89 protein-coding genes and 3 pseudogenes (1 of these 92 running past the window's edge) are annotated in these 115,343 nt (G+C 55.9%); 50 read left to right on the forward strand and 42 right to left on the reverse strand.

What is annotated here, in order from left to right; translation table 11 throughout:
- Nucleotides 1-71 precede the first annotated feature (71 nt).
- The 5 genes and pseudogenes from GRI39_RS13320 (at nucleotide 72) to GRI39_RS13340 (ending at nucleotide 4,188) form a co-directional block, all read left to right on the forward strand.
- Nucleotides 72-853 (forward strand): IS5 family transposase gene (locus GRI39_RS13320; protein ID WP_170324293.1). Its coding sequence is split into 2 segments (ribosomal slippage): nucleotides 72-396 and nucleotides 396-853, totalling 783 coding nucleotides; the frame shifts between segments, so codons are not numbered across the junction.
- Between the two features lie 15 nt (nucleotides 854-868).
- Nucleotides 869-1,006 (forward strand): annotated as a pseudogene (locus GRI39_RS13325) (transposase); the annotation flags it as partial.
- 120 nt (nucleotides 1,007-1,126) lie between these two features.
- Nucleotides 1,127-1,546, forward strand: coding sequence for a transposase (locus GRI39_RS13330; protein ID WP_211371621.1), 420 nt, complete (start codon nucleotides 1,127-1,129; stop codon nucleotides 1,544-1,546).
- A gap of 79 nt (nucleotides 1,547-1,625) precedes the next feature.
- Nucleotides 1,626-3,029 (forward strand): DUF1800 domain-containing protein, encoded by a 1,404-nt coding sequence (locus GRI39_RS13335; RefSeq protein WP_211371622.1) that lies wholly within the window; start codon nucleotides 1,626-1,628, stop codon nucleotides 3,027-3,029.
- 1 nt (nucleotide 3,030) lies between these two features.
- Nucleotides 3,031-4,188 (forward strand): DUF1501 domain-containing protein, encoded by a 1,158-nt coding sequence (locus tag GRI39_RS13340; protein WP_160740236.1) that lies wholly within the window; start codon nucleotides 3,031-3,033, stop codon nucleotides 4,186-4,188.
- Between the two features lie 144 nt (nucleotides 4,189-4,332).
- Here the strand turns inward: GRI39_RS13340 and GRI39_RS13345 are convergent, their stop codons facing one another.
- The 7 genes from GRI39_RS13345 to GRI39_RS13375 form a co-directional block, all read right to left on the reverse strand.
- Nucleotides 4,333-5,448, reverse strand: a complete 1,116-nt coding sequence (locus GRI39_RS13345) for an acyltransferase family protein (protein WP_160740237.1) — start codon at nucleotides 5,446-5,448, stop codon at nucleotides 4,333-4,335.
- Between the two features lie 62 nt (nucleotides 5,449-5,510).
- The gene (locus tag GRI39_RS13350; RefSeq protein WP_160740238.1) at nucleotides 5,511-7,109 is read right to left on the reverse strand and encodes a hypothetical protein; all 1,599 of its coding nucleotides are present in this window, start codon (nucleotides 7,107-7,109) and stop codon (nucleotides 5,511-5,513) included.
- Nucleotides 7,106-7,570 (reverse strand): serine O-acetyltransferase, encoded by a 465-nt coding sequence (locus GRI39_RS13355; protein WP_160740239.1) that lies wholly within the window; start codon nucleotides 7,568-7,570, stop codon nucleotides 7,106-7,108. The genes GRI39_RS13350 and GRI39_RS13355 overlap by 4 nt, the downstream gene beginning before the upstream one ends.
- A gap of 10 nt (nucleotides 7,571-7,580) precedes the next feature.
- Entirely contained in the window at nucleotides 7,581-8,750 is a 1,170-nt protein-coding gene (locus GRI39_RS13360) for a glycosyltransferase family 4 protein (RefSeq protein ID WP_160740240.1), read from the reverse strand.
- Nucleotides 8,747-9,910 (reverse strand): acyltransferase family protein, encoded by a 1,164-nt coding sequence (locus tag GRI39_RS13365; protein ID WP_160740241.1) that lies wholly within the window; start codon nucleotides 9,908-9,910, stop codon nucleotides 8,747-8,749. Before GRI39_RS13365 ends, GRI39_RS13360 begins: the two co-directional genes overlap by 4 nt.
- Complete coding sequence (locus GRI39_RS13370) at nucleotides 9,859-11,100, reverse strand: oligosaccharide flippase family protein (RefSeq protein ID WP_160740242.1); 1,242 nt, start codon at nucleotides 11,098-11,100, stop codon at nucleotides 9,859-9,861. Before GRI39_RS13370 ends, GRI39_RS13365 begins: the two co-directional genes overlap by 52 nt.
- A gap of 32 nt (nucleotides 11,101-11,132) precedes the next feature.
- A complete protein-coding gene (locus GRI39_RS13375) occupies nucleotides 11,133-12,275 on the reverse strand; it encodes a glycosyltransferase (protein ID WP_160740243.1) in 1,143 nt (380 codons plus the stop codon).
- Nucleotides 12,276-12,724: 449 nt separating this feature from the next.
- Between GRI39_RS13375 and GRI39_RS13380 the strand changes: the two are divergent.
- A pseudogene (locus tag GRI39_RS13380) lies at nucleotides 12,725-13,718 on the forward strand (IS3 family transposase); the annotation flags it as partial.
- Nucleotides 13,719-13,838: 120 nt separating this feature from the next.
- Here the strand turns inward: GRI39_RS13380 and GRI39_RS14655 are convergent.
- A pseudogene (locus tag GRI39_RS14655) lies at nucleotides 13,839-14,039 on the reverse strand (Arm DNA-binding domain-containing protein); the annotation flags it as partial.
- 361 nt (nucleotides 14,040-14,400) lie between these two features.
- On the opposite strand from GRI39_RS14655, the gene GRI39_RS13390 reads away from it, so the two are divergent.
- The 4 genes from GRI39_RS13390 to GRI39_RS13405 are packed head-to-tail and all read left to right on the forward strand — an operon-like array spanning nucleotide 14,401 to nucleotide 18,819.
- The gene (locus GRI39_RS13390; RefSeq protein ID WP_160740244.1) at nucleotides 14,401-16,617 is read left to right on the forward strand and encodes a TonB-dependent siderophore receptor; all 2,217 of its coding nucleotides are present in this window, start codon (nucleotides 14,401-14,403) and stop codon (nucleotides 16,615-16,617) included.
- A gap of 5 nt (nucleotides 16,618-16,622) precedes the next feature.
- Nucleotides 16,623-16,925, forward strand: coding sequence for a hypothetical protein (locus tag GRI39_RS13395; protein WP_160740245.1), 303 nt, complete (start codon nucleotides 16,623-16,625; stop codon nucleotides 16,923-16,925).
- Nucleotides 16,925-18,532, forward strand: coding sequence for a PepSY-associated TM helix domain-containing protein (locus GRI39_RS13400; RefSeq protein ID WP_160740246.1), 1,608 nt, complete (start codon nucleotides 16,925-16,927; stop codon nucleotides 18,530-18,532). The genes GRI39_RS13395 and GRI39_RS13400 overlap by 1 nt, the downstream gene beginning before the upstream one ends.
- Nucleotides 18,529-18,819: a DUF3325 domain-containing protein gene (locus tag GRI39_RS13405; RefSeq protein ID WP_160740247.1), complete on the forward strand. Its 291-nt coding sequence runs from the start codon at nucleotides 18,529-18,531 to the stop codon at nucleotides 18,817-18,819. The genes GRI39_RS13400 and GRI39_RS13405 overlap by 4 nt, the downstream gene beginning before the upstream one ends.
- Here the strand turns inward: GRI39_RS13405 and GRI39_RS13410 are convergent.
- Complete coding sequence (locus GRI39_RS13410) at nucleotides 18,816-19,295, reverse strand: GNAT family N-acetyltransferase (RefSeq protein WP_160740248.1); 480 nt, start codon at nucleotides 19,293-19,295, stop codon at nucleotides 18,816-18,818. The genes GRI39_RS13405 and GRI39_RS13410 overlap by 4 nt on opposite strands.
- A 148-nt stretch (nucleotides 19,296-19,443) precedes the next feature.
- Between GRI39_RS13410 and GRI39_RS13415 the strand changes: the two genes are divergently transcribed.
- The 8 genes from GRI39_RS13415 (at nucleotide 19,444) to GRI39_RS13450 (ending at nucleotide 30,973) form a co-directional block, all read left to right on the forward strand.
- Entirely contained in the window at nucleotides 19,444-20,157 is a 714-nt protein-coding gene (locus GRI39_RS13415; protein WP_160740249.1) for a hypothetical protein, read from the forward strand.
- A 44-nt stretch (nucleotides 20,158-20,201) separates the two neighbouring features.
- The gene (locus GRI39_RS13420) at nucleotides 20,202-20,615 is read left to right on the forward strand and encodes a hypothetical protein (protein ID WP_160740250.1); all 414 of its coding nucleotides are present in this window, start codon (nucleotides 20,202-20,204) and stop codon (nucleotides 20,613-20,615) included.
- Nucleotides 20,616-20,773: 158 nt separating this feature from the next.
- Nucleotides 20,774-22,420: a cation:proton antiporter domain-containing protein gene (locus tag GRI39_RS13425; RefSeq protein WP_160740251.1), complete on the forward strand. Its 1,647-nt coding sequence runs from the start codon at nucleotides 20,774-20,776 to the stop codon at nucleotides 22,418-22,420.
- Between the two features lie 273 nt (nucleotides 22,421-22,693).
- Complete coding sequence (locus GRI39_RS13430; RefSeq protein WP_160740252.1) at nucleotides 22,694-24,013, forward strand: O-antigen ligase family protein; 1,320 nt, start codon at nucleotides 22,694-22,696, stop codon at nucleotides 24,011-24,013.
- A complete protein-coding gene (locus tag GRI39_RS13435; RefSeq protein WP_246205090.1) occupies nucleotides 23,997-24,686 on the forward strand; it encodes a polysaccharide biosynthesis/export family protein in 690 nt (229 codons plus the stop codon). The genes GRI39_RS13430 and GRI39_RS13435 overlap by 17 nt, the downstream gene beginning before the upstream one ends.
- 2 nt (nucleotides 24,687-24,688) lie before the next feature.
- Nucleotides 24,689-26,923, forward strand: a complete 2,235-nt coding sequence (locus tag GRI39_RS13440; RefSeq protein WP_160740254.1) for a GumC family protein — start codon at nucleotides 24,689-24,691, stop codon at nucleotides 26,921-26,923.
- Nucleotides 26,910-28,061, forward strand: coding sequence for a hypothetical protein (locus GRI39_RS13445; protein WP_160740255.1), 1,152 nt, complete (start codon nucleotides 26,910-26,912; stop codon nucleotides 28,059-28,061). The genes GRI39_RS13440 and GRI39_RS13445 overlap by 14 nt, the downstream gene beginning before the upstream one ends.
- A 107-nt stretch (nucleotides 28,062-28,168) precedes the next feature.
- Complete coding sequence (locus GRI39_RS13450) at nucleotides 28,169-30,973, forward strand: DUF3857 domain-containing protein (protein ID WP_160740256.1); 2,805 nt, start codon at nucleotides 28,169-28,171, stop codon at nucleotides 30,971-30,973.
- A 71-nt stretch (nucleotides 30,974-31,044) separates the two neighbouring features.
- Here GRI39_RS13450 and cydX read toward each other — a convergent pair whose 3' ends face one another.
- The 3 genes from cydX to GRI39_RS13465 are packed head-to-tail and all read right to left on the reverse strand — an operon-like array spanning nucleotide 31,045 to nucleotide 33,930.
- Entirely contained in the window at nucleotides 31,045-31,161 is a 117-nt protein-coding gene (gene cydX, locus GRI39_RS13455; protein WP_160740257.1) for a cytochrome bd-I oxidase subunit CydX, read from the reverse strand.
- Between the two features lie 21 nt (nucleotides 31,162-31,182).
- Nucleotides 31,183-32,328, reverse strand: coding sequence for a cytochrome d ubiquinol oxidase subunit II (gene cydB / locus GRI39_RS13460; RefSeq protein ID WP_211371623.1), 1,146 nt, complete (start codon nucleotides 32,326-32,328; stop codon nucleotides 31,183-31,185).
- Nucleotides 32,329-32,355: 27 nt separating this feature from the next.
- A complete protein-coding gene (locus GRI39_RS13465; protein WP_211371624.1) occupies nucleotides 32,356-33,930 on the reverse strand; it encodes a cytochrome ubiquinol oxidase subunit I in 1,575 nt (524 codons plus the stop codon).
- A gap of 117 nt (nucleotides 33,931-34,047) precedes the next feature.
- Between GRI39_RS13465 and cydD the strand changes: the two genes are divergently transcribed.
- A complete protein-coding gene (gene cydD / locus GRI39_RS13470; protein ID WP_160740258.1) occupies nucleotides 34,048-35,688 on the forward strand; it encodes a thiol reductant ABC exporter subunit CydD in 1,641 nt (546 codons plus the stop codon).
- On the forward strand, nucleotides 35,685-37,277 hold the full coding sequence (locus GRI39_RS13475) for an amino acid ABC transporter ATP-binding/permease protein (protein WP_160740259.1): 1,593 nt from the start codon (nucleotides 35,685-35,687) through the stop codon (nucleotides 37,275-37,277). Before cydD ends, GRI39_RS13475 begins: the two co-directional genes overlap by 4 nt.
- 24 nt (nucleotides 37,278-37,301) lie before the next feature.
- On the opposite strand, the gene GRI39_RS13480 is transcribed toward GRI39_RS13475, so the two are convergent.
- From GRI39_RS13480 to GRI39_RS13495, 4 genes are all read right to left on the reverse strand, one after another.
- Entirely contained in the window at nucleotides 37,302-37,589 is a 288-nt protein-coding gene (locus GRI39_RS13480) for a WGR domain-containing protein (RefSeq protein WP_160740260.1), read from the reverse strand.
- A gap of 544 nt (nucleotides 37,590-38,133) precedes the next feature.
- Complete coding sequence (locus GRI39_RS13485) at nucleotides 38,134-39,366, reverse strand: replication initiator protein A (RefSeq protein ID WP_160740261.1); 1,233 nt, start codon at nucleotides 39,364-39,366, stop codon at nucleotides 38,134-38,136.
- A 301-nt stretch (nucleotides 39,367-39,667) separates the two neighbouring features.
- Entirely contained in the window at nucleotides 39,668-40,738 is a 1,071-nt protein-coding gene (locus GRI39_RS13490; RefSeq protein ID WP_160740262.1) for a ParB/RepB/Spo0J family partition protein, read from the reverse strand.
- A 113-nt stretch (nucleotides 40,739-40,851) separates the two neighbouring features.
- On the reverse strand, nucleotides 40,852-42,072 hold the full coding sequence (locus GRI39_RS13495; RefSeq protein WP_160740263.1) for an AAA family ATPase: 1,221 nt from the start codon (nucleotides 42,070-42,072) through the stop codon (nucleotides 40,852-40,854).
- Nucleotides 42,073-42,347: 275 nt separating this feature from the next.
- On the opposite strand from GRI39_RS13495, the gene GRI39_RS13500 reads away from it, so the two are divergent.
- Nucleotides 42,348-42,608, forward strand: coding sequence for a hypothetical protein (locus GRI39_RS13500; protein ID WP_160740264.1), 261 nt, complete (start codon nucleotides 42,348-42,350; stop codon nucleotides 42,606-42,608).
- 252 nt (nucleotides 42,609-42,860) lie between these two features.
- Here GRI39_RS13500 and GRI39_RS13505 read toward each other — a convergent pair whose 3' ends face one another.
- The 3 genes from GRI39_RS13505 to GRI39_RS13515 form a co-directional block, all read right to left on the reverse strand.
- Nucleotides 42,861-43,637, reverse strand: a complete 777-nt coding sequence (locus GRI39_RS13505) for a sulfite exporter TauE/SafE family protein (protein ID WP_160740265.1) — start codon at nucleotides 43,635-43,637, stop codon at nucleotides 42,861-42,863.
- Between the two features lie 110 nt (nucleotides 43,638-43,747).
- On the reverse strand, nucleotides 43,748-44,182 hold the full coding sequence (locus GRI39_RS13510) for a protein tyrosine phosphatase family protein (RefSeq protein WP_160740266.1): 435 nt from the start codon (nucleotides 44,180-44,182) through the stop codon (nucleotides 43,748-43,750).
- 26 nt (nucleotides 44,183-44,208) lie between these two features.
- Nucleotides 44,209-45,156, reverse strand: a complete 948-nt coding sequence (locus GRI39_RS13515; RefSeq protein WP_160740267.1) for an MBL fold metallo-hydrolase — start codon at nucleotides 45,154-45,156, stop codon at nucleotides 44,209-44,211.
- An 87-nt stretch (nucleotides 45,157-45,243) separates the two neighbouring features.
- On the opposite strand from GRI39_RS13515, the gene GRI39_RS13520 reads away from it, so the two are divergent.
- Both GRI39_RS13520 and GRI39_RS13525 read left to right on the forward strand, forming a co-directional pair.
- Complete coding sequence (locus GRI39_RS13520) at nucleotides 45,244-45,912, forward strand: peroxiredoxin (RefSeq protein ID WP_246205091.1); 669 nt, start codon at nucleotides 45,244-45,246, stop codon at nucleotides 45,910-45,912.
- Complete coding sequence (locus tag GRI39_RS13525; RefSeq protein ID WP_160740268.1) at nucleotides 45,909-46,274, forward strand: ArsR/SmtB family transcription factor; 366 nt, start codon at nucleotides 45,909-45,911, stop codon at nucleotides 46,272-46,274. Before GRI39_RS13520 ends, GRI39_RS13525 begins: the two co-directional genes overlap by 4 nt.
- A gap of 135 nt (nucleotides 46,275-46,409) precedes the next feature.
- On the opposite strand, the gene GRI39_RS13530 is transcribed toward GRI39_RS13525, so the two are convergent.
- Entirely contained in the window at nucleotides 46,410-49,166 is a 2,757-nt protein-coding gene (locus GRI39_RS13530; RefSeq protein WP_160740269.1) for a DUF5695 domain-containing protein, read from the reverse strand.
- Between the two features lie 371 nt (nucleotides 49,167-49,537).
- Between GRI39_RS13530 and GRI39_RS13535 the strand changes: the two genes are divergently transcribed.
- The 4 genes from GRI39_RS13535 to GRI39_RS13550 all read left to right on the forward strand — a co-directional run bounded on the left by GRI39_RS13535 (nucleotide 49,538) and on the right by GRI39_RS13550 (nucleotide 57,585).
- On the forward strand, nucleotides 49,538-51,928 hold the full coding sequence (locus GRI39_RS13535) for a glycoside hydrolase family 127 protein (RefSeq protein WP_160740270.1): 2,391 nt from the start codon (nucleotides 49,538-49,540) through the stop codon (nucleotides 51,926-51,928).
- Nucleotides 51,925-52,950, forward strand: a complete 1,026-nt coding sequence (locus GRI39_RS13540; RefSeq protein WP_160740271.1) for an Ldh family oxidoreductase — start codon at nucleotides 51,925-51,927, stop codon at nucleotides 52,948-52,950. Before GRI39_RS13535 ends, GRI39_RS13540 begins: the two co-directional genes overlap by 4 nt.
- Entirely contained in the window at nucleotides 52,947-54,746 is a 1,800-nt protein-coding gene (locus tag GRI39_RS13545) for a DUF885 domain-containing protein (protein ID WP_160740272.1), read from the forward strand. Before GRI39_RS13540 ends, GRI39_RS13545 begins: the two co-directional genes overlap by 4 nt.
- Before the next feature lie 82 nt (nucleotides 54,747-54,828).
- The gene (locus tag GRI39_RS13550) at nucleotides 54,829-57,585 is read left to right on the forward strand and encodes a DUF5695 domain-containing protein (RefSeq protein WP_160740273.1); all 2,757 of its coding nucleotides are present in this window, start codon (nucleotides 54,829-54,831) and stop codon (nucleotides 57,583-57,585) included.
- A 41-nt stretch (nucleotides 57,586-57,626) separates the two neighbouring features.
- On the opposite strand, the gene GRI39_RS13555 is transcribed toward GRI39_RS13550, so the two are convergent.
- Together GRI39_RS13555 and GRI39_RS13560 are read right to left on the reverse strand one after the other, a co-directional pair.
- Complete coding sequence (locus tag GRI39_RS13555; protein ID WP_211371632.1) at nucleotides 57,627-58,811, reverse strand: M24 family metallopeptidase; 1,185 nt, start codon at nucleotides 58,809-58,811, stop codon at nucleotides 57,627-57,629.
- 2 nt (nucleotides 58,812-58,813) lie between these two features.
- Nucleotides 58,814-60,076, reverse strand: coding sequence for an NAD(P)/FAD-dependent oxidoreductase (locus GRI39_RS13560; RefSeq protein WP_160740275.1), 1,263 nt, complete (start codon nucleotides 60,074-60,076; stop codon nucleotides 58,814-58,816).
- Between the two features lie 68 nt (nucleotides 60,077-60,144).
- Between GRI39_RS13560 and GRI39_RS13565 the strand changes: the two genes are divergently transcribed.
- The 4 genes from GRI39_RS13565 (at nucleotide 60,145) to GRI39_RS13580 (ending at nucleotide 64,229) form a co-directional block, all read left to right on the forward strand.
- Nucleotides 60,145-61,056 carry a dihydrodipicolinate synthase family protein gene (locus tag GRI39_RS13565; protein ID WP_160740276.1) on the forward strand — a complete coding sequence of 304 codons (912 nt, stop codon included), beginning with the start codon at nucleotides 60,145-60,147 and terminating at the stop codon, nucleotides 61,054-61,056.
- Nucleotides 61,057-61,068: 12 nt separating this feature from the next.
- Nucleotides 61,069-62,067: a 4-hydroxyproline epimerase gene (locus GRI39_RS13570; RefSeq protein ID WP_160740277.1), complete on the forward strand. Its 999-nt coding sequence runs from the start codon at nucleotides 61,069-61,071 to the stop codon at nucleotides 62,065-62,067.
- Nucleotides 62,068-62,129: 62 nt separating this feature from the next.
- The gene (locus tag GRI39_RS13575) at nucleotides 62,130-62,789 is read left to right on the forward strand and encodes a GntR family transcriptional regulator (protein ID WP_160740278.1); all 660 of its coding nucleotides are present in this window, start codon (nucleotides 62,130-62,132) and stop codon (nucleotides 62,787-62,789) included.
- A gap of 27 nt (nucleotides 62,790-62,816) precedes the next feature.
- Entirely contained in the window at nucleotides 62,817-64,229 is a 1,413-nt protein-coding gene (locus tag GRI39_RS13580) for an amino acid permease (protein ID WP_160740279.1), read from the forward strand.
- A 59-nt stretch (nucleotides 64,230-64,288) separates the two neighbouring features.
- Here GRI39_RS13580 and GRI39_RS13585 read toward each other — a convergent pair whose 3' ends face one another.
- Nucleotides 64,289-65,332, reverse strand: coding sequence for a LacI family DNA-binding transcriptional regulator (locus GRI39_RS13585; protein ID WP_246205092.1), 1,044 nt, complete (start codon nucleotides 65,330-65,332; stop codon nucleotides 64,289-64,291).
- A gap of 220 nt (nucleotides 65,333-65,552) precedes the next feature.
- Here GRI39_RS13585 and GRI39_RS13590 point away from each other — a divergent pair, with 220 nt between their 5' ends.
- From GRI39_RS13590 to GRI39_RS13620, 7 genes are all read left to right on the forward strand, one after another.
- Complete coding sequence (locus GRI39_RS13590; protein ID WP_246205093.1) at nucleotides 65,553-66,914, forward strand: spinster family MFS transporter; 1,362 nt, start codon at nucleotides 65,553-65,555, stop codon at nucleotides 66,912-66,914.
- A 154-nt stretch (nucleotides 66,915-67,068) separates the two neighbouring features.
- Nucleotides 67,069-69,096 carry a glycoside hydrolase family 3 protein gene (locus GRI39_RS13595; RefSeq protein WP_246205094.1) on the forward strand — a complete coding sequence of 676 codons (2,028 nt, stop codon included), beginning with the start codon at nucleotides 67,069-67,071 and terminating at the stop codon, nucleotides 69,094-69,096.
- A 143-nt stretch (nucleotides 69,097-69,239) separates the two neighbouring features.
- Entirely contained in the window at nucleotides 69,240-70,547 is a 1,308-nt protein-coding gene (locus tag GRI39_RS13600) for a sugar MFS transporter (RefSeq protein WP_160740280.1), read from the forward strand.
- Between the two features lie 268 nt (nucleotides 70,548-70,815).
- On the forward strand, nucleotides 70,816-72,093 hold the full coding sequence (locus GRI39_RS13605; RefSeq protein ID WP_246205098.1) for a sugar MFS transporter: 1,278 nt from the start codon (nucleotides 70,816-70,818) through the stop codon (nucleotides 72,091-72,093).
- A 10-nt stretch (nucleotides 72,094-72,103) separates the two neighbouring features.
- Entirely contained in the window at nucleotides 72,104-72,967 is an 864-nt protein-coding gene (locus GRI39_RS13610) for an SMP-30/gluconolactonase/LRE family protein (protein ID WP_160740282.1), read from the forward strand.
- 154 nt (nucleotides 72,968-73,121) lie between these two features.
- Complete coding sequence (locus GRI39_RS13615; protein ID WP_160740283.1) at nucleotides 73,122-74,279, forward strand: aldose epimerase family protein; 1,158 nt, start codon at nucleotides 73,122-73,124, stop codon at nucleotides 74,277-74,279.
- Between the two features lie 2 nt (nucleotides 74,280-74,281).
- A complete protein-coding gene (locus GRI39_RS13620; protein WP_160740284.1) occupies nucleotides 74,282-76,105 on the forward strand; it encodes an IlvD/Edd family dehydratase in 1,824 nt (607 codons plus the stop codon).
- Nucleotides 76,106-76,321: 216 nt separating this feature from the next.
- Here GRI39_RS13620 and GRI39_RS13625 read toward each other — a convergent pair whose 3' ends face one another.
- The 3 genes from GRI39_RS13625 to araD1 are packed head-to-tail and all read right to left on the reverse strand — an operon-like array spanning nucleotide 76,322 to nucleotide 79,789.
- The gene (locus tag GRI39_RS13625) at nucleotides 76,322-77,869 is read right to left on the reverse strand and encodes an alpha-N-arabinofuranosidase (RefSeq protein WP_160740285.1); all 1,548 of its coding nucleotides are present in this window, start codon (nucleotides 77,867-77,869) and stop codon (nucleotides 76,322-76,324) included.
- Between the two features lie 25 nt (nucleotides 77,870-77,894).
- On the reverse strand, nucleotides 77,895-78,815 hold the full coding sequence (locus GRI39_RS13630; protein WP_343033352.1) for a Gfo/Idh/MocA family protein: 921 nt from the start codon (nucleotides 78,813-78,815) through the stop codon (nucleotides 77,895-77,897).
- On the reverse strand, nucleotides 78,812-79,789 hold the full coding sequence (gene araD1, locus GRI39_RS13635) for an AraD1 family protein (protein WP_160740286.1): 978 nt from the start codon (nucleotides 79,787-79,789) through the stop codon (nucleotides 78,812-78,814). The genes GRI39_RS13630 and araD1 overlap by 4 nt, the downstream gene beginning before the upstream one ends.
- A 236-nt stretch (nucleotides 79,790-80,025) precedes the next feature.
- On the opposite strand from araD1, the gene GRI39_RS13640 reads away from it, so the two are divergent.
- Complete coding sequence (locus GRI39_RS13640) at nucleotides 80,026-82,866, forward strand: TonB-dependent receptor (RefSeq protein ID WP_246205095.1); 2,841 nt, start codon at nucleotides 80,026-80,028, stop codon at nucleotides 82,864-82,866.
- A gap of 2 nt (nucleotides 82,867-82,868) precedes the next feature.
- Entirely contained in the window at nucleotides 82,869-83,915 is a 1,047-nt protein-coding gene (locus GRI39_RS13645; RefSeq protein ID WP_160740287.1) for an arabinan endo-1,5-alpha-L-arabinosidase, read from the forward strand.
- A gap of 23 nt (nucleotides 83,916-83,938) precedes the next feature.
- Here GRI39_RS13645 and GRI39_RS13650 read toward each other — a convergent pair whose 3' ends face one another.
- The 3 genes from GRI39_RS13650 to GRI39_RS13660 all read right to left on the reverse strand — a co-directional run bounded on the left by GRI39_RS13650 (nucleotide 83,939) and on the right by GRI39_RS13660 (nucleotide 88,241).
- A complete protein-coding gene (locus GRI39_RS13650) occupies nucleotides 83,939-84,718 on the reverse strand; it encodes a FadR/GntR family transcriptional regulator (protein WP_160740288.1) in 780 nt (259 codons plus the stop codon).
- Between the two features lie 174 nt (nucleotides 84,719-84,892).
- Entirely contained in the window at nucleotides 84,893-86,464 is a 1,572-nt protein-coding gene (locus GRI39_RS13655; RefSeq protein WP_160740289.1) for an aldehyde dehydrogenase (NADP(+)), read from the reverse strand.
- Between the two features lie 226 nt (nucleotides 86,465-86,690).
- Nucleotides 86,691-88,241, reverse strand: coding sequence for an amino acid permease (locus tag GRI39_RS13660; protein ID WP_160740290.1), 1,551 nt, complete (start codon nucleotides 88,239-88,241; stop codon nucleotides 86,691-86,693).
- Between the two features lie 268 nt (nucleotides 88,242-88,509).
- Here GRI39_RS13660 and GRI39_RS13665 point away from each other — a divergent pair, with 268 nt between their 5' ends.
- The 5 genes from GRI39_RS13665 to GRI39_RS13685 all read left to right on the forward strand — a co-directional run bounded on the left by GRI39_RS13665 (nucleotide 88,510) and on the right by GRI39_RS13685 (nucleotide 92,233).
- On the forward strand, nucleotides 88,510-88,878 hold the full coding sequence (locus tag GRI39_RS13665; protein WP_160740291.1) for a VanZ family protein: 369 nt from the start codon (nucleotides 88,510-88,512) through the stop codon (nucleotides 88,876-88,878).
- Nucleotides 88,879-88,882: 4 nt separating this feature from the next.
- Nucleotides 88,883-89,728 carry an undecaprenyl-diphosphate phosphatase gene (locus GRI39_RS13670; RefSeq protein WP_160740292.1) on the forward strand — a complete coding sequence of 282 codons (846 nt, stop codon included), beginning with the start codon at nucleotides 88,883-88,885 and terminating at the stop codon, nucleotides 89,726-89,728.
- Between the two features lie 66 nt (nucleotides 89,729-89,794).
- Complete coding sequence (locus GRI39_RS13675; protein WP_160740293.1) at nucleotides 89,795-90,205, forward strand: MbcA/ParS/Xre antitoxin family protein; 411 nt, start codon at nucleotides 89,795-89,797, stop codon at nucleotides 90,203-90,205.
- A complete protein-coding gene (locus tag GRI39_RS13680; protein ID WP_211371626.1) occupies nucleotides 90,199-90,930 on the forward strand; it encodes an RES family NAD+ phosphorylase in 732 nt (243 codons plus the stop codon). The genes GRI39_RS13675 and GRI39_RS13680 overlap by 7 nt, the downstream gene beginning before the upstream one ends.
- Before the next feature lie 136 nt (nucleotides 90,931-91,066).
- A complete protein-coding gene (locus GRI39_RS13685; protein WP_160740294.1) occupies nucleotides 91,067-92,233 on the forward strand; it encodes a nucleotide sugar dehydrogenase in 1,167 nt (388 codons plus the stop codon).
- A gap of 35 nt (nucleotides 92,234-92,268) precedes the next feature.
- Here GRI39_RS13685 and GRI39_RS13690 read toward each other — a convergent pair whose 3' ends face one another.
- From GRI39_RS13690 to cyoA, 7 genes are read right to left on the reverse strand one after another with little or no spacing between them, the layout of a single operon-like run.
- Nucleotides 92,269-92,808 carry a response regulator transcription factor gene (locus GRI39_RS13690; RefSeq protein WP_160740295.1) on the reverse strand — a complete coding sequence of 180 codons (540 nt, stop codon included), beginning with the start codon at nucleotides 92,806-92,808 and terminating at the stop codon, nucleotides 92,269-92,271.
- Nucleotides 92,805-94,127, reverse strand: a complete 1,323-nt coding sequence (locus GRI39_RS13695) for an ATP-binding protein (protein ID WP_160740296.1) — start codon at nucleotides 94,125-94,127, stop codon at nucleotides 92,805-92,807. The genes GRI39_RS13690 and GRI39_RS13695 overlap by 4 nt, the downstream gene beginning before the upstream one ends.
- Complete coding sequence (locus GRI39_RS13700) at nucleotides 94,120-94,878, reverse strand: SURF1 family protein (RefSeq protein WP_343033353.1); 759 nt, start codon at nucleotides 94,876-94,878, stop codon at nucleotides 94,120-94,122. Before GRI39_RS13700 ends, GRI39_RS13695 begins: the two co-directional genes overlap by 8 nt.
- On the reverse strand, nucleotides 94,875-95,225 hold the full coding sequence (cyoD, locus tag GRI39_RS13705; protein ID WP_160740297.1) for a cytochrome o ubiquinol oxidase subunit IV: 351 nt from the start codon (nucleotides 95,223-95,225) through the stop codon (nucleotides 94,875-94,877). Before cyoD ends, GRI39_RS13700 begins: the two co-directional genes overlap by 4 nt.
- Nucleotides 95,222-95,851, reverse strand: coding sequence for a cytochrome o ubiquinol oxidase subunit III (gene cyoC, locus GRI39_RS13710; RefSeq protein WP_160740298.1), 630 nt, complete (start codon nucleotides 95,849-95,851; stop codon nucleotides 95,222-95,224). Before cyoC ends, cyoD begins: the two co-directional genes overlap by 4 nt.
- 6 nt (nucleotides 95,852-95,857) lie before the next feature.
- Nucleotides 95,858-97,873: a cytochrome o ubiquinol oxidase subunit I gene (gene cyoB, locus GRI39_RS13715; RefSeq protein WP_160740299.1), complete on the reverse strand. Its 2,016-nt coding sequence runs from the start codon at nucleotides 97,871-97,873 to the stop codon at nucleotides 95,858-95,860.
- Nucleotides 97,874-97,886: 13 nt separating this feature from the next.
- A complete protein-coding gene (gene cyoA / locus GRI39_RS13720; protein WP_160740300.1) occupies nucleotides 97,887-99,107 on the reverse strand; it encodes a ubiquinol oxidase subunit II in 1,221 nt (406 codons plus the stop codon).
- 194 nt (nucleotides 99,108-99,301) lie between these two features.
- On the opposite strand from cyoA, the gene GRI39_RS13725 reads away from it, so the two are divergent.
- On the forward strand, nucleotides 99,302-100,612 hold the full coding sequence (locus GRI39_RS13725; RefSeq protein ID WP_160740301.1) for an MFS transporter: 1,311 nt from the start codon (nucleotides 99,302-99,304) through the stop codon (nucleotides 100,610-100,612).
- 82 nt (nucleotides 100,613-100,694) lie between these two features.
- Here the strand turns inward: GRI39_RS13725 and GRI39_RS13730 are convergent, their stop codons facing one another.
- A complete protein-coding gene (locus tag GRI39_RS13730; RefSeq protein ID WP_160740302.1) occupies nucleotides 100,695-102,236 on the reverse strand; it encodes an alkaline phosphatase D family protein in 1,542 nt (513 codons plus the stop codon).
- Between the two features lie 145 nt (nucleotides 102,237-102,381).
- On the opposite strand from GRI39_RS13730, the gene GRI39_RS13735 reads away from it, so the two are divergent.
- The gene (locus GRI39_RS13735) at nucleotides 102,382-103,707 is read left to right on the forward strand and encodes a sensor histidine kinase (protein WP_160740303.1); all 1,326 of its coding nucleotides are present in this window, start codon (nucleotides 102,382-102,384) and stop codon (nucleotides 103,705-103,707) included.
- Here the strand turns inward: GRI39_RS13735 and GRI39_RS13740 are convergent.
- The 3 genes from GRI39_RS13740 to GRI39_RS13750 all read right to left on the reverse strand — a co-directional run bounded on the left by GRI39_RS13740 (nucleotide 103,685) and on the right by GRI39_RS13750 (nucleotide 108,337).
- Nucleotides 103,685-104,989 carry a spinster family MFS transporter gene (locus GRI39_RS13740; RefSeq protein ID WP_211371627.1) on the reverse strand — a complete coding sequence of 435 codons (1,305 nt, stop codon included), beginning with the start codon at nucleotides 104,987-104,989 and terminating at the stop codon, nucleotides 103,685-103,687. The two genes, GRI39_RS13735 and GRI39_RS13740, sit on opposite strands and share 23 nt — an antisense overlap.
- 1 nt (nucleotide 104,990) lies before the next feature.
- Entirely contained in the window at nucleotides 104,991-105,860 is an 870-nt protein-coding gene (locus tag GRI39_RS13745) for an alpha/beta fold hydrolase (protein WP_160740304.1), read from the reverse strand.
- 95 nt (nucleotides 105,861-105,955) lie between these two features.
- A complete protein-coding gene (locus GRI39_RS13750) occupies nucleotides 105,956-108,337 on the reverse strand; it encodes a TonB-dependent receptor (protein WP_160740305.1) in 2,382 nt (793 codons plus the stop codon).
- Nucleotides 108,338-108,448: 111 nt separating this feature from the next.
- Here GRI39_RS13750 and GRI39_RS13755 point away from each other — a divergent pair, with 111 nt between their 5' ends.
- Both GRI39_RS13755 and GRI39_RS13760 read left to right on the forward strand, forming a co-directional pair.
- The gene (locus tag GRI39_RS13755) at nucleotides 108,449-109,078 is read left to right on the forward strand and encodes a TetR/AcrR family transcriptional regulator (RefSeq protein WP_160740306.1); all 630 of its coding nucleotides are present in this window, start codon (nucleotides 108,449-108,451) and stop codon (nucleotides 109,076-109,078) included.
- A 94-nt stretch (nucleotides 109,079-109,172) separates the two neighbouring features.
- Nucleotides 109,173-110,210 carry a mannose-1-phosphate guanylyltransferase gene (locus GRI39_RS13760; RefSeq protein ID WP_160740307.1) on the forward strand — a complete coding sequence of 346 codons (1,038 nt, stop codon included), beginning with the start codon at nucleotides 109,173-109,175 and terminating at the stop codon, nucleotides 110,208-110,210.
- 179 nt (nucleotides 110,211-110,389) lie between these two features.
- On the opposite strand, the gene GRI39_RS13765 is transcribed toward GRI39_RS13760, so the two are convergent.
- Both GRI39_RS13765 and GRI39_RS13770 read right to left on the reverse strand, forming a co-directional pair.
- On the reverse strand, nucleotides 110,390-112,081 hold the full coding sequence (locus tag GRI39_RS13765) for a sulfatase family protein (RefSeq protein ID WP_160740308.1): 1,692 nt from the start codon (nucleotides 112,079-112,081) through the stop codon (nucleotides 110,390-110,392).
- Between the two features lie 561 nt (nucleotides 112,082-112,642).
- The gene (locus GRI39_RS13770) at nucleotides 112,643-114,502 is read right to left on the reverse strand and encodes an amidohydrolase (protein ID WP_160740309.1); all 1,860 of its coding nucleotides are present in this window, start codon (nucleotides 114,500-114,502) and stop codon (nucleotides 112,643-112,645) included.
- Between the two features lie 167 nt (nucleotides 114,503-114,669).
- Between GRI39_RS13770 and GRI39_RS13775 the strand changes: the two genes are divergently transcribed.
- Nucleotides 114,670-115,343: the 5' portion of a serine hydrolase domain-containing protein gene (locus GRI39_RS13775; protein ID WP_160740310.1), read on the forward strand. 586 nt of this gene lie beyond the right edge of the window; the window shows 674 of its 1,260 coding nt (coding positions 1-674); it begins with the start codon at nucleotides 114,670-114,672; its stop codon lies beyond the right edge, outside the window.

Consider the following 115,343-nt stretch of genomic DNA (forward strand, 5'->3'; position numbering starts at 1 on the left):
CTAGGCGGCGTGGACAAATTGGTTGACGTTGCGATGGCGGGTTGATTCAAGGCTGCCTTTTGGAGGCGGGCTTGAGTCGGGGTGATCTTACCGAAGCAGAATGGCGTGTTTTGAAGGGGTTGCTTCCGATTGATGCGTCGAACCGTGGGCGCGGACGACGTCCTGAAGAGAACCGTGCGATCATCAACGGCATTCTCTGGCGACTTCGCTGCGGCACACCCTGGCGCGACGTTCCGCCAAAATACGGCAACTGGAACACGATCTATCGGCGGTTCAGGCGATGGAGCGATGCCGGGGTTTGGGAGGCCGTGTCGGTTACACTGGCCGAGATCATGGCGGACAGCGGCCACTACAGCATCGACAGCACTACGGTTCGCGCCCATGTTTCGGCGGCGGGCGGAAAAGGGGGACTCGTCGAAGAGCTCTTGGCCGCTCGCGGGGCGGGTTCACCAGTAAACTTCACTGTCTGGCTGATGGACGAGGGCGACCGCTCGCCCTCCACCTGACAGTCGGCGAAGCCGCTGATTGCAAGGCCTATGACGCCCTGATCGCTATGGCAGACCAAACACCCAAGGCGCTACTGGCTGATAAGGGATACGATGCCGACGCCATTCGCGCCGATCTTGCCGAACGCGGTATCGAGGCCGTCATTCCCGGACGATCAAACCGCCGTGTGCCGATCGAGCACGACAGGAAACTCTACAAGCAGCGCAACCAGATCGAGCGCTTCTTCGGACGCCTCAAGATCAACCGCGCCATCGCGACACGCTATGATCAACTCGTGGACAGCTTCCTATCCATGGTCCACATCGCCACCGCCAGATACTGGCTCAAATTTGTCCACGCCGCCTAAGCGAGGAGTTACGGAATGCAAGCATCGAAGTTCACGGACGCGCAGAAGGCGTTCGTCATCAAGCAAGGTGAGGAAGGGACGCCTGTGGCTGAGGTTTGCCGCAAGGCAGGCATAAGCCAAGCGGCCTACTTTAACTGGAGGAAGAAATACGCACCGCTTCATGCTTGAACTCTTCTGTATGCTTCTTCATCTCGCCGGTCTCCTTGATCGAGTGTTAAACTCTCAAGTGAACGGCACGAAACCGTTATAAGTCCAGTCGATGCGCGCTGGACCGTGAAGATCGGGGGCAAGATCCGCTATCGCCCCGACGGGACGCCGTTGCCGCAGATCGCCACGCCCGTGTTCGGCTATAAAAGCCATATCAGTATCGATCGGCGCTATGGGGTCATCCGGAAGGCAGCAGTGACCTCGGCTGCCGATAGCGACGGGCGCCAGTTGCGCCGGATGATCGACACGAGCAACACGGCCAGCGATGTCTGGGCCGACAGCGCCTATCGCAGCAGCAAGAACGAGGCATTGCTGAAGAGCAACATGCTCAAGAGCCGCATCCATCGCAGGAAGCCCACCAGCCCGATCAAATGCCCACGCTCGACCCATCAAACACAAAACCGGTCATCGCGCTGCAAAAGTCGCGGTTTTTGCGGGTGTCCATCTGGCTGGGAGCAGAGTTGGAGATTTTGCGCCGGGGAGTGAGTTGAACAGGTCGGGTCGCCAGCGCTTCACATTATAGTCATGCGGATTGCTACTATATCTGTTCCAGAAAGGATCAGTGATGAACGAGCAGAATATTGCCCTGAACAGGTTTGGGCTCGGTGCTCAGCCAGGCGCTGCGTTTTCTGGCCCCCCGAAGCGCTGGCTACTTAACCAGTTGGAGCAATATAAGGCTCGCAGTTCGATAACAGATACCGCACCTAAGACATCTGAAATTTGTAAAGAGCTATTCGATTATTACAAAATCGACCATGAATTACGAAGAGAAGGTAATAAAAAAGCCAATGCAAAAAGGTTGCAAGAGCTTCATATAGAACAGTTGGAAAGATCAAACGCGATATATCATCATTTCGTTCAATTGCGTTTTGATGATGCGGTTGCAACCCAAACGCCATTCTTGAACAGGTTGATCTATTTCTGGTCTAATCATTTCGCTGTCTCGGCTGACAATATGTACATGTCCAGATTGGCTGGACCCTTCGAGTTTGACGCAATTCGGCCCAACCTCATGGGCACATTCGGTGATATGCTGATGAGTGTGGAGCGCCATCCCGCGATGCTCCTTTACCTTAATCAGGCAATATCAGTAGGGGCGAACAGTGCTCGCGCAAAGAAAGTCAAAGCAACCTCCAGCAGAAAGGCTGGCCTCAACGAAAACCTTGCTCGGGAGATATTGGAGCTTCATACTCTAGGAGTTCTCGGAGGGTATGATCAACACGACGTAATAGAATTCGCCAAAGCACTGACCGGTTGGACTGTTGCTGGAATGGGGCGCAGGCGCGGAGTGTTGGAAAAAGGCGAAGAAGTGCCTGGCCGATTCCATTTTCAGCAGAATTTCCACGAACCTGGGTCCAGAACGATAATGGGCCGTGTCTATTCTGACCAACAGGAAGGTCAGGCAAAGAGTGTTCTCGCCGATCTAGCCGTTCATCCCTCGACCGCGCACCATATTGCGGTGAAATTATCGCGCCATTTTGCTGGGGATGACCCGCCCCAACAGATGGTAGACCGTCTGGAGAAAGTGTTTCTCGAAAGTGGGGGTTATTTGCCAGCGCTTTACAGGGAAATCATAGCTTCGCCTGAAGCATGGGTATCTTCACCGGTTAAGTTCAAAACGCCATGGGAGTGGGCGGTTTCGGCGCAACGCGCTTTGGGAATGCTTAAGACGGACAATGTATGGAATTTGATAAAGCAGTTGGGCCAGCCTGTCTGGCGCCCTCGGCAGCCTGCAGGGTACGATGACATCGCCAGCACATGGGCTGGGCCTGACGCTTTGATGAATCGCGTGCGCGCCGCCAATCAACTGGCACAACACAGTTCTCCTTCCCAGACACCGCTTGCCATAGCTGCGCGTGTATTTCCTCATGGTTTGAGCGGCCACACAGTTTCGGCAATTGAAAGAGCCGAGAGCTATCAGCAAGCCATGACATTGTTGTTGGTCAGCCCGGAAATGATGAGAAGATAAGATGCTTGATCGCAGAAAATTCATCGCCAGCTCAGCGCTTCTAGCCGGAGCAACTTTCGGCCCTAAAGTAGCGTTTGCCAGGGCGGAAACGCAGAAGCGGTTTATCTTCATTATCCAGCGAGGGGCTGCTGATGGTCTTGGAACGGTAGGTGCGGTTGGAGACCCTTATTTCGAAAGTCTCCGCGGATCGCTCGCGCAGGACTTCAAGGGCGGGAGAAAGCTGGACAGCACATTCACTTTACACCCGGCCCTGTCAGGCGTGGGAGATCTCTTCACCCGAAAAGAGGCACTGTTCATTCACGCCGTCGCTTCGCCCTATCGAGACCGGTCACATTTTGATGGGCAAGATGTGCTGGAGAGGGGGAGTGTGAAACCCCATCAGCTCACCACGGGCTGGCTTAATCGCCTCATTCCCCTACTTGATAGTGGTGGCGCGCGGGCACTCGCTTTCGGCGCAACCATGCCAGCAGCGCTGCAGGGTAAAAATCCCGCGACAACCTATGGATTTTCGAGTTTCAGGGACGCCAGCAATGCGACTTTAGAGCGTGTAGCAGAGATGTATCAGGGTGATATGCAGCTACATCCTCTCTGGACAGAAGCAGTGGCTGCGGAGCGTCTGGCTCGCGCTGCCGGAAAGACCGACAGAACGAGAAAACTGACTGGCGAATTCGTTGCGAAGATGATCGGATCTGAAAACGGGCCCCGAATAGCGATGATAGAGACCGATGATTGGGACACCCATTATGGGCAGAGCCGGCGGCTTCAATCACGATTGCGGGAACTGGACAGTTTGATCACAGGTCTACGGTCAGGTTTGGGCCAGACATGGAAGGATAGCCTGGTTCTCGTTGCTACTGAATTCGGGCGCACTGCTGCGGTCAATGGAACAGGCGGAACCGATCACGGTCAAGGATCGGTCGCCATGCTTTTTGGCGGAACTCTGGCAGGCGGGAAGGTTGTTGCTGATTTCCCCGGGCTGGGTAAAACAGAGCTTTATGAGGGCCGCGATCTTCGCCCGACCTTGCGCTTGGATAATTTGATATCAAGCGCAATATCGCAGCATTTCGCCTTAGATGCTCAGCTTGTGTCAAAAGCGCTTTTCCCCTTTACGCGAACCAGAATCCAAACATTGTTCGATGGTCTGGTGAGTAGCGCATGACGTGCCCCCCAGCTTTCCCCCAACTGGGATTAGAGTCCGGGTGCAGGTCAAGGTCACGTTTAGCGCAAGAGAAGTGGGAGCAATTTAGGTGCTACCCTTATTCTGAAGAAGGAGATTTTGTACATGACAATATCACCTTACAATTCATGCCAAAGAAAATCTTTTGAAGAGGATTGACCTAACCTTGCTGTCTATTTTCTTCTCAAAGAATGTATAGGAAATCAAAGAGAATATAAATGATAAAATAAGAGTTGATATAAAAAATACATAAATACTTAAATGCATATTTATATTTTTTACTGCATAAGAATACACCTTTTCTGAAAAAACAATGCAAAATGGGTGTATTAGATAAAGACTGTAAGATGCGTCACCTAAAGATCCCAAAAATTTCTTCATCATCTTTGGAAGCGGTACAGGGCCAGATATAGCTGATAGCATAATGCAGAACATAGGTAGCCCCCATCCAATTACTCTGACAAGGCTATTTGGTGTTCTTGCAGCTTGAAGATCAATGATTGGGTTTATTATTAATAATAAAATAGGCAATAATAGTATTATGCGAAATACAGGATTAATGGATATCGATCTTTGAGTGTAAATATACCCTAGTACAACTCCTAAAATGAACTCTAATATTATAGGTCTAGTCCAAAAATATAACGGAATATAACTTTTAGGTGTAAAGCAACCTATGGCGACCATTATTATTATCGCTAATCCAGTGCAGGAGATCGCGCGCTTTTTATCTAAAAAGATAAATGATGAGAAGATAACGTAAAATGCCATTTCATAATTGAGCGTCCATCCCAAGGAATACAAAGGCGAAGCGAAGCCATCAGTCGCTGCATCTGCGTCCCAAGGGAAAAACAGATAGCTCGAAAGAACATGGAATATATTGATATTTGTTTTTGATAATAATAGAGATAACATTATAAATAATGTAGTGCATGCCCAATACAGAGGGATAATTCTTGACAGGCGTCTGGCAATAAATCTCTTTCTGGCGTCCGGTGCTTGGAATAATTTCTTGCTTGAAATAACCATAATAAAGCCAGAAATTATAAAAAATAAGTCAACACCAGAACCAGTCGCCCAATTAGGCCGTTGGAAAGAACAATCGCTTCCGGCACTGCAAATGCTGACTGCCGCAGACATAGCGTGGCCAATCAATACAAAAATAGCGGCACCTGCCCGAAGGTATTGCACAGAATCCAAGTGATTTTGTGATGTTGGGGGTGTGGGTTGATGCTGTGACAAATCTCTTGCTCTATTGTTAGGCACCAAGGGGCAGCTGAGTAAAATCGATTATAATATTTTCCCTAGGGCGTGGACGAAAATTTGGCTGAAAATTTCGATATCAAAGCATATATCAGGAACACCAAAAATATCGCTATAGAATTTTGAATGAAATAGAATCCCCATCGTGAGCCTCCGTTGAAATAGAGTAACGACTCAACGTAAAGTGCTAAATAAAATGGAGAAAATGGGCGCGATCTAAACAATTCTAATATTATTCTGTAGCCAATGCCAACCATAAAGCCGACAAATAATATTCCTGACCAACCGAAATTCCAAAAAGCTTCTGCGTACGGGCTGACTGGGATGCCATATACTTTTGGTGCTGGGGTATCCGGGCTGTTACCCAGGAAGGCGACCCAATTGTTATAGGTATAAACGTTCTTAGGCTTCGTGGGCCACAATGCACGGGGAATGGGATACGCTAGGGTCGAAAGATATGTTTTGCCATCTAAATAAGCGATACTTCTTCCGGCAACAAATGCCGCCAAATCACCTTCTTCTGCCGCCCGTTTGCTGGTTTCTTTACGACTTGCCTCAACCCATTCAGATGCGTTGCTCGTATCAAATGCAGCAGTGTTGACAGTACTTGAACCGTAGTCCTGACGTAACATGCCCAACACACCAAATATTAAAAACGCAAAAGATGCGGCTACTAAAGCTCCTTTGGTAGGGATTTTCCCAGACCGCAAGCAAAATGCAAGAAGCATTGAGAAGACTAGCAGCATTACGCTACTACGTGAACCGTCTACTAACCAGTAAACCGGAAGCAAAAGCGACGTAAGAATTATAAATGATGGCCGCTTCTCAACACCCATTTTAGAGGATAGCCAAATAACTAACCCTACACTGCCGGTTTTTGTTAAAACGGTGAAAACGCCATCGCCTGTCAAGGATTCAACCCTGCCTTCATAAAAGGAAACGATTTGCGCAGCGACGCCGCCTCGAGCGATAATAAACGCCCAACCCGACAAGATGCAGAGCATAACATAAAAGGCTGCCGCCTGAGCTATCCCGCGATTCTTCCCCAAGATTTGGGCACGCGTGATCTTCTTGCGGAACTTCAGCCCCCTGCCAAACAGTAGAAAACCGCCATAGATACAAAGAAAGAATAGCGTCTTGGCAACATCCAGCAAGATTGTCTCAGTCACATATCTTGCAGCAGGTAAGCGATGCAAGACGTAAGCCCAACTTGGGCTGATCTCAAATAGCGGATTAGCTGCTACCACCAGTGGCAGGAAAAGGTGGATTGGCTGAAAAACAATGTCAAAGGCATAGAGATAGAGGGTTGGGAAGACGAGCGGATGGAGATAACCGCAGCGACGAAAAGTAAGCAGCGGCAAAACCAGGCTGAATTCCGCTAAAGCGCGAACGGAAACCCGCAGCAGGACCGTTCCAAGATCCTGCCCTTCAATCAGCGCCACGGACGCCGGCGATATGATACGATAAATAACTACATAGAATAAAATTGCCAATTTGAATGCATTGGGAATTTTATCTTCAATGTAATTGAACATTGATCGCGGTGACGCAGATTGCCCATGCACTCGCGTAGCACCATTGGTCACATTGCCTTGTGCAAGTGCTGTATTTGCTGCAGGAATTGAGGCGGAAACAGTCAAGATATTTTCTTCCGTGCCAGAATAACTGCAGGTACACCAGCTGCTACTGAATCCGGGGGGACGTCAACGGTCACCACTGCATTAGCAGCGATGACGCTTCTGGCACCAACCGTCACAGGGCCAACGATAACAGCGCCCGCATATATTACAACGTCATCATGGACGGTTGGATAAATCAGATCATCTCTGTTTTTCAGACCCAAAGTAACATTTTGATAGATGGTAACATTTTTGCCTATGCGGACTCCATCTCCGATCACGATGCCGATGGGATGTGGTAAAGTGAGCCCAGTGCCTATTTTTGCCAGTCTGGCGCAATAAATGCCAAATTCTTTAGCTAGCTTGCGACCGTAATAACGTGCTTTCAGTCGACCTGCAGCAGTATTTTTTTGACTAACGGTTTTATATGCCAGTCGCGATGCTTTCATTTGGACAGAAAATATTTTCTTTAAAAGCGACATTATTACGATCTCACTGTCCAGAAAGGAGATAATCAAGACTCGCCATTCTCAAGGGGTAAAGGCTCGCCCATTCATAGCGTTCAGATACGGTTCGATTATGACTGCTCTCTTGCGCAGCACTTTCGGCGCTGCTTGCTATGCAGTCTTCGATGCGACGAGCCAGAGCAGCATGGTCACCGGGCGCATGAAGGCGATTGGCGGCCAGAAGTTCGGGAATGCCGCCCGCGGTTGAGCCGATACACCGACAGCCACGACTCATCGCTTCGATGGTCGCTCTTGGTAACCCTTCCTGGAATGATGGTTGGAGGTAAATATCAACCTGATCCAGCCATCTGAATATTTCCTCTCCGGCTCGTTTCACACCGACAAACCTAACCTGCTCTGCAAGGCCAAGTGTGTCGGCGAGTTCTTTGAAACGTGATGGATCCCCTTCACCGACAACTTCATATATAAATGGCAGATTGTTCAGGTTCTTGCGCACGATCGACAAGGCATGGAGGGCTGTGCCAACGCCCTTTAGATCCGTGTGTAATGCACCGATCGTACCGAACTTCAGGATTGTCGCCGGTTCTGAAGGCCTGGATGGCAAGCGATGCTGAGGCAAAGCTACATTCGATGCGACGAAGTTCTTTCCCCTCGATGGATATCGAGACTGAAGAAACTTTTCTGTGACATAACGAACGGAAGGCGCTTTTGCGACAGCGGTTTTCGTCCGGTGAGCCAATACAGGGGCATAAAGCCGTGCGGCTAGCGTGCCATGGTTTCGTAAGGCATCCCAAGGACATGCAACCAGTTCTATTTGATAAGGTATATTCCACTTTTCACAAATAGCACAGGCATCCAAACCTAGTTCGCTAGGCAGTCTGGCAACAACATGCGTTGCTTTAGCCAACGCATCTGACACCAGTCTTTTACGAGAAAATCGCTCTGTGATCCGGGCAGCACCGCGCTTGGCAGGTAGCAATGTAAAACTGACATCTGGGCCGGAAGAAACTGAAAGTAGCTCATCCCCGTTTACCGCCTGCCCGCGCGCAATCACGTGAACGCGGCCAAATTTTTTAATGTAAGGTTCCCACGTAGTGTAAGGAAATTTGCCGCCCATTGTCAGCACATTGCCGGATTGATCGGTTCTGAAGATGTGGTCGACCAAAAAAGCGCATTGTGTCATCCTGTCGGTCATGCTGCCTCCGCTTTACTATAGGGCGACTTGCGCTTTTTACGCATGACGTTCACCATCGGTGTTTCAATATAACGGTAGACTAGAACAGCAACCGGGATCGATATTATCAGGGCTAAAACGACGTAAAGCGGCACTGCGGCGTTTGCTGGGATCGATAGTTTGCTCATTGCTATTGTCAGTATACGAAGAACAAAACGGTGACACAAATAGAGAGAATAAGACGCATTGCCGAGCAGCAACAAAAATGCCGGGAACTTTTTGTCGTTTTTCTCTGGAAGCAAGAGGCCGCCAAGTACAAGCAAGCAAGCAGGGATGCCGCCGATGAAAAGCCGTGGAAGGTCGATGTTTCTCATCAGGATGAGAAGGCAAAGCCCGGCAATGGCGAAAAATATCGCCAGATTAAGCGATTTTTTCTCGTAAATGGTTGAGTAAAAATAGCCTAATATGCAGCCTATTCCAAATTCAAGAATAACAGAATCCGTCCAGAATTTGAAAATGGCAAGGGATGGCTGAAGAATAACTCCAATGACCGATAGAAGTAAAAGCGTAATCAGCAATCCTGCAAGCGCAAATTGCCTTTTGAAAATGATAAATACTGAAAAAATTACGTAGAAGAACATTTCATAATTCAACGTCCATCCAAGTGAAAGTATGGGGGCAATTCGACCGCCTTCTCTGGCATAAGGAAGGAATAGATAAGACGATATGACATTGCCGATATCCAGTTGCGTGCTACGCACGAACTGACCCAATGCTACTAAGGCCAGCAGCATCAAAGTCGTAAAGAACCAATATAGTGGAACGACCCTGATGAACCGCCGCTTGAGGAACAGCCAGCTTCCACCTTTTTTCTGAAAGAGGTCAGCAGACGTATAAAACATTATAAATCCGCTGATGACGAAAAATATGTCTACGCCAGCAACAAGTGGGAAGACATTAAAGGATGGCTTAAGCCCATTTGTATGAAGAACTTCCAGGAAAGAATGACCGATCAGAACCGTTATTGCCGCATACGCACGCAGGATCTGAATAGAATTAATGGTTCTATTTCGTCCTTTAGAACCTTGATCGCTTTCGCCCTGCGGCACTTTCTGACTTTCTATGGTCATTAAACCAACCTGTTCCATGCGTGAGGAATACGGAGCAGGCATATCAGGCATGCTATGCCGAAGCCCAGCTCGAGAAAGGCGCGGCTGAGCGCCAAAGTAACAGCGTCACCCCAAATCGCAGCCAATGGATATGCTATGAAGCTGAGAGCCGCCATTCCCAAAGTGAGCCATTGGTATGTCTGCTCTCTTCTCAGGGGAACGAGTCCTAACATGCCAATACTCCGATTGGCGAATACACCCGGCAGAATAGCGAGTTGCGCGATTACGACTAATGTTGCTCCTGATAGCTGAGGCCCAAAAAACCAGGGTACAAACCATGGCATCATAAGTGCTGCAATGCATGATGCGACTGTTGCCAAGCACACAAGAGCGATTGTTGCCCGCTTGAACAGTTTGTGAGCGTCAGATGGGTTGGATACAAGGAGGTTGGATATTCGCGGTATCAACACTCTTAGAAATGGCTGGGTTGCGTTTGTCGCTGCGGAAATCAAGCGATCACCTGCTGCATAGAAAGCCACCTGGCTCGGGGATGAAAAAGCGCCCAGGAACACGATGCTTGTTCGACCGACGACGTTAGGAATCCCCGCTAAAGTAAAGAAGCGGATAGCTGACTTGGCGCGAATAAATAGTTCCGACAAAGGAGGTTTGGAAATGCCGAGATTTTTCAATGCCAAGAAATGACCATATATAACGCTAATCCATAACGGGATAGCGAATAACAAAATAGCCAAAGATGCTTGCGACGACTTGTCGATGATAAAATATACAAGAATAAGCGTCGATAAAGCGCAGACTATATCTATTTTAGCTAGTTTTGGTACGATTTCGGCCCCGATATAGTACCATGACGCACTCAGACCATAAGCAGTTGATAGAATGATGCACGATATTATCGCATCTGTGCTTTTAAGCTGATCAATATTGAGAAATGGCACAAAAACAATATACGCGATGATCGCTATCGTGCCTGTAAGGAGCCGACCCAGCACAATCTCGCCAACAGCAAGCTTTACTGTTTTTTCGTCGGATTGGGCGATCTCGCGCACACCCATCAGCCCAAACCCAAATTCGATAAACTGGGAAAGAATAAGGCTAGCGGCTAATATGAGAGAGAATTTAGCAAAGCCATCTGCCCCCAGACCTCTGGTCAAAAGGGGGTATGTAATCAAGGGTGCGCTATATCGCACAATGTGCGATATAGCTGCAGCACCAATATTACGGGTGACGGATACTTTCCTCATTGTGCGATCTCGATAGCTTTAATAGCCTACTTTTAATTGAGGACTTGCTTATATACTTGCTCTTGTCTTTCGCACATTGTGTTGATGCTCCAATTGGAGATATCCTTGGCCCTGCAAGCGGCGCTCATCCTGGCTCTCATATCTGCATCCGAGAGAAGCTTGCCCGTTGCTATAGCTGTCTCGCTGACATCAGTGGGTGAGGTAATAATTCCTTCCACACCATCACGGATAATTTCTTCAATACCAGGCAGCGCAGCGATGACGGAAGGGGTGCCCGATGCTACATATTGTATGGCTACGCGCGGCAAGCCTTCGCGTGTCGAGCATAAAGCCGCCACATCCGCTAGAGCTAATATTCTTGCTGGATCTTTTCGGAACCCGAGCAAGCGAATCTGATCGGGGTGTGCGGTCTTGCTGATGGCTTCTTCCACTGCGGGACGGTTAATGCCATCACCCAACAAAAGCAGGCGGGCGTCAGGGCATTGTTTCCAGACGTAATGAAGGTTTTCGATAAACGGAATTTGACGTTTCCGTTCCTCAAGAGCGGCAATCATCACAATGATCGGAGGTTTAGGGGTGCCGGGAGCGACGCCAACAATTGGCTCCCAATCTTCTGGCGGATGAGCTTCAGCAAAATCTGTTACATTCATACCGGAGCGGATCATAAAATGGGGCCGGCCGCGTCCGATACCAGCTTCTTCGCACGCCGCTTGCATTGCCTCGCTCACGTGAATGTAAGCCGCAGTCCACCGCGATGCCACACGTTCAGCAGCCGAATAAACAAGCTTGCTGATCGGATTCACATTCAGAAATGGAGCGATATGGACGCCATGCACTGCCGTAATTTTTAACTTCGCTGCCGCCGCCCGGCCAATAATTCCTGCCTTGCTGGTATGAGTATGCACCAAGTCGGGTTTGATGCGGCGAAAGATACTCACGAGATCTTTATAGGCGGCGTAGTCCTTATGAGGAGAAATGTCCCTCTGAATATTCGGCACCTGGATGTGCGTGACTCTAGGATGCAGCTTCTCGATAATTTCAGGCGCTACGTGGTTTCCATAGATGAGGTAAACATCATCTCCGTTTTCTGCATTCCAGTTGCAGCTGGCCAGAGTGTTTTCATCGGCACCACCGTTGATGAAGCGAGTGATGACGTGAACGATGCGTTTGCTCATGTGAGTTCCGACCTAATCCATCTAGTTAAGAGGGCACTACAGCGATTGATTGTGCGGCGCACCTCATGATTGTGCAGTGCAACTCTGCCGTGGCATGACTGAAGGTGTCTGTCTAGCTCTGGTTCCATTGGTACTGGCAAATGTCTGTTGCTTGAACTCCGAATTTTGGGATCGTGATTCAGATTAATGCCCCTCCATGGTAATTAACATTGAAGCTAAATCAGTGGTTTATAGAGTGGCGCCATATACTGCTGCGTGAACACGGCAAGATTTTCGAATGAGCAGAAAATTTTGCCTTGAGCCATCGTGACGTGACCCCGAGCTTTCCGCCAGTTGGGTGGACTTATAACGGTTTCGTGCCGGTCAATTGAGAGTTTAACACGTGACCTGCCCCCCTGATTTTCCTCCAAGTTGGATTAGAGTCCGGCCCTGAGAGAAGGACGGACAAGATGAAGAGAACGAGGTTTTCAGAAGAGCAGATCATCGGGGTGCTGAAGGAAGCTGAGGCGGGCGCGAAGACCGCTGAGCTGGCCCGGCGACACGGAGTGTCGGAAGCGACGATCTACAACTGGAAGTCGAAGTATGGCGGGATGGAAGTGTCCGATACCCGCCGACTGAAGGAGCTCGAGAGCGAGAACGCGAAGCTGAAGCGGTTGCTGGCCGATGCGATGCTGGACAAGGCTGCACTGAAGGATCTTCTGGCAAAAAAGTTCTGACGCCCGCTGCCAAGCGGGAAGCTGTTGCTCATCTCCAGGCGTGCCACGGGATGAGCGAGCGGCGGGCGTGCCGTGTCATCGATGCCGATCGCAAGAGCGTGCGTTACCGTTCCACCCGGGACGATGATGCCGGTCTGCGTGAGAAGCTGCGCGAGCTGGCCAACCAGCGTCGCCGGTTCTGCATATCCTGCTGCGTCGGGAAGGGATCATGATCAACCGCAAGAAGACCCAGAGGCTCTACAAGGAGGAAGGCTTGGCGGTGAGGCGACGACGTAGCCGCAGGCGCGCTGTCGGCACGAGAGCACCTGCTCCGGTGCTCGCCTTACCAAACCAGCGCTGGAGCCTCGACTTCGTGCATGATCAGATGGCGTCAGGCAGGCGGTTCCGGGTGCTTAACGTGGTTAATGACGTGACGAGGGAGTGCCTGGCAGCAGTACCGGACACTTCGATCTCTGGGCGCCGTGTCGTGCGGGAGCTGACCGAGCTGATCGCGCAGCGTGGAAAGCCGGGCATGATCGTCAGCGACAATGGCACCGAGCTCACCAGCAATGCCGTGCTGGCATGGTGTGGCGAGATCGGCGTGGAGTGGCATTACATCGCGCCGGGAAGGCCGATGCAAAATGGTTATGTCGAGAGCTTCAACGGACGCATGCGCGATGAGCTTCTCAATGAGACCCTGTTCCTCAGCATGGCACATGCACGGGTCGAGATCGCCGCTTGGGTGGATGTACTCGCGTGCGACTGCCTCGAACGTCTGTGCAGAAAGGAACTCGGCGCGGATTTTCAGCTTCCGCTTCTCAAAAGCCGGGTCGCCCCCAGAAGCGACTGCTCGTCGCGCCTCGTAGGCCGCGTCTCGCGCTTGCTTGAGGCTGATGTCGGGATAGCTGCCTATGCAGAGCTTCTTTTGCGCACCGCCGAACCTGTATCGGAACCGCCAAAGCTTGCTGCCGGTCGGCGTGACCTCGCCATATAGGCCGCGCTCATCGGTTACCTTGTACGGCTTATCTTTGGGCTTGAGAGCGCGGAGACGAGTATCTGTCAGCGGCATGTGGGGGCCTTTTCATCTGGACCTTTGCGAAACGGCCTCAAAAGGCCCCCAAAAGTGTCTGGAAGCCCCGAGAACAGGCGGGACGATCCAGAACGATCCAAGGGCTAAATCCCTAGTATTTCTGCGGGTTTTATAGATTATTTGGGAGAACGTGAGAAGAACAAATGGTGCCCGGAAGAAGCCTCAAAGCGAGCGGTTTTGCGGGTCCCAGATCACTGCCTTAAAGCCATGCATGGCATCGGCATTTCAGACTGCTGGCGCGATTTCCCTGAACCATTCAATGACTTTCAGTTTTTTTGCTAATGCTAGTGACTCGCAACAACATTGGGGCTAGTGGAGCGGGGAATTTGAAAGGGGAACTATGCTTACCACCACATCCGCTCGCCTTCGTTGCAGTGCTGCGCTGGCCTCTCTTGCCGGTTTTGGCATGGGCGTACCGGCCTTCGCTGAAGAAGCAGAGAGCGAGGCAGAGCGTGCATCCAATATTGTCGTGATCGGCAAGACTTATGGCGTGAACGTTGGCAAAACGGTGACACCGCTGAAAGATGTCCCCAACACCATCACCGTGATCACCCGTGAACAGGTGGAGGATCAGAACCTCTTCTCGCTCGAAGATGCGCTGACCGCCACGGCGGGGATCACCGTCAACGGCGTGGGGAGCGAAGACCCCTCTTTCCTCTCACGCGGCTTTGCGATCGATAATTATCTGATCGATGGCACCCCCACCAAGAGCTTCGGCTATCCCGCAGTTGTGCCAGACCTGTTCTTCTATGACCGGGTGGAGGTGCTGCGCGGGCCGGCGGGTCTGTTCAGCGGCGCAGGCAATCCTGCCGGCAGCATCAACCTTGTGCGTAAACGCCCGCTCGACACCTTCCAGCTTCAGGGCGCGCTGGGCTTTGGCAGCTATGACAATCTGCGCGCCGAAGTGGACCTGTCCACCCCGATCAGCACCTCTGCCGCTATCCGCATGGGCGCGATGGTGCAGGATCAGGACCAGTTCTATGACACGGCCCATCGCACCCGCTGGGCCGCCTATGCCACCGCATCGGTGGATCTGGGTGAAAACACCAAGCTGACCTTTGGCGGGACCTATGACCTTTACAAGCCCGCCATACAGTCTGGCCTCCCCGGTATTATCGGCGGGGACGATGGCAGCGACGGGCAATTGCTGGATGTTCCGCGCTCCACCTATGTGGGGGCAGACTGGAACCGCCTGCGGTCCGAAACATGGACCGCCTTTGCCGAAATCACCCACAATCTGAGCGACAATTGGACCCTGCGCGCCAGCGGGCTTTACAGCGATGCTGACCGGGATGACGTTTATTCCTATATTGGCAACCAGCCCGTTACGGCCACAAATGGAGTGACGCGGCATGTGGCCTATCGCGCTGATGGCGCGGCGAAGAGCCATTCGCTTGATCTCAATCTGGTGGGCAGTTTCCCGCTCTTCGGGCAGGATCAGACACTGATCGTGGGGAGCGATTATCAGGATGGCACAGCCGATTCCTATTACACCCGCCTTTCCAATTATGGGCAGATCGACATTTATAATCCGGTTTACCCGGATGAGCCGCCGCTTGATCCCTATCAGACCTTGCCGCCCTTCGAAGGGCCTTATGGCCCGGTCAACTCCCGCAACGGAAATGGCCGCACCCAGATTGAGCAATATGGGCTTTATGGCCAGATCCGCCTCAGCCCGATTGAAAGTCTGACGCTGGTCGGCGGGGGCCGCTTCACCTGGTGGGAAACCAAGAGCCAGGCTTTGCTGCCGGAACCGGGGCCCCAATCAGGCTATAAGATCAACGGCCAGTTCACCCCCTATGCCGGGGTGGTGTGGGATGTAACAGACCAGCTCAACCTCTATGCCAGCTATGCTGATAGCTTCACCCCGCAAACATCGAGCACCCCGCGCGCCGATGGCAAGGATATTGAACCGCTCGTCGGCGACCAGTTTGAAGCGGGCACAAAGCTCTCCTTGATGAATGAGCAGCTTTTGCTGTCGCTCGCCGCCTATCAGATCACCCAGAGCAACCGATTGTTCACCGATGCGGATTTGCCCGATGTGGTGTTCCAGATCGGCAAGGTCCGTTCCCGCGGGATTGAAGCGGAAGCCAATGGCCAGATCCTGCCGGGCTGGCAGGTGAATGGAGGATATTCCTACACCAAAACAAAATATCTCGAAGATTCAAACCCTTTGGTTGAAGGATTGTCCTTCGTGCCGGTCATCCCCAAACATATGGTGAAGCTCTTCAGCAATTATGAAGTGGCAGATGGCGCATTTGAAGGAGCGAGCCTTGGCGCGGGGCTGACATGGTTCAGCAGCACTTTTGGCGGCACTGCGGCCACATTCGACTCGGATGGTGCGCTGCTCACCCGCTCCTCCATTGTGCGGCAGGGAGCCTATGCGGTGGTCGATCTGCGGGCCGGTTATGAATTCAGCGATGGCCTGTCGCTCGGCCTCAATGTCAAAAATCTGCTCGATAAGCACTATTATGCGCGAATCTCCTCTACCGGTCGGGGCAATTATTATGGTAGCCCTCGCACAGTCATGATGACATTGCGTCTCAATTTCAGGTGAGGGACATGACGACAAGAGACACACCCCTCTGGCTGCGCCGCACCGATATGGGCCTGCGCATTCTTGCCGCCGTGCCGGTAAGCTATGCCGTGGCCAGCCTGTGGGCCATGGCACTGGCGCGCATCCTGCCGATGGAGCGTTCCGAAGCCACCATCACGGCCACATTGCTGGCCTTTGCCATTTGCTGCGCCGCCGTGATGTGGTCTTTTGCCGCCCGTTCTGGCTGGCGCGCTTTGTGGAGCCTGGTGCTGATCGGAGCCGCCGGCGCGGCGATCACCTGGCTATCGATCAAAGGAGGGGCGGCATAATGGCGAAGACCTTCCGCCAATCGCAGGCCTTCCTGCACACCTGGTCCGGCCTCTTGCTGGGCTGGGTGCTGTTCCTCGTCTTCATCACCGGCACCATGGCCTTTTACCGTGAAGGTCTGAACCGCTGGATGCACCCCGAAATGGCGCGGATAGAGCAGCCTTTGCAGGTGCTGGACCGGACGCAGCATTTCCTCGAAGAAAAAGCGCCGGATGCCAAGATCTGGTATCTCGATGTTCCCGATACCCATTCGGCCGGGTCCACGGTCTATTGGCAACCATCGGGTGACAGCCCTCGCAGCAGCCTCAGGGACAACACCGCACTGGTTGGGGCCACGGGTGATCCCATGCATCCGCGCGAAAGCCGGGGCGGTGAATTTTTCTACCGCTTCCACTTCGATCTTCATTACATGCCGGTCATCTGGGCACGGCTGATCGTGGGCCTTGCAGCCATGATGATGCTGGTGGCGATCTGCTCCGGCATTGTGACGCATAAGAAAATCTTCAAGGATTTCTTCAGCCTGCGCCGGAAGAAAGGGCAAAGAAGCTGGCTCGACGGGCATAATGCCACCGCCGTGCTCGCCCTCCCCTTTCATCTGATGATTACCTATACCGGACTTGTCACGCTGATGGCCTTGCTGATGCCATGGGCGGTGGTGGCCAATTACGATAATCAGGCAGAAATCCAGAACCAGCTTTTCCCCGATGCCCCGGCGGTAGAAGCCAGCGGTGTGCGCACGCCAATGCTGCCGCTCTCCACGCTGGTGGAGAAGGCCGAGGCGCAGCTCAATATGTCCATTGGCAGTATCCAGGTGAGCAATCCGGGCGATGAAAATGCGCGGGTCTTGCTCACCGGCTCGCCTAAATCCATGCTCGACACCCGCCCCCCGCGGATCGCTTTTGATGGGGTGAGCGGCAAGGAAGTGTGGCGCTCACCCGAACAGGGCGCGGCCATGCTCACCGCAGGGGTGATGGTCGGCCTCCATGCCGGCCGTTTCTCCGGGGAAACATTGCGGATGCTCTATTTCCTTGCCGGGGTGGCCGGCACGCTGATGGTGGCCAGTGGCCTTGTGATGTGGACCGTCAAGCGGCGTGAAAAACTGCCCGATCCTACCCGCCCCCATTTCGGCTTCCGTCTGGTGGAACGGCTCAATGTCGCCACTATTGGCGGCTTTTCCCTTGGCATTGTGGCGATGTTCTGGGCCAATCGCCTGCTGCCTGACGTGATGGCGGATCGCGCGGCATGGGAAATCAACTGGCTGTTTATCACCTGGGGCCTCAGCGCTGTGTTGACCCTGCCGTTCAAACCCAAATGGGGCTGGGTCGCGCTCTTCGCCCTCACCGGCGTGGGGCTGGTCGCTCTGCCGTTCTATAATATCCTCGCTGGAATGCACGGATTGAACGAAACGCTGGCCGATGGGGACGGAGTGCTGGCGGGAATCGATATTGCCCTCATCATCTTCGGTCTGGCCTCCTGCGCATTGGCCCGAAGCATTGCGCGCCATCAGCCGCAGCAAAGGCGAAAGGCCCGCGCCATGCGAGACATAGCGCCAGAACCGGCCAACACCAAACCCATCCCACAGATGCCTGTTCCGGAGCCTGCCGAATGATCGCCCTTGCTTTCATCCTCCTTGTTGCGGCCTTCCTTGCCATGGGCCTTGCCGATAAGCAGCATGGTGCCAAGCGCCTGCCCCGCCGCCCTACGCCGGAAACCGCAAGGCGGATGCAGCGCACCGGAAGGGTGTTGATCGCGGCCTCCTTCCCCCCTGCCATAGCGGCCGAGGGCTGGATTTTCGGACCTGTCCTGTGGTCCGGCCTGTTGATGGCGGGCGCCGGAGCAGCCTTCCTCGCGCTCAACTTCCTGCCGGACCGGGTGAAACTGTCAGGAAGCCGTTAAGCGGGCGGCACTTCCTCAACCAGATCGAGGTGAAGAAACTGGTTGAAGGCGCTGGCCTCATAATCGGCAAAAGCTTCGCCATTGGCAAAGCCCCGCCGCCGATAGAGCGCCAGCGCCGGTTCAAAGGCTTCCCCGCTTCCGGTTTCAAGGCTCAAGCGGGTTAGCCCGCGCGCCGATGCTTCGGCAATGATCGTGTCGAGAATGGCCGAGGCAGCCCCTTTGCGCAGAAAAACGGGGTGGGTCCGCATGGACTTCACTTCCGCCGTGCCATCCCCCAACATTTTAAGCGCGCCAACAGCCGCCACGCGGCCATCGGCCCAGGCTGTCCACACGGTGATTTCCGGAACCTTCAACCCGCTCACATCCAGCGCGAAGACATTTTCCGCCGGTGAATTTCCCTGCATCCCGGCCAGATGAAGCGCCAGCAGGCCAAGGGTCTGTTCCCCCGAAAGATCATCTTCACGCACTTCAAACATAGAATATCCTTTTGTCTGTGGCCCGTTCACCCGGCCCGCTATCCCCGATGCAGGCCATTGGTGCAAACATTCCATAAAGAGCCGGAAAGCTGACTTGCCCTTGTCATTATTAAGTGGTTCATTTCCTTTTCCGATGAGGAGAGAAGCCATGAAACGTTTGGCTGTATGGGCTTTATCAGTCTTCGCTGTGTTTGGCGCACCGCTTGCAGCACAGTCGCCCCGTTCCGCTGAGGGTTTTGACCAGAAGGCCAGCGAGAGTGAAGCGATCGCGCAATTCTGGAGCTTTGCAGAGTGCACAGCCCGGGTGAATACAGCCGACGCGCAAAAGCTGCTGAATCATATCCAATGGCGCGAAGCAGACAACAACAGGGCCGCAAAATTTGCCCTCTCCAAGACAAAATGCCTCGGCCCATTGCTGCGCCCGACTGCGTTGAGCTTTAAGCCTGATCTTCTCCACGGCGCGCTGGCATCCTATTTCCTCACGCGCCAATATGATGATGGAAATTTTCCCGATTTCTCCGCCACGCCCTATCAATTTGATGCAGCCTATGTGGATCGTTTCAAAGAGCCGAAAGACCGCTTGCGGGCGCTGCAACTCTCCGTATCAGAATGCACGTTCCGCAATGCCCCGGCACAAGTGATCGCGTTTCTGGACTCCAAACCGATGAGCGCAGAAGAAGGCTCCGCAATCGGCGCCTTGATGCCCTATCTCTCCGCCTGCCTGCAATTGGGCAATGATGATAAAATTACCCTGTCCAAAACACTTTTGCGTTCCTATCTGGGGCAAGCGGGTTACGCGGTAAACCTCGCTTATTCCACGGGCGCAAAGCATAGCCTGCTCGCCGCTGAACCCTCTGGATGAACGCAGCGCTTCGGCGCATCGGTAAAGGTGCAAAGATAAAGACGATGACACAAGGCAGAGCACCCTCCAATCTGGCAGCTCTGTGTTTCCGCATCGTCATTGCCCTGTCGCTCGCCTTCGTCATGCTCTTTGCCTTGCTGCCGACCAATGCAGTAAGTCCGCGCAATGTTGGATCAGCCTTTGATCCTTCCACCACGGTCGTGGCCCTGAACCATCGCGCCGATGATGGTGCGGCGCACAATCGGTGGGTGGTCAAAAAGCCAGATCGTGATGGCACTCCTGATGTTGGGCCGGGTCTCCATCTGGTGCCTGTTTTGGCTTTTGCCTGCGCGCTGATTTTGATGCTGGCTTTGCGGGATGTTGGTTCCGTTCAGGCCCCTTTAGGTCCTCCTCAACCCCTTTCTGCACATGCTCAACGCCCGCACGGACCACGCGGGCCTCCCTCTAACAAGCTCTGAAACTGCCGGGCCATCGCGCTTCGGCATGAGGTTTTTCGCTCAGGCGAAAAGGCTCAAAAATCGCGTGGCCGGGCTGTTTTCCAGCCTGCCGCCGCTCTTCAAATAGATTGTGATGACGGACGCTAACCCTTTGAAAACCGTCATTCAAGGGAGACAATATGGCCCACCATTCCCCTCTGATCGCAACGATTGTTGCCGGTCTCGTCGTTGCCTTTTTCATGGGTGCCCTCGCCCATCGCCTCAAGGTTTCCCCCATCGCCGGATACCTCTTCGCCGGTATTCTCGTCGGCCCCTTCACCCCCGGCTTTGTCGCCGATGCCAACCTTGCCAATGAACTGGCAGAAATCGGCGTTATTCTGCTGATGTTCGGGGTCGGCCTGCACTTTTCCTTGCGCGATTTATTGTCCGTCAAAGCCATCGCCGTCCCCGGAGCGCTGGTCCAGATCGGCGTCGCAACCGCGCTTGGAATGGCGCTGGCGGCAATGATGGGCTGGAATGTCGCCGCAGGCTTCACTTTCGGCCTCGCGCTCTCGGTCGCCAGCACAGTAGTTCTCCTGCGCGCGCTTCAGACACGCAATCTGGTGGAGACCGAAAGGGGCCGGATCGCAGTGGGTTGGCTGATCGTGGAAGACCTCGTGATGGTTCTCGCACTGGTCCTCCTGCCCGTCCTCGCCCGCTTCAACAATGGCGAAATGGAGGGCGGCTTCATGGCCGTCGCAACCCCGCTTTTCTGGACTTTTCTGAAGGTTTCCGCCTTTGTCGGCCTGATGCTTATCGTCGGCCGCCGCGCCATTCCGGCAGCGCTGCACTGGGTGGCCCACACCGGCTCACGCGAGTTGTTCCGGCTTGCCGTTCTGGCCATCGCGCTGGGGGTTGCGTTCGGTGCGGCCTTCATCTTCGATGTATCCTTTGCGCTCGGCGCTTTTTTCGCCGGGATGATCCTGGGTGAAACCCCGCTCAGCCGCCGGGCGACCGAAGAAACGCTACCCTTGCGCGATGCCTTTGCGGTACTGTTTTTCGTCTCGGTAGGAATGCTGTTCAATCCCGATGTGGTGGTGGCCCAGCCCCTCCCCCTGATCGCAACTGTGGCCATCATCATCTTTGGCAAATCCATCGCCGCCTATGGGATCGTGCGAAGCTTTGGCCATTCGAATGCCAAGGCCATGACCATCGCTGCAAGCCTTGCCCAAATTGGCGAATTTTCCTTTATCCTCGCGGCTTTAGGCACGCAGCTCAACATCATTCCGGCTGAGGCACGCGACCTCATTCTGGCCGGGGCGATCATCTCTATCTTCCTCAATCCTTTCATCTTTTCACTCATCATGGCCCGCACAACTGCCGGTCACAGTGACAATGAAAAAAAGAGTCAGCCCGCTCCCCTCCCCCAAGGTTCTATCATATTGGTCGGCTATGGCCGCGTAGGCCGCCTCATCGCGCAAAGGCTGCATCGCGCCGGGCGAGAGATGCTCATAATTGAAGACCATGCAGATCGCGTTGAACAGGCCGAACTGGACGGAATGACCTGCCTTCAAGGCAATGCGCTTAACCCTCAAACCCTTGAAACAGCAGGTATAATCAAGGCACGCAAACTTATCATAGCGATCCCTGAAGGTTTCGAAGCAGGCGCGATCTTCCAACATGCGCGCAAGCTCAATCCTTCCATCCAGGTCATCAGCCGTGCCCATTCCGACGCCGAAGTTGAACATCTCGAACGGCTCGGTGTTACAGAAATCGTGATGGGGGAGCGTGAAATAGCAAACCGAATGCTGGCCCTCACTGCTGAAATGAGCCATCCATCAAGCTGACTGAGCCAAGGCGATTCTCGTTTGATAATAGCCGCGCAGCCAGTATGTATTCATGCTTGCTGGAACACGAAGCATGGGCGCAAACCGATTTTGAGTAGATTAGAGCGCATATGCTATTAATTTTTATCAATATTATAGTAGCTTGAATCGAAAAACGCCGTTACTCGCACCGCTGAATTCGTCTAACCGCCCTTGAAGTTAAGGCAGGAAACTATCCCCTCAGCTCCATCAAGAAGATCGCGAAAATCGCCCTATGGCGAATGGCGCGATGCATTGCGCCAAGACTATGGTCTTTGGCTGCTCCTTAGTCTCGCGGTTATATTGGGCGGTGGGGGCCGTGGCTATCCGTTGTTCAACCTACCGGTTCAATTGGCGGCACTGGTTATTCTCGGACTGTCTTTTAAACAGGTAAGAGAATTTTTCAGCCGCGCAAGCTGGCCGCTTAAAGTGCTGACCTGCTGCACGATTGCCTTGCCGCTCGTGCAATTAATTCCTTTGCCACCTGCCATCTGGAGCGCATTGCCCGGACGGGAACTGGTTGCGGAATCCTTCGCACTGATTGGCCAGCAAGACCGTTGGTTCCCCATCTCAGTCGCCCCCAGCCTGACCCTTCTGGCCGCCATCGGGCTCATCGCACCTTTTGCGATTCTGGTTCTGGCATCACGGCTTGATAGTCAGCGCCGCCACTTAGCGCTGACCGTGTTGGTGGGATTGGGCCTGCTCAACGTGCTCATCGGGGCAACCCAATTGATCACCAATGGCGCAACCAAATTTTATCGCGACGGAAGCCCGAACCATCTGTTCGGCAGTTTCGCGAATCATAATTCTGCCGGTCTGTTTCTGGTGATCTGCCTGTGTGCACTCATCGGGCTTTTTGTGGCTGCCAGGCCCAAAGGTCTGTTGAGGATGGCTTACGTCGCAACCGGCGGACTGCTTTTTCTGTCAGTGATTCTGAGCCAGTCCCGATCCAGTATGGCCCTGTTGATTATTCCTTTGCTTCTTGCCTCGGCACAAGCGCTTCCCCGGCTCCACACCAGTACAAAGTTTAGGAAGAGAACAATATGGGCTGTTGTATCAACTTGCCTCGCCCTGCTGATGATTGGCTTTTTTGTTACCCAGAACAATAAGCTTTCCCAATCATTTGATCGCTTTGATAACCTGGAAGATGCTCGCCCGGCCATCTGGGAAGATTCCTGGGTTAGCAGGCAACGCTTCTGGCCAGTCGGCGCAGGCTTTGGTTCGTTTGACGAAGTCTATCAACTTGATGAATCGCTTGAGAATCTTCGCACATCGAGAGCCGGCAGAGCGCATAATGATTATATTGAAACCATGGTCGAAAGTGGTGTGATTGCGCCAATTCTTATTATTTTGTGGGCCGCCTATCTTCTTTGGGCAGCGCGCATAGGTAAGCGTAATAGAAATGCCACACGTTGGAGTTTGTTAGCGATTGCAGCATGCTTGGCATTGCAATCTTGCGTCGACTATCCTTTACGCAGCCAAGCACTTTTTTGCATTGCAGCATTGGCTATAGGTTTATTAGAAGCATCACGGTATGACGAGGCGAAGGGAAAAGACATTGCGTCACTTGATTAAGGGGACACTCGTAATCCTGCCATTGGCGTTGAGCGGATGCTTTTCACCTTCCGCTGATCTCCCCAAAGGCAGCGACGCATATGCCATGATGCCGCCGCCTGATCCGGACGGAATGCGAAGCGCCTATAAGATCGGCGTGCTGGACACACTCTCAATCCGAGTGTTTCAGGAACCAGACCTCAGCTTTGATGAGCTACAGGTGGATTCAGCTGGCTCAATCAACTTTCCTTTGGTTGGGGAAATAAACGCTGCAGGGCAAACGCCATTGCAGCTGAGCCGCACCATTGAAGCCGGGCTTGGCGAACGCTTTATTCGTTCACCACAGGTGGTGGTTGGCGTTGTGCAATCAGCTGCGCAACGTGTGACGGTCGAAGGCAATGTCACCAAGCCAGGTGTTTATGAAATCTCTGGTAGCACCACGCTCCTCGAAGCGATTGCCCGTTCTGAAGGTCTGACACGCACAGCAGTTGTGGATCAGGTCATCGTATTCCGTGTTGTAAACGGTCAACGCATGGGTGCCATTTTCAATTTCAAGGATATCAGTGAAGGCAAAGCGCCAGATCCTGAAATTCTTGGCGGTGACAAAATTGTTGTCGGCTTCTCCGCCGTCAAGGGTGCTTACCGCGATTTCCTTCAGGCCGCAGGCCTTGTTAACGCTTTCACAAGGTTCTGACTATGCAGAATGATACACGCTACTTAACGGCAGAAAAAGCTAACGGTGCAAGCATTAGTCTCGACGATGAAACCAGTGCTGGCGACGAAAGTAGTTTGATTGATATAGATTTCAGCAAGATATTTTCAGCTTTGCGGCGCAATATTCTCTGGATTATTGCGATTATCGTAGGCTTCCTCCTCGCAGGGCTACTGATAACGATGTTAATCGTTCCACAGTACGTTGCCTCATCCCGTGTATTGGTTGAACAGGAAGCAGACCAGATTATTGAAGGAACTGATTTAGCTCCAACAGCCACATATCAGGATACTGAGCGTTTCTTGCAAACCCAGGTCGACATTATAGGTAGTAGATCTTTAGCACTTCGTGTCGTGCAAAGTGAGGGCCTTTCTGACGATCCGACATTTTTTACTGCACAAGGCGAAGATATTCCAAGCAAAAGTGATTTGAATGGTCGATATAAAGGGGCTGACGGTCTTTCAGCTCTTCGCCGGGATGAGGCGGTTGGCCTTTTGCAAAAAAACCTTAGTACAAGCTTACCTGCCAATAGCCGTGTCATATCTATCAATTTCAAAAGTGCAGACCCAGTTGTCTCCGCCAGAATAGCAAATGCTATTGCTGATAATTATATCGCAGGGAACCTTAATAGAAAATTTGACAGTTCAGCATATGCACGGAAGTTCCTGGCCCAACAACTTGAAGAAGTACGGGCTAAGCTCGCCGATTCTGAAACCAAATTAAACCAGTATTCAAGCGCCGCCGGTCTTATTCGTACAAGCAATAACGGGCCCAATGGTAGCGAAGATACTGCTCTTTCCGTAACCAATAACAGTCTTGTACAAGTCAATGCTGCAGCCAGCCAAGCAGTCGCAGCACGAATTGCTGCTGAAAATGCATGGCGTAGCATTGAGAAACTGCCCGTACTTTCAGTACCACAAGTACTATCCAATCAAGCTGTTCAGAACCTCATTGCGCAGCGCAGCCAGGCTGAAGCTCAACTGGCTGAAGAGCGAGCCCGTCATCTTGATGACCACCCCACCGTATTGGCGCTGAAGGCTCAGGTTGACCGCCTCAATTCACAAATTCAGGACGTTGGCAAGTCAATCAAACAGTCGGTTTATAGTGAGTATAAATCCGCGCTTGATCAGGAAAATGCCTTAACAGCACAGGTCAATAAACTGCGCAGTGATGCCCTGATCGAACAGGATCGCGGGGTGCAGTATAATGTGCTGAAGCGAGAAGCGGAAACCAACCGCTCTCTCTACGACACGTTACTTGAGCGTTATAACTCTTTGAATGCTTCTGCCGGAGCTGCTTCCAACAATGTCTCGATAGTAGACCGCGCAGAAGTTCCATCAAAGCCTTCTTCACCCAAACTGACACTGAACCTTGCACTGGCTTTCGTTTTCGGTGTTGCGGCGGCGGCTGTATTCGTATTCCTGCGCGAATATCTGGATGACATCATTCGTAGCCCGGACGATGTGGAGCGGAAATTGGGTCTTCCACTGCTCGGTCTTGTGCCCAACATCGAAGACAACGCGCTGGACCTCGCCTCTAATGATGGGACCTCTTCTATCAGTGAGGCCTATCAGTCGATGGTCACGAACCTCAGCTATGCCACGGCAACGGGGCTGCCAAAATCTATCCAGATTACCAGCTCCCAGCCTTCAGAAGGCAAGACAACGACATCCAATGTGATGGCGGTGAAGCTTGCCCGGCTTGGCCAGAAGACACTTCTCATCGATGGCGATTTGCGACGCCCGACACTTCACCGCTTGATGGGTGAAAAAGAACAGCCGGGGCTTTCCAGCGTGCTGGCAGGTCAATCGAAATTGCAGGATGTGATCCGCTCGTCTGAAGAACCTAACCTGTCATACATGACTGCCTTGCCGATCCCACCAGACCCTTCCTTGCTCCTTGGCAGCCCTCGCCTCGGTGCGATTATGGATGAATTGAAAGAACAATTCGATGTCATCGTGGTCGATTGCCCGCCAATGCTCGGTCTGGCTGACGCCATCAGCTGGTCCACCCAGGCCGATGCGGTTCTGATGGTGGTTGATGCGTCGCAAGGGCATCGCGGCGCAGTGAAAGCCTCGCTCCGCCGTCTGCGCCTTGTCGGTGCGCCCGTTATCGGTATTGCCCTGACCAAATTTGATCCCAAGGCTGCCGGTGGCGATTATGGCTACTATGGCTATCGCTACTATAATTACACGGACGAAACCGGTGGCAAGGGCTAAAGCCGCTTCACAAAACTTCAGCTTCTCATGGCTGATCTGGACGGTCGCCCTGCTCATTGTAGCTTGGGCGACCGTTGGCACAGAAGTCGACTTCGCCGTGCAGCGGCGGCCTCAACTCGCTGACAGTGTGCCAGATGCATTTCGCAATTTTGCTCCGGCTGTTGAAGCGCGGAATGCTCTTTTGGCAAATGATGGAACCAATACGGTGTCCCAAGCGACTGAACTTCTCAGTAGACGACCCATTCCTGCCGAAAATCTCTCATTGCTCGCTTCAGGAATGATGCTTGAAAAGAGTAACCGGGTAGGTCCGGTGCTGCAAGCAGGTGTGACCCGGGGCTGGCGCGATATGCTCTTACAGCTCGCTGCGCTCGATGGCGCCTTGCAAACCCGTAATTGGGAAGTCGCCATTCAGCGCCTGACGGCGCTTCGCACGATGCGCAGGCCCAAAGAATTTATCGATCCTGTGGTTGAACAAATCGTTCAAAACCCACAAGGCCGCCGCGCCTATGCGGCTTTTCTTAAAGGAAGCCCTGTCGAGACAGCAGGCTTCATCAGAGACGGTTTGGATTTTCTCGATAGCGCCACCTATACCAATGTCATTCTGATGGCAGCGAAAGATGGTGCCAAATTCGATTGCGATCAGATGGCCAATGCAACGGATCGTTTGCTTCGGAATAACGCCGGGCAAAATGCGCGGCAGCTATGGCCTAAAAGATGCGCCACCGTGTCCAGCAATCAAGCTGGTATGATGACATTTCCAAGCAGCACCGTCGAGAATGGCCCTTTTGACTGGCAATATCCTTCTGAACCAGGCCTGATGCGTGATTATCGTGGAAATGGTCCTGTAACGACGCTCAGCTTCAGCAATAGCGACAGTTTGAAGCGTATCCTCGCCAAACGATTTTTGACACTTGCACCAGGCCAGCACAGCATCACCATGCAGGATCGAGAGGGCGGTTCCGTGAGCGATATCGATGTGCTTGTGGCGTGTCTTGGTAAAGGCGCCAGAGCATCTGTATCCAGAGCCGCCAATGGCATATGGAACGTTACAATCCCGCCAGAAGGCTGCTCGGTTCAGCAATTGCGCCTGCGTGTTCCGCAAGGCAGCGGAGAAATAGCACAAGTGCTAGTGAAATAGCCGATAGGGCAACCCCAATACATTAAAGAATATAAAAGACTAAAAGCGCCTTGCCCTTGATATCGCCCAATGGCAGCATTGGTAATATTCAATAGGGGGCTGATTTTATGCGTTTCTTGGGGGCGAGCTTTATTGCGCTCGCATGTTGTTCTGTGCCTGCATGGGCGGGTGATGACGTTCTTTACGGTGATGCCCCTGAATGGGTCGATAGCTTCGATATTTCCTCCATCACTCCGCAAAGCAATGTGCCGCTGGTACTGCTGGATATTCAGCAGCGGATCGAAAACAATCAACTGGTCACCTATAGCGACCGGGCCTTCAAACTGGACAGCCCCGAAGCAGTCACTTCCGCTGGAACGGTGAGCACGTTGTGGCTTCCGGACAAGGGCGATCTGACCGTCAATCGCTTGGATATTCTGCGTGATGGCAAGACGATCCATGTGCTGGACGCTCTGGCCGCAGACAATAAGGAACGCTTCACGGTTCTGCGCCGCGAGCAGCAACTCGAACAGCGCTCGATCGACGGTCTGCTGACTGCCACCATGACCGTCCCTGATCTGCGGGTCGGGGATATTTTGCGGGTAACGACTTCCACCACGCTCAAAGATGCCACCCTGGATGGCAATGTTCAGGCAACACAGCCCCTCTTTGCTGATCCTCAGAAGGCCGGTTATGCCCATTATTCACTGTCCTGGCCAGAAGGTGAGCAGGTCAGCTGGCGCGCCGGGCCATTTGTTGATGGCGTGGAGGAAAGCAGCAAAAACGGCTATCACTATGCCAGTATCGCCCTGCCGCTTCCCAAGCGCGAAGACATGCCTTCCGATGCGCCAATGCGTTATCTGCGCGCCCCACTGTTTCAGGCAACAACCTATAAAGACTGGAAAGACGTCTCCAGTTCCTTCGCTGACCTCTATTCAACGGAAGGCAAACTCGCAGCCGCCCAGGGGCTGGAAGCCGAAGTCAACCGGATCAAAGCCGCCAGCGCCGATCCTTTGCAGCGCGCAGCGCTCGCACTGCAATTGGTACAGGATGATATCAGCTATCTCGCCAATGGTATGAACGGCGGCAATTATGTGCCGCAAAGCCCGGCACAAACCTGGGCCAAACGCTATGGCGATTGCAAGGCCAAGACTGTACTCCTGCTCACTCTCCTCCACGCGATGGACATAGAAGCAGAAGCCGCGCTTGTCTCCAGCACCATCGGCGATGCCGTACCCGAACTGCTTCCCATGCCGGCCGATTTCGATCACGTGCTGGTGCGGGCTATGATCGGGGGCAGAGAATATTGGCTGGATGGCACCGCTGCCGGAACGCGGATCACAGATATCGATGGCGTGCCGCCATTCTTCAACGCCCTGCCTTTGCGTGCCGAAGGGGCTGACCTTATAGCCTTGCCCGAACGCCCTCTGGCGCAACCGAATGTTTTCTCTAAGATTACACTCGACGAAAGCGCTGGCTTCGACTTGCCAGTCATTTTTACGATCGATGCAAACTTCATAGGCCCCATCGCTGCACAATTGCGACCTTTGGTTCTGCAAGGCACAGATGAGAATATCGATAAGTTCTCTCAGACTTTTTCCGATGAAATGTTCGGCAATGCTGTGATTTCAGAACGCAAGCTTTCTTACGATGTAAAGACAGGAGTGCTCACAGCATCCATCAAGGGGGTTACCTCTAATCGATGGTCCTTTAAGCGCGGGAAAGCGCAGCAAACATTCGATAATTTTGATATTAGCGATGTGAGATTTGCCCCTGACCGGGCGCGCAGTTTATGGCGTGATATCCCGGTTAGCTTTCGTGTCTCGCCAATTCATTCCGAAATTCTGACGACGATTGCGCTCCCTTCGCAGCAAGGCGATTACACTCTGGTTGGAAAACCCGATATTGCCGCCAATGTCATCAACATGGATTTGACGCGAACCGCAACACTCAACGACAAAGAACTGACTATACAGACGAATCGCGGAGAGTTTCCCAAGGAAATTCAACCCGGAAATATCAGTGCGGAAAAAGCGAAGACAGCACGGCTTGATGCCAAGACACTGCGCCTTGAGGCTGTTCCTAAGGGCGAGCGGGTTTGGGAGCTATCATCCAAAGACCTCACCGCACGAACGGCTACGCTCCGAGAGATCTACGCTGCGGCTATCGCAAAAGACCCCAAGGAAACTGCGCCTCTCAGAAGCCGTGCGTTATTCCGACAGACCATCAGGGATTATGAAGGCACATATGAAGATCTTACGGCACAGTTGGAGATCGAACCCACCGCAGAACTCTATCTGTGGCGCGCCTGGATAGATCGCGCTTTAGAAGACGATGACCAGGCGATTGCCGATACACGCGAAGCCTTTGCCTTGGAACCAACTCCCGACCACGCATGGGAAGAAGCACGCGTGCTTAAATTGGCAGGTGACTATGATAGTGCCCTCAAAGTCATTGCCAATTATGAGGGCCAGATTGAAGATGACATAGAATTCACCACCGAACGGGCAGATATCCTTGGCGCTCAAGGTAAGACTGAAGAAGGTCTTGAAATCATCAATTCTGAGTTGGTTGAAAAACCGAATAACCCATACCTTCTGGAAATTTCCTGCTGGCATCGCGGGAAATGGAATGTTGGCCTGGATGATGTCCTTTCGGTGTGCACACAAGCAATCGAAAATTCCAGCTCTGTCTCATCAGCAATGGACGGCCGCGCGCTGGCCTATTTTCGCCTTGCTGAAAATGAGTCTGCTATTGAAGATCTCAACAACGCGCTTGAAATTGAACCGGACCGGCAAGGTGCACGCTATTTGCGCGGGATTGTGCGTCTCGCCAATGGCGACAAGGGAGGCCAGAAAGATGTTGATCAGGCGCTGAGGGATTATCCTCATCTCCAGCGGGATTATGCCCGCTATGATCTCGGCGTAAAGTAACCCTGCGCCGTAAATGCAAAAAGGCCCGGCATCGCAGCCGGGCCTTTTCTTTATTGAGTCAAGGCAGACGGTCAGCCTGCTTTCTCATTTTCGTCTTCCAGCGGCAGGTGGAATTCGTGCCACATGCCATTGAGAACACCAAAGCCCACTGCGAGGCCGACGCCGAGTATCCATGAAAAATACCACATGATATCAGTCCTATCCTCAGATCAGTAAAAGTCGGGGTTGGTTTTGACGTCTTGCGCAGTCACCCGTCCGAACATCACCTTGAATGCCCATGATGTGTAAATGAGCACAATCGGCAAAAGCACGATGGTGACAAACAGCATGATCCCCAGAGTGTGTTCGCTCGATGAGGCATTCCACACCGTCAGGCTCGAACGCGGGTCAATGCTGGATGGCAGGATGAAGGGGAACATCGACAGTCCGACCGTCGAAATAATCCCTGTAGCCGCCAGCGAAGAGCCAGCAAATGCGGGCCATTCTTTCTTGCCACGGATGCCGATCAGCGCCAGCACAGCACCGCCAAAGCCAAGCACAGGGGCAATGATCATCCAGGGATGCGCACTGTAATTGGCGAGCCATGCACCGGCTGCCTGCACTGTTTCTGCCCGCAGCGGGTTGGATGGGCCAAGCGGATCTACCGCGCCTTCGATGCGGTAGCCCATATTGGTGAAAGCCACCATCAGACCGCCAAGCGCGAAGAGCACGATCGCAGCAAGGCCAGCCCATGTGCCATAGGTTTTGGCCCGGTCATGCACCACGCCATGTTCCACCTTGATGGTGAGATAGGCAGCGCCATGCAGCACAATCATCGCCACAGACAGCAGGCCACACAGCAGGCTGAAGGGTGTGAACAATCCGAAGAAGCTACCTTCATAGAAGCTGCGCATATCGCTGTTGATGTGGAAGGGGATGCCAAGCAGCACGTTCCCGACGGCGACGCCGAAGACGAGTGAGGGCACGAAACCACCGACGAACAAAGCCCAATCCCAGCGTGAACGCCATTTCGGATCCGTCTTCTTCGAGCGGTATTTGAACCCGACCGGCCGCAGGATCAGCGATGCAAGGACGACAAACATCGCCAGATAAAAACCGGAGAAGCTTACCGCATAGATGTAAGGCCAGGCGGCGAAAATCGCCCCGCCCCCAAGAATGAACCACACCTGGTTACCTTCCCAGGTTGGCGCGATGGCGTTGATCGCCATGCGCCGTTCGTCATCGTTCCGACCGACGAAGGGAAGGATCGAGGCAACGCCCAGATCAAACCCGTCGGTCAGGGTGAAGCCGATCAGCAGCACGCCCAAAAGGGCCCACCAGATCAGCCGCAACATTTCATAATCGAGCCATTCCATGATGAATGTCCTTTGTGTCCGGTTGGGTCAGGCTGTGACCTGAAGCTGCGGTTCCTGAGCGCGTTCGGTTGCAAGATCAGCGTGATCTTCCACCGGCCCGTGCTTGATCGCCGCCAGCATCAGCCGCACTTCGATCACCGCCAGCGTGCCATAGAGCGCCGTAAAGCCGATAATCGTGGTGAGGATCATGGCCGGTGTCAGTGACGATGGCCCAAGGAATGTCGGCAACACGCCGTCAATTGCCCAAGGCTGACGACCCATTTCCGCAACAACCCAGCCAAGTTCCGCTGCGATCCAAGGGAAAGGAAGTGCAAACACTGCCAGCTTCCAGAACCACCGCGCACTCGTGTGTTTACGCATGGAACACAGGATAAACGCCGTTGCAAACAGGGCGATCATCGCAAAGCCGATTCCTGCCATCAGGCGGAACGACCAGAACATCAGCGGCACATTGGGGACCGTATCCCAGGCTGCAAGCCTGATATCTTCAGGTGTAGCCTGACGTGGGTCTTCCATATAGCGCTTCAGCAGAAGCGCATAGCCCAGATCATTGCGATGGGTTTCAAATGCTGACCGTGCGGCCGTATCGTCAGAATTCGCCTTGAGCTTTTCAAGTGCATCATAGGCCACAATCCCATGTTCGATCCGTTCCTGCGCCTGCAGAACCAGTTCGGACATGCCGGTCACTTGGCCATCAAGGCTGCGTGTACCGATCAGGCCCAGAACATATGGGATCTTCACCGCATAATCGGTCTTCTGCTCCTTCATATTAGGGAGACCAACCAAGGTAATCCCCGCAGGAGCTGGTTCTGTATGCCATTCCGCTTCAATCGCGGCGAGCTTCATCTTCTGGTTATCCGTCAGCGCATAACCGCTTTCATCCCCCAGAACGACGACCGACAGGGAAGCCGCAAGGCCAAAGGCCGAAGCCACCACCATCGAACGCTTGGCAAAGCCGGGGAAACGCCCCCGCAGCATGTAGAAGCTGGAAATGCCCAACACGAAAACCGCAGCGATGACATAGCCAGCACTGACTGTGTGAACGAATTTGGCCTGCGCCACAGGGTTCATCAACACTGCGCCGAAATCGCTGACTTCCATCCGCATCGTATCAGGGTTGAAGACACTGCCCGTAGGGTGCTGCATCCAGCCATTGGCGACAAGAATCCACAAGGCCGAAAGATTGGTGCCCAACGCCACCATAAAGGTGACGAAGAGATGCCCCAGTTTCGACAGCCGATCCCAGCCAAAGAACATCAGTCCGACAAATGTCGCCTCCAGGAAGAAGGCCATCAAACCTTCAATCGCCAGGGGCGCGCCGAAAATATCGCCCACATAATGAGAGAAGTAGGCCCAGTTTGTGCCGAACTGGAATTCCATCGTCAAACCGGTCGCCACACCCAGCACAAAGTTGATGCCGAAGAGTTTTGCCCAGAAACGGGTGATAGAACGCCAGATAGGGCGGTTAGTCATAACGTAGACCGATTCCATGATCACCAGCATGAAGCTGAGACCAAGGGTCAGCGGTACGAACAGAAAGTGGTAGAGTGCCGTTAAGGCAAATTGTAATCGAGACAGGTCGACCACGGTGGGATCGATCATTATACGCCTCCTGAAGGGACAGAGGAATTGATGTGGCTGCCAATGCGACTCAAAGTGCCGCACGTCGTTGATCCGTGTCAAAGAATCTAAACCGGAATATCCTAGGGAACTGCATCTATGTCGACCGGACAAATTGACCCTCGAATAGCACGTAAGTTGCTTGAACCGGTCACCGGTCGCCCATCAAAAAGAGCCAGCATTGGCCTGTTAGCAGACAGTTGCGGCGCAATATTATTTGCCGCCGGATTGGCCTTCACAGTAAATGCCATTGCTACGGAACAAATGGTTTTCCCGTGGTTATTGTTAATGGTGGCTAGTGGAGTGGTGCGTGGACTGTCCGCTGCGCTAGCCCTACGGGCGGGGGCAGAAGATGCGCGCCGGGTGAAACGTTCCCTTCGCGCCAAAATTCTCATCACTGCCCTTTCCCGTCTCCCCGGCGGAACGCGCACCGGCGGCGGGTGGATCACCGCTATCATTGATGAAGTTGAAGCGATTGACGGCCATGTCACTCGCTTTCTCCCAGCCCGCTTTGCCGCTGTTGTCGCCCCCTTGCTGGTGGTCGGAGCGGCCGCCTGTGCGAGCCTGTTTGCCGCGCTCATCATGCTCGGCACATTGATACCCTTTGTCTTTGCCATGATCCTGGCAGGCGGCGCGGCGGCGGATCAGTCGCGCAAGCAGTTCGATGCCCTCGCCCGCCTGTCGGACCTCTTTTCTGACCGTTTGCGCGCCCTGCCGGTCATCATTGCCTTTGGTGCCGGAGAGCGCGAAGCTGGCCACATCGAAAATGCTGCCACAGACGTTGCCCGCCGCACAATGAAAGTGTTGCGGGTGGCATTTCTGTCTTCCGCCTCGCTGGAATTCTTTGCTGCCCTGTCTGTGGCGCTGGTCGCCGTCTATGCAGGGTTTAATTTGCTGGGCCTGTTTCCCCTGCCTATCCCGGAAACATTGACGCTGACAGAAGCGATGTTTGTTCTGGCGCTGGCGCCGGAATTTTACGCGCCCATGCGCCGTCTGGCCGCTGCCTATCATGATCGTCAGGCCGCAGAAACGGCCATCACGCGCCTTGAGCCGCTGCTTGCGGAGGTGGAGCGCAGCCCCTCCCCAACCGCCAGCAAAGCCCCGGCGATTGCGCTTGAGGGCCTGACGATCCATCATGAGGGTAGCGAACAGCCAGCCATCGCCCATTTCAATCTTGCCATCGAGAGCGGGCAATCCACCGCCCTGATAGGGCCATCGGGCTGCGGGAAATCCTCGATCCTCCATTCCCTCATCGGGCTGGCCCCGCGTGAAGGTGTGATCCGCCTTAATGGCACAGAGATTGCCCCCCAGGCCGACCTCTCCGCCATGGTGGGCTGGGCCGGCCAATCCACCCTGATCATGCCGGGAACGGTGGCGGACAATATCGCTCTTGCCCGGCCCGATGCCACACGGGCCGAGATCAATGCGATGGCTGAAAAGGTTGGCCTTGGCCCTATGCTGTCACGGCGCGGCGGTATCCATGTTGAACTCGATCCACGCGGCAGTGGGTTATCCGGTGGAGAGCGAAGGCGGGTCGCATTGGCGCGCGCCTTACTGAAAAATGCACCGCTTTTGTTGCTGGATGAACCCACCGCGCATCTTGACCCTGAGAGTGAAGCACAGATCATTGCACTTCTGCGGGAAACTCTGGCTGGCCATACGGTCATTCTTGCCACGCACAGCCCTGCCCTCGCCGCCATTTGCGACCAGATTGTCGATCTTCAGGGAGTCCGTTCATGAGCCGCCTTCCTGCAAGCCCACTATCCCTGCTTCTCGCGCATGAAAACCACACCCGCCGCGCAACCTGGCGGCAGGCTTTCATCTGCGCTGGCCTTGCTGCCATTGCCTCGGTTGTCCTGCTGGGGTTGTCTGGCTGGTTTCTCACCGCTGCTGCACTGGCAGGGGCGGCCGGGCCAGCTGTTGCCAATGCCTTCAACTATATGCTCCCCAGCGCCGGTATTCGCCTTCTGGCGATTGTGCGCACCGCCGCGCGTTATGGGGAACGGGTGACCGGCCATAAGGCTGCGCTTCATGCGATGGCCAATGTCCGCGCCACATTGTTCCGCTCGATTGTCGCTCAGCCGCCAGCAAAAGCGCTCAGCATGAGCCGGGGGGCTGCCCTTTCCCGGCTTGTTGGGGATGTCGGGCTCACGGAAAATGCGCTGGTGCGCCGTCCGGCCGGTTTTGCGGCCTTCTCCGGCCTGATGGCTGCGCTGATTATGACTCTGATCGCCAGCCCCGTAGCCACGCTGACGCTTTTGCTTGTCGCGGCTGTGACCTTATGGCTGCTGCGCCGTTTGCAACCAGCCATCGATGCCAGTGCAGAAGATGTGGCGGTTGCCAGCGAAGCCTTGCGCGATCGCCTCTCCTCCCTGATTGATGCTGCGCCGGAGCTGCGGTGTTATGGCCTTACGGACTGGGCCTGCGCGCGCAATGCTGAGGCTGAAAGCGATCTGCTTGATGCGCAAGTGGCTCACCATCACGCGCTTTCGCGAGTAGAAGCTCTGCGGGCCATGGCCATTGCTGTTGGTGCCACAGCCTGCACTGTTGCAGCGCTTCCTTCCGGGCCTGCATTGGCTGCTCTGGCCGCATTGGCAGGCGCGATGGGCGTGGATGGCCTGAGCCCCCTTATCACCCGCCAGATCGAGCGAGGCGCCGCCATGCGGGCCGCTGAGCGGCTTGATGGCGTGTTATCGACCCAGCAAGTCGAAGCGCATGAAGAAATCGCCCTTAAGGGCCGGACGATCGCCCTGCCCGGTTTCCTCAGCGAGCGGGTGGAGCGCGGTGATTTGGCGGTTATCCGTGCCCCATCGGGCACCGGCAAAACAACGCTGGTTGAAGCGCTCATGGGCCTGCGCTCGTTATCTCCCGGCCTGGCGATGATTGACGGGATTGATGCAGCATGGGTGTCTCCGGTCCAGCGGCGCGAAATTTTTGCCTATGCTCCGCAAGATGCGCAGCTTGTTTCCGGTACGGTGCGGGACAACCTTCTGCTTGCCCGACCTGATGCAAGCGATGCGGCCTTGCAGGAGGCTTTAGCGATAGCCGGGCTCACTGAAGTGGTTGCAGCACTTCCGAAAGGCCTCGCCAGTTGGGTGGGAGAAAATGGCGAGAGACTGTCAGGTGGTGAACGGCGGCGCCTGGCGCTCGCGCGGGCTTTACTCTCCCCTGCTCCATGGCTTTTGCTGGATGAACCCACCGCCGGGCTGGACCCGGCTCTGGCAAACCAGATACTCGACCAGCTTACAAAGTGGATTAACCGCCAGGGTAAGGGCATTGTGATGATCACGCATGAGACTGTGCATCACAATGTGTCGACAGATATTTAACTATAAAAACAACGCTATAAGCCTTTACAGACGCTTATAGCACGTCCCCAAACGGGGCCGGGCATGGGAGCGTTTGCGAATGATCTTTGCGCAATAGGCTTGTGCATCGTGGTAGCAGTCAAAGGCTGCCGTCATACTGCGCCCGCGTGAGCCAATTCTGCCCCAATATCTCTCAACGGTGAACCATCCAAACACATCACAGCTCAGTGTCAGACGGTAGGATCGTGCAATATTGCGATCAGGGTTTCGGGCTTCCCAGCATATTTCCCATTCGAGCGGTTCCATGGCCGAAAGCTGCGCTGTTTCGGCCATGGCGTCCAAGGGATTTTATGAATCACAGGGAGACCTCTGATTCACTGCCTCGATGAGCGGGTGTACATGCGAGCCTTTCTTTATCCCCTATTCCTGAAAAATCGTAGATTTTCACGCAGGTTAGAGCAGTTATGAATCTGTTAGACAGGTTAAGCTCTGTACCTTGCGCCGCGACTCATTGAAGTCCCACGATTCGCCCTTTGTCCATGTTCCTGATAGATCGATGATGTGTTCCCGTAATGTCGTCCCTATCGTTCCTGAAAGGTCGACGCTGCGTTCCTGATAGATCGTCTGACGCATTTGCGGCGTTCCTGATAGGTCGATGCTTAAAGCAAGTGGGTTCAATTTGAATCAATTCCTACAGAAGCCGGCCATTAGAGGTTCAAAAATTATTCGTGGAGGGGGTGAAGCGTTCTAACGGAGGAATGAAAAAATCAGCACTACGCAAAAACGCGACACTTCGGGAACGGGCTCTCAAGTCAGAATGAACACCTTCAACCGGGGTAGGAGAAGGTTTTGCCCTCCCCTCCCCTGTTCACTGATCTCAACGGCGTAAGTCACCGCCATGCTTCTCATGATGGCGTTTGACCCAGCCTATGAAGGCCTTTTGCCAATTCGCTGGCGTGCGCGCTGGATCGGCGGCGACCCAGCGTTCAAATTCGGCATGGAGCGCATAGAGGTCCCAACCAGGGCATTTCTCGCGCAGATGGGTGATCGTTTCATCTTCCATATAACCGCGCGTGCTGGCGTCGGTGAGACCGGCCACAGTGGAGCGGATCAGGGCAGAGGCATCCACCAGTGGTGCATCTGCCTCAGAAGTATCGTCAGACCGGGCCGCACTGCGGCTTTTCGCAGCAGATCGTTTCCCCGGGGAAACCGGTGAGCCTTTGCCTGCTGACGGTGCGGCAGGAGCATGGCTGGCATCGCCCCCTGCCCCGCCCATCGCATCGATCCGCCGCATTCGCAGATTGGGTTCCCCATTCTTGCCCTGTTCGATGCTGAGGTCATAACCGGGCAATGTGTTCTTTTCAGCCAGCTTGTGAATTTCGAATTTGAAGCGACGATATTGCCCTTCGGCACCCGATTTTTCGAACAAGACTGGCATGGAGATGGCAAAGCCGCCCTCCCCTGCCCCGCCGGCATGTTTGCGCGCCACGCGATAGAGCCAGCGTTCACGCCCGCCGGTGATGTCGAAATAGGCCCTGTCGATGGAGAGCACCCCGCCCTTCATCATCACCCCTTCCCAGAACCAATTGCTCAGTTCGATGGTCATGCCGCGCGAACGTTCGGTGCGTTCGTCGACCAACTGCGTCCAGCCATCGAGCCAGGAGAATGTCGCTTCGCGGCGGTTCTCTGCCCGGATGTTGGTTTTGATGGTGGTCGAGACAAGCCGGTCGAGCGATTGCGCCAGCAGTTCATAGGCGCGCCCCGTGGTCGGTCGGCCAATGGCGCGCAGCAGATCATAGGGCATGATATGGAGTTTGCGCGGAACATCATTGATCCCGCGCCGTGCCATATCGGCCAGCATACTGGCGCAATAGATCAGAATGTCCGCATCCCAGATCGTGGCCATGCCATAGTCCGGATTGGCGGAGACATGGACCCACAGCTTTCCGTCTGGCGCTGTGTAATCGATCGGTTTGACGCGCTTCTTTTTGGCGAGGCTGAAAAAGGGCCGCTCCATCATTTCGCGTTGATCGCGCAAGGGGAGGTCGGCGAGGTAGGGAAGAAACAGGTCGAACTGTTCGGCGACGGTTTGCTGTTTGCGCTGGTTCATCAAATACACGCTGATGTGAAAGGTAAGGGCAGGGTGGCGCTCTGTTTCCCCGGGGAAACAGAGGTGTGAATTTTGTAATTATCAGGCGGAGCGGAGCAGAGTGTTTCCCTGGGGAAACGTCTCGGTTGCCATGTGATGAGAAGGTTTTTTGCAGAGCGCGAAGCGGGTGCGATCATAAGGCTGATGATCGGGCAGGGGAGGGCGCTTAGTCGGAAAGCTGGCGATCTGGCAGGTCCGTTTCCCCGGGGAAACACGCCTCTGGGCAAGCACCCTGCCAGAGTTGTTTCCCCGGGGAAACGCATCACCTTTGCAGGCCCTTGCCATCGCGTTCGAGCAGGTCGAGCGCGGTTTCAACCCGGTGCAGCAGATCCTGTTTGTTCAGCCCGTGGCCGGCATGAAGCCGCAGTGTGACGCCCTGGCGGTTGTTGGATTGCACGGTCACAGCCGGGCGGCCATGATTACCATCAATAGTCAATTTGTCAGGCGTAGAGCGTGGGTTGGCACCTGCTGCTAACAAACGCCGGATCACGTCGGGCGCGGCAATCGGTGCATCCCCGGCAGCCTTGCGCGTGGCCTGCAATTTGGCCAACCGGCCCGCTTCGCTACGGATCGCACGCGAGGCATCCTTATCATCCAGCGCCTGCGCCAGCGGGTAGGCGGGCTTCAACTGCACATCGGCAGGTGAGGCAAAGGCATCGATGATCGCATCAGGAATATTGGCAACCTTGAGCATCTTGGACAGCCAGCCCTTGGACAGCTTTAATCGCTCCGCCATGCGGGTCAGGTGGTTGCCATAATGGGTAGTCAGGGCAGCGGCATAATTGCGCGCGCGCTCCAGATCGGAGACATCCTTGCGTGCCCGGTTTTCAATGTCAGCCACACGAAAAGCAGCCTCATCATCGAGCTGCTGCACTGTCGCCAGAAACTGCATTTCCGGATAGGAATTCTGCCGCAACCAGCTAATCGACCAATGGCGCCGCGTGCCTGCAACGACCTCATAATCATAGGCCGGATCATCTTCCACCCGGCGGACAATAGCGGGCACTTTCTGGCCCCCTTCCGCCACGAGGGAATCGATCAGTTCTGCGCAATTCACTTCATTGAGATGTTCGTAAGAGCGGGCATTGCCTTCCCACACCCGCACCTTGGCCGGATCAAGCAGCAACTGCGTCACCTGCCGCACTTCGCCACTGGAAACGCGCGCCAAAGCACTCTCGCGGCCCAGCAAAGTGGTGCCGCGACCGCGATAGGCCGGGGCTGCTGGTGGTGGGGCAGGGGGGGTGTTGTCTTCCGGGCCGCTACTGCCCTTTACCTCAATCTCATCTTCATCCGCGAGCAGGCTTGCGAGGTAGTCTTTTTGTTTTTTAGCCATCGGCCCTGTCTCCTGCCTTTGTGCCATCTATGGTGCGTTGCGCTTTGAGGTGTTCCTGTAGGATCGATAAGGCTAGCCAAGCGGAAGCACTGTAGGAAAGTGTTTTCTCTGGCTCAGCCACGCAGCAGATCCTCTTCATTGGCTGGTTCCACCCGGCCCCAGCCTTGCGTGACGAGCTGAGCAATCTGGCTCAGCGCTTCATCGAGATTGGCCTTGGAGCGTTTATGCGTTCTTGATGTGCCGATGGGTTTTTCCAGCTCATAGACAGTCATCATCCGCATGGCGGCATGACTGATCTCGGCGCTTTCGAGAATCGGAACGGGGAGAAGGGCAGGGCCAAAGCTCTGCTCCATGATTGCGCGGACCATCGTATGGCTCGGATCATTGGCGTCAAATTTCGAACAGATCAGCCGCACGAAAGAATAATCCACCGGAATGCCCGCTTCGACCAATTGCGCCAGCACCTGATCCATCATGCTGAGGAATTGCACGGTGGAACAGAAATCGGGCGTGGTTGCCGCCAGTGGCACCAGCAGTGCGTTGGCGGCCTGCATCACTGCAAGGCTGATGGTTCCAAGGGCAGGGGGGGGATCGAGAATAACCACGTCATAATTGCGCGCAAGGTCTTTAAGCCCTTGTTTTAGCTTGCGAAAACGCGCAACCAATACAGATTGACCATCCGCTCCAGACGCGGCCAGTTCATATTCCACATCGAAGAGTTCAAGATTGGACGGGATCAAATCGACATTGGGCCAGGGGGTCGGCTTCACGGCATAGAGCAGATCGGTCTGCGTGGGGTCGATCGAGAGGTATGGGTAAAGCGTTTCTTCGCGCGTAATATTGAAATGCGGATTGAAGCCAAACAATGTGGTGGTGGTGGCCTGACTGTCGCAATCGACCACCAGCACACGATAACCCTGTACCGCGAAATAATGCGCCAGATGAGTGGTGACCGTGCTCTTGCCGACGCCGCCCTTGAAGTTCTGCACCGCGATGATGGCAGGTTCGTCCATTGGCTTGCGACTGGGCGAGGCACCCAACACCTCGCGCATATGCAGCATCTGTTCCACTGTATAGCCAAGCCGGCGGCCATTTTCTCCAGCGGGGGGAGGGGGCAGGCGGCCATCTTCTTCCGCCATGCGGATGCGGTTGGTGGAGCAATTGAGAAGCTGTGCAGCCTCGGCAATCCCGAAGCGCACATTGAGACCCTTGCGGCTTTCCGGCAGGAAGGCCTTGCGCCGCAAGCGTTCGATCATCTTCTCCCCGGCCTGCGCAAGATCACCGATTTGACTGACAATGGCAGTTTGTTCGGCAATTGAATTCTGAGATGCCATATTTCATGCCCTTGAAGCTGTTTCCCGGCATTTTTACCTGAAGAGCTTCATTTGAGCAATTGGATAGTTAAACGGATACTATTCACCGAAATGGGCCGGAAATATCGACCCCCTACAAGCCGTTTTGAGCGCCATTTCAGAGTGTTTGTGAAGGATTGGTTGCTGAACGTTTCTTTTGTGCTGAGCGGGGCTCTAAACCCGAATTTCTGACAGGCAGAGTGTGGGCGTATCATCGCGCGGATTGCATTGAGGGGGCAGTTGGCTGAATGGGGGGTATGAAGAAACGACGCCGCTATCTCACTGCCACCATGCCTGATGGCTATGTCAAGACTATTGGGCCGACGGCGGACAGCTTCACCCATTATTGGCGAATTGTGGCAGAGCTTGAAAACGGCAAAACCGAGGTGTTTTGGGGGCATAGCCGCTCGCTCGCAGAAGCGCGCCGCAAACGGGCACCGGCTGAAGAGGCGAGCAAGGCGCGAGGATGGAAGAGCTTTACTTTCGAAATTGTCGAACTGGTCGAAACGCCGGTGTAATCATTCCTCAGTAAATCGCAGGGTGCGCTTGCCTTTTGTCCGGCTTGTGAGGTGAAGGAGGCGGCAGCGGTCGCAGCGATAGATCCGAAGCTCCAGGCCAGAGCGCTGGATGACGCCAAGCGCTTCCTCCTCCGATCGGTAGGAGGCTTTCTTCCGGCAGATGCTCAAGCGTGTACGCACTGGATGACTTTACCAAACCCATTCGTGGGCTGCCAAGCTGGAAAAGGTGAGGGAGCGGGCTTTCCCCCTTCATCAAAACGTGCTGGCGCTTTTCCAAAGCATATAGCCAGCTACAATGAAGATCAGCCCTGCGAAGAGTGTTGTCAGCACCCCCTGGCCTGACAGACGCTTGGCGGCCATGGTGCCGCCAAAGCCTCCGAAAATACCGCCGAGGATGAATACGCCTGCCAGCGGCCAGTCGATCAGGCCGGACAGGGCGTAATTTGCGGCCGTGGTAAGGCCAAAGGCGGTTACGGCGATCAGACTTGTGCCCACTGCATTGATGATCGGCATATTGGTCGAAGTGACCAATCCCGGCACGATCAGAAAACCGCCGCCAATGCCGAAGAAACCCGAAAACATGCCGGTTCCGAAGCCAAAGCCGAGCACTTTGGGCGCATTTGTACGATTGCACGCCGCGCCTTCAATACCGAGATTATTGCGGCCGCGCAGCATGACGATTCCGACCACGACCATCACGATGGCGAACAGGAACAAAAGCTTGTGCCCGTCAATCGCCTTGCCGGCAGTTGACCCGCCCAATGCTCCGAGAATGCCAGCCCCGGCATAGATCAGCCCGCAGCGCCATTTGACAGTTCCTGCCCGCGCATGGCTGGCAAGGCCGCTGGCCGCATTGACTGCAACCGCCAATGCGCTGGTGCCAATCGCAACATGGGGATTCGACACCCCAACCAGATAGACCATCAGTGGCACCGCCAGGATCGATCCCCCGCCCCCGACGAGGCCCAGTGTGAAGCCGACCAGCGCACCGGAAAAAGCACCCAGAATATAGTGGAGCGTATCGAACATCAGGCAGCCACCACCTTGGGCGTTTGGATAGGCCTGGCATGGCCCGGCGCAAAGATATCAGTGCCATGGAACTGAACCAGTGTGGCGGGGCGGATGGCACGGTTCATGAGTTAGCGGCGCGAATGGATCTGATCGGGTTCCAACCGGGAGCGCAGGGCCATCAGGTCGTAGCCTGCACTCTTTGCGGTTGCGATCAGCGTGTCAGCAGGCACCAGGCCAATTTGACTGAGCGCCCATAAGGTGGTTGAGCGCGTGCCCGTGCGGCAATAGGCCAGCACCGGACCATCAAGGCGGGCGAGGGCGGCAGCCATATCGGCCACCTCCTGCTCGCTGATTTTGCCCGGAACCACCGGGATATGGGCAAATGCCATGCCGTGTGCCTGCGCCATTGCTTCCATCAAGGCGGCAGATATCTGCCCTGCTTCTTCGCCATCCGGGCGGTTGTCGATAATAGCGCGGAAGCCGTCTTTCGCGGCTTGCACAACATCTTCTGGGGTGAGCTGAGGGGCTACAGACAGTGATGCTGTCAGAGGCTTGAATGGCATGGGCTGTTTTTCATTGCTCGCATTCATCACAGCACATCCAGGGGGATTTTGAGGTAGCGGATTCCATTGTCTTCGGGCGCAGGCAATTGGCCACCATGTATGTTTACCTGAACCGATGGGATGATCAGCTTGGGCATCCCAAGGGTGGCATCGCGGGCGGTGCGCATCGCCACGAATTCCTCTTCGCTCACGCCTTCATGCACATGAACATTGGCACTGCGTTCTACGCCCACCGTGGTTTCCCAGACAAATTCGTCACGCCCCGGCGCTTTATAGTCATGGCAAAGCAGCAGGCGTGCATCTGCGGGGAGCGACATCAGGCGCCGGATGGAGTGAAAGAGCTGGCGTGCATCGCCGCCGGGAAAATCAGCACGAGCCGTGCCGTAATCGGGCATGAACAGCGTATCACCGGCAAAGACAGCATCGCCAATCACATAGGCCAGATCGGCAGGCGTATGGCCGGGCACGTGAAGCGCGACTGCCTCAATTTCACCAATCTTGAAACTGTCTCCATCATCGAACAGGCGATCGAATTGGGAACCGTTATGTTCGAACTGGCTGCCCTCGTTAAAAATCGTGCCGAAGACTTCCTGAACATGGGTGATTTCACGCCCGATGGCCAGCGTTCCACCGATCTGCTGCTGTAGCCATGGGGCGGCTGAAAGATGATCGGCATGGGCGTGAGTTTCGAGCAGCCAATCAACTTTGAGCCCTTCGCTTTTGACATAAGCGACGATCATTTCGGCGGATGAATGCGATATTCTGCCGGCCGCCGGATCAAAATCGAGCACGGAATCAATGATCGCGGCACGGCGGGTCTGCGGATCGGAGACGACATGGCTGGCGGTGAAGGTGGCTTCATCAAAGAAGGTTTTTACGACGGGGCAGGGCGTGTTTCCCTTGAGCGCCTGCTCGATCATCTGCGCAGCCTGGAGCAAAACCGGATCGCCTGGTGGGACAGTCTGGGGAGGCATTATTCCGACTCCATCAATTCATTATTTAAGATAAGTGAATATCTGTGTATCTGAGTTGCGTCAAGCTGAGTTGCGCGCGATAGGGGCATGATGAATTTACAATCCTCGATGGACTCAGAGGCCCTCCCATCCGCTCCACTGCGGATTGGCGATGCGCTGATGAACTTTACGGCCCGCAGCACGAAAGGGCCGCTCTCGCTGTCAGACTTTCGCGGCCAGTGGCTAGTGATTTTCTCGCATCCGGCTGACTTTACGCCCGTTTGCACTAGTGAATTTGTCGCCATTGCGAAGGCCAGTGCGCAGTTTGAAGCATTGAATTGTGCCTTGATGGCATTGTCTGTCGATAGTTTGTTCTCGCATCTGGCCTGGACCAGAATGATCCGCGACCGGTTTGATGTGACGATCGACTTTCCAATCGTCGAAGATCCCACAATGGCCATCGGCCGTGCCTATGGCATGGTTGCGCCAGACGCCCATGACGCCTCTGCGATCCGCGCGACCTATTTCGTTGATCCTGAAGGCATTTTGCGGGCCTCGACATGCTATCCGGCCAGCATTGGCCGTTCGGTGGTAGAGATGTTGCGGATGGTGGAAGCGCTGCAAAGGGCGCAGGATGGCACCGCATTGGTGCCGGCAGATTGGCAGCCGGGTGATGAACTTTTACGCACTCCGAGCCAGTGCATCGAAGAGGTTCTGGCCGCCGCTGACCCGACGGCATGGTTCTATACGCAGATCCCCGACAAGGGGGCAAAATGATGCAGGACGCGATGAATCTGGAAGACAGTGCCGATGTATTGCGCGTGCTTGGCCATACCGTCCGGCTGAACTTGCTGTCCGCGATTATCGACGGGGAACGCGCTGTCAGCGAGATCGAGGCCTTGACCGGTATCACGCAGCCGATGCTGTCGCAGCAACTTGGCGTTTTGCGCAAGAGCCAGCTTGTCGAGACACGGCGCGAAGCAAAGCAGATATTCTATCGCATCAATCATGACCGTATGCAGGCCGTGCGTGCCTTGATGGATCGTTTGGCCGGCACGGGGCGTGATAGCAGCGCTGCGATGGCAATGGATCGCTTCCAATCTGGCGGTAGCGCGGCAATGTTCGCGCGGATCGGATAGGGTATGGAGGATTGCGCAGAAGCATCCTCCATCAACACGATGGCTTCTGCTTCTGCGGAAAGCGGAAACTGGGATTGCCGGGCCTCCTCCTGCGGAAGGGGGGTGGGTCCTTGCCCCTCACATTGACCGGTTGCTTTATCGAGTGGTCAGAGTGATCTCAGTCGGATTGGCGGACAGGTTCACCGTATAGGCATCGCGTTCCAACGTGCCGCCTTTGAGCCTATAGGCCGCGCTGCCTGCTACCGTCTGTTCCACATGGACGCGGGCTTTGGGAGTGGTGCTGGTGGCCGGGTCGAGTGTGATGGTGACTTCGCCTGTGGCGGGGGTGTAGTGAGCGGCGGCGATCTTGCCGGCGTCCAGCGTGACCCACAGGCCAGCGGGGGCGATGAACAAGCGGGTGCGTGCGCCGTCCTTCGGGGTGATCGCAATGGCCTTGCCATCTTTGCGCACATCACCGCCAAAGCTGAGCCAGCCAAACCTCGGGTGATTGACCACATAGGTTCCTGCGCTGATCGCATGGCCATAATAGCCCATACCATAATCGCCGGTGTAAGGGTCCCACTTCATCATATCGGGCCAGGCGTGGAATGCGGCAGAGCCGAAGCCGTCCTGATCGATATTGGTGATACCGCCCATGATGCCGCCAAAACCGACGCGCAACAGGTGGAAGTCTTTCGGGTTGGCGCGATAGGCTTCGAGCAATGGCACAGCATTCAGCGCTGAACCGTAATGGTGAATCTGCCGCTCGATCCGGGGATATTTGCCGCCATAGAGGAAGTCCCAATAACGCCGCGCATTGCCATTATAACCCCAGCTTGGAACGGTGGGATCATAGCTCAGGATCACTTCGCGCGTGCTGTCAGCTTCCGGTTGATAGCCGAAATAGCGCATCCAGGCGTAGACTTCGGGCTGGCCGGTGGAATCCCAGGCCATTTCACTGCCATAAGGGTAGGGGAGTGAGCGCCAGTGATCGGCCCGCTCCCGCATCAGCCTTTCCAGATGGGCGGCCTCTGCGTCCATGCCTTCGCGCTTCAGATCTTTCAGAATATCGAGAAAGACATCGCCTTCCATCTGGCCAAATTGCGCATAATAAGGCGCATCTTCCATCATGGCGACACTGGTCTGATAAGCCCATTCGAGATAGAATTTCCAATCATGTTGCTTCACCAGCCCATCATGATTGCGCGCGAGGCGATAAAGCACCCAATGGCCGACCGCGACATGGGGATAATTGTAGGATCGGCCGAGATCCGCCGCGTCTTTCTTTGACCAGCTGGTCCAGCTCGTCCAATCCGCTTCGGGATCGTAATAGCCCGCCGGGAAATCCTCAGGCTCATAATAGAAGATGCTCTTCTTCACCCCGCCTTTATGTTCGCCATCCTTCACCTGAAGATTGCCGAGCACAGTTTCATTAACCAGCTGTTCCAGCCTGGCGACTTCGGCAGGATCGGGATTGTCGAGCTGTTTGATCATGCCCGCGACCCATGCACCGGCACCGCCTTCATCGCTCATGCCGGAAATCCACACGCGCGGTTCCTGCGTGACGATCTTCTCCGCCTCGCGGTCATAGGTGAGGATGGCAGGCGAACGGCCGAAAGGATCTTTGGGATCATCGAACCACTGCCTGGTGGTGGTGAAATGGCCGATATCGGCATTCACCTGGGCAAGCGGCTTGGTGACATAATAGCTGACCGTCTGTTTCGAACCATCGGCATAGGCGATGGTCAGGCGCGCGCGGCCCCATTGGCCGGTGGCGGCCACCTTCAGGTGCTGCCAGGCGCCTTTCTGCCCCTCTTTGGTTACTTTCAGCGCCCCTTCGGGAAAGGCGGTGAAAGAGCTAACTTTCTGTTTTGCATTCAGAAACAGATCAGCCGGGCTATCCATCGGCACGACATATCCCGGCACCCCAACGGCGACCGGACGACCATTGGCAATCAGCGTTTCTTCGATCGAACGGATAGACGGGCTTTCCACCATCCGCAGGCCAAAACGGCGGGTTTCTCCCGGTTGCAACGTGAAGCTGGTGGGTTCATTCCACTGGCGTCCGGCATCTTTCCATTCTTTTTCCGCCAAGCCCTTGCTGGCGACGGTCCAGTCGTAAAACCCTTCAAAGGTCTGTTTACGCTGGGTTTTATCGGTGAATATGTTTTCGGCTTCAGGCGGATTTTTCAGCGGTTCATAAGCTTCCAGCGGCGTGCCATTTTCCGGCAGAACCAGAAGAGACGGGCCTTTGCCATTCAGCCGGGTGACTTGCAGATAGCCGGCATCGCGGCCGATATAGGGATCGACAAAGCTTGCCTCGGCATGGGCCTGTTCCAGATCGCGATCGGTGATGATGTTATCAAACACCATCGGCATTCCCAAAGCACCCACTTCCACCGGCGCTGCGCTGGTGTTGGTGAGCGTGAAATACATCGCCAGAGCGCCATTTTCATCCGCCCATTCGCGGGTCACTTCAAGCGGAATATTCGCGCCCATACTGGCGGTAATGTCATAGGCGGCAAAGACATGGCCCTTCGTCGCCAGCGCGGCAATCTGCTTGCGCTCATGCGCGGAATTGAAATCCTGCCAGTCTCCACCGGCACTGCGCAATCTGAGATGCAAATCGCCTATGTGGTTGAAACCATTATATTGCCGCTCAGCCAGACGATCCGCCGGGGTGAAGTCAAAACCCGGCTCTGCGCTGGGCGAAAGCCGGGCCAATGTGCCGGTGTCTGCGCGCAAGGCGATGGTGAAGGGGCCAACCGTATAGGGCACGGTCTGCACGGGAGGGTAGCTCGGCTTTTCAGCGGCGGCCTCTTGCGCAAAGAGCGGGGCTGAGGGGGCCGTGAGGGTCAGCGATACCGATGCCAGAAGCACAGCCAGGGGAGAAAATCTGCGGGAAAGGGTCATCAATGATCTCACTTTTCAGGTGCAACCAATGCTTTGGCCGCCTTGCTCTCATCTGGGGTGGGAGATGTGTGCTTGATGCCCTACACTTCCCTTTCAGGCATCACTTAGACCAAGCCCAAAGATGAGCGTCAAGAATATTATACGATATAAAGTCTGAGTATTTTTGTTCTATGTGCTTTGAAAGTCCGGAAAAACCGGCGAAGAAGCGTGATTTCCTGCCATGTGGCACGTTGAAGAACAGGCCTGTTTTCACGGTGATAGGCGGGTTGGCGCGGCCATTGTCTGACAAAGTGGCATTGACCGTTCTTCCAAAACATGTAGCTATGGTATACGGTATTATATCAGTCGAGTAAGACAATTGGAGTGGGCAGATGATTGCACCAACACGTAGACAATTGCTGGCTGGCGCGGCGACGGTGGCCGTTCTGGCTGCTGCAGGCCCGGTTTTTGCAGCAGACATTTCCACCGCTCTTCCTGCCAATGCAAAACCGCTCCCGCTCGACAAAGTGCGCTTGCGGCCCGGCCCCTTTGCCCATGCGGTTGAGACCAATCGCAAATATCTCCTGTCGCTGTCAGCGGATCGCCTGCTTCATAATTACCGCACCAATGCAGGGCTGGAGCCCAAGGGCAAAGTCTATGGTGGCTGGGAAAGCGATACGATCGCGGGCCATACATTGGGCCATTACATGTCCGCTTTGGCGCTTACCCATGCGCAGACCGGTTGCAGTGAATGCCGCGATCGCCTCGTCTATATTGTCGACGAATTAGAGACCGTTCAGAACGCCGAAGGCGATGGTTATGTCGCTGGCTTCACCCGCAAGCGCAAAGATGGCGAAGTGGTGGACGGGAAGGAAATTTTCCCTGAAATCATGGCCGGAGATATCCGCTCCGGCGGGTTCGATCTCAATGGCTGCTGGGTGCCCTATTACAATTGGCACAAGCTTTTCAACGGCTTGTTCGATGCACAGACCCATTGCGGAATTGATAAGGGGCTTCCGATTGCCGTTGGCCTTGCAGGCTATATCGATACAGTCTTCGCCGCATTGGATGACGATCAGGTCGAAACGATGCTAGCCTGCGAATATGGCGGCTTGAATGAAAGTATTGCCGAACTCTATGCCCGCACGGGCAATGATCGCTGGCTGAAGCTCGCCAACCGCATCTATGATCACCGGGTCCTCGATCCGCTGCGGGCAGGGGAGGACAAGCTTCCCAATTTCCACGCGAATACGCAGATCCCCAAGCTGATCGGCCTGGCGCGGATCTATGAAGTGTCCGGCAGCCCGCAAGATCAGTTCGCCGCGCGCTATTTCTTTGACCGCGTAACCCATCACCATTCCTATGTGATTGGCGGCAATGCGGACCGGGAGTACTTCTTCGAACCCGATCAGATTTCGCGCCACATCACGGAACAGACCTGCGAACATTGCAACAGCTACAATATGCTGAAGCTGACGCGGCATCTCTATAGCTGGCAGCCGCAAGCGGCCCTGTTTGACTATTATGAGCGGACCCATCTCAACCATATTCTGTCACAGCAGCACCCTGAAACGGGCGGCTTTACCTATATGACCCCGCTGATGAGCGGCACGGTGCGCGACTATTCGCAGCCGGGTGAAGATGCTTTCTGGTGCTGTGTCGGTTCGGGCATGGAAAGCCACGCCAAACATGGGGAATCGATCTTCTGGCAGGGCGAGAAAGATGGCCGCGATATGCTGCTGGTGAATCTCTACATCCCGGCCGAAGCCCATTGGGCGGCGCGGGGCGCGGATATGGTGCTCGACACGCGCTATCCTTACGAAAGCGAAAGCACGCTGACGCTCTATGGCCTGAAAAAGCCGGGCCGTTTCCCGATTGCGATGCGTGTTCCGGGCTTTGCCAATGGCAAGGCGGCAGTAACGGTGAATGGGGAGACTTTCGATGCCCCGGTGCGTGATGGTTATGCGATGATCGATCGCGATTGGGCACAGGGTGACACAGTCACGATGGCCATTCCGCTGGACCTACGCATTGAATCAACCCCCGATGATCCTGACACTATCGCCATCCTGCGCGGGCCATTGGTGCTGGCAGCGGATCTGGGTTCTTCCAAGGATACATTCGAAGGGGCCGATCCGGCGCTGGTGGGCTCTGACCTCCTCGGTGCCTTTACTGCCGCATCGCCGGAATGGGCGGTTTATGATACGCAAGGTATCGGCCGGCCCGGAAACTTGCGCTTCGTCCCGTTCTACAGCCAGTATGACCGACGCAGTGCGGTCTATTTCAAGCGCTTTAGTGAAAGCGGGTGGAAGACGCAGGAAGCGGCCTATCTCGCTGAACAGGCGCGGCTGCGCGATATTGCGGCCCGTTCGGTTGATGTCATGCACCTTGGTGAAATGCAGGCCGAGCGCGACCATAATCTGGAATCCGACATCTCCTATCCTGTCACCTATCGCGGGCGAAATGGCCGTGATGCGCGTAGCGGCGGCTATTTCGAATTTGATATGAAATCGCGTGAAGGGTCGCTGATCCTCCAGGCGACCTATTGGGGCGATGAGCGCAAGCGCACCTTTGACATTATGGTCGATGGCGTAAAGCTCGCCACGCAGACTTTGGAACAGGATCATCCGGGTGAATTCTTCACCGTGGAATATCCGGTTCCGGCCGCGCTCACTCTGGGCAAGAGCAAGCTGCGTATCCGCTTCCAACCGCATGATCGCAACACCGCAGGGCCGGTCTTTGGTGCGGTTCTGTTCACCGCCAAGGAGGGTGCGCCGGTATGAGTGCGGGGGAAACCGTTCATCTGACTCTCGACGAAGTGCGTGCGCTGGCCAAAGCGGGCCTCGCCAAAACCGGCCTCTCACCCGATCATGTGGATGCGGTGGCAGAAACCATGGTGTCGGGCGAACGTGATGGCTGTGCCTCTCACGGGATTTATCGCCTGCTGGTTGCCGCCAGCAGCGTGAAAAGCGGCGTGGTGGTGCCCGATGCCGTGCCGGAACTGAGCGAACCGTCCCCCGCTCTGGTGCGGGTGGATGGGAAGGGCGGCTTTGCCCAGCTTCCTTTCCGGCTTGGTGCGCCGCTGCTGGCGGAAAAAGCGCGCAAATTTGGCATTGCGGCAATGGGCCTCAACAATGTGGTCCATTTCGCTGCCCTGTGGCCGGAAGTGGAAGAATTGACCCGGCAGGGACTGGTGGCGCTGGCCGTCACGCCGAGCCATGCCTGGGTCGCGCCGGCCGGGGGGACCAAGCCTGTGTTTGGCACCAACCCCATCGCTTTTGGCTGGCCGCGCTCATCGGGTGAACCCTTCATCTTTGATTTTGCCACCAGTGCGGTTGCCCGCGGTGAAATCGAACTGCATCGCCGGGCAGGCAAGCCGGTGCCCGATGATTGGGGCTATAATGCTGATGGCCATGCCACCACCGTGGCTGAAGAGGTGCTGTCGGGTGCCATGCGGACCTTTGGCGGGCATAAGGGTTCGGCCCTTGCGGCCATGGTGGAGCTGCTCGGCGGGCCGCTGATTGGTGATATGACCAGTCTGCAATCGATCGAAGCTGACGGGGGCCGGGGCGGTTCACCTATTGGCGGCGAATTCATCATTGCGATCGATCCTGCCGGTTTTGTCGGTGATCTGCTGGCCGAATATATGAAACATGCCGAGGTGATGTTTGAAACCATTACCGGGCAGGGCGCCCGCCTGCCATCACAGCGCCGCTACGAAGCGCGCAAGAAGAGCCTTGTCCAAGGTGTCGAAATTCCTGCCGCGCTGATGCGCGACATTGAAAAATTGCTGGAGGAATCATGAAACGCGCGCTTCTTATCACCAGCCTGATGGCTGCCACTGCTTTGTCTGCGGCCCCTGTATCGGCGCAGGGTGAAACCACCGAGGCGTGCCAGCCCGAAACCAAACCGCGCAGTGCGGCGGATAAGAAATTCGAGGAAATCTCCACCGCTGAATATGATTGGCGCGTGGGCGAAATGGCTCCGAATGAAGATAGCCCGGCAAGCGCGGAAGCGACACTTCCCGATGTTGGCCCCAAAAGGCAGGCAGAAAAGCTCGCCCGCTGGACGGATACGCTCAAAGCGCTGGACGCTTTGGATGTCGCAGCCCTGTCGCCTGCCAATAAGGTCAATTACGAGGTCTATCGCCAGCAGATTGAAAGCCTGCTGGCTGAACAGAAATACCACGAATATGAAAAGCCGATGACCGCAGACACCAGCTTCTGGGGTGATGTGGCAGGCTGGACGCGCGGCACCTTCAGCACGGCGGCGGATTACGAAAATTACATCGCCATGATGCAGCAGATCCCGCGCTATTATGATCAGCAGATCGTGAATATGCGCGCTGGTTTGAAGCGCGGTTTCACAGCCCCTAAGATCACGCTTCAGGGCCGCGATTCTGAAATTGCTGCGGTGGTGGATGCCAAGAGCATTGCAGCATCGCCATTTTACGCGCCGTTTGAAACCATGCCGGATATCATCCCGGCTGCCAAACAGGCGGAGCTGCGCCAACAAGCGCAAGAGGCGATCCGCAAGGATGTTGTCCCGGCGCATCAGAAATTGCTGACCTTCATGCGCACCGAATATCTCCCCGGTGCACGGACCAGCCTCGCGGCTTATGATCTGCCCGATGGCAAGGCCTATTACCGCTCCAAGATCCGTGAATTTGTCACACTGGACAAGAGTCCGGAAGAAATTCACCAGATTGGTTTGGATGAAGTCGCCAAGATCAAGGCGCGCATGTTCGATGTGATGAAACAGGTGAATTTCCAGGGCACTTTGCCGGAATTTCTCACCTTCCTGCGCACTGATCCGCAATTCTATGTGAAAAAACCACAGGATCTGCTCGATCGTGCCGCCTGGATCGCCAAGATGTTTGATGCGGTTTCAGGCGATTACTTTGGCCGATTGCCGCGCCGCCGTTTCGCGATCAAGCCAGTGCCGGCAGCGATTGCGCCCTATTATACTGGCGGACGGGGCGGTCCGGGGATTTACCTCGTCAACACTTATGATCTGCCCTCGCGCCCGCTTTATTCTCTGCCTGCCCTGACTCTGCATGAAAGCGCGCCGGGCCATGCGATGCAAATGCCCCTGGCGGCGGAAAACAAGGATCTGCCCGCTTTCCGGCGTGATACCTATATTTCCGCCTATGGCGAAGGCTGGGCGCTGTATAGCGAAGCGCTGGGCGAAGAAATGGGCATCTATCAGACACCTTATGAAGTGTTCGGGATGCTGAGCTACCAGATGTGGCGTGCGGCCCGGCTTGTGGTGGATACCGGCATTCACACGCAAGGCTGGACGCGCGAACAGGCGCAGCAATATCTGCTCAACAATACGGCCCTGTCCAAGCATGAAGTGACCACCGAAGTGGATCGCTACATCGCATGGCCGGGTCAGGCACTGTCCTATTATATGGGCGAACTGACGATCCTGCAGGACCGTGCCAAAGCGGAAAAAGCACTGGGTGAAAAGTTCAACATCCGCGCCTTCCATGATGCGGTGCTGGAACTGGGCTCTGTGCCGCTTCCAGTGGTGACGCAGCGGGTCGATCAATTCATCAAGGATGGCGGGGTTGGCCCCTATCCTGACGAAGAAAAATGAAGCCAGTTACGCTGCCTGGAGCGTCTTGTGCCCGCTCCGCCTGTGTTGAACCATGCAACTAGGGCAAGGACATTCAGCCCCGATGCTGCCGCCGCTCACCCGGCGCAAGCTCCTGTCAGCCAGTGCGATGGCGGCCGTGGCTGCTGGCAGCGGCGCAGCATGGGCGGCACCCAAAGCCATCCCGCCGCGCCATATTACCGGCGCGCTGGATCAGTCAGGCAGCCCGTTTCTCGTCGGAACCGATCGGGGCGCGATTACCAGCCTGCGCTATCGCGGGGACAGTTTTGACACAGACTATATCGCCTCTGGTGCAGGGCTGGGCGATGTGGAACTGGTGTGGCGATTGGCAGAGGGTGAATGGGCCATCTGCAAGACCGCCCTGGCAAAACCAGCAGCCCGTGAAGTCTCCCCCGCCAGGGATATCCGGCGCTATATACTGCCCGCCGGGGAAGAGGCGGCGCTGGAGGTGGAACTTTCACTGAAGGTGGAAGGGGACAGGCTCCTGTGGACCATCCAGCTCACCAATTTGGCGCAGCAGCCTGTCACCATTGGTGATCTGGCTTTGCCCTTGCCGATGCATACCGATTTTCGTGCCGGGCAGCCTGCTCATGCGGCCGTCATGAAACATAGTTTCGTTTCCGGCCACGGCTCTCATTTCTTCTGGATGCGTTCCAACTCGGTTGGCCCCTATCTGGTGATGCTGCCGGATCGAAACACGTCGCTGGAATTTTGGGATCATTATGATGGGAGCGGGGAAGAGCGCCCCTATCGAGCCTATATCCATTCTACTCTGGCCGGAGCTGATGCGGCCCGGCATGGCTGCAATTGGCGCTTGCCGCATAGCAGCCTGACGCTCGCGCCCGGAGCCACCCACAGTTACGGCTTCCACTTCAGCTGGTGCGATGATTATCAGGCGGTGCGCGACACTTTTGTCGCCCAGGGTCTGGTGGATGTGGAAGTCGTCCCCGGCATGACTTTGCCGAGCGATATGGCGGCGCTGGTGGCCCTGCGCAGCACCGATCAAGTTCGCGCCATTGAAGCAGAATATCCCGGCGAAACGCGGATTGAACCTGTCTCCTATGAAGGGGACACGCAGATATTCCGGGTTCAGTTCAGCCGTCTGGGTGAAAACCGCCTTGCCTTGCGGCAGGATAATGGCCGCACGACATGGCTTGAATTCTTCGCCACCGAGCCGGTGGAAACGCTGATCGCCAAACGCGGCGCTTTTATCGCGCAGCATCAGCATCGTGATCCTGCCAAATGGTATCGCGGGTTGCTGGCCGAATATAATATGGACAATGGCGCGCTGCTGGGGCCGGATAATTATGACCGGATTTCTGGCTGGCGGATCTATGAAGTGACATGCGATGATCCCGGTCTTAGCAAACCGGCGTTTCTTGCGTCCAAAAATGCCGAATATCCGGTGGCGGCAGAAGTCGCTGCACTCGATGATTATATTGAACATTTCGTCTGGGGTGGGCTCCAGCGCACAACGGCGGAAAGTTACCCTTATGCGCTGTATGGCATTCCGGACTGGAAGCAGAACCGGGAAAGTTCAGATCGAGGGCCAAAGGGCCAGATGCATATCTGGCGGCCTTATGATTATCCGCATATCTTCCTGATGTATTTCGGCATGTACCGCATTGCGTGCGATCATGCGCAGGTGCCGACCAGATTGGCGGCGGCGGATTATCTGGAACGGGCCGGGCAGACTGCGGTCGCCATGTTCGAGGTGCCACAAGAAATCATCGGGTGGAGCGCTTATGGCACCGGCTTTTATAATGAGTTGGTGATCCCGGACATTATTGCGGCGCTGGAAGCAGAAGGCAAAAGCGCACTGGCCCAAAGGTTGCGCGGGCATTGGGAAAAGAAGGTCCGCTTCTTTATCAATGATAATCCTGACCTGTTCGGTTCGGAATATCCTTTCGATTCCACCGGTTTTGAATCCACTCAGGCGCTGGCGCGTTATGGGCTGGACCACGCCGGGGCAACGCTCGGCGTGAGCATCGAAAAGGCGCGAGGGTTTGCCGATCAGCAGATAGCGGCAAATCTCTTTTGCCGGGGGTGGCTGGAACCGGCCTATTATACGCTGGGCAGCGATTATCGGGCGCAAGGGTCGGACACCTATCTGTTGAGCTATATGGCCCAGATGGGTGGCTGGGCAGTGCTCGATCATGCGCTCTACGATGGGCCGGATAATCCCCATGCCCTGTTGCGGCTTGGCGCGGCGTCCAGCCTTTCTTCATGGGCGCTGATGAATAGCGGCACAAAGGAGAGCAATTTCGGCTATTGGTATCCGGGTGAGGCCAATGATGGCGGGGCAGGCGGCGGCTTTGAAGCGGCGCCCTATGGCAAGACCTGGCTCGAACAGCCGCACCATCGCGGAAGCTGGTATTATTCGTGCGAAATTGACCTCGGCTTTTGCGGAGGCTTGCGCGCAGCTTCCTGCATATTGAGCGATGATCCGGTCTTTGGCCGGATAGCCATGGCCGGCGATCTGTCGCGCCAGAATGGGGAAAGCCATGTGATCCCGCGCGATGGGGTGCGGCGGCGCTTCCATGCCCGGCTCGATAGCGGGGCGCTGGATATGCAATTGGAGCGAGACCGTTTTGCCCGCGAGATCCCCATTCGCTTGAGCGATGATCTCTCGCGCGTGACCATTACAGTGGAAAGCAGCAATCCCGATGCGCATGAAGCGATGTTGCGGATCGGCGGCATGGCCGGGACATGGGCGCTTGCGGGAAGCGAAACACCGGCCCGCCTGAAAGGTCAGCAGTCTTTTGTGACCTTGCCGATTCCGGCAGGTGGCCGTGCCGAATTCACCCTGCAGCTTGTATGACAACCGCCCCGGAGTGATCCGGGGCGGGATATTGCGCAGGCTCAGGCGGGGAAGGGCGCGTCGATCGAGACTTGTGGCTCGGTAAACCATTGCGCGCCATTTTCGGTGACGAAGAAGTGATCTTCCAACCGCACACCGAATTGATCGGGCACCACCAGCATGGGTTCGTTGGAAAAGCACATGCCCGGTTTCAGCTCGGTTTTGTCACCCCGCACCAGATAGGCTGGTTCGTGGATCGACAGGCCAATGCCATGGCCGGTACGGTGGGGCAGGCCGGGGAGCTTGTAATCCGGGCCAAAGCCGGCCGCGTCGATCACCCGGCGGGCGGCCGCGTCCACCTCTTCGCACAGGACACCGGGGCGGGCCGCTTCAAAAGCAGCGGCCTGAGCGGCTTTTTCTACCTCCCAGACATCGCGGATTTCCTGCGCCACATCGCCGAAGGCATAGGTTCGGGTGATATCGGAATGATAGCCTTCGATCCGGCAGCCGGTGTCGATCAGCACCAATTGCCCGTCCTGCAATTCCGGATCGCCGGGAAGTCCATGCGGGAAGGCGGTGGCATGGCCAAATTGCGCGATGCAGAAGCTGTAACCCGCTGGCGCGCCCATTTTGCGATGGGCCGCATCGATAAAGCGCTTGATCTCGCTCGCCTTGATCCCGGTATGAAGAATGCGCGCGGTGCGCCGGTGGACTTCCAGCGTCATATTCTTGGCCTGCTGAAGCAGCGCCAGTTCCGCCTTGGATTTGACCTGACGGCAGCCATCAATCGCCGGGGCACCATCGACCAGTTTCAGGCCAGCGGCGCGTAGTTTCTCCCCCCATTGGAACGGGAATACCGGATCAACCGCCAGGGTTTTTCCTACGCCAAGGGTTTTGGCGATGAGGTCTTGCGGGCTTTCATGCTCTTCCCACAGGGCAAAATCTGTTTCCACCAGCAGGTCGGCCTTGAGCGAACCCAGCTCAAAATTGGGGCACACCATGATCGGCGCGCCGTTGACCGGCAGCAGCATGGCCACGAGGCGCTCGGTTGGCATCCATGGCAGGCCAGTGAAATAGCGCAGGGAATCGCCCACATTCACCAGCAGCGCGTCGGCTCCTGCCGCTTCGGTTAGCGCGCGGGCGCGTTCCATTCGCTCAGCATATTCTGCTGTTGTGATAGGCGCGGCACGGTCCTGCCAGGGCGTGATAGCTGCCAGTTCGGTGTCGAAATCTGATCCGCCGATCATGCTCATAATGTTGTTCCTTTCCCGCCGAAGCGGTCGATGTCGAAAGCGGCCAGATGGGCCGCCTTGTGATGTCCTTCAGCCAATTGCACGACCAGTTCTGCCGTGGCGGCTGCCAATGTGAGGCCCAGATGCTGATGCCCGAAAGCATAGAGCAGATTGTGCGCCTTGGTGGAGCGGCCGATTGCCGGGAGATAATCCGGCAGAGTCGGGCGGCATCCGATCCAGCGGCGATAGGGCGGCTTCATCGCGAGGCCAAGCTCTGCAACATGGGCTTCAAGCCTTTCCCACTTGCGCGGGTCTGCTGGCGAATCGGGTGGGGCAAATTCGACAAAGCTCGCCGCCTGCACGCTATCCTTGTAACGCGTGACGATCATGTTGCGATCCTCAAACACGACTGGCGGCATGTCATCGGGCCAATTGTCCGCCGCGCCGCGAATATGATAGCCGCGTTCGGCAATGATGGGGACGCAGTGGCCCAGAGGTTCGAGCAGCGCTTTTGACCCAAGGCCGGAGGTAATCACCACTTCATCCGCTGCTTCACCATTAACCAGCACATTGCCATGGGCCTGCGTGAGCGTGACCGCTTCGCGGCGAATGTTGCCTCCTAATGCGACAAGGCGCTGCTCCAGCGCATCTTTCAAGAGATCGAGGTCGGCAATCTGCGCAGTGCCATGAAAATGACCAGCGCCGGCGATGGATTTGGTGGCAAGGCCCTGCAATTGGGCAAGCTCAGCCGCGCTGGCGGCCTGGATGGTGCAGCTGCCGGTGTCCGCTTTGGACCAGTCAGCCAGGCCATCTTTGGCAGAGGCGGCATTTTCCCATGCGACATAATGCCCATCCTCGCGCAGCAGATCAGGCGCGCCGAGGTCTGCAACCATGCGCCGCCATGCGGGGAGGGCTTCGGCCATGAATGATTTCAACGCCACACTACCCGCCTTGAAACAGGTGGGGCGCGCCGCGAGGGTGAAGCGTAATGCAAAAGGTGCCCAATAGGCAATCTGCGATGGCGGCATCCCCAGCGGGCCACCAAAGAGGAACAGGCGCATGGCGAAGCTGCGCAAGGATTCCGGTGAGGCGAGCGGCGTGACCTGTTCGGTCGCAATATGGCCCGCATTCCCCCAGGAGGCAGGGCCACTGCGGTGCCCAAGCGCACTATCATCAGAGGCTGTCTGATCCCATACTGTTACCCTATGGCCTTCACTGGCCAGAGCCACTGCACTGCACAAGCCAATGACCCCGCCGCCTACGATAAAATAATTAGCCATTTTCACCTCTTGTGTTGCAGTTTGCATTATCGTATACGGTATATGTAATCAAGCTTAGAGGCATATTTATGATCGACTGGAAGGGCGTTTTCCCCGCCGCCACCACCCAAATTCGCGATGACATGTCCATTGACGTGGGTGCCACGCAAAAGATGGTGGACAACCTTATCAAGGACGGCGTGAATGGTATCATTGCTCTTGGTACGGTTGGTGAAAACAATTCACTTTTGTTCGAAGAAAAAGTCGAACTGCTGACCGCGATCGTTGAAGTGGCTGATGGCCGCGTTCCGATCGTGACCGGTGTTTCCGAATATGACGAACGCCGCGCTGTGCGTTATGCGCAAGCTGCTGAAAAAGCGGGCGCGGATGGCCTCATGCTGCTGCCGCCGATGGTCTATGTGCCCAAGGCGCAGGAACTGGCGAACCACTTCATTGGCGTGGCCAATTCCACTGGCCTGCCGATCATGCTTTACAACAACCCGCCAGCTTACCGCACGGTGATTGATGCGGAAGTTCTTGATCTGCTGATGGATGTGAAGAACATCGTGGCAGTGAAGGAATCCGCGCCGGACACGCGCCGTTTCACCGATTTCCTCAACCAGTTCGGTGATCGCTTCTCCCTGTTTGCTGGTCTCGACGATGTGGCTCTGGAAGGCATGTATCTCGGTGCGCAAGGGTGGGTTTCCGGCCTGACCAACGCATTCCCCGAAGAATCGGTGGAATTGATTGCGGCTTTTGAACGTGGCGACCATGCCCGTGCGCTGGAAATCTATCGCTGGTTCATGCCGCTGCTCCATCTTGATGCTGAACATGATCTGGTCCAGTCGATCAAGCTGGCTGAGCAGGTCATGGGCCGTGGTTCGGAAAATGTTCTGGCTCCACGCTACAAGCTGGAAGGCGCACGCCGCGCTGAAGTGATCGCCATGGTTGAAAAAGCTGCTGAAACCCGCCCGGTCGGCGCGGCCAAACTCGCAGCCTGAGGATAAACGTCGATGCGTCACACTTTCTTTTGCATCGACGGCCATACCGCGGGGAACCCGGTGCGTCTGGTCGCGGGCGGAGCGCCTCTGTTAAAGGGGGCCAATATGTCAGAACGGCGTCAGGATTTCCTGGCGCGGTTTGACTGGATCCGTACCGGCCTGTGCTTCGAACCCCGCGGCCATGATATGATGTCAGGCGGATTTCTCTATCCGCCTTGCAAGGAAGGCAGTGATGTCGGGATTCTCTTTATCGAGACATCCGGCTGCCTGCCGATGTGCGGCCATGGCACCATTGGGATCATCACCTTTGCGCTCGAACATGGACTGATAAGCCCCGCCCAGACGGGTCGCATTCGTGCTGAAGTGCCTGCGGGTGAGATCGACATTTCTTACGAGATGGAGAACGGCCGCGTCACTTCAGTGCGAATTACCAATGTCGCGTCTTATGTGGCGGCCAAGGGCATCAAGATTGACGTGGAGGGCATCGGGCCACTCAGCATCGATGTGGCCTATGGCGGCAATTATTACGCCATTGTTGAACCGCAGGGCCGTTACACCGGGCTCGATGATCTGACGGCGTCCGAAATTCTGACGCTTTCTCCGAAGATTCGTAGCGCCGTGCGCGAGCAATTCACGCCCGTTCACCCGCTCGACCCGACGATCACGGGGCTGAGCCATGTTTTATGGGCCGATGTTCCCAAGGGCGACGGGGCATCTGCGCGCAATGCGGTGTTCTATGGCGACAAGGCGATTGATCGCAGCCCATGCGGCACCGGCACCTCAGCCCGGATGGCGCATCTGGCCGATAAAGGGCTTTTAGACACAGGCGAAAGCTTCGTTCATGAAAGTTATATCCAGAGCCGTTTCATTGGCCGGATAGAAGAAAAAACCATGTTGGGTGACATTCCGGCGATTATTCCGTCGGTTGAAGGCACCGCATATAATACCGGTTTAAACACAGTGTGGATTGATAGTAGCGATCCTTTCTGGAAGGGGTTTCAGGTTACATGACCCTGCACCAGTCCAGAGCGGTTCGCGCGCGGAGGGGTGCGGGCCAAACTGGAGCCGCCCCGATGAGTATCATCGTCCGCACTTTATCTGAACAGGTCCTGGAAGTTGTCCGGGATCGTATCATCACCGGGCAATTCCCGACTGGCAAAGTCATCCGGCAGGATGCGCTGGCCAATGAACTGGGTGTCAGCAAAATTCCTTTGCGCGAAGCGCTTGCCCGGCTTGAGCAGGAAGGCCTGCTCTCCAGTCAGGCCAATCGCGGCTATTTCGTGCAGCCCATGTCGATTGTTGCGGCTGAAGAGATCTTCCAGCTGCGTTTGCGGCTTGAGCCCGAAGCCGCAGGGCACGCCGCCAAAGCGGCAGGCGATGCCGAACGCGCTGCTGCCAAAGCCGCATTTGATGCGCTGGATGAAGCCATGGCAGACAAGACCGGAAGCAAGGTTGCCGTGTGCAACCGTGCTTTCCATACCGCGCTGGTTTCAGCGGCGGACAGAGATATTACCAAGCAATTGATCGAACGTCTGGCCATTCAGGCGGAACGCTATGTCGTTGCCCATCTCGCGCCTTCTGGCCGTGGGAGCCGCGCCGACACGGAACATCGGGAATTGCTGGACGCCTGGCTGGCAGGAGATGCGGATACAACCGCTTCCATGCTGGCCAATCACATTCAAGGAACGCTCGAAGATCTTCGAGCGGAATTAGGGAATACTGCCTCCACCTAAATTGGGGCGGCGGGGAAAAGAGGGCTTTTGTTCGGACCACGTAAATCCATCCACGCACTCCACGGCCATGGCGCCGGACATACCCTCGCCAAGACATTGAGCTGGCCCCATTTGATCGCGCTGGGAGTGGGCGCGATTGTGGGCACGGGCATTTACACCCTCACCGGCGTCGGTGCTGAACGCGCTGGCCCGGCGGTGATTATCGCTTTTGCCATTGCTGGCGCGGTCTGCGCCTGTGCCGCGCTGGCCTATGCGGAACTGGCCACCATGATTCCGGCCGCCGGCAGTGCTTACACCTTCAGCTATGCCGCCATGGGGGAAACCATCGCCTGGGTGGTGGGCTGGAGCCTCGTGCTGGAATATTCGCTGGCCTGTTCGACCGTTGCCGTGGGCTGGTCGGGCTATCTGGTGGGGTGGATAGAATCCGCCGGTATCCATCTGCCTCCGGCCATATTATCCGGGCCTCATGCCGGTGGAATTATCAATCTGCCCGCCGTGCTGGTGGCGCTGGGCGTGATGGGCATGTTGATTGCCGGTACCCGCCAAAGCGCGACGCTGAATATCCTGCTGGTCATCATCAAGCTGGTGGCGCTCACCGTCTTCGTCGCCATTGCCTTGCCGCATTTCCAGACTGCCAATATGGAGCCATTTGCTCCCTACGGTTTTGCCAGCACGGAAATTCTCGGTGAAAAGCGCGGGATTATGGCCGCCGCTGCCATCGTGTTCTTTGCCTTCTACGGCTTTGACGCGGTGGCCACCTCAGCCGAAGAAGCCAAGGAGCCGGGCCGCGATCTGACCATCGGCATCATCGGTTCGATGCTGGTTTGCACATTGATCTATATGCTGGTGGCGATTTCCGCAGTGGGCGCGATGTCCTATCTGGAACTGGGTAATTCGCCTGAGCCTCTGGCGCTGGTGCTGCGCTCTCTGAATCAACCCTTTGCGGCCCATATGGTGGCCTTGGCTGCGGTGATTGCGCTGCCTTCTGTCATCCTCGTGATGATGTATGGCCAGAGCCGGATCTTCTTTGTGATGGCGCGCGATGGCTTGCTGCCCCGCCGTCTTGCCAAGATCAGCGAACGCAGCGGTGCGCCAACCCTTATCACGGCGCTCACCGGAACGTCTGTCGCGCTGGTGGCGGGCTTCTTCCGCCTTGATGAAATTGCTGAGCTGGCCAATGCCGGCACGCTCATCGCCTTTGTTGCGGTGGGGGCTTGCCTCATCATCATGCGCCGCCGTGAACCGGACGCAAAACGCCTGTTCCGCTGCCCTGCTGCCTATGTAGTGGGCACGCTGGCGATCCTGGGCTGTCTCTACCTCTTCTTCAGCCTGCCGGATAAGACGATTATCCGCTTCCTGATGTGGAATGCGGCCGGTCTGGTGCTCTATTTCATCTATGGGCGGCGCCACAGTATCCTGAGCAAGCCCGCAGCAGTATAAGCCCCTTCAACAGGTCACCCCATCCGGCGCGCAATAGCCGGGTGGAGTGAGGTCTCTGATTATCTGCGAAGATCTGCGATTGACTGGCGTTCAATTACCTGATGAGCAACCCATTGCGTTTCGGGCAGAAGCTCTGAACGGGATTTGAGGGCTTTGAGCAGGCGATCGGTGGCGATTTCGGCAATGTTGGAGACCGCTTGCCGCACGGTCGTCAATTGGGGCCATGTCTGGCTGGCAATCGGGGCATCGTCAAAACCGGCGACGGACAGATCGCCGGGGATACGCAAGCCTTGCCGGTGGGCGTAATTGACGATGGCTGCGGCAATATCGTCACTACTGCAAAAAATGGCCGTGGGTGGATGGGCAAGGCCGAGGAAATATTCGGCTGCCAGCAGGCCCTGTTCGTAAGTTGGCCGGCCTGCCCAGATCAGTTCCGGCTCACGCTTCAGGCCCGCTTCTTTGAGCGCTCGGAGATAGCCGGCCTCCCGGGTCTGGCTCAATCCGTTAGACGAGACGAACCGGACAAAGCCAATGCGTGTGTGGCCCTTGTTCACGATCAGTCTGGTCAGCTCGTAGGAGGCCTGCTCATCATCAATGCCGACACTGGGGATCGTGCCCAGCTCGCTCCCCGGTGCAAGCGCAATCATCGGCAGATGATGGCTGTCCTTCAGGGCCACAATATCGGCATCTTCTGACAGGGGCGGGGGAAGAATCAAGCCATCGACTCCACTGCGAACAAGGGTCTGCACTTCTGCATAGGCGGAGCCTTCAACGTCAGGATCATAGGATCGAATGGCAATTTCCGCACCATTGAGATTGGCCGCGCGCAAGGTGCCGAGCAGCAGCTGGCCGAGCAAGGAACTGTCCATATCGCGGTGGAGCAGCCCAATCCGTAAGCTGGTGGCGCTGGCCAGAGCGCGGGCGGCGCGGTTTGGCTGATAGCCCAGTTCGCGCACCGCCTTCATGACGGCTTCGCGTTTCCCCTTCGTGACATTGGCCTTGTCGTTCAGGACATTGGAAACCGTCATCGGGGAAACGCCAGCTTGCTGCGCCACCATATCGAGAGTGACCCGACTGCTGAAACTGCGGCGTGTCCGCGGCATCTTTTCCTCATTATTTGTCATTATTTCGCCAAGCTATGTTATATTTGCGCCAATAGGCAAGCAGATATCAGCTTTTAAGATAGCGTTACCATCAATCTTCGAATGGAAACGGCATAATTTCAATAGTCAGTCGCCAAGTCACTCCGGGAATGATATCCGGGTCCGTATAAGGACGGAGAGGTTAAAACACCTTTCCGCGTTGGAGAGGTGCGGTTTGAGGATGCCAGAAGCCAAAGCGCTGGTTGCCGGCGACGCTGGGGAAAGCGCAGTGGGGGAAACAATCGGGCTTGAATGGCCATCACGCAAAAGGGCGTGGGCTGTGGCCTTCATGCTGCTGGCGGCCAATTCACTGGCCTTTGTTGACCGGCAGGCGCTGGCCCTGATGCTGGAACCGATCAAGCAGGATTTTGGTGCCTCTGACACGGCGATGAGCTTTGTCTATGGGATCAGTTTCACGGCATTTTATATTGCGGTGGGCATTCCTCTGGCCTGGTTGGCGGATCGGTCCAACCGGCGCAATATTGTCATGGGCAGCATCCTGTGCTGGAGCCTGGCCACCACCGCCTGTGGGCTGGCGCGCAATCTGACCAGTCTGTTCCTTTGCCGTCTGGCTGTGGGCGCAGGAGAATCCGGCCTTAGCCCATCGGCCTATTCGCTGCTGGCCGATTATTTCCCGCGGGACAGACTGGCCAGTGCGCTGGGCATTTATCAAGCGGGCATTTATCTCGGCGGTGCAATGGCGCTGTTTCTGGGCGGGGCGATGGCCAGCATTGTGCCGTTCAATGAAGTGGTCCTTGTGCCCGTTCTGGGAGAGCTGGCAGGCTGGCAAATCATGTTTATTCTGCTGGGTTTTCCAGGCTTTGTCCTCAGCGCGCTGTTTCTCTTGGTGCGCGAACCCTTCCGCCGAGGGGCAGCGGCCTTTCCCGCTGGAGGCCTGGCCCATTTCGCGGCCGCTTTCCGCTATATGGGCAGCCACAAATGGCCCTATCTCGGCTTGATTGGCGGGTTCACCCTGATTGTCTTTACCGGCAATGCCACGGGCGCGTGGATTCCAACCTTTCTGCAGCGCGAACATGGCATGTCATTGGCCAGCATCGGCCAGATATACGGTGCCGTGGTGTTAAGCTGCGGGATGAGCGGAGCGGTGGCAGGCGGTTTTCTGTCCAGTGGTTTGCAGCACCGGAAATTCCGCGGCGGCAACCTTTTACCGGCCCTGATAGGGACCGCAGCGCTCATTCCCCTCACCATCGGCTTCCCGCTGATGCCAACCCCCACGCTGGCGTTCATCATGATTGCGGCGATGAACTTTTTCGCAGGGATCAGCCTGGGTGGAGGCATGGCTACGATTCTGAGCCTTACCCCCAATAATTTGCGGGGGCAGATCACGATGATTTACATCATTTTGATCAATCTGGTGGGCGCTTCGCTGGGTCCGTTGGCGGTGGCCCTGATAACGGATTTCGTCTTTCACGATCCGCAGCGTCTGGCCGAAGCCATCGCGATGGTTTGTGCGGTATCATCCCCGCTGGCCTTTGTCGCCTTGCTCATCGGGATAAAGACATTGCCAGAGCGGTCTGCCTGAAGGGTCAGCCACAGCGCTGAAACGCCCCCTGTTTTGCAAATAAGCCCCCGGCCTAACCAATAAGCCCTAACCAATAAGCAGTGTCCGGAAAAAAATCTTAACATCCTGTACTATTGAGCTATAGCGCTACAAAACAATAGTAAAGGTTAGAGTGATGGGCCTGAATAATCGTAAACTGTGGTTGATGTCGGCAGCGCTTGGCGTTCTTGCCCTGACATCGGGCTGCGTTGCTGCCAATGGCGGGGAGCAAACCAGCAGCACGAGCAGCGCCAGCGCCGCTCCAGCTCCGGATATGGCAAGCCGGTCCAAGCCCATTCTGATGGCTGACGGCATTCGTTATCGCGATCTGGATGGCAGCGGCACGCTGACACCTTACGAAGATTGGCGCCTGTCCCCTGAACAGCGCGCGCGTGATCTCGTGGCCCGTATGACGGTGGAGGAAAAGGTGGGTGCCTTGCTGCACGCCAGTTTGCGTGGGGCAGGGGGCAGCTTTGACACATCGGCGGATGCATATGATCTGGCGCAGCTCGAAGAAATGGTCAGCCAGAAGCATATTTCGAGCGTCATCACCCGTCTCGTTGCAGAGCCTGAGCAATTCGCCCGACAGAATAATGCGGTGCAGGAAGTGGCCGAACGCAGCCGTCTTGGTATTCCGATGACGATCAGCTCCGATCCGCGTAACCATTTCCAATATACAGAAGGGGCCTCCAACATCGGTGGTGGCTTTTCGCAATGGCCTGAGTCATTGGGCCTGGCGGCGCTGGGCGATGTGGGTGTGGTGCGTGAATTTGCCGATATTGCGCGGCAGGAATATCGCGCCGTGGGCATTCAGATGACCCTGTCTCCGCAGGCGGACCTGTCCACAGAGCCACGCTGGCCGCGCCAGACCGGAACGTTTGGCAGTGACCCTGCCGTGGTCAGTGCCATGGTCGGGGCCTATGTCGCTGGCTTTCAGGGCGGAGATGACGGGGTGTCGCGCGATGGCGTGATTGCGATTGTCAAACATTGGGCAGGCTATGGCGCGCAGCCTGAAGGTTTTGACGGGCATAATTATTATGGCCGCTATGCCGTCTTGCCCGGCAAGACGATCGACCCGCATTTCGCCGCCTTTGATGGCGCGTTTGCTGCTCATGTGGGGGGCATTATGCCAGCCTATCCAGTGTTGCAGCAGGTGGTTCTGGACGGGAAACCGCTCGAACAGGTGGCCCCCGGTTTCAACACACAAATGCTTCAGGAGGAATTGCGCCAGAAGCGCCATTACAAGGGCATCATCCTGTCAGACTGGCTGGTGACGAGCGACTGCAATGAATATTGCCGCAATCCCACCAAGGAACATCCCCAGCAGATCTTTGATGTTGCCACTTCATGGGGCGTGACGGAGCTGACCCAGGAACAGCGCTATGCCAAGGGGCTGAATGCCGGGCTGGACCAGTTCGGTGGGGTGGAAGACCCTCAGCCGCTGCTCAAAGCGCTGAAGGACGGTCTGATTACCGAAGCGCGGATTGACCAGTCGGTTGAACGGCTGATGGTCAGCAAGTTTGAACTGGGCTTGTTTGACAATCCCTATGTCGTTCCAGAACAGGCGAGCCAGATTCTTGGCAATGCGGATCATCTGGCGCAGGCGGAAAAGGTTCAGGCCCAAGCGCAGGTACTGCTGCAGAATAAGGGTAATCTGCTGCCCATGGCTTCGGTCAAGGGCAAGCGTGTCTGGCTGTCGGGCATGGATAGTGCAGCGGCCACAGCCATGGGGCTGAGTGTGGTGAATGATCCTGCTGAGGCGGATTTTGCCATCATCCGCGCCTCTACGCCGCATGAAATGCTGCACCCTTATTTCTTCTTTGGCAGCCGACAGCATGAAGGGCGGCTTGATTTCCGCGCGGGCGACCCTGCCTATGATGCTTTGGTGAAAGCCAAGGCGGCGGGCTTGCCGAGCGTGTTTGCGATCTTCCTCGATCGTCCGGCGATCCTCACCAATGTGATCGACAAGGCCGATGTGGTGCTGGGCAATTTCGGGGCGAGCGACGAAGCGGTGCTGAGCGCTATCACCGGCAAGGTTCATGCCAGGGGGCACCTGCCTTTTGAACTGCCCTCTTCCATGAAAGCGGTGGAGCAGCAGAATCCGGCCATTGCCAATGACAGTGCCGCGCCCTTGTTTCCGGTTGGATCGGGCCTGTCTTACTAAAGGCTGCAAAGATAGAGTCGGGGTTTGCAGGAATTTTCTTGCAACCCCAGCTTTTTCAAGCATGACAGCGTATGCCAACGCATGGGGACAGTTCCGGCCGCCCCCATGACAATGGAACGAATGACGGTTTTGGAAGGATACTTATGGCAATGGCTCCCAACGCATCGGCCAGCGTGACGCCGCTGGAAGATGATGCAAAGGCTGGTGATGGGCATATTTCAGCGCCCGGACTGCAAGGCTTTGTTTTCGCCCTGTTCTTTATTTTCGGCGGGATCACATCACTCAATGATGTGATTATTCCCAAGCTCAAAGAACTGTTTGATCTCAATTACTTCCAAGCGATGCTGATCCAGTCTGCGTTCTTCGCGGCCTATCTTTTCATCTCCATTCCGGGCGCTCTTCTGGTCAAGAAGATTGGCTATATGCGCGGCGCAGTGGCCGGCTTGCTGACCATGATGGCCGGGTGCCTCTTGTTCATCCCGGCATCGCAAACCGCGATTTACGGATTGTTCCTCTTTGCTCTGTTCGTGCTGGCGAGCGGCGTGACCATCGTGCAGGTGGTGGCCAATCCGCTGATTTCGCTGCTTGGCCCACCCAAAACGGCCCCAAGCCGCCTGACATTTGCGCAAGCCTTCAATTCCGCCGGCACCACGCTGTTTCCCTATGTCGGGTCCATCGTTATTCTCGGCAGCCTTGCCACGGTCAGCGCGGCGGAACTGAGCGGTCCGGCTCTCGACGCCTATCGCGCGGCGGAAAGCCGTGTCATCGTGCACACTTATATCGGCCTGGCGATTGCGCTGGCGGTTGTCGCCGCTGTGGTCTGGGCCTTCCGCAACCGTCTGAAAGGCGAAGCGCATGAGGCCAGCACGGGCCTTGGCGGTTTCGACCTGTTGAAACGCCCACGCTTCGGCTTTGGCGCCATGTCGATCTTCCTTTATGTCGGCGCAGAAGTGGCCATTGGTTCGCTGATCGTCAGCTATCTGATGCAAGACAGTGTGATGGGCCTTGGTGAACAGGCTGCTGGCAAGCTCATTCCGCTTTACTGGGGCGGGGCCCTGGTCGGCCGCTTTATCGGCTCTGCCGTTTTGCGCTTTATCAGCCCGGCCAAGGTGCTGTCCTTCGTGGCGGCCGGTTCGATTGTCCTCATCCTGATTGCGGCCAATGCTGGTGGCGAAGTGGCAGGTTATAGCCTTCTGGCGATTGGCCTGATGAACTCGATCATGTTCCCCACCATCTTCAGCCTCGCTTCCGAAGGTCTCGGCCCACGTGCGGCCGATGGCTCGGGCGTGATCTGCATGGCGATTGTTGGCGGCGCGGTGATCCCGCCATTGACCGGCGGTCTTGCCGATATTGGTGGCAGCCTTCACTTCGCATTGATCCTGCCAGCGGCGTGCTATTTGCTGATCGCTGCTTTCGGATTGTTTGCCAGAAAGCCCGTCACACCCTTGTGATTTTCACGGCGCTGTCACGGCACAAATGAGGAAGGCGTCAGGAGCGTTGGCTTCTGGCGCCTTTTTCATGCGCTCAGCACATTCTGTGTCTCTTTTGGCGGCCTTCTGGTGGCGTTAGGTTCTTTTCAACCGCGCCTGAATGTGTGATTTTTCGGCTTTCCAGGCGCTGCATCCGCTTGACCATGGCTATTATCGAATATACTCAGACAAAATAATCAAGGGAGAGAGTGTGGCGATGTCCGATAGTGTTCGACCGTCTGCTGAAGCAATGACAGCGCCTGCAAAGGGCGTCTCACCGAATTACCGCCGGGCCTTTGCTCTGCTGGCCAGCCTGTTCTTCATGTGGGGTTTTATCACCGTTATCAATAACACGCTGCTGCCGCATTTGCGCAGTGTGTTTGAGCTGAATTACACCCAGACCACGCTCATCGAATCGGTATGGTTTATCGCCTATTTCGTGGCGTCGATTCCCTCTGCCTTCCTGATCAAGCGGATCGGGTACAAGAAGGCCATCATCGTTGGCCTGATGGTGATGGCGTTTGGTTCGCTCTGCATGGTGCCAGCGGCGCGCCTGCCATCTTACTATATCACATTGATTGCACTGTTTATTATCGCTTGCGGTATTGCGCTGCTGCAGGTCGCGGCAAATCCTTATGTTGCGGTGCTGGGGCCGCCTGAGAAGTCCGAAAGCCGCCTGACTCTGGTGCAGGCTTTCAATTCCATGGGCACCTTCTTTGCCCCCTATTTTGGTGGCTATCTGATCCTCAGCCGCACGGTTGGGGGGACGGTGAAAGAAGGCACCATGATCAGTGCAGAACAGCGCCTTGCCGATGCGCAGGCCACGCAATTGCCCTATATTCTCGTGGCTCTGGTCCTGCTCGCCATTGCTGTGGTGATCTGGCGTTCCAGCCTGCCGGCTCTTGGGGAAGAGGCTAAGGCGGCCAATGCGGAAGAACGCAAAAAGCTTTCGCTGTGGAATCACCGCAATCTGGTGCTCGGTATCCCGGCGATCTTCATCTATCTGATTGCCGAAATTGGCGTGGCCAATCTGTTCATCAACTTCGCCACTTTGCCCAATATTGCCCATATCACTTCGGCGCAGGCCTCCACCTATCTCGGTTTCCTGTGGGGTGGGATGATGGTCGGCCGTTTTGCCGGCGGCTTCCTGATGCAGAAGTTTAATCCTGCCCGCGTGCTGGCCTGCTTTGCGATCTTTGCCTTTATCATGATGCTGGGCGCGGCCACTTTGACTGGCCCTGTTGCCATGTGGTGCCTGGTGCTGGTGGGCCTTGGCCATTCGATCATGTTCCCGGCCATTTTTGCGCTGGCTATCAAGGGCTTGGGGCCATTGACCGAAGAAGGTTCGGGCCTTCTGGTTATGGCGATTGCGGGCGGTGCGCTGGTGGTGGTGCAGGGCTGGCTGGCTGATACCTTCGGCTTGCAGAACAGCTTCTGGCTGACAGCCGTTTGTGAGCTTTATGTGTTGTTCTACGCTCTGTGGGGCAGCAAGCCTACCAATGCCGTGCGTGACGAACGTCTGGCGTAAAGAGCGAAACATGACCATCACACCGAACCTCGTCTGGGAATGCGAATGTCTGTTGGGCGAAGGTCCGGTGTGGCTGGAGAATGAAGGCGCGCTGCGCTTTGTCGATATCAAGGGCGGCAAATTGCTGCGCTATGATCCGGCAAACGATACCCGAGAAGTGCTGGAAACCGGTGGGAATCCGAGCTTCATCTACCCAACGGATAGCGGAGCCTTGCTGTTTGGGTCCGGCCAACAGTTGAAATTGCTTTATCCAGATGGGCAGATCGAAACCCATTGCGGCATTCCCGATGCCGGGCGCAATCGGACCAATGACGCGGCGGTCGATCCGCAGGGGCGCTTGTGGTTTGGCCTGTCTGACAAGCCGGAGGATTTCCCCGGCGGTGGGGTGCGCTGTTATGACAAGGGCACCATCACCAGCGTGATTGACGGGGTCACCGTGCCCAATGGTCCGGCCATCTGCGTGGATGGGCGCTTGTTCTACCATGTCGATAGCGCCAATCGGGCGATCTGGCGCTATACGATAGGAGAAGACGGTTCTCTGCGTGACCATGCCCTGTTCACCATGATTGAAGAGGACGCTGGCTATCCCGACGGCGTGACACTGGATGCAGAAGGCTGCCTCTGGGTGGCGCTATGGGAAGGCTGGGGCGTGCGGCGTTATGCGCCCGATGGCCATTTGCTCGAACACATTCCTTTCCCCTGCGCTCGCGTGACCAAGATCGCCTTTGGCGGGCCGGATCTGAAAACCGCTTACGTCACCACTGCAAGGGGCGGGTTGAGCGATGAGGAACTGGCCAGACAGCCACTTGCAGGCAGTTTGTTTGCTTTTGAAAGCGATGTGGCGGGGCACCACCCCAATGCGATGGTGCTCTGATCCTTCAAGCCGGTCGCAATATGGCCATTTTGATCCGGATTGTAGCGCAATGAATGCGCTTTGCGCGATATTCTCGCCATAAAGCAAGGTTTGGGCTTGTAAGTGGAGCCGATTTCAGACATTTGTCTGAGTAATAAGGCGAGGAGTGGATAACATGAAAACCAGCGCAAAATTAGCCAACGTTCTGATGGTGACAGGAGCAGTGCTGCTGCAAGGCTGTGGTGTAACGGCACAGGAAAGTGAGCCAAAGGCTGAGCTTTTCGGGACCATTGGTAGCGGTACCAAAGTTGAAGAAGTCACTCTCACCAACAGTTCTGGCATGTCCGTCACCTTGATGACTCTGGGCGCTTCTGTTCAGTCGGTCAAAGTGCCCGATGCCAATGGCAAGATTGATGATGTTGCGTTGGGTTTTGATACGCCGCAGGAATATATCGACAAGGGCAATTTCTACGGTGCCAGCGTGGGCCGTTTTGCCAACCGGATTGCCGGTGGCAAATTCTCGCTTGATGGCAAGACCTATCAGCTCGACCTCAATGATGGCCCCAATTCGCTGCATGGTGGCAAGAGCGGATTTGACCAGCATGTCTGGAAAATTAAAGAGATAAAGGGCGGGGACACGCCCAGTGTCACGATGACCTATCGCAGTCCTGATGGGGAAGGTGGGTATCCCGGCAATGCAGATGTCACCGCGTCTTACACGCTCGGCAAAGACAATACGCTGACCGTTACCTACACCGCCACCAGCGACAAGCCGACGATCGTCAACATGTCCAACCACACCTATTGGAACCTGTCCGGCCTCGGCGCGCATCAAAATGCGCTGGATGGCGTGCTGACGATTGATGCCAGCCAATATACGCCGGTCAATTCTACCCTTATCCCCACGGGCGAGCTTGCTCCGGTGGATGGCACGGTGTTTGACTTCCGCAAGGGTAAGCCGATTGGGCAGGATGTACGCGATGGCCGCGAAGAGCAATTGCGCATCACCAAGGGCTTTGACCATAATTTCGTGATCGACGGCAAGTCTGGCACCATGCGCCGGATGGCCCATCTGCGCGATCCGCATTCCGGCCGGGTCATGGAAGTGTGGTCTGATTCACCGGGGATGCAATTCTATTCCGGTAATTTCATCGATGCGAGCTTTACCGGAAAGAACGGAACGCTCTACCGGCAGGGCGATGCGGTGGTGTTTGAACCGCAACTGTTCCCTGATGCACCCAATCACCCGAATTTCCAGAGCGCGCGCCTTGATCCGGGCCAGACCTATCGCAACACGATCATGTTCAAATTCTCGACTGAAGCAGGCAAGTAACAATGGCCGAACTCCCGCATAACCCCGCCCATTCCAACCAGAAGCCGGGCCAATTGCGTTCGCGCGCCTGGTTCGATGATCCGTCCAACGCCGATATGACCGCGCTCTATCTGGAGCGTTACATGAATTTCGGTCTGTCGCTGGAGGAATTGCAATCCGGCCGTCCGATCATCGGCATCGCGCAGACGGGAAGCGACCTTTCGCCCTGTAACCGGCACCATCTGGTGCTGGCCGAACGGGTGCGCGAAGGCATCCGTGAAAGCGGCGGGATTGTGCTGGAATTTCCGGTCCATCCGATTCAGGAAACCGGCAAGCGCCCCACCGCCGGGCTGGACCGCAACCTTGCCTATATGGCGCTGGTGGAACTTTTGTTCGGCTATCCGCTTGATGGCGTGGTGCTGACCACGGGCTGCGACAAGACGACACCTGCCTGCCTGATGGCAGCGGCCACGGTCAATATTCCGGCGATTGCCCTTTCGGTTGGGCCGATGCTCAACGGTTATTACAAGGGTGAGCGCACCGGCTCCGGCACGATCGTGTGGAAAGCGCGTGAAATGCTCGCCAATGGTGAGATCGATTATGAGGAATTTATCCGCCTCGTCGCCTCTTCTGCGCCCTCTACCGGCTATTGCAACACGATGGGCACCGCCACCACGATGAATTCGCTGACCGAAGCGCTGGGCATGTCCTTGCCGGGTCAGGCAGCTATTCCCGCGCCCTATCGTGACCGTCAGGAAGCGGCCTATCGCACCGGCAAGCAGATTGTCGAAATGGTCCATGCGGATCGCAAACCCTCGGACATTCTGACGCGCGAAGCCTTCATCAACGCCATCCGCGTCAATTCGGCGCTGGGCGGTTCCACCAATGCGCCGATCCATCTCAACGCGCTCGCCCGCCATATTGGTGTGGAGCTGACGATTGACGATTGGCAGACCTATGGCCGGGATATTCCGCTGCTGGTCAATCTCCAGCCTGCGGGTGAATATCTGGGTGAAGATTATTACCGCGCGGGCGGCGTGCCGGCCGTGGTCAATCAGCTTATGCAACAGGGCCTCATCCATGAGGACGCGCTGACCGCGAATGGCAAGAGCATGGGTGAAAACTGCGCCAAGCTCACCATTCAGGATGAACGGGTGATCCGCCCATTCGACCAGGCGCTCAGCCAGTCAGCCGGTTTCAGCGTGCTGCGGGGCAATCTGTTCCATAGCGCGATCATGAAGCTTTCGGTGATCTCCAGGGATTTCCGCGATCGGTATCTGTCCAATCCCGAAGACCCTGAGGCCTTTGAAGGCCCGGTGGTCGTGTTTGACGGGCCGGAAGATTACCATGCGCGGATCGATGATCCGGAACTCGGCGTCACGGAAGATACGCTGCTGATCATGCGCGGGGCAGGGCCAAATGGCTATCCCGGCGCGGCCGAAGTGGTGAATATGCGCGCGCCTTCATCCTTGCTGAAGCGCGGCATTCACGCATTGCCTTGCATTGGCGATGGTCGTCAGTCCGGCACATCGGGCAATCCGTCAATCCTCAACGCTTCTCCCGAAGCCGCATCAGGCGGCAATCTCGCCATTCTGGAAACCGGCGATATTGTCCGCGTTGACTTACGCAAAGGCACGGTCAATGTGCTGGTGTCAGATGAGGAACTGGCCAAGCGCCGCGAAGCGCTCGAAGCGCGTGGTGGCTATGGCTATCCGGCCAGCCAGACCCCGTGGCAGGAAATGCAGCGTTCCGTCATGGGCCAGCTCGAAAGCGGTGCAGTGCTGGAACCGGCGGTGAAATATCAGCGTATTGCACAAACCGTGGGTGTGCCCCGCCACAACCACTAAAACCATCGCTTCATGAACACGAAGGGCCTCTGCGACAAGCGGGGGCCTTTTTGTTTGGGCGCTGTCATTTGCAATGGGGAATGATGCCCTTCGCGCTGAAATATGGGTGAGGGGGTACACTCTCCGACCCTGAGGCAAGCACCATGCAAATCGGTAGCACACATAAAAAGGGGCGCCCGGATGGACGCCCCTTCTCGCTGTTATGGGTTTGTGGGTTTAGCTGATGGCCACCACCACCACCGATTTCGATGGCAGATCGAAGGTCAATGTCCCATCGCGCCCCGGCTTGGTGCTGAAAGCAGCAGGGGTGATCGTGTTGGGCGCATCAAATGTATTATGCGTATCGAGCTTTGGCCCGGTCAGGATCTGGCCGGTTGCCGTGCCTTTGAGGCCGGTTGCAAGCTGGACGGACTGATCCGGGCTGAGGTTAACCAGCGCCAGATAGAGCTTCCCATCGGTGCCACGCGCAAGCGATGCATCGACCATCGGCAGATCCTTGTCACCTTCGACATAGCGCGGGCTATTGATCGTCAGCGGCAGCGGGGTCGCACCCTGAAATGGCTTGTACATATCAAACACATGATAGGTCGGGGTCCGCAGCATCTTGTCGCCATCGGTCAGGATCATGGCTTGCAGCACATTTACCATCTGGGCGATGGCAGCGAGCTTCACCCGGTCTGTATGGCGGTGAAAGATGTTAAGGGTCAGCGCGGCCACTTCAGCATCACGCAAAGTGTTCTGCTGATAAAGGAAACCGGGGGTTGAGCCCTTTTCCTGATTATACCAGGTGCCCCATTCATCAACATAGAGCCCCACGCGCTTTTCAGGATCATATTTGTCCATCACCGCGCTGTGTTTGGAAATCAGCTCTTCCATCCGCAAAGCGTTGGACAGTGTGCTGGCCCATTCCTTGCGATCACCACCGGTTGCATTGCCCTTGTGGTCCCAATCATTGACGAAGGTGTAATAATGAATGCTGATGGCATCCATCTGGCCTGCGGCTTCGCGCATCAGAACATCAGTGAAATTGTAATCATCCACATTCGCGCCAGAGGCGACCTTGATAATTTTCTCACCGGGCTGGGGCTTTACGAAAGTGGCATAGCGGCGATGGAGATCGGCGGAATATTCTGGCCGCATATTGCCGCCACACCCCCAGCTTTCATTGCCGACGCCGAAATATTTCACTTTCCATGGTTTTTGCCGACCATTGGCCTGCCGCTCTTTCACCAGAGTGGTGGGCTTGGAGCCGGTCATATATTCCAGCCATTCGGCCATTTCGCGAGGAGAGCCTGAGCCCATATTGCCAGCGACATAATTTTCCGCACCGACCATTTCCGAATAATTCAGAAATTCATGCGTCCCGAAGCGATTGTCATCGATCACGCCGCCCCAATGGGTGTTGATCCGACTGGGCCGTTCACTGCGCGGGCCAATGCCGTCACGCCAGTTATATTCATCGGCAAAGCAACCTCCGGGCCAGCGGATCATCGGCACTTTCAGCTCTTTCAGAGCGGCCAACACATCGTTGCGATAGCCATTGGTATTGGGGATAGGGGAATCTTCACCCACCCAGATACCTTCATAAATGCCGCGCCCCAGATGCTCGGCAAATTGGCCCTGAATTTCAGGCTCAATTCTGGGGCCGGGATTGTTCAGATCAGCGGCGATCGAAGCCGTGACCTTATCGGCGGATAATGCCGGTGATGCACTAAGCCCGATGGTCGCGGTCAGCGACAAAAGGGCGGTTTTCCAAATTCTCATTTTATCTCTCCCAAAACCCTGTTTTTCACCAGTGAAAAGCGTCAACTTGTTTGCGTGTACCGAACAGGAAAGCGTCGGCCACATGACGGAACGGGGTTAAATCGGCGTCGCTCTGGCGGGCATCGACAAGCCGCGCGAAATGGCGATAAAGCCGCGCATATTCCGGATCATCCGGCAGATCGACGGGCTTGCCATCCACCGCCATTTGCGATGCCCCCATGGAAAGCTGCAGCTCCCCTTCAGCGCATTGGACGATGATGTCCCAGCTTTGCGGGCCTTGCTGATCGAAGTCGAAAGCGACTGCTACCGGCTTTCCGTCCATCTGATAGGCCAGATCGGCAGCAATCGGGGCCGCGCGGTTTTCCGGCACCCGCAATTCAGCGGATTGCAGTTCAAGCGGCGCAGGCAGGATCGCGGTCAGCACAGACAGGGCGTTGATACCGGGGTCAAACACGCCGATGCCCGGTTCCCAGATCCATTCCTGCCCCGGATGCCAGACGCGGACATCTTCCTTCCAATTGCAGATGACCTTTTGGATGGTCTTGCCCTTCAGCCATTCACGCGCCGGTTCCACCCCGGCCGCTTCGCGTGAATGCCATGTGGCGTGGAGCACTTTGCCCGCCGCTTCGGCCAGTGGCTGAAATCTTGCGGCTTCTGCGATGGTGCCGGCAGGTGGTTTCTCGATCATCACATCGAGCCCATGGGCCAGCGCTTCTTCGATCAGGGCAAGCCGCCCGCGCGGCGGGGTGCAGATCGAAATGGCATGAATATCCGGCACAGCGGCCATCATCTCGGCAACAGTGGTGAAGCCGGGTACGCCTTCCGGCGGTTCGTGCCGGGTCACTGCGGCGACGAGTTCAAAGCGGTCACTCGCGGCGATGGTGGGAATGTGCTGGTCGCGGGCAATCTTGCCAATCCCGGCAAGGGCAATACGGATAGTGCTCACAGCGATTTCACCGTCACACTTTCGGGCGCTTCAATGGCGAGGGCATTGCGCAAGGGAATGGCAAAAGGCGGCGCTGAAATTTCAAACACATCGCCTTCCTTCGTTTCCACGCCATCAGCAAAGGACAAGGTGGCCGTGCCGAAGAAATGGATGTGAAGATCGCCGGGGCGGCGGAACAGCTTATATTTGAAGTGATGCGCCTCCAGATTGGCGATGGTGTGGGACATATTCGTCTCACCGGTCAAAAAGGGTTTTTCCCACAAGGTTTCCCCATTGCGGATCACCTTGCTGGTGCCGCGCACATCTGTCGGCAGATCACCCAGCAGCAATTCAGCGCCGAGAGAGGCATGGCGAAGCTTGGAATGGGCGAGCCACAGATAATTGCCGCGTTCGGTAATATGGTCGGAAAATTCATTGGCGAGGGTGAAGCCAAGGCGGTGCGGTGTGCCATCCGGCCCGATCAGATAGATACCGGCGATTTCCGGCTCTTCGCTTCCGTCCAATGCAAATGCGGGGGAGGGCAGGGGTTGGCCCGGGCCAACGATGATGGAGCCATCACCCTTGTAAAACCATTCCGGTTGCGCACCTTCTTCACCTGCCGCTGGCTTGCCACCTTCGACACCCATCAGGAACATCCGCATGGAATCGGTCGCTTCGCCAGCGGAGGCAGCCTTATGCATCGCATCGCGCCCTTCGGCAGAGCCAAGATGGGTGAGGCCAGTGCCGGTCACAATGCAATGGGCAGGGTCTTGATGATCGACCGGAGCGATCAGGCTTTTGGTGTTCTGCAAACCATCCAGATCGATTGCATCGCCAGCCTGGTTTTGCGCCATCTGTGTCAGCGTTAGGTTGCTTTCAATCGCCTTGGAGGCGAGTTCAACCACGCTTGTGACGCCCTGCACATGATAGGCCTTATCGCCATCAATCAGCCCGACCTTGCGGCCTTCAGCGTCCTGGAACTGTATAAGCTTCAAGCTTTCCTCCCGTAGATATTAACTCAGACTATATCAGAGGGATTTCGCAAATCAATTGCTAGACGGCCGAATCCCCAAAAAGGGCGAAAGCAATGTTTAACGGGCAAATGGTGGAAAAAATAGCTCTTCTTTCAGGAGCTTACGTTTTGTCTTAGGCTGCCTCTTGCCTTTCGCAAAAGCTGAAACTACAACTTGTCTGAGTAATAAGCGGCATAAGCCGTTTGGGGAGGACAGATATGAAGACATCCAAATTCGTTTGGATCTCGTCGTCTTTTGGCGCGCTTGCATGCGCCAGCATGGCGGCGCCAGTTTCAGCACAAGACATCGATTCGCAGGAAAACCAGATACAGGATGTGAGCAATTCTGATTCGGGTTTGAATGATGAAATCGTCGTCAGCGGCATTCGCGAAGCGTACCGCAAAGCATTGGAAGTAAAGCGCGATTCGTCACAAGTGGTTGAATCTGTGGTCGCGGAAGATGTCGGCAAACTGCCTGATAACAACGTCATCGAAGCCTTGCAGCGCCTCAGCGGTATTCAGATTACGAACCGTGGTGGCGGTGAAGCCAGCGGTCTGTCGATTCGCGGTTTGCCAGACGCATTGACCACGTGGAACGGCCGCAAAGTGTTCACCGCATCGGGCACATCCTTTGCCTTGCAGGATATCCCGGCCAATCTCGTCAAGCGGATCGATGTGTATAAAACCCGTTCCGCTGGCCAGATCGAAACCGGGCTTGCCGGCCAGATTGACGTGCAGACCCGCCGTCCGTTTGACTTCGATGGTTTCGCCATTTCCGGCGTAGCACGCGGAATTTATGACGAAACATCGGATAAGGTGAACCCGAATATCAGTGCCTTGCTGTCTGATCGCTGGGAAACAGGCATTGGCGAATTTGGCGCGCTCATCAACGTGAGCTATGCCCGCACCAAATATCGCGATATGAGCGTGACACCGGGCGCTGTGGTGCCATTCGTCACCGAAAATCCGCCGGCAGCCACTGGCTTTACCCCGCTTCAGCGCGTGTTTCCTGATACTGGCGCATGGCAGGGCGGGCTTGATCGGGGCCTGCCCTATGCTGCGGGTTCCACATTCCAGCTGAACGGCGTCGAAACGCCCTATTACCTGTCGCGCGATGCGATCTTCGCCAATGATGTTCACTCAACACGTGAACGCCCTGCGGTGAATGCTGCGCTGCAATGGTCGCCCAACCCTAATGCGACCTATACGTTTGAATTCTTTTACAATGGCTTCCGTTCAACCACGATGAACTCGCTCCATTTCACCTTTGCCGATTGGTGGGGTGATCTGGGGCCAAATCCTGGCAGCACATTCGAGCTTTTTGATGGGACGAACATCATCAAATCCCGCACGGTAGGCAGTGCTGCTGGCTTCAACAGCGGTGATTTCACCAAGGCGAGAACGGATAGCTATGTTTATGCGCTCAACGGTGATTGGAAATTTGACGATGAACGCGGGCACATCACGGCTGATCTTTCTTTCCAGGACAGCAAATACACCACGCAGTTCCTCGCCATGCGGATCAACCGGAGCATTCCAGATACGCTGAACGTTGATTTCAACGCTGGGGGCGGGCTACCCAGTTGGAGCTTTGGCAATAATGCCTTGCTGACCGATCCGGACGCCTGGACGGTGGGCGAGCTATACGACAATGCCAATGGGTCGAGCGGCAAAGCCTATACATTCCAGCTTGATGGCTCTTATGACTTTGATGAAGGCTTGCTGCGCACGGTGCGTGTGGGTGCACGGGCAGACCGGCGCAAAGCTGCGGATTCTGTCCGTACGCAAAACGCTGGTGCTTTGAATCAGCAGTTGAGCGCTCTTCCAGGTGATGCCTATTTTATCAATGATGGCTTCTTCAATGGCCGGGCAGATGTTCCGGCATCATGGATCAATGTTGATGGCAATTGGCTTTATGACCATGCCGATATGGTGCGTGAACTGTACCGGGATAGCGTTTCACCCGGCATAGAAACATCCGACCAATTGAAAATGCTGACGGTCTTCGACATCAATGAAGACACGCTGGCAGCCTATGGTGAAGCGGATTTCGAAAAATATGTTGGCGACGTCCGGTTCTTCCTGCAGACCGGTTTGCGCTATGTGACAGTGGATACAAGTTCTGTCTTTACAGATAGATATGGCGCTGGAACATCACGGGCGACGACGAAAACCAACAAGCTGTTGCCGTCTGCTACCTTCATCATTGATCCGACAGACAAGCTGCGCTTCCGCTTCAATTACGGCAAGACATTGCGGCGCCCGGCCTTTTCGGACCTGAACCCGAATTATAATCTGACGGAAGATCTCACCGGTGTGGGCCGGGGTTCAGGCAGCAGCGGCAATTCCGATCTCAGCCCTACCACTTCGACCAATTACGACTTCTCGATCGAGTGGTATTTCCAGCCTGGAAGCGCGCTTTATGCAACCGCATTCCGGCGTGATATCAAGGGCCTGGTTGTTCCGCTCACGTCTGTTGTCACCATCCCCAATACCGGCCTCAACACGGATATATTTGCCGTCACAAGGCCGGAAAATGCCTCCAAGGGTGTGCTGAAAGGTATCGAACTGGGCGCGACATACTTCCCTGAATTACCCGGAATCCTCAACGGATTGGGGGCACAAGGGAGCCTGACGGTGCTCGACAGCAGCCAGACGATCCCGATTACGGATGAAAACGGCAATGTCGTAGAGGAAGTGAAGAGCCAGTTCTTCGGTGTCTCGGACCTCTCCTACAATGTCACGGCCGCTTATGACCGGGGCGGTGTGGGTGTGCGCTTGTCCTATGTCTGGCGGAAGAACTTCCTGGCTGCCAATGAGGCCCGGCTGTTCGCCAACCCGATTGGCCAGTGGCGCAAGCCGGAGAAGAGCCTTGACTTCCAGTTGAGCTACAGCCTGTCCGATCATCTCGGGGTGACCTTTGATGCGGTGAATATCACCAATGAAAAGCAGCAAAGCTATTACCGCTTCGGTGATGCCGGCGGGCCGGACATCTATAATTTCGGCTCCACGCTGCTCAACCGCACTTTTGCTCTCGGCATCCGTTATACATTCGATTGACGATGCTGAGCATTCGCGCCCGCAGTGTTTTCTCTCCTTACGCTGCGGGCGTGCTTTTTTTCGCGGCGGCGTGGCTGGCTGGTTGCGCCGCCCCGCTTCGCACTGTTGGCGGAGTGAGCGGTGACATTTCGCCGGTGCATGATCCGGCCATGATCAAACTGCATGATGAATATGTGCTGTTCGTTACATCCCATCAGAATACACCCTATGCCTTTTTGCCGGTGCGGACATCGCGCGATCTGACCCATTGGACCTTTCGCGGGCCGGTGATTCCCCGATTGCCTGAATGGGCAGAAGGCGAAGTGCCCGGTGTCAGCGGCATATGGGCACCCGATGTTCTGCAAGTGGGCCATCAGACACGGCTCTATTATTCGCTCTCCCGCTTTGGTGAAAACCGCTCGGCGATCGGGTTATTGACCAACGATCATTTTGACCCTGAAAAGCCTTCTGCAGGATGGGTGGATCGGGGCCTTGTTTTTCGATCAGGGCCAGGCGACGATTTCAACGCCATCGATCCCAATGTGCTGGTGGATGAAGCGGGGCGACACTGGCTGAGTTTTGGCAGTTTCTGGTCTGGTATCAAGCTTATCGAGCTAAACCCTGAAACCGGCCTGCCACTGGCCGATGCGCCACTCCATGCCATTGCCCGCCGTGCCGAACCGGGGGCGATTGAGGCACCGTTTCTCTATGCGCATGGCGGATATTACTATCTCTTCGCCAGTTTCGACCGATGCTGCATGGGGGTGAAGAGCACGTATCATGTGATGGTCGGCAGATCGCGCGCAGTCACCGGGCCTTATCTCGATAAGGAGGGGCGTGACATGATGGATGGCGGCGGTTCAGTCGTTTTGCGGGCTGATCTGGAAGCTGATCAAAGGTTTAAAGGGCCAGGTCATGAAGCGGTGCTTCGTGATGGAGAGCGCGATCTTATCATCTACCACGCCTATGATGCCAAGCGGGAGGGTACGGCGACTTTACGGATTCAGCAATTGGACTGGAGCGCCGATGGCTGGCCCACTGCCGTACCGCTCACTAAACGCAGTGATTAAGCGGCATCATGCAGCCCGATCAATCAGGCGATAGGCTTGCGGATCAGGGGATCGTTTTCCTTGCCCAGACTGCGAGGTGCCATGCTGCCCGATAGCGCTGTATCGAGATAGGCTTTCTCCACCAGATCGGTCATCGCCTGATGGGCGGCATCGCGGTCTCCGGCTTTCACCGCATCAAATACGCGCTGGTGATCGGGCAGAGGGTCACGCCTGAGGGGGCTGTGCCGCTGCTTGTAGATCGTGGTCCATGCTACGGCCGCACCCACCCCGCTGGTGAGGGTGACGAGAAAGGGGTTGTTGGCTGCATCGAGCAGCGCTTCATGAAACTTCTGATCCGCTTCACGGCCTTCGACAGAGGCGAGGGTAAAGCGGCCCATATCGGCCAACGCGCTTTCCATCACATCAATATGCGTCTGATTTCGACGATAGGCTGCCAGAGCTGCCGCTTGCGGTTCCACAATCCGGCGCAATTCAAACAGGCTGGAGAGCAGTTCTTCCGGTGGCTCGGTCTCGAATATCCAGGAGAGCACATCGGGATCAAGCAAATGCCACTTGGATTGTTCTGTCACCTGCGTGCCGCGTTTGGGGCGGGATTCCACCATCCCTTTTGCGGCCAGAATGCGCACAGCTTCACGATAGGCAGTGCGTGAAACATGCAGCCTTTCGCTGGCTTCAATTTCACCGACCAGAACTTCACCGGGAAGATAAGCGCCTGATACGATCTGGATTCCCAGCTTTCGGGCAATCGTCCCGTGGAGGCGGAGGCCTTTGGTACCGGGAATTTCGGGAGCGCTTTTCTGCATAATTCTCTGACATCAATAAGGGATTGCAGGTCAATCCTGAGGCAACCATGTTTTGTAAGGTACATTCTGGCCCACAGGGCGAAAGCTGTCCAGAAGCCAGATATGCTCAGGGGCTTCCCTCATGTGAGAGAAGCCCCATAGAACTTGCACTGTATTGGCTTATGCAAGGGCAGTTTAGCCCTTATATTCACCATTCACACGGCGCGGGAGGCCCAGTGGGTTAGCCGCTTTGAGCGCGGGTGGAAGCAGAGCATCGGCAATATCCTGATAGCAGACAGGGCGCAGATAACGCTTCATCGCCAATGTGCCGACCGACGTGGTTGCCGGAGCAGAAGTGGCCGGGAAGGGGCCGCCGTGAACCATGGCATGGCACACTTCAACGCCGGTTGGCCAACCATTGGCGAGCACGCGGCCAGCCTTTTCGGTCAGAATCGGCAGAACCTTGGCAGCGAAAGCCTCATCCGCTTCCACCATATGGACGGTGGCAGTGAGCTGGCCTTCAAGCCCTTCCAAAACCTTCAGCAATTGTGCTTCGTCGCTGCAACGGATGATAAGCGAGGCAACACCGAACACTTCATCACCCAGGGCTTCATCAGCAAGGAAAGCCTCGCCGCTGGTTTCGAAAATTGCTGACGTGGCAGCGGTTGGGTTTTCCGCCGATTTGCTGGTGCCAAGCTGGCGAACATGGGCATGGCCGCTCAGCTTGGATGTGCCCTCGGCAAAGGCTTTGCAGATGCCGGATGTGAGCATCGAAGCGGGCTGTGTATCGGCCAGTGCCTTGACAGCAGCGGCTTCAAATGTGTCCAGCTCAGGTGTGTCGAGTGCAACCACCAGGCCGGGATTGGTGCAGAACTGGCCTGAACCCATTGCCAGTGACCCGATGAAAGCTGCGCCCAATGCGTCAGCCTTTTCCTTCATGGCATGAGGCATCAGAACTACCGGATTGATAGCGCTCATTTCGGCATAAACAGGGATCGGCTCTTTGCGCTTCTGCGCGATATCGACCAGCGCGAGGCCGCCAGCGCGTGAGCCGGTGAAGCCCACTGCCTTGATGTGCGGATTGGCAACCAAGGCACCGCCCAATTCATGGCTCGTGCCGGGCAGGTAAGAGAAAGTACCGCCGGGCAGGCCCTTGTTAGCAACCGCCTTGGCGATAGCTTTGGCAACCAGTTCGCCTGTGCCGGGATGGGCCGGATGGCCTTTCACGACAACCGGGCAGCCCGCAGCGAATGCAGACGCGGTGTCACCACCAGCCACTGAGAAGGCGAGCGGGAAGTTTGAAGCGCCAAACACGGCGACCGGGCCATAGGGAACGTTCATCAGGCGCAGGTCAGCGCGGGGGAGAGGCGTGCGATCAGGCATCGCTTCATCAATGCGAATGTCCAGCCAATGGCCATCGCGCACTTCGGCAGCAAACAGGCGAAGCTGGCCACAGGTACGGCCCCGTTCACCTTCAAGGCGTGGGCGGGGAAGCGCTGTTTCCGCCATGGCGGTGACAATCAGTTCATCGCCAATGGCTTCAATGGCATCGGCCACTGCTTCGAGAAAAGCTGCACGGTCTTCAGGAGAAAGTGTGCCGAAAGTTGCGGCGGCCTCTGCTGCTGCTGCGCAAGCCTTGGCCACATCATCGGTGGTGGCTTCGGAATAGGTTCCGTCCAGCTTTTCTCCGGTGGAAGGATTCAATGCTTCGAATCGTGCGTCTGCCTGGCGGGTTTCACCTGCGATCAGAATGGCTCCGTCGGTCATTATATCTCCTGCTTTGGCTTTGCTGGTCAGTCAAAAATGTAAATTCGCTGCGGGCAAGATCTCGTGGTTGCCGCATGGGTTGGAGATAAACTCATACAATATGAATTTAAAGGGTGGGTATCGATTTCAGCCGGATTTATTTGCTGGAAGGGCGAATATGAAGACGCCGCCAGTGCTTTTTAGCTCCGACGGCGTCTCAATCCAGCCTTGAATGGCGGTTCTTGGGTTAAGGAAGTTCGGGCGTATCTTCCTCCAGCGTGACCACTTCAACCACGCCACGGCCAAGATGGCTCTTGCGATAGCCATAGGCATAATAAATCACGAGGCCGATCGCGCCCCAGATGGGCAGAACCAGCATGGCTTCATAGGGCAGGTTCACGAAAAGGAAGATGCAGCCAATTACGGTTGCCGGACCGACGAACCAAAGTGCCGGTGTGCGGAAGCTGCGCTTGCGATGCGGGTCACGGCGGCGCAGCAGCATGACGGCGATGGCTACCATCATAAAGGCATAAAGCGTGCCGGCATTGGCGATGTCCACCAATTGCCCCACGGGCAGAAAGGCCGCAGCAAAAGCCACCGCGCCGCCGGTGATGGCAGTCACCACATGAGGCGTTTTCCATTTGTGATGCACTCGTGAGAGGGCATCCGGCAGAAGCCCGTCACGCGACATCACAAAGAAGATACGTGTCTGGCCAAAAAGCAAGACCAGGATCACCGACGGCAAGGCAATAAAAGCCGCCGTGCCGAGCATATTACCCACCGCGCCAAAGCCGATTTCGCGCAGTACATGGGCCAGCGCTTCGTTCGAACATACCAGTGCATCGGCATAGGCTGGCATGGCGCACTGGCGGGCAAGTTCGACTGAACCTGTTGTCAGTGGAACCCCATTGGCTCCCATGATGGGCTGCCCACCGATGGCGCCAACGGCCCCGGCGGCCACCAGCATATAGAAAACTGTGCAGATCAATAAGCTGGCGATAAGACCGATAGGAACATTGCGCTGCGGATTCTTGGTTTCTTCAGCGGCAGTGGAAACCGCATCAAACCCAACATAAGCGAAGAACATGGTGGCTGCTGCGCCCACGACACCGACACCAGAGCCCAGGCCGCCAAAGACACCGGCGGGAAGAAAAGGGCTGAAATGTGCGCTTTGTGATGCAGGAATGGTCAGGGCGATAAAGGCCGTCAGTGCCACCAGCTTGATCGTTACCAGTACAGCATTCACGCGGGCGCTTTCCGATGTGCCCACCATCAAGAGGCCTGTCACGATGAGGGAAATGACGACTGCGGGAAGATTGATGAACCCACCTTCCGAACCGCCCAGAGCCAGCGGAGCTGTTTTCAGGAATGGGGGCAGGTCTATCCCCAGATATTGCTCCAATATCGTACCGGTGAAATAGCCGGACCAGCTGACGGCCACCGCACTGGCGGCTACCGCATATTCCAGCACCAGTGCCCAGCCTACGGTCCAGGCGAGAAACTCGCCCATGACGGTATAGGTATAGGTGTAGGCAGAGCCCGCTACAGGCACCATCGCGGCAATTTCAGCATAGCATAGTGCTGCCACGACGCAGATCGCGCCGGCGACTGCAAAGGCCAGAATGAGACCCGGCCCAGCTTTTTGTGCACCGGCTGCCGTAAGCACAAAGATACCTGCGCCGATAACGCATCCGATTCCAAACAACGTAAGTTGGAACCAGCCTAATGTTCTGTGGAGGGACTTCTGTTCAGCTGCAGCGAGGATTTGATCGAGAGGCTTGATGCGCCCAAAAATCATAAAGAAGGTCCCGATAGAGCCGCATGATGCGTCGATAAGGCCGGTTGTTTATCACTTTTTTGCAAGAGCGCTATGCAAATTTGCATACCGAATTATAAAATTCCACGTGAGAAAAACCGCGCGCGCTGACGTTTAGCCATTTTCTGAGGATGTGTGCGAAAGTGGCATTGCTAGCGCGTCATTACTGGCTTATCTGTGCTGCGGTGCACCATGTCGCTTGTGTCGCACAATTTGCCAGTTACCGTCGTCATTGAGTATTGAGCTGCTGATGCATCGTTCTGTCTTTTTCCGCATCCTGCTCTGGGGCGCTCTGCTGGTAACATCATTTCTTGCACTGACACCCGGCCCGGTCGGCCAGGCGATCGAAAGCAGCCATGTGCGCCATGCGATTGCTTTCGTGTTTTTGCCCTGGCTGACAATGGTGGCTTATCCTCACTTCAAAGCACGGTGGGTGTTTTTGCTTTACGTGATGTTCGGGGGGCTGATCGAAATTGTGCAACTGGTCATGCAAGTGGGGCGCCATGGGCAGTGGAGTGATTGGTTCTACGATATTGGTGTCACGCTGATGGCTGTGTTGGCAGGGCTTATCGTCAGGGCGTTCGTCAAATATCCATCTGAAACTGGGCAGGAAAATTGATCCTATGATTTCGTCTTCCGGACAATGGCTTGAAGCCGCCATCCTTGGCCTCGTTCAAGGTATAACAGAGTTTCTCCCGGTTTCTTCCAGCGCGCATTTGCGCATTGTCGGTGAGTTTTTGCCATCCGGGCAAGATCCCGGGGCGGCCTTTACCGCGATCACTCAGATCGGCACTGAAGCGGCTGTGGTGCTATATTTCTGGAATGACATCTGGCGGATCGCCATGGCCTGGCTGCGCAGCTTCACTAAGGCCAAGCGGCCTGAAGATGCAGAAGATGTCCGCATGGGCTGGCTGGTGATTCTGGGCACGCTGCCGATTGCCATTCTCGGCCTTCTGTTCAAGGATGCCATCGAGACGACATTGCGCAACCTTTATCTGACGGCCACCATGCTGATCGGCTTTGCGATCGTGCTGGGGTTGGCGGACAAATTTGGTGCCCGAAAACGCCCGCTGACGGAATTGACCTGGAAACACGGCATTATCTACGGCTTTGCACAGGCCATGGCGTTGATACCGGGCGTGTCCCGCTCCGGTGGAACCATTAGCGCAGGCCTGATGATGGGCTACACACGCGAAGCGGCTGCGCGCTATTCTTTCCTGCTGGCCATTCCGGCGGTGCTGGCTTCCGGCTTTTACCAATTGGCCCAGAGCTGGAATGAATGGGGCCGCATTGGCCCAGGTCCGACCGCACTGGCCACCGCGATTGCCTTTATTGTAGGCTATGCGGTGATCATGGTCTTTTTGAAGATCGTGTCGACCAGAAGCTATTTCCCCTTTGTGGTCTACCGTATCTTTGCAGGCGGTGCGCTGCTTATTCTCCTTTATACCGGTGTAATTCCCGCACAATAATCAGCCTATTTCGCTACCTTGCCATTTGGCGGAATAAGGACTATATTCTGCCAAATGGAGGTTTCGATGTTGCTGGAAATTCCAAGAACACAGGCCGAACCGGATAATCCGGCGATCACGCAGGAAGAAGCCGCAGCCGCAGCCCGTGCGATTGTGGTTCTCTTTGGTCACTGGGGTGTGACTGATGAAGAGGCTTGCCAGATCCTCGGTGGCCTATCATTGCGCAGCTATGCCCGGTGGAAAAAAGGTGACATGGGCCGAATTGACCGTGATCGCGCCACTCGGCTTTCGCTCCTGCTCGGCATCCATAAAGCATTGCGTTATCTCTTCAGTGATGTCACCCGTGCCTATGCTTGGGTGAAACAGCCCAACGCTACCTTCGGTGGCCAACGCGCGCTGGATGTAATGCTGGGTGGCTCCATCTTTGCGCTGCAACGTGTCCGTGCCTATCTCGATGCGGAGCGTGGAGGTTGGTAAACTATGCCCGCGATGGAACGCCACAGATTGATATTGCCACTATTCACACCATTCACGTGGAGTGGACCCGCGCATTCCGGCTGATCCGTTCCATCCATCCGCCCATTGATCTGTTCGAAGATCTGGCTGACCCACGCGACTGGGAAGCGCTCGCATCCATTGAATCGAAAACCAACCCCAGAATTGCAGAGAGCATCGGGCGGTTGGATCTGGTGCCGCTGGCACGCCGGGTGTCTGGCCCCGGAGCCACGATGGTGATGGCACCATTTGTTCATGCAAGCCCTGACCGACCGGGCCGATTTACCACTGGCCATTATGGGGTTTATAGTGCCGGTGACAGTGAAGAGGTGGCTATATTAGAAGTGGCCTATCATCAAAAGCGACTGATGCGGGCGACTGATGAGCCACCGGGCTGGCATTCGCAATTTCGCATGATGATCGGGGCCATCGACCATGTTTTTGCGGATTTGCGCGGTTTTCCTCTATTGCATGACCCGGAGAGCTGGGGGGCATCGCAAATTGCGGCAAGGCAGTTACGTGAAGCTGGGCACGACGGCGTCCATTACCGCTCCGTCCGCTGTGAGGATGGGTTATGTGTGGGGGCCTTCTGGCCGGATGTTATTGGAATCCCGAAACAAGCTGATCATTATGAAATGCATTGGGACGGCAATAAGATAGACCGGATCTACAATCGCCGGACTGATCAGGAATTTGCTTTGAGCTAAAAACTGAATTTCATCAAAGACCTACACCAAGAGCGTTGATTTGCCCTTGTTCGCTGCAATGCAACAATCTATTCATGCTCTCGTGCTGAATGAGCCGCAGATGTATCCTATCAATTAGAGGGCGAGAACTTTTCCGATGAAAATAGCAGTTGCAGGTTTGGGCTACGTGGGGCTCTCCAATGCGGTTCTTCTCGCCCAAAACAATAGCGTTACAGCGGTAGACATCAGCGAAGAGCGTGTGGCGCTGGTCAACGAAGGTAAGAGTCCAATCGTTGACAAGGAGCTGGAAGAGTATCTGGCCACGCATGATCTGGATTTGGCCGCAACCACCGATGCAGAAGCGGCCTATGCTGATGCCGAGTTTGTCATTGTCGCCACGCCAACGAATTATGACGAACAGAATAATTATTTCGATACATCATCTGTCACCGACGTGATTGCTTTGGTGCAGAAGATTAATCCAGCAGCGACGATTGTCGTGAAATCGACGATCCCTGTCGGCTTCATCGAGAGTGTACGGGCCGATTTTGGCACGGATAACATCATCTTCAGCCCTGAGTTCCTGCGCGAAGGCAAAGCGCTTTACGACAATTTGCATCCTTCGCGGATCATCGTGGGTGAACAATCGGAACGGGCGAAGATTTTCGCCAACTTGCTTTTGCAAGGTGCTGAAGAAAAGGACGTGCCGGTTCACTTTACCGGCCCGCGTGAAGCTGAAGCGATCAAATTGTTTGCCAACACGTACCTTGCCATGCGTGTGGCCTATTTCAACGAGCTGGACAGCTACGCCATGTCGCATGGAATGGATTCACGCTCGATCATTGAAGCGGTAGGCCTCGATCCGCGCATCGGCACGCATTACAACAATCCATCCTTTGGTTATGGCGGCTATTGCCTCCCCAAAGACACCAAGCAATTGCTGGCGAATTACTCCGAAGTACCGCAGAATTTGATCCGCGCGATTGTGGATGCGAATAATACGCGCAAGGATTTCCTGGCCGATCGTATTCTGGCGCTCAATCCGAAGGTCGTGGGCGTACACCGTCTGGTGATGAAGGCGGGCTCGGACAATTTCCGGGAATCATCCATTCAAGGTATTATGAAGCGCATCAAGGCAAAGGGCATCGAAGTGGTGGTTTACGAACCAGCCCTGGGTGAAGATAGTTTCTTCAACTCGCGGGTCATCAATGATCTGGCTGAGTTCAAGAATACGGCCGATGTGATCATCGCCAATCGCTGCACACCGGATATTGACGATGTGCGTGATAAGGTCTTCTCACGCGATCTTTTCGGCGCAGACTGATTTGAGAGGGAGGGCCGGGTTTCCGGCCCTTTTCTTTAGCGTAGCTGGCGCTTTTCAAGCTTTCGCGCCAAGGTTCTGCGATGCATCCCAAGGCGGCGCGCTGTTTCGGATACGTTAAAGCCGGTTTCCATCAGTGTTTGATGAATATGCTCCCACTCCAGCGTTTTGAGCGAGGATTGCCGGGCGTGGATATCAATGGAAGCATCCCCTTCATCATCGCGGGCAAAGGCGGCTTCAATATCATCAGTGTTGGACGGCTTGGCGAGGTAATAATCAGCACCAAGTTTGATCGCTTCGACTGCCGTGGCAATACTGGCATATCCGGTCAGCACGACGATTTTCATATCATCACTGATGTCGCGCAAGGCCTGCACGCAGGTGAGGCCGGATGACCCTTCCAGCTTCAGGTCCACCACGGCATAATCTGGCACATGTCGTTCCAGCAATTCGGCTAGCTGGTCGTAGCTCTTGGCCTGAATAACCTGATAGTCTCGCCGTTCGAACGAGCGGCACAAGGTACGGGCGAAGGCCTCGTCATCTTCCACTACGGCGAGAAGTTTGTGTGTCTCATTCATGGCTTGTGCTTTGCGCTCTTCTTTTTTCCAGGCCGGTATGCGATCGCTTCAAGTGGTAGCGAAATTCGTACCATTGCGCCACCTTCGTTCCGGTTGTGAGCGCTAGCCTTGCCGCCGAGTTTACGCAGCACATTCACCAGCAGAAACAAGCCCAACCCGCCGCCGGGCTTTCCTTTGGTCGAACGATAGGGCTGGCCGAAGGTGGAGAGAATATCCGGTGAAAAACCGGGGCCATCATCGCTGACTTCAAGGATCAGCGAATCTTCATCCTGCGCTGCACGAATACCGATCCAGTCAGGCGACACTTCTGCAGCATTATCGATGATATTGCCGATCACCTGCCGCAAGGCAGGGTCTGACACGATTGGCTGATCCTCGTCGATTGCATCTTCAAATTCCACCGTGCCGGGAATGCGGTTATCGCGCCATTCCTCTACAATTTCTTCCAGAAATGCGCGCATGGTGGTGATTTCGGGTGCTTCACCGCGTGCATCCCCCGCAGACATCAGGATTCCACTGACAATCGCCTTACACCGGGCGACGGAACGCTGCATTTCATCAAGATCGTCAGTGAGTTCGGGATCTTCATTCAATTTTGGCATCCGTTTCCAGTCGCCAATGAGAACCGACATGAGAGACAATGGCGTACCCAGTTCATGCGCGGCCCCAGAGGCAAGCAGACCCATACGCACAATATGGTCTTCCTCTGCCGCACGTTGGCGCACGGCCGCCAGTGTCGCGTCTCTCTGCCGCAGATTGACGGTCATGCGGCCAATAAAGATCACCAGCAGGAAGGCCACGAGAATGAAACTGATGAAACTGCCTATCAGATACAACCGCTGAGGTGCGTCATTGTAAGGTGGTGGCAGATCGAGTGGGACTGAATAAATATTGATGAACACCATCGCCGCAAATGCACTGCTCGCCACCACCCATGAATAGCGCGGGGTGAGCAGGGTCGCCCCAATCACGACCTGCAGCAAAAAGAGCGATGTGAAGGGGTTGGCTCCCCCGCCGCTATAATGGAGTTGCCACGCCAGTGCGCCCACATCGACCAACAGCGCGACCATCAAAGCAGCATTATTGATCGTATTGACGGTACTGATCAGCCACCAACTGATGACATTGTAAACCGCCAGAAGCATGGGCACGAGCAGCAGTTGCGCCAGCGGGAGTTTGACACCCATCAACCAGACAACGGCAATAGTCGCCAACTGCCCAGTCACTGCAATCCACCGCAAGTGGATCAGCAATTGCATATTTCGCCACCCTGCGCCCTTTTGCGGAGCCAGCAGATCAGAGGTGGCTATTTCATTCATGATTCTCTTCATCATCGCTGCCGTTAAGCAGTTTCCCGCGCCAAAAAGCCCAGGCAGCCCAAAGCGACATCAGCATAAGGCCGGCCCAGGTGAGGGCATAAACGAGATGATTGTCTGGAAAATGCACCACAGTCAAACCGCCGACGGGTTCTCCCGCAGCATTGGCTGACGCATCGGCATCGATGAAATAGGGGGCAATGGGCTTGCCTATGCTATTCCATTGGCGCGCCTTGGCTATCGCCGCCACATCGCGTGAATACCATTTGTCGTTTTTCGGGTCATTGCTGCGTAAGAAACCGCCACCCGGCTCGGTGATGCGCAAAAGTCCAGTGACTTCAACACTATCAGCCGAGGCTGGCTTGAGGTTCTTTCGCCCATCCTGAGCAATAAAGCCGCGATTGATGGCGATGATGGAATGGCCCGTATCGAGCGGGGTGATGACCCAATAGCCGGCACCCAGATCGCTGACGGCGCGGGTCAAAACATCGGAATGGGGAAGGTAGCGCCCTTTTACCGTGACATGGCGGTAGGCTGCTGTGTCATTATTGACCTTTGGCCATTCCGCGGGGCCGGGGGCCGTTACGGGTGGGGCATGGATGCGGGAATCCACTGCGGCAATGAGGTTATGTTTCCATTCGCGCCGCTCAATCTGCCAGATGCACAGAGCGGCGAAACAACCTGCAAAAACAATCGCAATCATCGCCAGCAGCGCGCGCGAACCGGCACTGCGCTGCTGGCGGTTTTTGGTCACGGAATGTTACGCATGTCTTGCGGCATCGGCATCATATTGGTGTTGAGATGATGCATAACCCACAGAGAACCCGCCATCATGATAAACACCACGATGAGGGTGAAGACCAGCGAGGTAATCGACCAGCCATCTTCTGTCTTCGGGCTCATATGCAGGAAATAGATCATGTGAACGATCATCTGCACAACGGCGAGCACCATGATAGCGATGGCTGTGGTGGAAGCATCCAGTGGACGCGCCATCACCAGCCAGAAGGGGATCGCTGTCAGGATAACCGACAGAACGAAACCGATGACGTAATCGCGCATGGTGCCATGCGATTCAGAATGGTCGTGGTGAGCGCTCATCGCAGCATCCCCATCAGGTAGACAAAGGTAAAGACGCCGATCCAGATGACGTCGAGGAAGTGCCAGAACAGGCTGAGGCACATCAGGCGGCGCTTGTTCGCCTGAATGAGACCCTTGCGGGCAACCTGTACCATCAGTGTGACCAGCCAGATCGAACCGAAGGTCACGTGCAACCCGTGGGTGCCGACCAGCGTGAAGAAGGACGACAGGAAGGCTGAACGCTGCGGCGTAGCGCCGATGTGGATCAGGTGGCTGAATTCATACAATTCGATCGACAGGAAGGCGAGGCCGAACATGCCGGTGATAGCCAGCCAGATTTGCATCTGGGCAACCTTGTCACGCTGCATGGCCAGCATAGCAAAGCCATAGGTAATCGACGAAAACAGCAGCATGGCTGTGTTCAGGGCGATGAGCGGCAATTCGAACAGATCATGCGGGCCAGGGCCAGCAGCATAATTGCCGCCAAGGACAGCATAGCAGGCAAACAGGATCGCAAAGATGAGGCAATCGCTCATCAGATAGATCCAGAAGCCCAACATGGTGCTGTGGCCTTCGGGATGTTCATGTTCGTGCAGGTCGTAGAAATCGGCCTGCGCGTTGCCTTCAGGGATGGTTGTTGTGCTCATAACTCGTCAGGCTCCGGCTGCGATTGCGGCCAGCTGGCGCGTACGCTCTGCTTCCGTCGCTTCCACTTCTTCTACCGGGATGTAGAAGTCGCGCTTGTAGTTGAAGGTGTGGTAAATCGCACCTGCCACGATGGCTACGAAACCAACGATGGCCAGCCACCAGATATGCCACACCAGAGCAAAGCCTGTGACCAGGCTGAAGCCGGCCAGGATGATCCCGGTGCCCGTGTTCTTGGGCATGTGGATCGCCTTGAAGCCTTCGGTGGGGCGCGCAACATGGCGGCTCTTGATTTCATACCAGCTATCCAGCGAGTGAACTTTTGGTGTGAAGGCGAAATTGTAGGCAGGAGGAGGCGAAGATGTGGCCCATTCCAGCGTGCGGGCATCCCATGGATCGCCGCTTTCTTCGCGCAGTTCATCGCGCTTCCAGATGGAAACAGCGAACTGCACCAGCATTGCGCCAATACCGCAGGCAATGGTCAGCGCGCCGATCAGGGAGATAATCAGCAGCGGGTGCAGGCCGGTATCGTCAAACACGCGCATCCGGCGGGTCACACCCATGAAGCCCAGAATGTAGAGCGGTGTAAAGGTGAGCCAGAAACCCGGCACCCAGCACCAGAACGACACTTTGCCCCAGAATTTGTCGAGCTTGAAGCCAAAGGCTTTAGGCCACCAGAAGTTGATCGCAGCAAAGGAACCGAACAACACGCCACCAATGATCACATTGTGGAAGTGAGCAATCAGGAAGAGCGAGTTATGCAGCACGAAGTCGGCCGGAGGAATGGCCAGCATCACGCCGGTCATGCCGCCAATGGTGAAGGTCAGCATGAAGGCCACCGTCCACATCATCGGTAATTCGAAGCGAATGCGGCCGCGATACATGGTGAACAGCCAGTTGAAGAGCTTGGCGCCTGTCGGGATCGAAATCACCATGGTGGTAATGCCGAAGAAGCTGTTCACGCTCGCACCCGAACCCATCGTGAAGAAATGGTGCAACCACACGACGTAAGACAGGATGGTGATGCACACCGTGGCATAGACCATCGAGGTGTAACCGAACAGCCGTTTGCCGGAGAAGGTCGCGGTGATTTCCGAGAACGCACCGAACAATGGCAGGATCAGGATGTAAACTTCCGGGTGGCCCCAGATCCAGATCAGGTTCACATACATCATGGCGTTGCCGCCAAAATCATTCGTGAAGAAATCGGTATGAACATAGCGATCCAGGCTCAGCAGAGCGAGAACGGCAGTCAGGACCGGGAAGGATGCCACGATCAGGATGTTGGCGCAAAGTGATGTCCAGGTGAACACTGGCATCTTCATCAGGCCCATGCCTGGCGCACGCATCTTGAGGATGGTGACGATCAGGTTGATGCCCGACAACGTCGTGCCCACACCGGCAATCTGCAAACACCAGATATAATAATCGACCCCCACATTTGGACTGTAAGCAAGCCCCGACAGCGGCGGATAAGCCAGCCAACCGGTCTGTGCGAATTCACCAATGAAGAGCGAAGCCATGCACAATACAGCGCCGGCAGTCGTCATCCAGAAGCTGAAATTGTTGAGGAATGGGAAGCTCACGTCGCGCGCGCCGATCTGTAGCGGCACGACATAGTTCATAAAGCCTGTGATGAACGGCATCGCCACGAAGAAGATCATGATCACGCCATGTGCGGTAAAGACCTGATCGTAGTGGTGAGCGGGCAAGAAGCCTTCCGACCCGCCAACCGCCAGTGCTTGCTGGGTACGCATCATCAAGGCATCGGCAAAGCCGCGCAGAAACATGATAAGGCCCAGAACCATATACATGATCCCGATGCGCTTATGGTCCACCGTGGTGAACCATTCCTTCCAGAGATACCCCCAGAGGCGGAACTTGGTAATGAGGCCAAGAACGGCGATGCCACCCAATGCGACCGCACAGAAAGTGCCAACAAGAATGGGCTCATGATACGGGATTGCTTCGAGCGATAAACGCCCAAAGATCGGACTGTAAGGAAGAGCGCTTTGAGGAGCCATAATTCAGGGCCTGTCAGGGATTAGAGCGAGTAGGCGCGGGCACATTTCCTGCCGAAGCAGAAAGCAGCGCGCTCGAAGAAGCATGAGAAGCCGCAGCATCATCTTTATGAGTGAGACCAAGGCCGTTCAGCCGGTCAATTGCAACAGGCGAACTTTCCGGACGGTCCCCTGGCATGTTCGCTTGCTTGGGGTCGATGCACAGAGCAGAAATCTTCTGGTTCCAGTCAGCTGGCTTGCCAGTACCGCGGGCGGCGGTCTTGTCGTAAAACAACTGGTCGGAGTTTTTCAGACCGGCAACACCCATGCCGCCGCGCTGATCGATCGCCATCTGTTCATGCATGCACATTTTGCCGGGTTCGACGCACATGTTCACAATAGCATCAAAGAGGTCCGGGTCGCTGAGAGTGTACAGATGAGCCGGAACCTTCTCGCTCGGCTTTTCAACCTGCAGATAGGTCTTGCGGTCCATCGTATCTTTCGAGGCCTTCGCCTTGGCCACCCAAGCATCAAACTGCGCATCAGTCATCGAATCGGCGGCGAACCGCATATCGGAAAAGCCTGCGCCGCTGTAATTGGCTGAGAACCCTACAAACTTGCCTGGTTTGTTGAACACCGCGTGGAGCTTTGTTTCCATACCCGGCATGGCATAAATCTGCCCGGCCATGGCTGGAATATAAAAGCTGTTCATCACGGATGAGCCGGTGATGCGGAACACAACCGGGCGGTTCATCGGCGCGGCAAATTCATTCACCGTGGCAATACCCTGTTCGGGGTAAATGAAGAGCCATTTCCAGTCGAGCGCCACAACCTGCACTTCCAGTGGCTTAACATCGGCCGCGACTGCCTGACCCGGCGCCGTGCGGGACAGCGGGCGATAAGGATCAAGGAGATGCGAGCTCACCCAGGTCAATGCGCCAAGGCAGATGATGATGAGCAGCGGCGCCGCCCAGATCACCAGTTCCAACTGGGTCGAATGATCCCATTCCGGTTCGTAGCGGGCATCTTTATTGCTGGCGCGGTATTTCCACGCGAAGAACACGGTCAGAGCCATCACCGGAATGATGATGATCAGCATCAGCACAACAGAAGCGACCACAAGGTCTCCTTGTTGCTGAGCGACGTCACCGGCCGGGCTGAAGATGATAAGCTTGCTGCAACCACCGAGCAGAGCGGCAGCGGCAGTGACCAGACTCAGTCCGGCGAGCCTCGAAAAGGAAGGGAGATGTTGGCGCATGGTGCGCCGCCTAGTCTCAGGCATGATTCTCGCCCATAGGACATTTTGTCCAATGCCCTTGAGCGCGATCAATGACAAAGGAGACGCAATCGCTTGGGCGCCCATGATTCAGGGTGTCCGACTCACGTGCCCGTCTCAGACATGCTATTGAAGCCTGAGCAGTCGCAACGATCAGATTAGAGTGTGCCGCTATTATGACGACAACCACTTTCGAGAAGGACGCCCGCGAACTTCACCAGGATGGCCATAAGGTCGAGCCAAGTGAGATCGCTGTTGGTGTTATCATCGGCCGAACGTCGGAGTTCTTTGACTTCTTCGTATTTGCCATCGCATCGGTGCTGGTGTTTCCGCAGCACATCTTCCCTTATGTCGATCCCCTTACCGGCACGCTGTATAGTTTTGCGATTTTTGCACTGGCCTTCATCGCGCGACCTTTCGGGACATTTATCTTTGGCGCAATCGACCATCGCTATGGCCGCGGCGCAAAGCTGACGACTTCGCTGTTCCTGCTTGGCGGATCGACTGCAGCCATTGCCTTCCTGCCGGGTTATGAGAGCATTGGCCATCTGGCTGTAACCCTGCTGGCGATTTTCCGCATCGGTCAGGGTCTGGCTCTGGGTGGTTCATGGGACGGCCTGGCATCGCTTCTGGCGATGAACGCTCCGGAAAAGCATCGTGGCTGGTGGGCCATGGTCCCGCAGCTTGGTGCACCGCTGGGTCTGATCGTCGCCAGCTTGCTGTTCATGTTCCTCGTGGCGACACTGCCTGCTGCCGACTTCCTTGAATGGGGCTGGCGCTATCCCTTCTTCGTGGCCTTTGCCATCAATGTGGTGGCGCTCTTCGCCCGTCTGCGTATCGTGGTGACGCCAGAATATGAGGAACTGTTTGAGCAGCGCGAATTGCAGCCCGCTTCCACTGCCAAGACCATTGCGACAAGCTGGCACGGCATTGTCGCCGGCGCCTTTGCCCCGCTGGCCAGTTTTGCCCTGTTCCACATGGTCACCGTGTTCCCACTGTCATGGGTCTTCCTCTACACCACTGAAATGCCTTCGCAGTTCTTGCTGATCGAAGCGATTGCAGCGGCCATTGGTGTGGTGGCAGTGGTAATTTCCGGTTCATTGGCTGATCGGATCGGTCGCCGGACATTGCTGGGTTGGTGCGCTGTGGCTATCGGCATCTTTGCCGTGATCGCTCCTTTGCTGCTGAATGCAGGTCGTGCGGGTGAAATCACCTTTATGTTTGTTGGCTTTGCGCTGCTTGGTCTTTCCTTCGGCCAGTGCTCTGGCGCACTCTCGACCGTCTTCCCGCCGCACCTGCGTTATACTGCCTCTGCACTGACATCAGACCTGGCGTGGCTGTTTGGCGCGGGTTTTGCTCCCTTTGTGGCATTGTGGATTTCCAGCACATATGGCCTCGCAGCCAGCGGTGCCTATCTGCTCTCCGGCGCAGTGGTGACGCTGATCGCGCTGTGGTTCAATCGGGGCCTTGCTCAGCGGATCGAATAATCCGCCCATTGATCATAATAAAAAGCCCGGCAAGCGCTCTGCTTCGCCGGGCTTTTTATTGCCTGCGTCTGTCAGACTGTGCTCAGGCGAAACCTAAAGCATCATCTTCATAAGTAAGCGCACGCAGCGTCTCAACCGGGCTGGCTTCCAGCGTATAATCTGCCACCGCGCGCAATTGCGTGTCCACCCGTTTGGCGCTGACATCGCACAGCGCATAGCCATTCTGCCGGTTATCGAAGAAATAGCGTTTGCCGGTGCCGTTATAATAGCTGGTTTCCCGGTCATAGCGGTCTTGCCCGCCGCCATCAGAGGAAATGGCCCCGCATACCAGTTCATTGGCGACAGGTGTTCCGGCCAGATTATGCACAGCGCTGGCCATAAAGGCATGAACATCGCCGCCAATCAGGAATGGATTGCTGGGGGCACGGCGCAGGATCAGATCATAAAGTCGCTCACGCGCTGCGGTATAACCATCCCATCGGTCTGCCCGATAGGTTTCCTTGCCATCCTGTTCCCAGAAATAGGGAGTCATCTGGGTGGTCTGGACAATCATGCTCCATCGCGCACCCGCCATACCGAGGCCCCGTGCCAGCCATTCTTCCTGTGTACTCCCCAGCATGGTGCGCGAAGGATCGTCCGGTGAACAGGTCGCCCATGGTGCATAATCGTCTTCATAAGGGCAGGGGTGGGGGCTGCGATATTGGCGCGTATCCAGAAGGTCGAACTGCGCCAGATTGCCGTAAACCGCCCGGCGGTAGAGTTTCATATTGCCCGCTGCATCAGGCCGGGCATCACGGCGCAGTGGCATATTTTCGTAATAGGCGCGGTAGGATGCAATCCGGCGATTGTGCATCGCCTCCCCATGTACCGTGGGGGAAGTGTCACCTGCATAGTCATTCACCGTTTCATGATCGTCCCAGATCATCAGCCAGGGGGCCAGTTGATGCGCCGCCTGAAGATCGGGATCGGTCTTGGTCATCGCATAATAGGCGCGGTAATCATCAAGGCTGAGCGCTTCCGGGACCGGCATTTTGCGCACGCCATGCTGGCCAGCCACTTCATAGATATAATCACCCACATGGATAATCAGATCCGGCTGCTGCTCGGCCATGTCACGATAAGCGGCATAAAACCCGCGCGTATAATTCTGGCAGGAACAGACCGCGAAACGTAAGGAATCAAGCGCTGCGCCATAGAGCGGCGCGGTGCGGGTGCGGCCCACCGCACTGGTCGCCCCCAGCGCGTGGAAGCGGTAATAATATGCGCGATTGGGTGCCAGGCCAACAGGTTCGGCATGAACAGAATGGCCCCAGTCAGGCACGGCCGTCTCGCTGCCCTGTCTTACGATCTTCGTAAATGCCGGATCTTCGGCCACTTCCCATTGCACTTCCACCGGCCACGCCAGCGGCCTGAACAGATCAGGTGCAATCCGGGTCCATAGAATCACACTATCGGGCAGGGGATCACCCGAAGCGACACCCAGCTTGAAAGGATAATCAGCTCCCAGTCCAGAAGCGCCCTTTGCAAAAGCGGGCTGCGCAAGCGTTCCCAGCCCCAGCATTCCGCCCGCTGACAAGCCAAAAAACCCACGCCGACTGATGTCGGGGGCAAAACTCTGGTCCATTGCGTCCATCCTTCGGTTTGATGCCAGTGACCTGTTCATAAAATTGTGACCGGATTGGGACAGCGCCAGAAGAATTGCTTTTCTGTCCCCATTGCCGATAGGAATAGGCTTGGGAAACGGATGTCACGTGCTGAAAGGCCAAGGAATGCAACAGGGCCGCTGGAAATGGTTTGGCACGCATCGCCTGACTGGATTGGGGTTGGCGGGGCTTGCCTTGCTGCTGCTCGTCAGTGTGGCTGCGGTGCAGTTTCTGGCCAGCATCCTGTTCTATGATGCGATAGACCGGCAGACGATCCGGGGCGATCATGCCCGCCGGGTGGCAGAGCTTCTGGTGGTGAGCGATCGGCTCTATCAGCGCGATCCATCCGCCACCGCGCAGACCATGACCACGCGGCATCTCGAAACCCATATTTCCACTCAGCCCGCCATTACGCGTTCGGGCAGCAACCATGATGTGACTGAAATCGCCCGGCAGATTGTCGAATGGGAGCCATCACTGGGTGGCCGGGAACTGTTTCTCGATGCAGCCCACAAGCAGGGGGGCGGGCGCGATCTGGTCGGTTCGATGCAATTGGCCCATGGCCAATGGCTCAATTTCCGCTCTCCGGATATTTCTTCCGGTTGGCCAGTGGCCTTCCGTGCAACCATGATGACGCTGCTAATTTCGCTGCTGTCGATCGTCATTGCGATGCTCGCCCTCCAGCGCCTGACCCGCCCGCTCAGGCAATTGAGCGCAGCGATGGACGCTTTTGAACATGGCCAGGCCTTGAGAATCGAGGAGGATGGGCCGGCGGATTTGCGTGAGCTGGCGCGTTCGTTCAATTCGATGCAGGCGCGGATTTCCGGGCTTGAGAGCGATCAGGCCAAATCATGGGAAGCCATCAGCCATGATCTGCGCACCCCGCTCAGCCGTTTGCAAATGGCCTCGGGTTTTGTGGAAGAGAACGACATTGCCCGGATCGTGAGTTCCAGCGCCGGTGAAATGGAAGCGCTGCTCAATTCGCTGCAATCCTTCCTGCGCGCGCAGCACCTGGCCAGTGAGGCGGAGGAGCTGGATCTGGCAGAACTGATCCGCACCCTGCCAGCCTTTGACCATGCTTCAGTCCACCTTGAAGCCCCTGACGATACGCACGTTAAAAGCTACCGTGACCCCTTGGCTCTGGCGCTTAACCCTTTGATTGAAAACGCGCTTCAATATGGGGACAGCGCGGAGATCCATCTGCTGAAAGGGGAAAATGGCTGGGAGATCACGATCAGTGATCACGGGCCGGGCCTGCCGGAAGATTGCTTTACCAAAGTGCTCGATCCCTTCTTCCGTGTGGATGAAGCCAGAGCGCGCAACACGCCCGGCTTCGGCCTCGGCATCCCCACCGCCCACCGCCTGCTAGAACGCTTCGGCGGATCGCTCCATTTTGCCAATCAGGCAGGCGGTGGTCTGGTGGTGCGGGTCAAGGTGCCGCTGGCGGAGTGATTTCGGCCACCCAGTCGCGGCGGAGGAACGGCCCGGCGCAGGCGGTCAACAATGCCGCTACGGCATAGAGTGAGAGGGAATAGAGCATCGAATATCTGAGGGCTTCTGCGCCATAAATGGGGGTCAGCGCCGTGGAGAGCGCGCCCAGCGCGTAGATTCCGCCGCCAATTCCGATGAGATTGTTGATCAGCAGGAAGAGAGCCGACGCGGTGGAGCGGGCGGGGGGCGGCACAAGGTGTTGAACGGCCGTCAAGACCGGGCCGAGCCAGACATAAGCCATGGCTTGCGGAATGAGGAACAGCGCGAAGGCGGCCCACACATTCGAGGTGTAAATTCCCCCGGAAAACAGCGGAACACCAATGAAAAAGGCCGAGGCCGGAACCCAGGCGTAGAAGGCCTTATCGCGTGTGCCGAGCCTGTCAGCCAGCCAGCCCCCGGCCAGCATTCCCGCCACCCCGCCAAGCAGCATCACCGCGCCAATGAATTGCGAGGTTTGCACCAGATCGAGGCCGAAACTGCGCTGGAGTAAACTCGGCAGCCAGAAGGCGAGACCATAGCCCAGCATGGAGCTGCAAGCCGCGCCGAAAGACAGGAACCAGAAGGAGGGTTTACGTGCCAAAAGCCGCACAATCTGGCCAAATTGGGGGCTGTCCGGGGCATTTTCAGAAGCAAGGCGAGGGCGGTCTTTGACGATCAGTTTGAACGGTATGGCAATGACCAGACCGGCCAATCCGACCACGAAAAAGGCCGTCCGCCAGTCAATTTGCGCGGCGATATAGCCCCCGGCCAAAACGCCTATGGTAGACCCCAGAGGGATGCCCAGTGAATAGATAGAAAGCGCGAAAGCCCGCCGTTTTGAGGGGAAATAATCCCCAATCACGGCATAGCTTGGGGCCACCCCGCCAGCCTCCCCCACACCCACACCCAAGCGAGACAGAAAGAGGCCAGTAAAGGACACAGCGGTGCCACAAAGCGCTGTAAAGCCGCTCCATATCATCAGCGACCCGGTAATCACCCAACTCCGGCTCGTTTTGTCCGCCAGCCATGCCAAGGGCACCCCAAGGACCGAATAAAGGACCGCAAAAGCCACCCCGCCAAGCAGGCCCATCTCAGCATCGCTCAGATCGAGATCAGCCTGAATGGGCGCGGCCAGAATGGACAGGATCTGCCGGTCAACAAAATTGAAAATGTAGACCAGCAGCAGCATCGCCAGCACCAGATTTGGCCGGGCGGTTTTGAACGAAGGGGATGGGGAGGCGATACCAGCGGCCGGGCTTTCCATATCAGTGCACCTGTTCAGCAAGGAAGGGCAGGATAGCATCAAGCGCTGCCGGTTCATTCAGGATCGGGGCGTGGCCGACATGGGGTATCTCCACCGCATCAAACGGTCCGGAGTGGCGGCGGCCCATTTCTGCGACTGTCTGGGCAGAGAGCAGGTCTGAAATGCCACCCCGGATCACCAGCGTCGGGATGGATTGCAATCCATCCCACAAGGGCCAGAGATCAGGCGGGACAGTGCTGGGATTTTCACCGTTCATGCTCTCGGCAATCGCCGGATCATAGGCAAAGCTGATCGTGCCATTCGGATTTTGGATGCAGGTCCGCTGGGCGAAAGCCAGCCAGTCACCGGGGCCATAGTGGGGGAAGGCGGGGGCATTGCTGATGGCGATCCGCTGAGCGGCTTCGTCCCAATTGGCCATTTCCTTGCCGGGGCTGACATAGCCTTGAATGCGCGCAATGCCTTCAGCTTCGAGCACCGGGCCGATATCGTTCAAGACCATGGCGCTGACACGTTCGGGCTGCATGGCGGCCATCACCATCGCCATCAGCCCGCCCATGGATGTGCCAATCACGCCAAACTGGGCAATGCCAAGCTCCCCCAGCAAAGCTAACATGTCCTGCACATAGATATCGGGCCGATAATTGGACGCATCGCTATCCCATTGCGACAATCCGCGCCCCCTCTGATCCGGCACAATCAGGCGATAGGCCCCCGCCAGATGTTCCGCCAAAGGTTCAAAATCAGCGCTATTGCGGGTGAGGCCATGCATCAGGAGGAGCGCCGGCGCACCATTGTCATCGGCCCGATAGTCACGCGCGGCTAGCTCCAGCCTGCCATCGGCAGAACGGTATCGGTGGAGGCGGTAGGACATGCAGTAAGCTCCGGCATTATTGAGGGCGACGCGAAGGGCTCAGGCTTATGAGGCGACTGGCGGGAGGAGAGGACACCCGCCAGCCTTATGCCGCCTCAAAAAGCCAGCGTTGCGGTGACAAATATCTGACGTGGATTGCCGTAGAAGGCTGTCAAAGTGCCTTCCTTGCCCAATGTCGGGATCAGATCGCCTTCTGAATTACGCAGAATTTCCCCCGTCACCGGATTGGCAGAGATAAACGTATATCCTGAGGTCTTGTATCTCTTGTCGGTCAGATTCTTGCCATGCAGGCCGATGCTCCAGCGATCATCAGGCGCGGTGTAGATGATGCTGGCATCGAGCAGCGCATAACCATCCTGATCGATATAGGGATTGGGAATTTCAAACTGATAGGTCTTGGAACGATAGGATAGGGTTGAGCCAAGATAGATGTCCCCGGCCCCGATCGGCGCGGTGTAGCTGAGTGTGCCGCTGGCGGTCCATGCAGGGGTGTTCTGCACCTTGCGATAATCGGCCACATCCACCGGCCCTTGCCCGGCGATCTGCGTGATATATTCCTTATATTTCGCATCGATATAGCCGACCGATCCGGAAAAGCGCAGCTCATCGCCCATGCTCGCCATATCCTGCGCAAGCCGGGCGTTGGTTTCAAATTCCACCCCCTGAAAGCGGGCCTTCCCGGCATTGGTAATCACCCCGCAGAAGGTCGCAATGCCGCCCACTGTGCAACCCGAAGAACCGGGGATCTGCACATCCTTATAGTCCATACGGAAAGCCGCGAGCGCAACATACAGCGCGCCATTCATCAGGCTGCCTTTATATCCCAGCTCATAGGAATCGACCGTTTCCGGCTTAAAGCTCAGGAATTTGGCGATTTCCGCGTCATCCAGCGTGCCGTTATCATCAAGGTCGGGCGCGTTGACCCCCACACCGCGCGGATCAAACCCGCCGCCTTTGAAGCCTTGTGAGAAGGAGGCGTAGATATTCTGGTCCGGGGTCGGCTTGAAGCTGAGCGACACGCGCGGGGTGAATTTGTTGAAGGTTTCAGAACCGGAAAAATCGGTGCTGGGCGTCCCGAAGGCGACACCTTCCCCGCCAAAGACAGGCGATCCGCCGCCGAGATAATTCTGCCGCAGAATATTCGCGCTGCGCTTATCCCAAGTATAGCGGCCACCGATCGACAGGCTCCATTGATCAGTGAAATCATAGGTGAAATCACCAAAGATGGCGAACGTCTTGGTATCGACATCGGCCTGTGTGAAAGCCGTCAAACCGGCCAGCGTGGTAAACAGCCTGACATCAAATTGCGTATCGGCAGAGGCATCGAGAAAATAGCCCCCGAGCAGGCCGGAAAATTTGCCGCCATTGTCCCATAAAAGCTGCAATTCCTGGCTGAACTGCTTGTTTTTATAAATCGCGGGCACATCCACATCGACGGCCGGCAAAGCATCGAAATCAATCGGGGATGCGCTGCTATCCTTGCGCCATGCGGTGATGGAACGCAGCGTCAGCGCATCGCTCAGCTCCATGCTCCCATTCATCGCCAGACCATAGGCTTCGACATATTGCGTCGGATCATTCAGCCCGCCGCGTGTGTCATAGACATCTTCGAGCACGGGCGCGTCTGACACAAAGGCCGGGATCAAGCGGTGTCCACCCCGGCTATTGCTGTTATCCTTGGTATAATCGCCGGAAATACGAAGCTGGAATGGGCCGCCTTTCTGCCCCAATTCCACCGTGCCACGCGCGGCCCATATGTCCTTATTGTAATTGTCTTCACCCGTAGTGAGATTTTTGCCGAAGCCACCACGTGACAGGCGCGCGCCCGATGCACCGATCCGCACAGTGTCAGACAAGGGCGTGGACATAGTCACCACCCCATCGGCCTGATCGTACGATCCATAGGTAGCGCGCACCTTGAGGGAAAATTCATCCGGCAGCGGCCGGGTGACATATTTTACCGCGCCGCCAATCGTGTTGCGGCCATAGAGCGTGCCCTGCGGACCGCGCAAAACTTCAATCCGTTCCACATCATAAATATCCAGCACGGCGGCTTGCGGGCGGTTGAGATAGACATCATCGAGATAGATGCCGACGCCCTGTTCAAACCCCGACACCGGGTCTTGCTGCCCGATCCCGCGAATGAAGGCCGAAAGGGTGGAATTGGTGCCGCGTGATGGCTCCAGCGTGACATTGGGCGCCATCTGCGCAAGATCGGTAATGTCGCTGGCGCCGCTTTCAGCAAGCTGAGCGCCGCTGAATGTCGTCACCGCCACAGGCACATCGACGAGCCGCTCCTCCCGCCGCCTTGCCGTAACGATGATTTCGCCACCATTTTCATTGCTGCTGGCGGCCTGCGCACTGTCACCCGGATCAACTTGCGCATGGGCCGGGTTGGTGACGATCATGGTCCCCGCCAGAGCGCTCCCCAACATCCACGCATGGCGCTGGCCTGCGAAAAAACGCGCTTTCATCATCCTGTACTCCCACGAATATTTGTTTTTATGCGGTGCAGTCTATTGAATGTTGAACCATCTTTCAACTTATAAGATTTGCCAAGCTCTCTGTCAGGGAGTAGCGGGAAGGAGATGAGTACCCACGCCGCGCCAACACCGACAGAAAATGGCAAGACCCCCCGCACCGAAAGGGGCCGCAAAACATTACGCAAGCTGCTGGATGCGGCGGCTCTGGAATTTGGTGAGCACGGGTTTCACGATGCGTCCATCACCGGGATTACCCGCCGTGCCGGGACAGCGCTGGGTAGTTTTTATACCTATTTCGATTCCAAGGATGAGATTTTCCGCGCATTGGTGAAGGATCTCAGCAATGGCGTGCGTGAAGCGGTGAAAGCCCGGCATGACCCGGATGGGCCGGCGCTGGAGCAGGAACGTGAAGCGCTCACCGCATTCCTCCAGTTCGCGCGGGAACATAAGGAAATCTATCGGATCATTGATGAATCCGAATTTGTCGATCCGGCCAGTTTCCGCGCGCATTATCAGAACACGGCAAACCGCATGTTCGAACGTTTGCAAAGCGGCGTCGCCAAGGGCGAGTTGCGCGAGGGGCTGGAAGAAGCCCATGCTTGGGCCATCATGGGCATGAATGTGTTTCTGGGCCTGCGCTATGCCGTATGGTCGGATGAGGAAAAAGCAGAAGCGATTGCCGAAGTGGCAAACGGCGTTCTGCGGCATGGAATTGCCAAAGAAAAAGGAATTTGAATAGCCAGTCGGGAACTGACTGCGCTTGAGATACTCTCAGCAACATGGAATAAATTTCATCGCATATTCTGATGAACCCGATGGGAGTTGCTGAATGGTTGGAATAACGCCGGTGATCTTATGCGGTGGCGGGGGCAGCAGGCTCTGGCCGCGCAGCCGGCAGACACGGCCCAAACCCTTCCTGCCCCTGATCGGGCAGAGCACTCTGTTTCAATCCACATTGGAACGGTGCAACGATGCCGATCTGTTTGATAAGCCGGTTATCGTAACGGGGGACGCGCATATTTCCTATGTGCTGGATCAGGGTCACCAGGACGGCACAATGTCGCTGATCGTAGAACCACAGCCACGCAATACAGCAGCAGCGATTGCGCTGGCGGCCATGCGATTGCCGCAAGATGCCATCATGTTGGTGTGCCCCAGCGATCATTATATAGCCAATGTCGATGCCTTTCGCGAAACGGCCAAAGCGGCGGCAGTGCTTGCAGAAGAAGGCTGGCTGGTCGCTTTTGGCATCGCGGCGAATATGCCCGAAACCGGCTATGGCTATATCAAGCGCGGACAGCCGATTGATGGCGGCTTTCGGGTGGATCGATTTGTCGAGAAGCCTGATCTTGAACATGCCACAAGCTTCCTCGCGGATGGGGGCTATAGCTGGAATGGAGGCATTTTTGCCTTCCGGGCCTCCCGTTTCCTTGAGGAATTGGAAAAACACCGCCCTGATATTGCCCACTCCGTTGCCGAAGCTGTCAAGCAAGGTGCCCTCGACGAGCAGGGCTTTTTCCGGCCCGATGCCAGCATCTTCGCGGATACGCCCAGTGAATCCATAGACTATGCGGTGATGGAACAAACTGATCGTGCCGCCATGGTGCCAGCCTTCATGGGCTGGTCAGACATTGGCAATTGGCAGGCGCTGCGCGATGCTCGAAATGCCGACAGCATGGGCAACAGCGCGAAGGGCCAGGTTGAACTGGTCGATTGCCACAATGTCCTCGTCGATACGGACGGCCCACGCGTGTCGGTCATCGGGCTTGAAGATGTGGCGATTGTGGTGGACGGCAATGAAGTGCTGGTTACCAGTATGGCCGGCGCTCAGCAGGTCGGAAAACTGCGGAGCATCAAGGAAAGCTGATCTCCTTGGCTGTCATAATTTAACATAACTATTATTATCGACGTAGCGGCGAGGCATTCAGCCATACTGGTTTGGCGGGCTGGCTGGAGAATAATGCACCGCGAGGAGGCACGCGTTTCGGTGCCTCCTGCAGGTGTTCTGGCCTCACTATACGTCAGGCCAGGACGTCATTGCTGCGCTTATTGCGCTGATCCGGGGAAATAAGGTTTGCCTTCTTCATCGGCTTTGAGCTTGGCTTCACTATCGGGGAAGTAGCCGTTGAACTTGGTTGGCAGGTCCGGTTCGACATACCAGCGATCCGGGAAGTCCGCTGCGCGCGGGCCACCTTTCTTGCGCCAGACCAGCCCTTCGCTGTTCCTTTCGCCGTAGGGAATGTCATGCTGCCCCTTGCTATTGGCAAGCTGTTCGTAAAGAGCCTGCCGCAGGGCGATCTTATTATCGAGATAGGCCGGATCATTGATGAGATTGTGCATCTCATTGGGGTCTTTCTTCAGATCGTACAGCTCCTCAATATCCCATACGCCGTGATATTGGATATATTTCACCCGGTCGCGTTCGATGGCGAAGGTGGTTGGAGTCTGTGGGAAGCTCCATTCCCAGTAATATTCATAAACGAAGTCGCCAGACTTCCATTGGGTGGCGCTTTCCTGACCGGTCACGAGCGGCAAAAAGCTGGTGCCTTCCATCTGGCTGGGTTCAGCCACACCGGCCACATCAAGGAATGTGGGGGCCAGATCGAGATTGCGCACCACCGCATCCACAGTCTTATTGGCGGGCACATGGCCGGGCGCATAGACCAGCATCGGCACGCGAACAGAGGGTTCATAAGCGTTGCGCTTATCGATCAGCCCATGATCGCCGAAGAGATAGCCATTATCCGAATAGAAAACGACCATCGTATTCTTATCGAGATCGTTCTTGTGCAGATAGGTCAAGATCCGCCCAACGCTGTCATCCACGGATGATAATGTCTCAAAATAACGGCGGACATAATCGTGAAAATCTTCATCCGTGTGATACGGGAAATCGATCCCGTGCCAGCTATTGCGCTGATTTTGCACCCACAGGGGCTTACCTGCATTGTTTTCCGGCGTATTTGCCGCGCTGGCGGGCAATGTCACATCGAGATCAGCATATTCGCCCTTATGTTCAGGGGCCGGTTCGGGATCGGAATGAACCGCTTTGTGGCTGAGATAGAGAAAGAAAGGCTGAGTGTCCTTTTTGTCTTCCTTCAACCAGTCGAGCGCATAATCGGTCAGTTCGGTGGTGATATAGTCTTTGCGGTTGACGTGCTTCCCGTCGACATTGAGCGTCTGGCGCTGACCTTCTTTGATCCCTTCAGGTGAAATCCCATCGGTCGGGTAATAGGTGCCCTGCCCCTTGAAGCTCACCCAACGGTCAAAACCGGGGCGTGGCGCATCCGTATCATCCCCCATATGCCATTTGCCGAAGAAGCCAGTGCGATAGCCGGCCTGCTGCAAATATTGCGGGAAGAAAATCAGCCCCTCTTCGGAGGATTGATGGTTATCGATCACCCCATGATTGCGCGCTGTCTGGCCAGTCAAAATCGTCGCACGGCTCGGAGAGCATAAGGATGATGTCACCACCGCATTGGGGAAATAGGTGCCATTCTTGCGCAGAAAATCGATGTTGGGTGTTTTAAGACCGGGAGTCAGAAAACCCATCGCATCAAAGCGCAGATCGTCCACCAGCACAAAGATCACATTCATCGGCTTTTCGGCTTGCTGCGGCGCAGGGGCCGGCGCTGGTGCGGATGCGTTCTCCGCCGCTGCAGGAAGCGGGGAAAGGGCGGCAAAAAGCGCGCCCCCGCTCAGGGCTATTGTTCGCAGCCTGTTCCGCAATATTGCCATCGAATTTTCCCTCAAATTTATCATTTCTGTCATTACTTAACCGCGGATAATGCAGCGGAAACCGATATGGCTGGTTGAACTGTCCAGGGCCTGCGGGAACGGGACTTTGATGGGCCGCATCCCTCCATCCGCCGGTCAACGGAAGGACGGCTTTTCATCACATGGATTTTACGCTTCTTCACTCTGCGGCTTCAGCAAAATGGACAGAAGGTTTGCGGTGTGCACGATGCATCACAAAAACGCTGAGCGTCGCAAAACGAAACCTCTGACATAAACGCACTCTCCAATGCCACTGCGGGTTCTTGCCCGTCCTATAGCCTTGTAGCGCTATATGTTTGTAATTTTGCGTGGTCAAGAACAAGCCGGACACAAAACTGCGCAACAGCAGGCAGAATTATGCGCGGTTAAACAATCATCACAGGGCTTCTATTGAGTTACAGCCATGTAAAAGGCAGCGGCCAAAGCCACTGCCCTTGGGGATAAAGACTTAAGCCTTAAGCAGCTCGGGAAAATATTGGCACCATCCATGCATCGGACGGTGCCCTTGCGGGTTGAGGAAGGTTACTGGGCAAAGCTATCAGCGCGATAGACTTCACGGCCCCCCAGCACAGTGAGCAAAACCTGTGTATCGGCGATCTGTTCAGCCGGAATGGCGGTCAGGTCGCGGTCGATCACGATCAGGTCGGCATATTTGCCCGGTTCGAGTGAGCCCACCCGGTCTTCCATATTGAGCGAATAAGCCGCGTTGATGGTGAAGGCCCGAATAGCTGTAGCAATGTTCAGCCCCGGATCATCCCCCAACCGGCCTTTATAGCGCTCTTCAGTCGGATCAGGATTTTTGCGAGTGATCGCAATTTGCATCGCCAGCCATTCGTCCAATGTCTCGATCGGCCAGTCACTGCCAAATGCAATCCGTGCGCCTGCTGCATGAAACTTGCCTGCCGTCTCGACAAAGCGGGCCCGCTCCGGCCCCATCTGCGGCACAAGCGTATTGATCGTGTCAGGCGCAGGCTTGCCCCATTGCAGCGACAATACTGGAATGGCACCGAGTTGAGCGAAGCGCTGGTAATCCTGCGGATCAATCACTTCATCATGTGCCAGAGCCGGCCTGAAATGAGGGGCATCATGGCGTTGACGCACGGTTTGGATTGCGTTGAGTGTGACATGGATAGCCTTGTCGCCCGTCGTATGCATATGCGCCGAGAGCCCCCGCGACACGAGCGCGTCAAGAATTCGGGTCAACAGAGCTTCGTCAAAATACAAAGAACCGGTCTTCTCGCCGGGGGCCCATTGCGGATGGGCCGACGACCCGAAATTGCGAAAATAGGGTGCAATCATAGCGCCGGTCTGCGCAGGAGCCTGAACCACTCCATCAACGAACAGCTTTGCCCGGTCTATGACAAGTCCCGGTGCCTTGGCGTTGCCTGGTAGCGTATAGCGCGCAGCAAGATCGATAATATGCGCGGCAGCCTGATCGGGCTGCGCGGCTTCATCGGGTGACAGTTTCACAGCGAACACGGCCCGGGTGGTCAGGCCACCCTCATCACGCAAGTCTGCCCACGCCTCCATGTCCTCGACACGCGCGGAAGCGTTCAGAAGTGTCGTCACCCCTTGCGCATTGACCGCCTGAACGGCAGCCCGCGCATTGGCCAGATTGATCTGCCGCTGTGCATCCGCCGAAGGGACTGGTGCAGATCCGATCACCTGCCACATTGCCCCATCGAGGAAAATTCCAGTCGCTTTTCCATGCTCGTCACGCACGATCTCGCCATCGCTTGGGTTAGGCGTGTCATCAGTAATGCCAGCGGCGGCAATGGCAGCAGAATTGCCAGCCATCGAGTGGAAGTCGCTAGCCTGAACGACCACGGGCCGATCGGTTGGCAAGCGGTCGAGTATTTCAGCGGTCAAATCTGCACCGGCAGGCTGCGTCGCCTGGCGAAACCATGCCTGCACCCGCAGCCATTCGCCCGGCGCTTTCTTGCCGTCCTCTTTCAGGCAAACGGTAATCCGCTGCAATATCTGGTCAATTGTCAAAGGTTCATAATCCAGACTGCATGCAGTCAGCATCGCGCCGCCAGCCAGCGGATGCATGTGACCGTCGATCAGGCCGGGCATCACCATGCGTTGATGCAGGTCCAAGCGCCGGGTTTCCGGTCCGATCAGCGGAGCAATCTGCGCATCACTGCCCAGTGCGATGATCAGGCCATCACGGATCGCAATGGCCTGATAGACGCTATTCGTCGCATCGACGGTATAAACCTTGGCATTCGTCAGAACGAGTTCAGCCGGAGGGGCAGACTCCGCAACGGGAACGCGATCCTCTTGATGGCTCACGGCCGTACAGGCGGAGGCCATTAATGTCGCGGCAGCAATGGCTCCAAATCGAACAGGCCAGGTGGCTATCCAGTCCGGTTTCTTCATAATTCCCTCTCGCAATCTTATAGTATTGGCAGCGAATCTGGACGCTAGACGCGTATATCCAAAAAAGAAACTACTTGAGTAATCAAGCTTTCAGAATATGATTTGCCGGGATGCACCTCATTCGAGCGGTCACAATCAAGCTGGCCCCAATGCTGAAGGGAAACAGGATGTACGAGAGGAAACGCTTATATGGCGCAGGTCGCGCTGCTTTGCTGGCAGCAACGGCGGCGCTGTCGCTGGTCTGCACCGAGACGGCCCTTGCCCAAGACAACACCGATTTGGCAGCCAGCGAACCCACGCCTGCCATTCAGGAACTTCGCCGGATTTTCATGAATGATTCGATCAATGCCCTGACCTTTCACAGCATCGATTCGATCTTTTACACCCTGCCCGTGAAAGCAGGGAAAATCGCCTCCCCCTTATCGCGTGACGAACATCCGCTGAATTTCACCTATGACTTTCAAGGGCAGACACACACGCCGGAGCAGTTCCTCGAACGCACCTATACCAATGCCCTTCTGGTCATGAAGGGTGACGATATCATCTATGAAAACTATCGGAACTTCACCGGTCCCGACACGCATTTTCTGTCGATGTCCATGGCCAAGTCGATCACGTCCATTCTGGTCGGTGCTGCGCTGGAAGACGGCTATATCAAATCGCTGGACGACACAGTGGAAACCTATGTCCCCGAACTGATCGGCACGGCCTATGAAGGGGCCACAGTGGAAGATCTGCTCGAGATGAAATCGGGCGCCAATCGCCCGGATTCCTATCGTCCCGAACCCGGCACCCCGTCAGCCAAATTGCGAGAGGAAATTCTCGTCTATAATCGGCGGCG

It is taken from the genome of Altericroceibacterium indicum (genome assembly GCF_009828105.1).
In the GTDB taxonomy this organism is placed as follows: Bacteria; Pseudomonadota; Alphaproteobacteria; order Sphingomonadales; family Sphingomonadaceae; genus Altericroceibacterium; species Altericroceibacterium indicum.

Bases quoted from the DNA above. Each gene is read 5' to 3' on its own strand.
- GRI39_RS13335 (WP_211371622.1), top strand. From the start codon at position 1,626: ATGAACGAGCAGAATATTGCCCTGAACAGGTTTGGGCTCGGTGCTCAG.
- GRI39_RS13340 (WP_160740236.1), top strand. From the start codon at position 3,031: ATGCTTGATCGCAGAAAATTCATCGCCAGCTCAGCGCTTCTAGCCGGA.
- GRI39_RS13355 (WP_160740239.1), bottom strand. From the start codon at position 7,570: ATGTCGCTTTTAAAGAAAATATTTTCTGTCCAAATGAAAGCATCGCGA.
- GRI39_RS13360 (WP_160740240.1), bottom strand. From the start codon at position 8,750: ATGACCGACAGGATGACACAATGCGCTTTTTTGGTCGACCACATCTTC.
- GRI39_RS13365 (WP_160740241.1), bottom strand. From the start codon at position 9,910: ATGCCTGATATGCCTGCTCCGTATTCCTCACGCATGGAACAGGTTGGT.
- GRI39_RS13370 (WP_160740242.1), bottom strand. From the start codon at position 11,100: ATGAGGAAAGTATCCGTCACCCGTAATATTGGTGCTGCAGCTATATCG.
- GRI39_RS13375 (WP_160740243.1), bottom strand. From the start codon at position 12,275: ATGAGCAAACGCATCGTTCACGTCATCACTCGCTTCATCAACGGTGGT.
- GRI39_RS13390 (WP_160740244.1), top strand. From the start codon at position 14,401: ATGCTTACCACCACATCCGCTCGCCTTCGTTGCAGTGCTGCGCTGGCC.
- GRI39_RS13395 (WP_160740245.1), top strand. From the start codon at position 16,623: ATGACGACAAGAGACACACCCCTCTGGCTGCGCCGCACCGATATGGGC.
- GRI39_RS13400 (WP_160740246.1), top strand. From the start codon at position 16,925: ATGGCGAAGACCTTCCGCCAATCGCAGGCCTTCCTGCACACCTGGTCC.
- GRI39_RS13405 (WP_160740247.1), top strand. From the start codon at position 18,529: ATGATCGCCCTTGCTTTCATCCTCCTTGTTGCGGCCTTCCTTGCCATG.
- GRI39_RS13410 (WP_160740248.1), bottom strand. From the start codon at position 19,295: ATGTTTGAAGTGCGTGAAGATGATCTTTCGGGGGAACAGACCCTTGGC.
- GRI39_RS13415 (WP_160740249.1), top strand. From the start codon at position 19,444: ATGAAACGTTTGGCTGTATGGGCTTTATCAGTCTTCGCTGTGTTTGGC.
- GRI39_RS13420 (WP_160740250.1), top strand. From the start codon at position 20,202: ATGACACAAGGCAGAGCACCCTCCAATCTGGCAGCTCTGTGTTTCCGC.
- GRI39_RS13425 (WP_160740251.1), top strand. From the start codon at position 20,774: ATGGCCCACCATTCCCCTCTGATCGCAACGATTGTTGCCGGTCTCGTC.
- GRI39_RS13440 (WP_160740254.1), top strand. From the start codon at position 24,689: ATGCAGAATGATACACGCTACTTAACGGCAGAAAAAGCTAACGGTGCA.
- GRI39_RS13450 (WP_160740256.1), top strand. From the start codon at position 28,169: ATGCGTTTCTTGGGGGCGAGCTTTATTGCGCTCGCATGTTGTTCTGTG.
- cydX (WP_160740257.1), bottom strand. From the start codon at position 31,161: ATGTGGTATTTTTCATGGATACTCGGCGTCGGCCTCGCAGTGGGCTTT.
- cydB (WP_211371623.1), bottom strand. From the start codon at position 32,328: ATGGAATGGCTCGATTATGAAATGTTGCGGCTGATCTGGTGGGCCCTT.
- GRI39_RS13465 (WP_211371624.1), bottom strand. From the start codon at position 33,930: ATGATCGATCCCACCGTGGTCGACCTGTCTCGATTACAATTTGCCTTA.
- cydD (WP_160740258.1), top strand. From the start codon at position 34,048: ATGTCGACCGGACAAATTGACCCTCGAATAGCACGTAAGTTGCTTGAA.
- GRI39_RS13475 (WP_160740259.1), top strand. From the start codon at position 35,685: ATGAGCCGCCTTCCTGCAAGCCCACTATCCCTGCTTCTCGCGCATGAA.
- GRI39_RS13480 (WP_160740260.1), bottom strand. From the start codon at position 37,589: ATGGCCGAAACAGCGCAGCTTTCGGCCATGGAACCGCTCGAATGGGAA.
- GRI39_RS13485 (WP_160740261.1), bottom strand. From the start codon at position 39,366: ATGAACCAGCGCAAACAGCAAACCGTCGCCGAACAGTTCGACCTGTTT.
- GRI39_RS13490 (WP_160740262.1), bottom strand. From the start codon at position 40,738: ATGGCTAAAAAACAAAAAGACTACCTCGCAAGCCTGCTCGCGGATGAA.
- GRI39_RS13495 (WP_160740263.1), bottom strand. From the start codon at position 42,072: ATGGCATCTCAGAATTCAATTGCCGAACAAACTGCCATTGTCAGTCAA.
- GRI39_RS13500 (WP_160740264.1), top strand. From the start codon at position 42,348: ATGAAGAAACGACGCCGCTATCTCACTGCCACCATGCCTGATGGCTAT.
- GRI39_RS13505 (WP_160740265.1), bottom strand. From the start codon at position 43,637: ATGTTCGATACGCTCCACTATATTCTGGGTGCTTTTTCCGGTGCGCTG.
- GRI39_RS13510 (WP_160740266.1), bottom strand. From the start codon at position 44,182: ATGCCATTCAAGCCTCTGACAGCATCACTGTCTGTAGCCCCTCAGCTC.
- GRI39_RS13515 (WP_160740267.1), bottom strand. From the start codon at position 45,156: ATGCCTCCCCAGACTGTCCCACCAGGCGATCCGGTTTTGCTCCAGGCT.
- GRI39_RS13520 (WP_246205091.1), top strand. From the start codon at position 45,244: ATGATGAATTTACAATCCTCGATGGACTCAGAGGCCCTCCCATCCGCT.
- GRI39_RS13525 (WP_160740268.1), top strand. From the start codon at position 45,909: ATGATGCAGGACGCGATGAATCTGGAAGACAGTGCCGATGTATTGCGC.
- GRI39_RS13530 (WP_160740269.1), bottom strand. From the start codon at position 49,166: ATGACCCTTTCCCGCAGATTTTCTCCCCTGGCTGTGCTTCTGGCATCG.
- GRI39_RS13535 (WP_160740270.1), top strand. From the start codon at position 49,538: ATGATTGCACCAACACGTAGACAATTGCTGGCTGGCGCGGCGACGGTG.
- GRI39_RS13540 (WP_160740271.1), top strand. From the start codon at position 51,925: ATGAGTGCGGGGGAAACCGTTCATCTGACTCTCGACGAAGTGCGTGCG.
- GRI39_RS13545 (WP_160740272.1), top strand. From the start codon at position 52,947: ATGAAACGCGCGCTTCTTATCACCAGCCTGATGGCTGCCACTGCTTTG.
- GRI39_RS13550 (WP_160740273.1), top strand. From the start codon at position 54,829: ATGCTGCCGCCGCTCACCCGGCGCAAGCTCCTGTCAGCCAGTGCGATG.
- GRI39_RS13555 (WP_211371632.1), bottom strand. From the start codon at position 58,811: ATGATCGGCGGATCAGATTTCGACACCGAACTGGCAGCTATCACGCCC.
- GRI39_RS13560 (WP_160740275.1), bottom strand. From the start codon at position 60,076: ATGGCTAATTATTTTATCGTAGGCGGCGGGGTCATTGGCTTGTGCAGT.
- GRI39_RS13565 (WP_160740276.1), top strand. From the start codon at position 60,145: ATGATCGACTGGAAGGGCGTTTTCCCCGCCGCCACCACCCAAATTCGC.
- GRI39_RS13570 (WP_160740277.1), top strand. From the start codon at position 61,069: ATGCGTCACACTTTCTTTTGCATCGACGGCCATACCGCGGGGAACCCG.
- GRI39_RS13575 (WP_160740278.1), top strand. From the start codon at position 62,130: ATGAGTATCATCGTCCGCACTTTATCTGAACAGGTCCTGGAAGTTGTC.
- GRI39_RS13585 (WP_246205092.1), bottom strand. From the start codon at position 65,332: ATGCCGCGGACACGCCGCAGTTTCAGCAGTCGGGTCACTCTCGATATG.
- GRI39_RS13590 (WP_246205093.1), top strand. From the start codon at position 65,553: ATGCCAGAAGCCAAAGCGCTGGTTGCCGGCGACGCTGGGGAAAGCGCA.
- GRI39_RS13595 (WP_246205094.1), top strand. From the start codon at position 67,069: ATGGGCCTGAATAATCGTAAACTGTGGTTGATGTCGGCAGCGCTTGGC.
- GRI39_RS13600 (WP_160740280.1), top strand. From the start codon at position 69,240: ATGGCAATGGCTCCCAACGCATCGGCCAGCGTGACGCCGCTGGAAGAT.
- GRI39_RS13605 (WP_246205098.1), top strand. From the start codon at position 70,816: ATGACAGCGCCTGCAAAGGGCGTCTCACCGAATTACCGCCGGGCCTTT.
- GRI39_RS13610 (WP_160740282.1), top strand. From the start codon at position 72,104: ATGACCATCACACCGAACCTCGTCTGGGAATGCGAATGTCTGTTGGGC.
- GRI39_RS13615 (WP_160740283.1), top strand. From the start codon at position 73,122: ATGAAAACCAGCGCAAAATTAGCCAACGTTCTGATGGTGACAGGAGCA.
- GRI39_RS13620 (WP_160740284.1), top strand. From the start codon at position 74,282: ATGGCCGAACTCCCGCATAACCCCGCCCATTCCAACCAGAAGCCGGGC.
- GRI39_RS13625 (WP_160740285.1), bottom strand. From the start codon at position 77,869: ATGAGAATTTGGAAAACCGCCCTTTTGTCGCTGACCGCGACCATCGGG.
- GRI39_RS13640 (WP_246205095.1), top strand. From the start codon at position 80,026: ATGAAGACATCCAAATTCGTTTGGATCTCGTCGTCTTTTGGCGCGCTT.
- GRI39_RS13645 (WP_160740287.1), top strand. From the start codon at position 82,869: ATGCTGAGCATTCGCGCCCGCAGTGTTTTCTCTCCTTACGCTGCGGGC.
- GRI39_RS13650 (WP_160740288.1), bottom strand. From the start codon at position 84,718: ATGCAGAAAAGCGCTCCCGAAATTCCCGGTACCAAAGGCCTCCGCCTC.
- GRI39_RS13655 (WP_160740289.1), bottom strand. From the start codon at position 86,464: ATGACCGACGGAGCCATTCTGATCGCAGGTGAAACCCGCCAGGCAGAC.
- GRI39_RS13660 (WP_160740290.1), bottom strand. From the start codon at position 88,241: ATGATTTTTGGGCGCATCAAGCCTCTCGATCAAATCCTCGCTGCAGCT.
- GRI39_RS13665 (WP_160740291.1), top strand. From the start codon at position 88,510: ATGCATCGTTCTGTCTTTTTCCGCATCCTGCTCTGGGGCGCTCTGCTG.
- GRI39_RS13670 (WP_160740292.1), top strand. From the start codon at position 88,883: ATGATTTCGTCTTCCGGACAATGGCTTGAAGCCGCCATCCTTGGCCTC.
- GRI39_RS13675 (WP_160740293.1), top strand. From the start codon at position 89,795: ATGTTGCTGGAAATTCCAAGAACACAGGCCGAACCGGATAATCCGGCG.
- GRI39_RS13685 (WP_160740294.1), top strand. From the start codon at position 91,067: ATGAAAATAGCAGTTGCAGGTTTGGGCTACGTGGGGCTCTCCAATGCG.
- GRI39_RS13690 (WP_160740295.1), bottom strand. From the start codon at position 92,808: ATGAATGAGACACACAAACTTCTCGCCGTAGTGGAAGATGACGAGGCC.
- GRI39_RS13695 (WP_160740296.1), bottom strand. From the start codon at position 94,127: ATGAATGAAATAGCCACCTCTGATCTGCTGGCTCCGCAAAAGGGCGCA.
- cyoD (WP_160740297.1), bottom strand. From the start codon at position 95,225: ATGAGCGCTCACCACGACCATTCTGAATCGCATGGCACCATGCGCGAT.
- cyoC (WP_160740298.1), bottom strand. From the start codon at position 95,851: ATGAGCACAACAACCATCCCTGAAGGCAACGCGCAGGCCGATTTCTAC.
- cyoB (WP_160740299.1), bottom strand. From the start codon at position 97,873: ATGGCTCCTCAAAGCGCTCTTCCTTACAGTCCGATCTTTGGGCGTTTA.
- cyoA (WP_160740300.1), bottom strand. From the start codon at position 99,107: ATGCGCCAACATCTCCCTTCCTTTTCGAGGCTCGCCGGACTGAGTCTG.
- GRI39_RS13725 (WP_160740301.1), top strand. From the start codon at position 99,302: ATGACGACAACCACTTTCGAGAAGGACGCCCGCGAACTTCACCAGGAT.
- GRI39_RS13730 (WP_160740302.1), bottom strand. From the start codon at position 102,236: ATGGACCAGAGTTTTGCCCCCGACATCAGTCGGCGTGGGTTTTTTGGC.
- GRI39_RS13735 (WP_160740303.1), top strand. From the start codon at position 102,382: ATGCAACAGGGCCGCTGGAAATGGTTTGGCACGCATCGCCTGACTGGA.
- GRI39_RS13740 (WP_211371627.1), bottom strand. From the start codon at position 104,989: ATGGAAAGCCCGGCCGCTGGTATCGCCTCCCCATCCCCTTCGTTCAAA.
- GRI39_RS13745 (WP_160740304.1), bottom strand. From the start codon at position 105,860: ATGTCCTACCGCCTCCACCGATACCGTTCTGCCGATGGCAGGCTGGAG.
- GRI39_RS13750 (WP_160740305.1), bottom strand. From the start codon at position 108,337: ATGATGAAAGCGCGTTTTTTCGCAGGCCAGCGCCATGCGTGGATGTTG.
- GRI39_RS13755 (WP_160740306.1), top strand. From the start codon at position 108,449: ATGAGTACCCACGCCGCGCCAACACCGACAGAAAATGGCAAGACCCCC.
- GRI39_RS13760 (WP_160740307.1), top strand. From the start codon at position 109,173: ATGGTTGGAATAACGCCGGTGATCTTATGCGGTGGCGGGGGCAGCAGG.
- GRI39_RS13765 (WP_160740308.1), bottom strand. From the start codon at position 112,081: ATGGCAATATTGCGGAACAGGCTGCGAACAATAGCCCTGAGCGGGGGC.
- GRI39_RS13770 (WP_160740309.1), bottom strand. From the start codon at position 114,502: ATGAAGAAACCGGACTGGATAGCCACCTGGCCTGTTCGATTTGGAGCC.